We start from the raw sequence: 111,193 nt of genomic DNA, 5'->3' as shown, positions 1-111,193 counted from the left end.
ACCCCGAACAGCCCGAGAGCTTTGCCTTTACCGAGGCGAACATGGCCTGGGCCAAGGAACAGATCACCAAGTACCCGGCGGGTCGTCAGCAAAGCGCTGTGATCCCGCTCTTGTGGCGCGCGCAGGAGCAGGAAGGTTGGCTTAGCCGTCCCGCGATCGAATATGTGGCGGACATGCTGGGCATGGCCTACATTCGCGCGCTGGAGGTGGCGACCTTCTACTTCATGTTCCAGTTGCAGCCGACCGGGTCGGTGGCGCATGTGCAGATCTGCGGCACGACCTCCTGCCTGATTTGCGGCGCCGAGGACCTCATCGCCGTCTGCAAGGAAAAGATCGCACCGAAGCCGCACGCGCTGTCGGCAGACGGCAAGTTCTCGTGGGAAGAGGTGGAATGCCTCGGGTCCTGCACGAACGCGCCCATGGCGCAGATTGGCAAGGACTATTACGAGGACCTGACCGCCGACAGCCTGCGGTCCCTGCTGGACCGTCTTGCAAAAGGCGAGGTGCCGCAGGTCGGTCCGCAAAACGGTCGCATGGGCTCCGAGCCGAAGGGCGGCGCAACGACCCTGACGGAATTTGTCAATGCCTCGATCAAGATGAGCGCCTCGGCGCAGTTGGCGCATGACATCGGCGACACTGTGAAGCGCATCGACGGCACCGAGGTGCCGCTGAAGGCGCCGTGGAACGATCAGTCGGGGACGCGCGGGGCCTGACAACAGGTTTCTTCGGGAGCGGGAGGCTTTCGAAGTCTGAAAGGTCCCGAGGGACCGTTTGAAACGCCCGGCGCCACCGCGTCGGGCGTTGTTCTTTTGTCTTAAAGGGTGACTCCGCAATTGCCTAAGCGGCGGAGTCCGGCAAAAGTGTTAAAAAAGTGAAAATGGTTCCTGCGAAGACAGGAGAAAACGGGAGTGTTGTTGAATGCGGACTGATGGGAATTGCGCGGTGAAGAGCTGGGGCATGGCGGCGGTGCTTGGGCTGCTGGCCTTCCTGCTGCTGATGGGGCAGGGGCTGGGGACGGCGCTGTTCCTGGGGGTGCTGGCCTTCGTGCTTCTGGGGCTGTTGTTCAACTGGCTGTTCTGCGCACCGCTGCCCGAAGCGCGTCCCGCGACGACGACTGCGACGGTGACGACTGCGGCCCCGGCACCTTCGGCGAAGGCTGAACCGACAGCCGGAACCGCGACTACCACCGGCGTGGCGGCGGCTGGTGCTGCGGGTACGGAAGATCAGGCTGCAGCAGAGACGAGCTCTGAAGCGGCGGCGGGATCTGGCCCGGAAGCGGTTACGGAAACTGCCGATGAGGCGGGCGCAACGGCGGATGCCGCAGTTGATACGGCGGGGGACGACACGCCGCCTGCGGCAGATGCAGCGGACGCGACCGATGCCGCCACACCCAAGGCCACGGAGCCCGCAGGCGTGGCGGGTCAGGTCGGATCGCAGGTGAAACCGTCGACGCCCTTGGCAGGCGAGGCGGAGCTTGCATCGCGCAAGGGGTCCTGGACCTACAGCCCGGACCGTTCGGCGACCGGTGGCGCAGATACAGCGGCAGCCGGGTCCGAAGGTTCTGCGATGGCAGAGGCCACCGCCCCTGACGCCAACACCGATGCGGGCACCACTGCGACAGCAGAGGCCAAAGCTTCGAGCCCCGCTGTCACCGAAGCGAAAGCAGTCAGTTCCGATGCGGCAACGCCTGCATCGGACGCACCCGCATCCACATCGACCGACTCCGACACGGCCCGCGGCGGCGGCGAGGCTGGGATCAAGGTGAAGCCGTCGACTGCGCTGGCGGGCGAGGCAGAACTGGCATCGCGCAAAGGCGGCTGGACCTACAGCAAGGACGGCCCGGCTGCCGGAGCGGCAACCGGAGCGGCGCCCGCGGACTCCACCGAACCCGCTTCTGATGCCACGGCAGATTTCGACGGTGACGGCTCGCTTGAGGGGACTGGCGAAGGCGAGAAGCCCGCACTGCTGGATGGCCCGCGCGAGGGTGGTGCGGACAATCTCAAGGAAATCAAGGGAATCGGTCCGAAACTGGAGCGCCTGTGCCATTCGCTGGGCGTCTACCACTTCGACCAGATCGCGGGGTGGAGCGACCAGGAAGTCGCCTGGGTCAACGCGAATCTGGGCGGTTTCAAGGGCCGCGTGACCCGTGACAATTGGGTGGAGCAGGCCAAGATCCTGGCGTCCGGCGGCGAGACCGAGTTCTCGCAGCGTGTCGAAAAAGGCGGCGTTTACGATTGATGTGATGCATTGCAGGGCGCTGTTCGGCGCCCTGCGACACAGCCATGACTTGCACATGGCCCCGGGTTGTGTCAGGCGTGAACCTGGCACTGTTGGGGAGGAACGGCGCTTCACAGGCACGCGTTGCGGGCAGGATCCGCGCGCGTCGAAAGAGCGAGGACGTGACCATGGCAATGAGCCCCCTGAAAGTTTTTACCCCTGATTATTCGCCCGTCGTGAAGATGATGGCGATGCAGACCCGTTTGGCGATCGAGACCAGCCAAAGCATGATGAAGCTGGCGATGCTGCCCTGGAAGGGCACGCCGATGGCCAAGTTTTCCATGCCGGGCATGACGGTCGGTTTCGGCTCCATCTGCAACCCGGCAGGGACGGCGAAGACCGCCGAGGCTCCGAAGGCTGCACCGGTGGCAAAGGCGGCCCCGAAGGCGGTGGCCAAGCCCGCAGCCAAGGTCGCGGCACCAAAGCCCGAGGTGAAGGCGGAAGCCGCGAAGATTGAAGCCCCGAAGGTCGCAGAAGCTCCGAAAGCCGAAGAACCCAAGGCAGAGTTTGCGAAGCCTGCGGCAAAGGTCGAAACTCCGAAAGCCGAGGCGCCGAAGGCCGAGGCCAAGCCCGCTGCACCGAAAGCGGAGCCGGTGAAGGCAGAGGCGGCGCCTGCCGCCAAGCCCGAGGCGCCCAAGGCGCAGGTTGCGGCTCCGGCGAAGGTGGCCACCAAGCCCGCGGCCCGCAAGGCAGCGGCCAAGCCGCGCGCAGGACGCACGGCGGCTGCAAAGCCTGCTGCCAAGAAGCCGGACACCACTCCGAAGCCGACAAACTGATCGGCCTCAAAGACTGAAAACGGAAGACCATGGCGAAGAAAGACGAACTGAACCGGCAGGGACGCAAGGTTGCGTTGATGATTGCCGGGGTAGGTGTGTACTGGATCGCCATCACCGCCCTTGGGCAGGCGCTGGACTGGAGCCAGCGCCTGCGCGCTTTGTTCGATCTTGTTGCATTGGCGGGGTTTATCTGGGCGGTCTGGATGATATACGGGCTCTGGCGTTCGCGCCGAGATGATGAAGGATAAGAGATGCTTCAGGACCAGGACCGGATTTTCACCAATATCTACGGCATGCATGACCGCACACTCGACGGTGCGAAGAAGCGTGGCCATTGGGACGGCACCAAGGACATCATCGGCAAGGGCCGCGACTGGATCATCGACGAGATGAAGGCCAGCGGTCTGCGTGGGCGCGGCGGTGCGGGCTTTCCGACCGGTCTGAAATGGTCCTTCATGCCGAAGGAATCGGATGGCCGTCCCTCCTACTTGGTGGTGAACGCCGACGAATCGGAGCCGGGGACCTGCAAGGACCGCGAAATCATGCGCCACGATCCGCACACGCTGATCGAGGGCTGCCTGATCGCCTCCTTCGCGATGCAGGCGCATGTCTGCTACATCTACATCCGCGGCGAATACATCCGCGAGCGCGAGGCGCTTCAGGCGGCGATTGACGAGGCCTATGACGCGGGCCTTCTGGGCAAGAACGCCGCTGGCTCGGGCTGGGATTTCGAGCTCTTCGTGCATCACGGCGCCGGGGCCTACATCTGCGGTGAGGAAACCGCGCTGCTGGAATCGCTCGAAGGCAAGAAGGGCATGCCCCGGATGAAGCCGCCGTTCCCGGCGGGCTCGGGTCTGTACGGTTGCCCGACCACGGTGAACAACGTCGAATCGATTGCCGTGGTGCCGACCATCCTGCGGCGCGGCGCGTCCTGGTTCGCGGGCTTTGGCCGCGAGAACAACGCCGGGACGAAGTTGTTCGCCATCTCCGGCCACGTGAACAACCCCTGCGTCGTCGAAGAGGCGATGTCCATCAGCTTTGAAGAGCTGATCGAGAAGCACTGTGGCGGCATCCGCGGCGGCTGGGACAACCTTAAGGCGGTCATTCCCGGTGGCTCCTCCGTCCCTTGCGTGCGCGGGGAGAAGATGAAGGACGCCATCATGGACTTCGATTACCTGCGCGGCGAGCTGGGCTCCGGCCTTGGCACGGCGGCGGTGATCGTGATGGACAAGCAGACCGACATCATCAAGGCGATCTGGCGCCTGTCCAAGTTCTACAAGCACGAGTCCTGCGGCCAGTGCACGCCGTGCCGCGAGGGCACCGGCTGGATGATGCGCGTGATGGACCGTCTTGTGCGCGGCGAGGCCGACGAGGAAGAGATCGACATGCTGTGGGACGTGACCAAGCAGGTCGAGGGCCACACGATCTGTGCATTGGGTGACGCAGCGGCCTGGCCAATCCAGGGCCTGATCCGCAACTTCCGCGACGAGATCGAAGACCGCATCAAGGCACAGAAGGCCGGGCGGGTCAGCGCCGTGGCTGCGGAGTAATCATGCCGGTCCAAGGACTGTCCAAGGCCCTTCGCCGGTTGGCGGGGGGCCTTGTGCTTTTGGCGGGGTCGGCGGCGGCAGAGGGCATTCCCGGCCCGACGCTGGAAAGCGTGCTGGAGATCACCGGTTTCTGGCTTCAAGAGGATTACGACAGGCGCGAGGCTCTGCTGCCGTTGGTCGAATCGGAAGGGATCGGCGCGCTCTATCTGTCGGATCGGCTGGTGCATCTTGATGCGGAGGCGCTGGCAGAAGGCGGGATGTTTGACACTCTTTTGAAGATCGGGCCGCATCTGCAGATGCGAGGGGTGTCGATCCGTTCAATGTCGGTGATCGAGGAGACACCCGGCTACGTCATCGAAGTGAACGGCATTCATTATGAAGTCTATTCGAAACGTGAGGCTGACCGCAGTTGGGAACTGGCGACGGAAACCTTCGTGCGATTGGTGAGTGACCTGCTGCCCTCAGAAGGCAGAGACCGGTTCTACGCGCTCAACTCCGGCAATGACCTGAGCGGATTTTTTCTGCCGCCCGAGGTCCTGCCGTTTTTCATCGCTGGAGATGTGCAGGTTTCGGATCGGCCCTATACGCCAACACGCAAGGGGCCGGACTACGGGATGCCCGCGGACGGGTGAGCCTCACGAGATGTCTTTCAAAACGGTGTCGATGCAGATCGCAGGGTTTTTCCTCAAGGCAAAACGTAGAAACATTGCGGTGGTAGCCAAAGACAACCTGTCAGGTGCGAGAGAGCCGAAGCCCCAACAGGAATGGCAGAAGGTGGTCCGTTGCCGGCCACCTTCGCAAGGTCGCTGATCGCGGTGAGTCGGGGACGGCGCTCAGCCGCCGTCGGTGGAGATCTTCAGAGAGAGCTTTTTATCCGGCGGAAGACCTTCGGTCAGATCGTGGGGCACGATCGCGGGCAGCGGACGGATGGGGAAGGCGTGGGTCATCGGCTCTCTCCTTGTACTACGCATGTAACTGCCGATGGGGCGATCCGGTTCCCTGCGACTTCGTGCAAGTGCTTGACCTGACAGGCGCGCGGGGCGAAGGTGACGCCGCCTTGGCAGGGGCGCCAAGGCTCAAGGCCAAAGAACAAGGGCAGAGACATGAAAAACACCGCAGGCCTTCTCCGGAAAACGCCGACCGCGCGACGCGATGCTCTGGTGAAACAGCGGGAGTTGCCGCAGATAACGTCTGCCGATCTGCTGAAACTGGTGTTGATCCTTGCCGTCGCAGCGTCGCTTGCAGGGTGCGGCCGGCTTGGGAAAGGCGCCCGAGAGCAGGTCCAGACCTTTGACGGCCAAGTGTTTCGGGGCAGCGCCAAGGCGTTGGATGACGGGCCAGCGCATTTTGTGGCCTCGGTGCGGGAGCCGGCGAAGTCCATCGATGGCGCCGTTCAGGCCGCGACGTACCAAGCGACGAAATACTGCATCGAGACCTACGGCACCTCTGACATCGACTGGGAGGTCGGGCCGGATACGCCGAAGGATCAATTGGCAGTAACCAGCGAGTCGCTGAGCCTCACGGGCCGATGCCGCGACCTCTGAGCGCGGACTTGCCTACAGGTGTTTTCCAGACGGTGCGGTTCCGCGCAAAAACCGGTTTTCATGGACCCGTTATTGCATAACGTTGGGAAAACACGATCTCTGGAGACAAGCGTCCATTCATGAGGAGCCAGATATGCGCCTGATTCCCACCGTCATTCTGTGTCTGGCCATTGCGGCTCCGGCAATGGCCAAGCCCGCCCTGCGCGAGGTGAAGGAAATCGACGACACGTTGATGCAAATTGCTATCGCAGACGAGATTCGGAAGTCTTGTGATGATATCGGAGCGCGGATGCTTCGGGCCCTTGGGCAGGTAAGCAGCCTGAAATCGAAGGCGCAAAGCCTTGGGTACAGCAGCGCCGAAATCGACGAGTACGTGACGTCCAAGGCTGAAAAGAAACGGATGCGCAGCAAGGCTGAGGCCTGGTTGGCATCGCAAGGTGTGAATGCCAAAGATGACGCGGCATTGTGCGCATTTGGTCACGCTCAGATCGACAAGAAGACTTATATCGGTTCTCTTCTGCATTGATCTGGACGCGGTCTGAACGGTCTTCCGGGTTAACGAAAAGTTACTTACCCTGTGATTGAGCGTGAAAATCCGGGTTTTACGGGCGCGAATGTGATCACACATTCGCGCTTGCGCATGCAAGTGGCGCACCCGCGTCGATTTTTCCCGGAATTTCCGGCCAATTTCCGGCCCCTGCATCTGGCGTGTTGGCAAAACGCGCGGTAGAACCCGTGCCAAGTCGCGCCCGACTTTCGTCGGAGCGCCGCCATCTGCAATGGAGAGGCACCGGCATGTCCGACTTGCGCAAGCTCATCATCGACGGTCAGGAAATCGAGGTGGACGGGGCCATGACCCTGATCCAGGCGTGCGAGGAGGCGGGCATCGAAGTGCCGCGCTTCTGCTACCACGAGCGCCTGTCGATTGCCGGGAACTGCCGGATGTGTCTGGTGGAGGTCGTCGGCGGCCCGCCCAAGCCCGCGGCCTCCTGCGCGATGCAGGTCCGCGACCTGCGCCCGGGCCGCAATGGCGAACCCCCCGAGGTAAAGACCAATTCGCCCATGGTTAAGAAGGCCCGTGAAGGGGTGATGGAGTTCCTGCTCATCAACCACCCGCTGGATTGCCCGATCTGCGATCAGGGTGGCGAATGTGACCTTCAGGATCAGGCAATGGCCTATGGCGTGGATTTCTCGCGCTTTACCGAGGCCAAGCGCGCATCGACCGACCTGGACCTTGGTCCGCTGGTCGAGACCCACATGACGCGCTGCATCTCCTGCACCCGCTGCGTGCGTTTTACCACGGAGATCGCGGGCCTGACGCTGATGGGCCAGACCGGTCGCGGCGAAGATGCGGAAATCACGAGCTACCTGAACCAGACGCTCGAATCGAACATGCAGGGCAACATCATCGACCTGTGCCCGGTGGGCGCGCTGGTGTCGAAGCCCTACGCCTTTACCGCCCGTCCTTGGGAACTCACCAAGACCGAGACCATCGACGTGATGGACGCGCTCGGGTCGAACATCCGTGTGGATACCAAGGGGCGCGAAGTCATGCGCATCCTGCCGCGCAACAATGACGGCGTGAACGAGGAGTGGATCTCGGACAAGACCCGCTTTGTCTGGGACGGCCTGCGCCGCCAGCGTCTGGATCGCCCCTACGTGCGCGAGAACGGCAAGCTGCGACCGGCGTCGTGGTCCGAAGCGCTGTCGCTGGCCGCGTCCAAGATCAAGGGCGCGTCCAAGCTGGCCGGTCTGGTCGGTGATCTCGCCCCGGTCGAGGCAGTCTACTCGCTGAAGCAACTGGTCGAGGGGCAGGGCGGTGTCGTCGAATGTCGCACCGACGGGGCAAAGCTGCCCGCCGGGAATCGGTCGGGCTATGTCGGCACGGCGGCGATCGAGGATATCGATTCGGCCGAGATGATTCTCCTGATCGGCACCAATCCCCGCGAGGAAGCGCCGGTTCTGAACAGCCGTATCCGTGCGGCATGGGCGCGCGGTGCCAAGGTGGCGCGCATCGGTGCGCCGGTGGACCTAACCTTCCCGGTGATCGAACTGGGCACGGGTCGCGCGGCGCTGGCGAACCTCGCCAAGATGGACCATTCCGACAAGGACGGCGTGGCCGGTGTCATGATCGTCGGTCAAGGCGCGCTGAACGAGGCCGATGGCGCAGCGGTACTGGGCACGGCGATGCAGATGGCCGAAGCCGGGTCGTCCAGGTTCATGGTTCTGCACACCGCCGCATCGCGCGTGGGTGCGATGGACGTGGGTGCGGTCAATGACCGTGGCATGGACGCGGTGAACGAGGCGGACGTGATCTACAACCTCGGCGCGGACGAGGTGGAGATCGGCGAAGGCGCATTCGTGATCTACCAGGGCTCGCACGGCGACCGTGGCGCGCACCGCGCCGACGTGATCCTGCCGGGCGCCGCCTATACCGAGGAGCAGGGCCTGTTCGTCAACACCGAAGGCCGTCCGCAGCTGGCGCTGCGTGCCGGGTTCGCTCCGGGTGAGGCCAAGGAAAACTGGGCGATCTTCCGGGCGCTGTCGGCGGAACTGGAGGCCAAGCTGCCGTGGGATTCGCTGGCGCAGCTGCGTCAGGCGCTGGTCGCCGATGTGCCGCATCTGGCGCAGATCGACGAAGTGCCGGAAAACGCATGGCAGCCTCTGGAGGCCGGGTCGCTGGGCGACGCCGATTTCCGTTACGCGGTCAAGGATTTCTGGCTGACCAACCCGATCGCGCGTGCCTCCGAGGTCATGGCGGAACTGTCCCGCCTCGCAAAAGAGCGCGAGGCCGCGCCCATGGCGGCGGAATAAGTGCGCGTGGGTGGGGTGATAGCCATGCTGGCCCTCGGTGCCCTGGGTGCCTGCGACACGTCGCAGGCGCAACAGGGGCCGTACAACCCTGCCTATCAGGGTGTGGAAACGCACCTGCTGGACGGTGACCTGGTGAACTTCCGCGTGGCCATGAAGGGCGCGCGGTCGTCCACGGATGTGGACGAATATGCCGAATGTGCGGCGGCGCAATATGCGCTGATCCGTGGCTACGGCTTCGCACGACATGTGCGTACAAATGTATACGAAGAGGGTGGCCTCTGGCGTGGAGATGCGGTTTACACCATCTCGGCGGCGCTGCCCCGTGGGCTGAGAACGATCGACGCAGAGGTCACCGCTCTGGCCTGCGCCGAGAACGGAATACCGATGGTGTGAGGACCTGATGGCTGAATTCTTCTCCGACAATCCCTGGGGTATCGCGATCTGGATCGTGTTCACGATTCTCGCGCTGCTGGTGCCACTTCTCGTATCGCTGGCGTTCCTGATGTGGGGCGACCGCAAGATCTGGGCCGCGGTCCAGATGCGGCGCGGTCCGAACGTGGTGGGCCTGTTCGGCCTGCTGCAGTCCTTTGCGGACTTCCTGAAATACATCGTCAAGGAAGTCGTCGTCCCGGCGGGCGCGGACCGCTTCGTGTTCTTCCTCGCGCCGATGGTGTCTCTGGTCATGGCCTTCATCGCCTGGGCGGTGATTCCCTTCAACGACGGCTGGGTGATCGCGGACATCAACGTGGCGATCCTTTACGTCTTCGCCATCTCCTCGCTCGAAGTCTACGGCGTCATCATGGGCGGCTGGGCGTCGAACTCGAAGTATCCGTTCCTCGGCTCGCTGCGGTCTGCGGCGCAGATGATTTCCTATGAGGTCTCCATCGGCCTCATCATCATCGGCGTGGTGATCTCCTCCGGTTCGCTGAACTTCGGCAACATCGTCGCGGCGCAGGACGGCATGGGCATCCTGTCGTGGTACTGGCTGCCTCACTTCCCGATGATGATCCTGTTCTTCATCTCGGCGCTGGCCGAAACCAACCGCCCGCCCTTCGACCTTCCCGAAGCGGAATCGGAACTGGTGGCGGGCTACCAGGTGGAATATTCCTCGACGCCCTTCCTGCTGTTCATGATCGGCGAACTGACCGCCGTCGTGCTGATGTGCGCGCTGGTGTCGCTGCTGTTCCTTGGCGGCTGGCTGTCGCCGGTGGAATTCCTGCCCGATGGCGTCTTCTGGATGTGCATCAAGATGGTCTTTGTCTTCTTCATCTTCTCGATGGTGAAGGCGATCACCCCGCGCTACCGCTACGACCAGCTGATGCGCCTGGGCTGGAAGGTCTTCCTGCCGATGTCGCTGGCCTGGGTGGTCTTTGTCGCCTTCGCCGCACGGTTCGAGTGGTTCTGGGGCCTCTACACCCGCTGGGCGGTGGGGAGCTGATATGACGGCAGCGCGGAAACATACTGTTTCTGTTTGCCTGACGGGCGCGTCGCAGGACGGTGCTACGGTCGGGGCAGGGGCACGCATGAAGTGTGCCCCGTGCATGGGAGAACCCAGATGACCGACCTTCGCAAAGCCATCCTCGACGCCAAGTACATCGACATGATCGCCCTGGGCGATTTCGTGGTCCGCGATTGCGGGCTGCCGGACATGGACGCGCAGGGCAACCTGCTGCCGCAAGCCAATGAAATCGCCGCCGCGATCTTTCGCTGGGCGGCGGACATGCAGGCGATGGAGGATGCACCGCGTGCTTCTTCCGTTGCGCAACAGGCGGAGGACGAGGCCGAGCAGGCCTCGCAGCCCCTGAACGAATATGACGAACACGGCGACCCGATCATGGACGCCGAAGAGGCCGAGCGGCTCGAAGCAGCCCGCGAAGCCGTGAAAGAGGAGAGCGCGTAGATGGCTTCCATCGATTATGGACGGGCGGCCAAGTACTTCTTGCTGGCGGACTTCGTGAAAGGGTTCCAGCTGGGTCTGAAGTACTTCTTTGCCCCCAAGGCGACGGTGAACTACCCGCACGAGAAGGGGCCGCTGTCGCCCCGCTTCCGTGGTGAACATGCGCTGCGCCGCTATCCCAACGGCGAAGAGCGCTGCATCGCGTGCAAGCTGTGCGAGGCGATCTGCCCGGCGCAGGCAATCACCATCGACGCGGAACCCCGTGACGACGGCTCGCGCCGGACAACCCGTTACGACATCGACATGACCAAGTGCATCTACTGCGGCTTCTGCCAGGAAGCCTGCCCGGTGGATGCCATCGTCGAAGGTCCGAACTTCGAGTTCTCGACCGAAACCCGCGAGGAACTGTTCTACAACAAGGAGAAACTCCTTGCGAACGGTGACCGCTGGGAGGCCGAGATCGCGCGCAACTTGGAACTGGATGCGCCCTACCGATGACCTGTTTTGCCGCCCGCTTCCTGCCGCTGTCGACCCGGACGCCTGTCCGGGCGCGCGGCTGTGCGGGTGGCCGTGCCGAGTGTTCTGTTGAGGTTTCAACCCTCCAGAAGGAGCACGCGCAATGACGGCCAAGACCCCCTTTGAACTGATGATGGAACAGGCGCAGGAGATGGCGAAAGCCTTCAATCCTGCCATGACATCGTTTGACCCCAAGGGGTTCGAAAAGCTCTGGCCGACCATGTCCAAGGACGCGATGGAAATGTTCTTTGGCAAGGGCTTGTCCAAGTCGGGGCTGGATGCCAAGACGCGGCTGCTGCTGACCCTTGCGGGACTCACCATGCAGGGCGCGCAGGCTGAGACGCCGTTCAGAATGACCGTGCGCCATGCCATGGAGGCAGGCGCCACCGAAGAAGAGATCGCCGAGACCATCGCACAGATGTCGATGTTCGCAGGCATACCCGCCATGACCCGCGCCATGGATTTGGCGCGCGAGGTCATGGCCGACAAAAAGGATGACGAGACATGATGGTCTTTGCCTTCTACCTGTTTACGCTGGGCGTGATCGCCGGGGGCCTGTTCACGGTCGTCAGCCGCAACCCGGTGCACTCGGTTCTATGGCTGATCCTGGCCTTCCTGTCGGCGGCGGGGCTGTTCGTGCTGATGGGTGCTGAATTCGTAGCCATGCTGCTGGTCATCGTCTACGTCGGCGCGGTGGCGGTTCTGTTCCTCTTCGTCGTGATGATGCTGGACGTCGATTTCGCCGAGCTGAAGGCGGAGATGGCCAAGTACCTGCCGCTGGGCCTGCTGATCGGCCTCGTGATCCTGATGGAACTGGGCATGGCCTTCGGCGCCTGGGAAGCTTCCGAAGTGGCGGCGGCGCAGCTGTCCGCGCCGATACCGGAAGGTGTGGAAAACACCGCCGCGCTGGGTCTGGTCCTGTACGACCGTTACTTCCTGCTGTTCCAGCTGGCGGGCCTGATCCTGCTGGTCGCCATGATCGGCGCCATCGTCCTGACCCTGCGCCACCGCAAGGACGTCAAGCGTCAGGACGTTCTGGCGCAGATGTACCGCGATCCGGCCAAGGCCATGGAACTGCGGGACGTGCGCCCGGGGCAGGGGCTCTGATCTTGCGGGGCCCCGTGCGGGGCCTTGCACCTGACTGCGGGGGCATCCTGCCCGCGCGCCTTTCGGAGGTCGCTGCATGAGCGGCGTTTGGGACATCCTTTTCTCGCCCGTGGGGCTCGCGCTCTACGCCGGGTTCTGGGCGTTGAAACTGACGGTGGGTGTCTGGGTGGTGACCAAGGTGGTCGCCTTCCTGCCCGGACGGCACCGGATCTGGGCGGAAGAAAAGCTGATCCGCCTGCGGCTGATGAAACGGCCGCTGCCCTGAGGGGCAGATGGCCGAAGCCCTGAGGGGCGCGTGATTATCGCTCCGGCAACGGGGCAGGGTGCCTAAGGCGCCAAGACTACGAGAGCCCCGCCAAGGGGCGAGACGACCAAATCGAGCGGGCACAGGCCCGGAGGGACACGTATGATCGGATTGGAACATTACCTGACCGTCGCCGCGGTGCTTTTTGTGATCGGCATCTTCGGGCTTTTCCTGAACCGGAAGAACGTGATCATCCTGCTGATGAGCATCGAACTGATGCTGCTGGCGGTGAACATCAACCTCGTCGCGTTTTCCACGCACCTCGGCGACCTCGCCGGGCAGGTCTTTACCCTCTTCGTGCTGACCGTGGCCGCCGCAGAGGCCGCCATCGGCCTCGCGATCCTGGTCTGCTTCTTCCGCAACCGCGGCACCATCGCCGTGGAAGACGTCAACGTGATGAAAGGCTAAGCCCAGATGGAGAGCATCATCCTCTTTGCGCCCCTCGTGGGCGCGCTGATCGCGGGCTTCGGCTGGAAGTTCATCGGCATTCGCGGCGCCCAGTGGATCACCACCGGGCTGCTGTTCCTGGCCTGCGCGTTCTCGTGGATCGTCTTCCTGACCCATGGTCCGGAAACGCAGCACATCCAGATCATGCGCTGGATTGAAAGCGGCACGCTGTCGACCGACTGGTCGATCCGCCTGGACCGCCTGACCTCGATCATGCTGATTGTCGTCACCACCGTGTCCTCGCTCGTGCACCTGTATTCCTTCGGCTACATGGCGCATGACGACAACTTCAAGCACGGGGAAGAAAGCTACAAGGCGCGCTTCTTCGCCTACCTGTCGTTCTTCACCTTCGCCATGCTGATGCTGGTGACCTCGGACAACCTCGTTCAGATGTTCTTTGGCTGGGAAGGCGTGGGTGTCGCATCCTACCTGCTGATCGGCTTCTACTACCGCAAGCCCTCGGCCAACGCCGCCGCGATCAAGGCCTTCGTGGTCAACCGCGTCGGTGACTTCGGCTTCGCGCTGGGGATCTTCGGGCTGTATTACCTGACGGACTCCGTGCGCTTCGACGACATCTTTGCCGCCGCTCCGGCGCTGGCCGAGACGCAGCTGACCTTCCTCTGGGGCACCTGGAACGCCGCCGAGGTCTGTGCCTTCCTGCTGTTCGTCGGTGCCATGGGCAAATCCGCGCAGCTGTTCCTGCACACCTGGCTGCCCGACGCGATGGAAGGTCCGACCCCGGTGTCGGCCCTGATCCACGCCGCGACCATGGTGACGGCGGGTGTCTTCCTCGTCTGCCGCATGTCGCCGCTGATGGAATACGCGCCGCACGCCATGGCCTTTGTCACCTTCCTCGGGGCGACCACGGCCTTCTTCGCCGCGACCGTCGGCCTTGTGCAGAACGACATCAAGCGCGTGATCGCCTATTCGACCTGTTCGCAGCTGGGCTACATGTTCGTGGCCGCCGGTGTGGGCGTCTACTCGGTCGCCATGTTCCACCTGTTCACGCACGCCTTCTTCAAGGCGATGCTGTTCCTTGGCGCGGGTTCCGTGATCCACGGGATGCACCACGAGCAGGACATGCGGAACTACGGTGGCCTGCGCAAGAAACTGCCGCTGACCTTCTGGGCGATGATGATCGGCACGCTGGCCATCACCGGCGTCGGCATCCCGCTGACCCACTTCGGTTTCGCGGGCTTCCTGTCCAAGGACGCCGTGATCGAAAGCGCATGGGCAGGCACCGCAGGCGGCTACGCCTTCTGGATGCTGGTCATCGCGGCGCTGTTCACGTCCTTCTACTCGTGGCGCCTGATCTTCCTGACCTTCTTCGGCAAGCCGCGCGGCGACAAGCACACGCATGAGCACGCGCATGAAAGCCCGACGGTCATGCTGATTCCGCTGGGGGTGCTGGCGCTCGGGGCGATCTTCTCGGGGATGATCTGGTACAATTCCTTCTTCGGCGACCATGACAAGCTGCTGTCCTTCTTCGGGATGCCCGCGCATCACGAGGTGGCAGACATGTCCCACGTCGAAGGCAACGCCGAATTGCAGGCCGCCGCCGACACGGCGAATGCCGACCACGCCGCCCCGACTGAGGGCCATGGCGAGGCTGCTGCCGCCGACCATGGTGCGGATCACGGGATGGCCCCGCAGGGCGCGATCTTCATGGCCGCCGACAACACCGTTCTGGATGACGCACACCACGCGCCGACCTGGGTGAAGGTCAGCCCCTTCATCGCAATGCTGATCGGTTTCGCGGTCTCCTACTGGTTCTACATCGTGAACCCGTCGCTGCCCAAGCGTCTGGCCGAGAACCAGCGCCCGCTGTACCTGTTCCTGCTGAACAAGTGGTACTTCGACGAGATCTACGATTTCCTCTTCGTGCAGCCCGCCAAGAAACTGGGCCGCATCCTGTGGAAAGCCGGTGACGAGGCGATCATCAAGGGCGGGATCAACGGTCTTGCCATGGGTATCGTGCCCTGGGTCACCCGTCTCGCAGGTCGCGCGCAGTCCGGCTACATCTTCACCTATGCCTTTGCCATGGTCATCGGGATCGCGGTCCTGGTCACCTGGATGTCTATCTCCGGAGGGGCACACTGATGTCGAACCTTCTCTCCATCGTCACCTTCCTGCCCGCGCTGGCGGCCCTGATCCTCGCGGTGTTCCTGCGTGGATCGGACGAGGCGGCGCAGCGCAACGCGAAGTGGCTGGCGCTCATTGCCTCGGTGGCGACGTTTGTCATCTCGCTGTTCATCCTGGCGCAGTTCGACGCCTCGGACACCGGCTTCCAGATGCTGGAAGAGGGTGAATGGCTGATGGGCCTGAGCTATCGCATGGGCGTGGACGGCATCTCGGTGCTGTTCGTCATGCTGACCACCTTCATGATGCCGCTGGTCATCTGGGCCAGCTGGGACGTGAAGCATCGCGTGACCGAATACATGATCGCCTTCCTGATGCTGGAAACGCTGATGCTCGGCGTGTTCATGGCGCTGGACCTGGTCCTGTTCTACGTCTTCTTCGAAGCGGGCCTGATCCCGATGTTCCTCATCATCGGTATCTGGGGCGGCAAGGATCGCATCTACGCTTCGTTCAAGTTCTTCCTCTACACCTTCCTCGGCTCGGTGCTGATGCTGGTGGCAATGATCGCGATGTACGCAGACGCGGGCACCACCTGCATCGGTGGCTGCGAGCTGTCGCTGCTGACGCATAACTTTGCCTCGGACGATTTCAGCGTACTGGGCATCCACATCGTGGGCGGCATGCAGACGCTGCTGTTCCTCGCGTTCTTCGCCTCCTTCGCGGTGAAGATGCCGATGTGGCCAGTGCACACATGGCTGCCCGAGGCGCACGTGCAGGCACCGACCGCGGGCTCGGTCGTGCTGGCGGCGATCCTGCTGAAGATGGGCGGCTACGGCTTCATCCGCTTCTCGCTGGCGATGTTCCCGGTGGGCTCTGACGTGATGGCGAACTTCGTCTTCACCCTGTCGGTCGTCGCGATCATCTACACCTCGCTGGTGGCGCTGGTGCAGGAGGACATGAAGAAGCTCATCGCCTATTCGTCCGTCGCGCACATGGGTTACGTGACCATGGGTATCTTTGCGGCGAACCAGCAGGGCCTCGACGGCGCGATCTTCCAGATGATCTCGCACGGGTTCATTTCTGGGGCGCTGTTCCTCTGTGTCGGCGTGATCTATGACCGGATGCACACCCGCGAGATCGACGCCTACGGCGGTCTGGTGAACCGGATGCCGGCCTATGCGCTGATCTTCATGTTCTTCACCATGGCGAACGTGGGCCTTCCGGGCACCTCGGGCTTCATCGGGGAGTTCCTGACGCTCGCAGGCATCTTCCAAGTCAACACCTGGGTGGCGGCTGGCGCGGCGACCGGCGTGATCCTGTCGGCTGCCTATGCGCTGTGGCTGTACCGCCGCGTGGTCATGGGCGACCTCATCAAGGAAAGCCTGAAGACCATCAAGGACATGACGCGCCGCGAAAAGATGATCTTTGCGCCTCTGGTGGCCATGACCCTGTGGCTGGGTGTCTACCCGGCGCCGGTCCTGGACCGCATCGGGCCGAGCGTCGAGGCGCTGGTTTCGCACTATGACATGGCGCTGGAAAGCGCGGGCCGGTCTGCGGAGACGCAGGTCGCCACTTCTGGACACTGAGAGGGGTAACGATGTCGGCTGATCTGAACATCATCCTGCCGGAAATCATCCTGTCGCTCTACGCTATGATTGCGTTGGTCGGCACGGTCTACACGGCAAAGGACAACCTGGCCCCGATGCTGGTCTGGGTGACCTCTGGTCTGTTCATCGTCATGGGCTTCTGGATCGGGGCAACCGGGTCCGGGGACGTGGAGGCTTTCCATGGCATGTTCCAGAATGATGCGTTCTCGCGCTTTGCCAAGGTGACGATCCTGCTGTCGGCGGCCGCCGTGCTGCTGATGAGCGAGGGCTACATGGCGCGCCGCGGGCTGCTGCGCTTCGAATACCCGATGCTGGTGACGCTGGCCGTCGTCGGCATGATGGTCATGGTTTCGGCGGGCGACCTGATGTCGCTCTACATGGGCCTCGAACTGCAATCGCTGTCGCTCTACGTCGTGGCGTCGCTGCGCCGTGACTCGGTCAAGTCGACCGAGGCGGGCCTGAAGTACTTCGTGCTGGGTGCCCTGTCGTCGGGCTTGCTGCTGTATGGTGCCTCGCTGGTCTACGGCTTTGCAGGGACCACGCTGTTCTCGGGCATCATCGCGGCGGCGGGTGAGGGTCAGCTGACCATCGGCCTGCTGATCGGCCTGGTGATGATGATCTCCGGCATGGCGTTCAAGGTTTCGGCGGTGCCGTTCCACATGTGGACCCCGGACGTCTACGAAGGTTCGCCCACCCCGGTCACGGCCTTCTTTGCCACGGCGCCCAAGGTCGCGGCCATGGGCCTGTTCGCCCGCGTTATGTTCGACGCCTTCGGCAATGCCATTCCGGATTGGTCGCAGGTCATCGCGCTTCTGGCGGTTCTGTCCATGTTCCTCGGCTCCTTTGCGGCGATCGGCCAGAAGGACATCAAGCGACTGATGGCCTATTCCTCCATCGCGCACATGGGCTATGCTCTGATCGGCCTCGCAGCCGGGACAGAGATCGGCGTGCAGAACATGCTGATCTACATGGCGATCTACGTGACGATGAACGTCGGGACCTTTGCCTTCATCCTGTCGATGGAGCGTGACGGCAACCCGGTGACGGATATCGGTGCGCTGGGGATGTATTCCAAGAAGGAGCCGGGCAAGGCGCTGGCCATGCTGGTGCTGCTGTTCTCGCTGGCCGGTGTGCCGCCGCTGCTGGGCTTCTTTGCCAAGTACGGCGTGCTGATGGCGGCGGTCGAGGCGGAAATGATCTGGCTGGCGGTGGCCGGTGTGGTCGCGTCGGTGATCGGGGCCTATTACTACCTGCGGATCGTGTTCTTCATGTACTTCGGTGAAGACCGCGAGGACGCGCTGGACCGCTCGTCTTCGCCGGTGCTGTCGGGCTTCCTGGCGGTCTCCGCGCTGATCATCGTGCTGGCGGTGTTCAACCCGCTGGGCCTTTCGGTGCAACTGCAGGACTCGGCGCAAGCGGCGGCTGTTGCGCTGGTCAACTGAGCTTGGATCGTCGTGATCTGATCGAGACGCGCCCCTTTCGGGGCGCGTCGCTGTTTTTGCGCCTCTGGCGCGGTTGGGGCTCGGCCCCAAACCCCGAGGTATTTCCAAAACCAAAGAAGCAAGGAGCGCCGCGCGATGGCATGGCCTGAGGGATATGGGCGGCGGGTGCTGGCGGAGGTGGACAGCACCAATGCCGAGGCGGCGCGGATATTGCCGGAACTGGCGGGGCCGGAGTGGATCTGTGCGCTGAGCCAGACGGCGGCGCGGGGGCGGCGCGGGCGGGCCTGGACCGCTCCGGTCGGGAACTTTGCCGCGACGCTGGTGATGCGCCCGACCGAGGCGCCGGAGGTGGTGGCCTTGCGGTCCTTCGTGGCGTCGCTGGCGCTGTGGGATGCCTTTGCGGAGTTGACCGGGGCCGAGGCGGCGCTGGGATTGAAGTGGCCAAATGACGTTTTGCTGAATGGCGGCAAGGTGGCGGGCATCCTGCTGGAGGGTCTGGCGGGCGGCGGTCTGGCCATCGGGATCGGGGTGAACCTGCTGGCAGCGCCCTCGGCGGAGCAGGTCGAGGCCGGGGCCGTGCGACCCGTGTCGCTGCTGGAAGAAACCGGGGTGCGGATATCGCCGGAGCAGTTGCTGGATGCCTTGGCGGCGGCTTGGGCGGTGCGGGAGCATGCCTTTGTCACCTACGGGTTTCAGCCGATCCGCGAGGCCTGGCTGGCCCGTGCTGCGCGTCTTGGCGAGGTCATCACGGCGCGGACCGCGAAGGACACCCACACCGGCACATTCGAGACGGTGGACGCCAGTGGTCAACTTGTCCTAAACACCGCGCAAGGCCGGGTGATGATCGCGGCTGCGGACGTGTTCTTCTGAAAGGTCTTCCATGCTGCTTGCCATCGACTGCGGCAACACCAACACCGTGTTCTCGATCTGGGACGGCACGTCGTTCATCGCGACCTGGCGGACGGCGACGGAGCACCAGCGCACGGCGGACCAGTATTACGTCTGGCTGTCGACGCTGATGGAGTTCCAGAAGATCGACGCCGAGATCACCGATGTCATCATCTCGACCACCGTGCCGCGCGTGGTGTTCAACCTGCGCGTTCTGGCAGATCGCTACTTCAAGACGCGGCCCATCGTGGTGGGCAAGCCGGAGTGCAGCCTGCCCATCGAGGTGCGGGTGGACGCCGGCACCGCCGTGGGGCCTGATCGGCTGGTGAATACCGTTGCGGGTTACGACAAGTTCGGCGGCGACCTCATCATCGTGGATTTCGGCACGGCGACGACCTTTGACGTGGTGGCGCGGGATGGGGCCTATATCGGCGGGGTCATCGCGCCGGGCGTGAACCTGAGCCTCGAGGCCCTGCACCAGGCGGCGGCAGCCTTGCCGCATGTGGACATCTCGCGGCCCATGCAGGTGGTGGGGACCAACACCGTGGCCTGCATGCAATCGGGGATCTTCTGGGGCTATGTCGGGCTGGTCCGCGAGATCTGTGAACGCATCAAGGAAGAGCGCGGCCGCGACATGCGGGTGATTGCCACGGGGGGGCTTGCGCCCTTGTTCCAGCAGGCCGTGCCGCTATTTGATGCTTTTGACGAATTCCTCACGATGCACGGCCTGACCGTCATCTACGAACACAACAAGGCGTTGGCCGAAGCGGTCTGACGCGACACACTCCGCGCGGGGCCAAGGGGTCGCGCGCGCAAGAACAAGAGAGGCTCGAGCGATGAGCGAAGAGCGACTGATATACCTGCCCCTGGGCGGCGCCGGCGAGATCGGCATGAACTGCTATGTCTATGGCTATGGCAAACCGGGTGCCGAGCGCCTGATCGTCGTGGACATGGGGGTGGCCTTTCCGGACATGGATGGCACGCCGGGCGTGGACATCATCCTGCCGGACATCGGCTGGCTGAAACAGAACAAGGACCGCATCGACGGTCTGATCATCACGCACGCGCACGAGGATCACGTGGGCGCGGTGGGTCATACCTTCGAGGCACTTGGCGTGCCGGTCTATGCACGGGCCTTCACCGCGAACATCGCGCGGCACAAGCTGGCCGAATATGGCATCGAGGGCAAGGCGGTGAAGACCTGCTCGCCTTGGCCGGAAACGCAGAAGATCGGGCCCTTCACCGTGGGCTTCCTGCCGATTTCGCACTCGATCCCAGAATCTTCGGGTTTGGTGATCGACAGTCCGGCGGGGCGGGTGATCCACACGGGCGATTTCAAGCTGGACACGCAACCGCTGGTGGGCGAGGCGTGGAACCCGGACCTTTGGGCCGAGGTGTCCAAGGGCGGGGTCAAGGCGCTGGTATGTGATTCCACCAACGTGTTCTCGCGCAATCCGGGTCGGTCCGAGGTCATCGTCGGCCCCGCAGTCACGAAGCTGGTCGAGGGGGCACCGCGCCTCGTGGTCGCTACGACCTTTGCGTCCAACGTCGCGCGGGTCAAGACGCTGGCCGAGGCCGGCGAGCGGGCCGGGCGGTCGATCTGCCTGTTGGGTCGCGCCATGCGTCGTATGATCGAGGCGGCAGTGGAAACCGGCGTGCTGACGGACTTCCCCAAGGTGGTGCAGGTCGAGGACGCGGCGTCGATCCCGCGTGAATCTTTGATGCTGATCGTGACCGGCTCGCAGGGCGAGCGCCGCGCCGCCTCGGCGCAGTTGTCTCGGGGCAAGTTCAACGGGATCGAGTTGAAGGAGGGTGACCTGTTCCTCTTCTCCTCGAAGACCATTCCGGGCAACGAGAAGGACGTGATCCGCATCATGAACGCCCTGTCCGAAAAGGGCGTGGACGTGGTGGATGACTCCATGGGCGACTACCACGTCTCGGGCCACGCCAACCGCCCCGACCTGGAGACGATGCAGGACGTGGTGCAGCCGCAGATCGTTGTGCCGATGCACGGCGAACACCGCCACCTGCGCGAACACGTGAAGATTTCGGAGGCGCGCAACCGTCAGGGCATCCTCGCGGTCAACGGCATGATGATCGACCTGACGGGCAATGCGCCCAAGGTGGCCGAATATATCGAGACCGGGCGGACCTACCTCGACGGCACGGTGCAGATCGGCGCGCTGGATGGCATTGTCCGCGATCGTATCCGCATGGCGCTGAACGGCCATGTTGTGGTGACTGTCATCATCGACGAGGATGACGAGCCTCTGGGGGATCCGTGGTGCGACCTGATGGGCCTCGCCGAAATCGGGCGCAGCCATGTGCCGCTGGTGGAAATCCTCGAAGCGGACCTTGGCCAATTCATGGGTCGCGCGGGGGACAAGACCATTCGCGACGATGACAAGCTGGAGGAAGGGCTGCGCCGGATCGTGCGTCAGACCTGCCTGAACGAGATCGGTAAAAAGCCGGAGGTGACGGTTGTGGTCAGCCGCCTGAGCTGATCGGGAAGGTCCGCGCGATGCGCGGACCACTTGTCACGATAAGCGGTGCGATCAACACCGAGGCGATGTTCCGTGCAGGAGTTCCCTGCACATTTGACCGTTTCAACGCTGTGATTTGCGTCACGAGGTGATGGCGCATCGCCTCGGAGATTTCGAAACCGGCCCCAAAGCGACACATGCCGCGCCAGGCCACCTTGATCGGAAACAGCCCGATCCCGGGGATTTCGAGCATCATCGGGGTGAGCCTGAGCGCGATTGTCGCGGCAGGGGTCAGTTCCACCAGCACGCCCGAGGCCGAAATATTGCGCAGCCTGCCCGGGATTTCGAACCCGTCCTGGTGAATGACCACCCCCAACCGGATGTCGACTCGGGGATGGCGGCGCGCGTCCTTGAGGCGCGGTGATGCGCTCATCGGTGACCCTTGGGTTGATCCTGCGCCGCCGTTTTCCTGCATCGTGGTTAACAAATTCGGAATGCAAGTCGGAACGCGGGGCAGGGTTGAACGTTGGTCTTGGAAGAACGAAAAGGAGTTTCCAATGATCGAGAAAGCCGGTTCCGCAAAGTGGATGGGTGACCTGAAGACAGGCAAAGGAACGGTGTCCACCGAGTCCACCGCCCTGCAGGACCAACCCTACGGGTTCAATACCCGGTTCGAGGATGGCGCGGGCACCAACCCCGAGGAACTGATCGGCGCGGGCCATGCCAGCTGTTTCTCCATGGCGTTGTCGATGATTCTTGGCGAAAGCGATCTGACCCCGGAAGAGATCAAGACCACTGCCAAGATTTATATGGACAAACAGGATGGGGGCTTTGCCGTGGTGAAATCCCACCTTACGGTGGCGGCAAAGGTTCCGGGCGCGTCGGAGGAAGATTTCATGAAAGCGGCTGAAACGGCGAAGGCGAATTGCCCGATCTCGAAGCTTCTGAGCTGCGAGATCACAATGACGGCGCAATTGGACTGACTGGCTTGCCGACAGATTTGGCTCGCCCGTCGCGCTGGTTCGCGGCGGGCGTTTCATTGTCTGCCGTACTTTTGTCTGGTGCGGCTCGGGCAGAGACGGAGCATGGGATGGGCGTGACGGACCAGCAATTGCAGGAGATCGCGGCGATAGCCGGTGGCCCTTTGCCAGAGGACTACGTCCGATATGTCCGGCAGTATGGCTTTCGCAGTTGGGAGGACCGGGAGCCGACGAGATTCGATGGCGGCGACATCTCGGTTCTGCTGATCCCGGACTGGATACGGAATATGGAGGAATACGCAGAGTTTCCCGAGGGCCAGCAAGTGCTGCCTGTGGCGGGAGATTATAGCGGGCACGGCACGCTCTTCCTCGAGATTGCACCAGTCGCGGGACAAGTCTGGTTCCGCTCGGATCTGGATGACCCGATCGTGGTGGCAAATAGTTTCTCTGCGTTCATCGAAGGGCTGCACCATCGCGAAGCGCCGCCCGAACCGCCAGACTCCACTTACGAAACTTTGACTGGAGAGATTGATCCGGCGACGGGTTTCGCGATTTCAGACAGGTTGCGCGAAATTTGGAAGACATATGGCACTGGGGACGGCGAGACACAGGATTCGCTGGACGATCTCGCTGCGCACATTGGACAGCCCTTGCCAGAGGCGTATCGGAAATTTCTGTCGGCCTATGGTGCGGTCTATGTCGGCGGACAGGTTTCGTTTCCGCTGCCTTTGGAGGCTGGCGCGACGCGGGACAGCCTGTCGTCGGTCTATGCGCCCGAGTACCTCTTGCGCCAGTCGGTGCAGGATCCGATGCCCTTTGCCCTTGGCGGGCTTATGGATTCGGAGTGGTTGATCGGACTGACAGGCGCGGCGAAGGGTCAGATCTTCTGGCGCGAGGACACAGAAAAAAATCCGGTGCGTGCTGCACCGGACCTCTACAGTTTTATCGCGGGTTTGCAGCTGGAACGCTGAACGTTCAGCTGGCGCGGCGCTCGTCAAAGCTGAGCGCGATGAATTCGGGCATATGGTCACCCATGCCCACGACATTGTTGTCGCGGCGATCATTGCGATCGTTGCGCCGATAGTCGGGGCGGTTGTCCTGCCGGTTATCGCTGCGGTTGTCAGACCGATTGTCAGATTTCGACCGATCCGACGAACGGTCTGCTGACCGGTCCGACGCGCGTTCAGAGCCTTTGCGATCCGACGACGAAGACCGCGAACGGCTGCTGCGGCTGGAGGTCTTCTTTTCCTCGCGGTCGTCAGACTTGCGCTCTTCGCGGGCCTCGACCTTCACCGGGTTGTCGATGCGCGGGATTTCCTTCTGGATCAGCTTTTCCACCGCGTCGAAGTATTTCTCGTCACGCGGGGTGCAGATGGTAAAGGCCTTGCCCGAACGCCCGGCGCGACCGGTGCGACCGATGCGGTGGACGTAATCCTCGGCATGGCTGGGCACGTCGAAGTTGAACACGTGGGTCACGGCAGGAATGTCCAGGCCGCGCGCCGCCACGTCAGAGGCGATCAGCAAGCGAACGGATCCGTCGCGGAAACCGTCCAGCGTCGCCATACGCTGCTTCTGGTCGAGGTCGCCGTGGATCGGCGAGGCGTTCAGGCCGTATTTCTTCAACGACTTGGCGACGATATCCACGTCCACCTTGCGGTTGCAGAAGATGATCGCGTTGGAGCAGGCTTCGCCCTCGGCCTCGATCAGCGCGCGCAGGACGGCGCGCTTTTCGCTGGCTTCGCGATCACGGCGCGACGGCGTGAAGACCACGGCGGCCTGCGCGATGTTTTCCGAGGCGGTCGCCTGACGGGCCACTTCGATCCGGGCCGGGGCCGAGAGGAAGGTGTTGGTGATGCGCTCGATCTCCGGCGCCATGGTGGCCGAGAAGAACAGCGTCTGGCGCGTGAACGGCGTCAGCGAGAAGATACGTTCGATATCGGGGATGAAGCCCATGTCAAGCATCCGGTCGGCTTCGTCCACCACCATGATCTCGATGCCCGTCAGCAGCAGCTTGCCACGCTCGAAATGGTCCAGAAGGCGACCCGGGGTGGCGATCAGCACGTCGACGCCCTTGTCGATCAGCACATCCTGTTCCTTGAAGGACACGCCGCCGATCAGCAGGGCCTTCGTCAGTTTGACGTGCTTCGAATAGGTGTCGAAGTTCTCGGCGACCTGGGCAGCCAATTCGCGCGTGGGGCACAGAACCAGCGAGCGCGGCATACGGGCGCGGGCGCGGCCACGGGCCAGTTTGTGGATCATCGGCAGGGTAAAGGACGCGGTCTTGCCCGTCCCGGTCTGGGCGATCCCCAGCACATCCTTGCCTTCGAGCGCAGAGGGAATCGCGCCGGCCTGGATCGGGGTCGGCGTGGTGTAGCCGGCCTCTTCGATGGCCTGGAGGACTTTGGGGCTGAGGTTCAGATCAGAGAATTTTGTCATGTATGTCCGTATGGTTGCGGACACTGAAACCTTGGCCCGCGCGTATGTCTGAGGGAAGGCCCGGTCGGCCTGGCGTTCGTTTCGCTTTCATCCCCTGCCGCTCCCATAGTGAAAAAGTGTTGAAACGTCAATAAAGGGTGCAGGTTAGGCCGATTTGACGCGCTGTCAGGCGCTGTCGGGGAAGTGTTTTGCCCGCAAGGCCTCCAGGTTCAGGCGGTGGCGGCGCAGCAAGCCTTCGGCCTCAAGGCGGCGGATCAGGTCCGGCGTGGCGGTGCAGACCTCGTCAAAGAACTGCCTCAGCGCGGGTTCGCCGCCGTCTTCCTCGATCAGGGTGAACAGGTCGTGAAGCTTCAGCGCGCCAGAGCGTCGGACCTGCGCCTTCAGCTCGTCCCGATACGAGCCGCGCGTCAGGCGATAGCGGTAGGAGGACAGGAAATGATCCCAGCTGTCGGCGTGGAAGTGGCCAAGCGCGATGCCGGGCAGGGGCACCATTCCGGGGTTTTCCACGCCGTCGAGGATGATTTTGTGGATCTTGATTTGCAGGCCTTTCAGGCCGGTTCGGAAAAACAGCTTCCCGGCGACATGGGACAGGAAGCCGCCTGACAGATGGCGGCCCCATGTGGGAAAGCAGGCCTCGGAGGCGTCCTGCCGTGCCTTCTGGTCGAGGTGAAAACTCTTGAAGAGGGTCTCGCCCTCGGGCGTGTCGGGGGCGGGGGCGGGGGCGAGCGCCTCGATCGGGCGGACGCGGGCGCAGAAGTTGACAGCTGTCAAGTCAGTAAGTTGTTGATCTATCGGGGTTTTCGAAATCAGGAACTCGTCAACGTCGATGTGGGTCAGCCAGTCGACCTCGGGCTTGCGGTTGTTGCAATGGCGCGCGTTCATCGACTGGCGCACCTGGTGCTTGTCCGGGCGGCCCTTGCGCTTCGCCCAATAGGCGGCATCGGTGTGCAGGACGCGGAGTTTCGGATGCGCCTTGAGCGCGGCCAGCGTGTCCGACACATCGTCGTCAAGGTACAGGTAGATGCGGTGCGCACCCTGTTCCAGATGCCAGGCGGCAAAGCGCTGGATGGCCTCCAGCGGTGCCTTCACCGTTGTGACGGTGCCCCAGGTCGTCATGGCAGGCTGCCAAAGACGCGGCGGACCTTGGCGTCGAGGTCCAGGTCATGGGTGACCAGCATCCCGCGCTGAGACAGGCGGTCGCGCAGCGCGGGCGTGTCGGCGCAAACCTCGTCGAAGAAGGCGCGCAGACCCTCGTCACCGTCCTCCTGCATGAGGAAGGCGAACAACTCGGACGGTCCCATATGGCTGCTGCGTCCGCGCGGGCGGTAGGACCCCTTGTCGAGGCGAAAATCGAGGTGGGCGCGGAAATGCTGCCATGACGGGCTGTGCAGGTGCGCAAGGCGCAGGCCTTCGGGCGTGCAGGCGTTACGGGCCTCCTGGCCACGGTATTTCAGCGCGTGGATGCCGAGGCGGGTGTCAGGCATGCCCGTGCGGGCAAAGACCTTGCCAGCGGTGTGCGACAGGAACCCGCCGTAGAGGTGCAGGCCGAAGGTTGGGTAGATGTCCTGAAGTTCGGATTTCTTTACCTGCGCTTCGACGTGCGACAGTTTGAAGTGCGTCGGGTCGCCGCTCTCGGGGGCCAGCGCTTCCATCGGCGCTATGCGGGCAAAGGCGGCGCGGGAAGGGGCCTCCCAGAGGGGTTCGGCGATGGGGCGATCACAAAGCAGGAATTCGTCCACGTCGAGGTGGCCAAGCCAGTGAAGGTCGCTGCCCGGACCCTTCATGCATTGCGTGGCATTGTAGGGCTGGCGCAGCTGGTGCGCCTCGGGGCGGCGCTTGCCCTGTTGCTGCCAGTAGTCGGCGTCGCAGGTGGTGACGCGGATCTTTGGGTGTTGCGAAAGGAAGGCCGTGGCCTCGGCGTCGGGCGCGTCGAGGTAGATGTGCAGCGCATGGGCCCCGAGGTCGAGGTGATGAGCGGCGAAGCGGGCGATCTGCGGCAGAGGGGCCTTGATCGTGGACACGATCCCCCAGCGCAGGGTGTCGAGGCTGTCCGGGTGGTTGGCCTGTTTGACCGGGGCCTTGGGCAGGGCTTTGGGCGGGTCTTCTGCTTGGACCTCGGGCGCATTCTCCTGCGGTGTTGGCGCGGGTCGCTTTTCGGCGCGCTGTGCCTCTTTCTCGGCGCGCATCAGGGCGAAGCGGTGGAACAGCGCGCGGTCGTCGTGCAGGAGCTGGCCCAGCAGGTGATGGGCGAGGGGCGCGATGACGGCGTCGCCCTCGCCCTCTTGCCAGAGGCGGGCGAGGGTGTTCACGTCCAGTCCGCCGCCGACGAGGGCGTAGGGGTCCATGTCCATGGGGAGCGTGGCCTTGAGGCGCTTGGCCGCCGGGTGGGGGTGTTCGGGGCGCAGGCCGGAGTAGAGGCGCTCGGTCTCGTAGAGCTTCATCATGGCGAACAGGGTGGAGAGCGCCAGCCCGGTGGCCCGCTGCGTCGCGGTCAACCCGTGATCGCCAAAGGTGGTGATGGCCGAGACCTGCCAGCGCGGGTCGAGATGTTCCAAGAGGTGGTCGGCGTGCTCGTCCCAGAGGCGGTGAAACAGGTAGGGCGCGTGATCGGGGAAGTCGCGTTTGCGCAGGTGCGCGATGAGCAGCCCGTGCAAGGTGCAAAGCTCGCTAAGCCCTTGGAGTTCCTTGCGGATGGCGTGGTGCTTGCGGTGAAAACCCGATCGGAAGGGCGACTGGTGGGCCGGGTCTTCGTCGGGGTCTTCGACGATTTGCAGCGTCAGGGGGGCGAGGTTCACATCGGCATCGGGCAGTCCTTCGCCGGGGGCGCAGTCGATGGCGGCGCGGCGGGTCTCGTACAAATCAAGCAGGGCCGGAAAGCCGGGGGTCTTGGGACTCATGAACACGAGGGTGGTGTATCCTTGGCTGCGGGGCAAGATTTGGATAGCGGATAATCTTGGCGCTTTAAGGGCGGGTTCACCAAAAGGTGCGCCTGCGGCGCGCAAGGGAGCAGGCTTGCGCCTGCCGTGGGGGCCTGTGGCGCGGATGCGGGTGCCGCCGCGTGGCACTGGTGTCGGTCGGTGGGTTTGAGTATTTGGACCAAGCAGAAGCAGGAGGCGCGCAAGATGACGACAGGGTTCACGCTGAAGGCCACAGACGGGCGCGCACGGACGGGGGTGATTTCCACGACCCGGGGCGAGATCCGCACGCCTGCCTTCATGCCGGTTGGAACGGCCGCGACGGTGAAGGGGATGATGCCGGAGAGTGTGGCGGCGACGGGGGCGGATATCCTGTTGGGGAATACCTACCACTTGATGTTGCGTCCGGGGGCGGAGCGGGTGGCGCGGTTGGGGGGGCTGCACCGGTTCATGAACTGGGACAAGCCGATCCTGACGGACTCGGGCGGGTTCCAGGTGATGAGCCTGTCGGAGTTGCGCAAGCTGACCGAGAAGGGAGTGACCTTCCGCAGCCATGTGGACGGCACGAAATACGAGCTGACGCCGGAAAGGTCGATGGAAATTCAACGGCTTCTGGGGTCCGATATCGTCATGGCCTTTGACGAGTGCCCGGCACTTCCGGCGGACCGGACGCGGCTGGAAGAGAGCATGCGGCTGTCGATGCGATGGGCGCTTCGGTCGCGCGAAGCCTTTGGCGACCGGCCCGGACATATGCTCTTCGGCATCATGCAGGGCGGGCTGGAACGGGACCTGCGCGAGGAGTCGGCGAAAGCGTTAACGGAGATCGGATTCGACGGTTACGCAGTCGGCGGGCTGGCCGTGGGCGAGGGGCAGGAGGCGATGTTTGCCTGTCTCGACTTTGCCCCGGAGTTCCTGCCGCAGGACAAACCGCGTTACCTGATGGGGGTCGGCAAACCGGCAGATATTGTGGGAGCCGTGGCGCGTGGCATCGACATGATGGATTGTGTGCTGCCCTCGCGGTCGGGGCGGACCGGGCAGGCGTGGACGCGGCGGGGGCAGGTGAACCTGCGCAATGCGCGCCATGCGGAGGACCCGCGACCGCTGGATGAGGCCTGTTCCTGCCCCTGTTGCACGGGCTATTCGCGGGCTTACCTGCACCATGTCGTTCGGGCCAAGGAGATGATCGCGGGGATGCTGCTGACCTGGCACAACCTGCATTATTATCAAGAGCTTATGGCCGGTATGCGGGCGGCGATCGGCGAGGGGCGCTTTGCCGCGTTCGAGGCGGATTTCCACGCGGGCGTGGCGCTTGGCGATATCGAACCGCTTTGACGAAGAGGTTAAGCGCGGGTTGATTTGCCCGGGTTTTAGGCAGATCCGCGCGGTGGGCCGCAGAGGTTAACGCGGCGCGCGACCCCTTGGGGCCCCGGATGTTGTGGGGCCGAGGGTGCTTGTCCACAACGGATGAAGCTGCGTTTACGCAGGTTAAGCGTTTTTAAGGGCCGAACCGGCCGGTTTCGGGGGGACTTCCGGCCGGTTGGTAAGGTTTCGTGTCACCGTGTCGGGCCATGGGTTAACGGCGCTCTGGGTTGCGCGGTTGGATGCCTCCGGCGAGGGGTATTTTCACCAAGAAGTAGACGAGAAGTCTGGACACGGGCCCGGGGGCGGGCGTCCGTTTGCGTGCATCAGAGCATGGCGGGCAGCGCGGCCTTGAGTCGGGCCATGCCGCCGGGGTGCCAGCCGAGGGCGTGCAGGCGGTCGCAGCTGAGCGGGCTGACGGGGGTGTCGGCGCAGGGCGGCGGTGGATGCGGGCAGCCGGTGAGGCGGTTGACCTCGGTCAGCAGGTCGTGGCGGTCGAGGATCATGTCGGAAAGGTGCACGGGGCCGCCCTGGGTTTGTGTGAGCAGCAGGCGGGCGGCCTGCGTCAGGTCCTGCCCGTGCAGTTCCGTGCCGCGGCGGGGGGCGATGGGTCGGCCTGCGCGGTGGTCGGCGAAAAGCGTGGTCCACTTGTGCGGCGGGGCGCTCGGCGCGGAGGGGCCGTAGATCCCGGTGGCGCGCAGCGAGAGGCCGGTGAGGGGGAGGTCGAAGAGGAGGTCTTCGGCCTGCGCCTTGACCTGGCCGTAGAGGGATTTCGGATTGGGGGCGCGGGTTTCGGGCAGGTCGGTGCCCTCGGGCAAGCCGTCAAAGACCGCGCGGGAACTGAGAAACAGGATGCGTTCGACGCCCTGCGCGGCGGCGGCGGTAAACAGGCGCAGCGTGCCGTGCAGGTTGGCGGCGATGAAGGCGTCCGGGTCGTCTCCCTCGCCGCCGCGATACTTGCCGGGTGCGTGGTGGAAGGCGGCGTGGATGAGCGTGGTGACGCCTGTGAGGTCTGGCGCGGGGCCAGTCAGCGACCAGCGCTGCCACGGCTTGCCGCAGGGCTGGCGGCCAAGGGTCACGTCCGCCAGCGGCAGCAGCCATTGGCCGACGAGGCCGGTAGCGCCGGTAAGTGCGATCACCTTGGGTTTTCCAGTGCGGCGAGGTCGGGCGTGTCGCCCTGGGCGTAGGTTTGCCAGAGGTCGATCAGGGGGCGCAAACGGTTGGCCTTGGCGTGGTTTTGCCAAGGTTTTTCATACTGGTAGTGGATGACGTTCACGCTGGGCCAGTGCCAGAGGTCGGGAAGGTTGAACCAGACGTATTGCAGCATGTTGAAGGTGACCGGCAGGCCGTGCCAGTCGGGGAAAAAGCTTTCGAGGAAGCTTTGGTCCGTGCGTTTCCAGAAGGCGCCGGGGGTGTCGAGCGTGGCCAGCATCCGCTGAAACGTGTCCTCGGACGGTCGGGCGGTGAAGACGCCGGAGTTCAGGCGGTGGAAGTCGGAGAGCGCTTCGTAGACGTTCGGCGCGGCGGAGAATTCGGGGTAGTCAAAGAGGCGGTCGATGTTGCGGATCACCAGCGTATCGGCGTCGAGGAAGATCACGCGGTCGTAGGGGAGTTGCCACAGGCGCAGCTTGCAGAAGTTGTCGAGCGGCGTGTGGAAGGCGGGTTTTTCGCCCTTGGTGAAGGGGTTGCGCCCGTGGATTTCCGATTTCGCGTGCGCTGCGTTGAAGGCGTCGGAGGTGGGCAGGTGGTCGACCGGGACCAGCGTCGCGCCGAGGGCTGCGAGGGGGGCAAGTGCCTCGGACGGGGTGCCGCCGGTGTGCAGCACGACGCGGTCGGCCTGCGTGCGTGTCAGGTTGAGGGAGTGCAGCAGGGCCTTGGCACCCAACGCGAAATCCGCGTTGGTGACCAGGGTGACGTAAGCGGTTCTCATGAGACTTCGCGCAGCGCCTTGCCTTCGGGGTCGTGGTCGACCGTCTGCGCGATGTCCTTGGTCCAGGCCGACACCGCCGGGACGCGGGAGCGGTCGATGCGGTGGGCGTATTTCTTCGCCACGTCGACGACTTCGGACAGGAGCCCCTCGGCCAGGGTGATCGGGTTCAGACCCAGCGCGAGGAACTGGGCGTTGTTCACGATCAGGTCGTTCTCGGCGGCTTCCTTGCGCGGGTTGGGGAGGTTTTTCACCTCGGCCCCGGTCAGTTGCGAGATCAGCGCGGCGAGGTCGCGCACGCGGTGGGTCTCGGTCATCTGGTTGAAGATCTTCACCCGGTCGCCGTGTTTCGGCGCGTCGCCAAGCGCCAGTTCGATGCAGCGCACCGAGTCCTGGATGTGGATGAAGGCGCGCGTCTGCCCGCCGGTGCCATGCACGGTCAGCGGGTAGCCGATGGCGGCCTGGATGAGGAAGCGGTTCAGCACGGTGCCGTAATCGCCGTCATAGTCGAAGCGGTTGATGAGCTGCTCGTGACGGCGGGTCTGGTCGGTGTGGGTGCCCCAGACGATGCCCTGGTGCAGGTCGGTGATCCGCAGGCCGTCGTTCTGGGCGTAGAACTGGAAGAGGATCTGATCGAGCGACTTGGTCATGTGATAGACCGAGCCGGGGCGCGTCGGGTAGAGGATCTGCTGGTCCTTGGGGCCGGTGGGCGTGTCGATGGTCACGTCCAGGTAGCCCTCGGGGATCGGCGCGCCGACGGAGGAATAGCCGTAGACGCCCATGGTGCCGAGGTGGACCAGGTGCGCCTCGGGGGCGGATTCTACCATGGCGGCCAGCAGGTTATGCGTCGCGTTGGTGTTGTTGTTGACGGTGTAGACCTTGTGGCGGTCGGTCTTCATCGAATAGGGCGCGGCGCGCTGTTCGGCGAAGTGGACGATGGCGTCGGGCTGGTGGTCGGCAAGCCAGGCCTTGAGGCGCTCGTACTCCTTGGCGAGGTCGAGGAGGTGGAAGCGGATGGTTTCGCCGGAGGTCTGTTTCCAGATGCGGCAGCGTTCCTGGATGGAGTCCATGGGCGTGAGGGACTGGACGCCGAGTTCGGTGTCGATCCAGCGGCGCGAGAGGTTGTCGATGATGTGGACCTCGTGGCCCGCGTTGGACAGGTGGAGGGCCGTGGGCCAGCCGACGAAACCGTCGCCGCCGAGGATCGCGATACGCATTTGTGAACTCCTGATTAAGGGTCTTTGTACCCGAGGTAGGCGGGGATTGGGCGGCTGTAAAGTGATGGTTTGATGACGATTGATTTAGGGCATCTCGGGGTGTGTCCTTGAATTATTGGGCGTATTGGTGATTTTTGGGTGGATTGATACAGTATTGCTGTGGGCGGAAATCTGCGCGTGGGGCAAGTGTGCCGCGATTGATGGCAGGGAACGGAATGCTGTCGGGCGGCATTGGGCGGGTGACCAATGCAAGATGCACTCATGAAAGGAGCACATCATGACCAGCCTTTTTGACCCGATGAAACTGGGCGCGATCGAGATCGCCAACCGTGTCGTCATGGCGCCGCTGACGCGCAACCGGGCGATGGAGGACGTGCCGACCGATCTGCACGTCGAGTATTACCGCCAGCGCGCGACGGCGGGGCTGATCATCACCGAGGCCACGCAGATCTCGCCCGAGGGCAAGGGCTACGCCTGGACGCCGGGGATCTACTCGGACGCGCAGGTCGAGGGCTGGAAGAAGGTCACCGACGCGGTGCATTCGGTGGGCGGCAAGATCGTCTTGCAACTGTGGCACGTCGGGCGGATCAGCCACACGTCCTTGCAGGAGGGGGGCAAAGCGCCGGTGGCGCCGTCGGCCATTCAGGCCGAGGGGGTGCAGACCTTTGACGGCGAGCAGATGGTGCAGGTGAGCACGCCGCGTGCGCTGGAGGCGCCGGAGTTGCAACGCATCGTGAAGGACTTTGCCCAGGCGGCGGCCAATGCGCGCGCTGCCGGGTTCGACGGGGTCGAGGTGCATGCCGCCAATGGCTACCTGATCGACCAGTTCCTGAAGGACGGACCGAACAAGCGTGACGATCATTACGGTGGCAGCCTTGAGAACCGCGCGCGGCTTCTGGGCGAGGTGCTGGACGCCGTGGTGGCGGAATGGGACGCGGGCCACGTGGGGCTGCGGCTGTCGCCGTTTTCGGGCGCGAACGGGGCCGAGGACAGCGATCCCAAGGGGCTGGCGGAGTTCCTCGTGGACTTCGTGTCCGGGCGCGGGCTGGCCTATCTGCACATGGTCGAAGGCCAAACCGGCGGCGCGCGCGACGCACAGGGGCTGACGCCCGAGATCCTGTCGGACCTCAAGGCGCGCTTTGACGGGCCGTGGATGGGCAACAACGGCTATGACCGCGAGTTGGCCATGGAGCGGGTGGAGAACGGCGAGACGGACGCCGTGGCCTTTGGCCGTCCGTTCATCGCCAACCCGGACCTTGTACTGCGGCTGCGCGAGGGGGCGGAACTGGCCGAGGGCGACCCCGCGACCTACTATGGCGGCGGGCGCGAGGGCTACACGGATTATCCGTTCCTGCGGGATGAAGCGGCGTAAAGCGCGCCCTTAGCGAAACAGGCTCTTGCCAGCGGCCCCCGTCCCGTAGGATGGGGGCCGATCTGTATCCGGCGCGAGTCGGTTTTTCGGGAGATATCGGATGGATTACGGTAAATCGGGCGCGCCCAAGGGCGCCAAGGGCACGCCGCGTTTTGACAAGCACAAAGAGCAGAAGTCCGGCAAGGACGCGCGCGGTGGCAAGGCGTCGAAGGAAGAACTTCTGGCGCGGATGAAGGCGGCGGCGAAGAAGGACTGACCCGGCGGGGATCGGTGTCCCGCTCGGCCCTTGGTAAATTGTGTGGCTGCGCCACGCTTTTTTAGCGCGGCGGGGCCGCGCCGGTTGCCTCCGGCGGAGGTATTTTTGTCAAGATGAAGGTGGGGGCGGCCGCGTGGGGTGGCTGCCGTGGACGCAGGACGTGTTGTCGGAGTGCATTGGTGCGGCACGATGCCAAGGCGTGGATGCGATGGTGTGTTGCCGGGAGGAGCGGGTCCTCTCGGGGATGGATGTAGCCGTCGGCTTCGTGACTGGATTGGCTGCGCCACGCTGTTTGAGCGCGGCGGGGCCGCGGCTTGAGGGTTTGGCGCGGCAGGGCCGCGCAGGGTGCCTCCGGCGGAGGTATTTTGGTCAAGATGAAGGTGGGGCGGCGTGGGCATCTTGTGCTTGGGACGCTGGTCGGGAGGATGCTGGGCGGCGCGAGTTTGTGGGCTGCGGTGGGGGCGGTCACAGGTGCGCGAGGGCGGCGCGGGCCAGATCGGTGGCGGCCTCGGGGTCGTCCTCGCAGTCGGGCGGCAGGGTCCAGTAGGGCATGGCAGCGGCGGCGCCGTCCTTGCGGGTGTAGGTCCAGCGCGTGCATCCGCGCTGTTCCAGCTCGTCGATGAAGGCGCCCGCGCCCTTGATGAGGATACCCAGTTCGGAATGCACCAGCGCGAAGATCGTGCCCCGGTGGTAGAGGCACAGGCCGCCCATCATCCGCCGCGTGCTGAGGTCGCCCAAGCCCGAGAAGAGGTCGGTGGCAAAGGCGATCTCTTCGGCGGAGATGCCCATCAGGCGCGGCCGTCGCGTTCGGCCTGAAGTTCCTCGATGTCCTTGAACTTGATCGATTCTCCGCAGCCGCAGGCGTCGGTGACATTGGGGTTGCGGAACTTGAAGCCGCTTTCGAGCAGCGAGGTTTCGTAGTCGATCTCGGTGCCGAAGAGGAACATCTGCGCCATGGGGGCGATGAGCACGCGGGCGCCGTCGTTTTCCACCACTTCGTCGTTCTTGTCGGGCGCGTCGACGTAATCCATGGTGTATTCCATGCCCGCGCAGCCGCCCTTTTTCAGGCCGATCTTCAGGCCGAAACGACCGTCGCGGTCCATCAGCTTGCGGATCTGTTTCACCGCCGATGGGGTGATCGTCACGGGGGCTTGGCCGGGAATGCCGAACATCTGTGTCTCCTTCGGGGCCTGTGCTTCGGGCCTGTGGTTTGAGGCCTCTGCTTCCGGGGTGTGGCCCGTCCTGTTGCGCGCCCCTAACCTAAGGCGTCGCGGCGACAATCTCAAGGAGGGCGCGTGTCGCATAGGACCCCGCCAGCGCCCAGCCGAAGGAGGCCAGCGTGCCGATGATGACATACTCGGCGGTCTGCTGGTCCTCGGATGCGTCGTTGAAGCGCAGGATCGACTTGGCGGCGATCAGGAAGCCGATGGCGGCGGGCTGGTCCACCAGCACCAGGAGGAAGATCAGCGCGCGTTCCAGCTGGCCGATGACGCGCCCGGCTTCGGGTAGGCCGGTGAGGGCGTATTGTGCGAAGCGCGCGGTGAGGAGGCCCACGGCGAAGCCGCCAGCGAGGATGGTGGCGATGCCGCCCGCGAGGACGGTCAGCGCGGGCGTCAGTTGCGGCATATAGGGCGCGAGCATCCCGGCGCTGGCGGCGCCCGGCCATTGCAGGGCGATCCAGGCGAGTGTGGCCAGGTGCAGCGCCTGATCGGTCAGGAAGGCGGCCAGGGTGTCACGCCAGCGGCGCGGCAGGGCGTAGGTCTTGGCGATGTCGATGACGAGGTGGGCGAGGGCTGCGACGAGGGCCACCTGCCAGACGCCGCCGAGCGCCAGCGTGACCAGCGCGCCATGGATGGCGACATGCAGCAGCAGGACGAAGACGTTGCGCTTGCGCCGCACCATCCAGCCCGTCTGGAGCAGGAAGTCGCCCAGCATATGCGCCGCCAGCAGCGCCACGAAGGTCTGGAGCATGGCGGCGGTGAGGGTCATGGTCTGTGTCCCGTGGTGGTTTCAAAGGCGTCGAGGGCGGCGCGCAGGGCGGGCAGGCCGGTGGCGGCGAGGCGTTGCTGGATGGCCTGCCGTTTGACGCCGAGCTTGTCTGCGATCTCGGCCTGCGTGGGGTTCTGCGTGCGCAGGGCTTCGAAGAGGGCTTCGGCCTGTGCGGGTGTCCATCTTTGCGATTGCCAGTCGATGAGTCCCACCATGGCGGGCAGGAGTGTGTCGGATGCGTCGGACAGGGAGAGGCGCGTGCCGCGGTCCATGGCGTCCAGCCCGTCGCCTGCGGTGACGAAGGCCGTGCCGCTGGCGGAGGCAAGGGGGCCGTCGACCTGCGCGTCGCCCAGACCGATGCTGATCCGGGTGGAGAGGCCGGTCTCGGCGGCGGTGAGGGCGGCGATGACACGGAGGGCGGCGCGCAGGGCGGGTGCGGCCTTTGGCAGGAAGATCTGCCAGCCGTCGCCGCGATGGCGTTCGAAGGTGGCGGGGAGGTCGGTGTCCTGCCCGATGTCCCGCGCGGCGGTCTGGAGTATGGTCATGGCGCGCGTGACCTCCTCGGACGCGCTGTCGCGTGAGGATACGAGGTCTCCGGTCAGGACGGCGGCGTGGGGGTAGGTCATAAGCAAGGTTTAGGGCTTGCTTTGGAGAAAAGCAAGGATTTTGGCTTGCTATGCAAAAAGGCAAGGCCATAGCCTTGCCTTTGGAGATCACATGAAGCCCAGTTCCAGCCGGGCCTCGTCGGACATCATGTCCATGCCCCAGGGCGGCTCCCAAGTCAGTTCGACGTCGACGCTCTTGACGCCGGGCAGCGGGTCCACCGCGTCGGCGATCCAGCCGGGCATGTCGCCCGCCACCGGGCAGCCCGGCGCGGTCAGGGTCATGATGACCCGCACGTCGTTCTCGGGGTTGATGTCGATCGTGTAGACCAGACCCAGATCGTAGATGTTCACGGGGATCTCGGGGTCGTAGACCGTGCGGCAGGCCTCGACCACCTGATCGTACAGCGGATGGTCGGTGCTGGAGGGCGCGATCAGCGGAGCGCCTTCGAGCGGGGGGCTTGCATCGGTCATGTCTGTCCTCTTCGGTCGTAAACCTGAGCGTTCATATAGGGAATGAAGGCGGCGGGGTAAAGACCTGCGACCTTGGGCGAATGGCGCAGCGGGGCAATGCGCGCATAAGCTGCGCGTCATGAGGTGGATGGGATGGATCGTGGCGGCCCTGGTGGCGGCAAACGGCGTGGCGGCGGACCCGGCGCGCGACTGGCTGGAAGGCGTCGTGGCCGATCTGCCACCGCCGGGCAATGCGCTGCGATTCCGTATCTCGACCGAGGCGCGGCTGTCGGCGGTGCTGATCTGGGATGGCGCGGGCGCGCTGGTGTTTCCCGACCCGCAGGCCATGGGTTTTCCCGAAGACGCGGCTCTGGTGGCGCTGGCCGAGGTGCTGGCCGGGCGGCGGAGCGACTGGGGCGCGGTTCCGGTGCGCGATCCACTGGTGCCGGAGCGCGGCTATTACTGCCCCGAGGCGCGGCCTGTGTGCCTGGTGCTCGACAGCGCCGAGATGGAGGCCAGTTTCGGCGCGGTCTTTGAGCCGCCTGCGGGGAGGAAATGGCCGTGGGCGCTGTTGGTGCTGGGGGGCTTTGGGGCGGTAATCGGCGGGGGCGTGGCTTGGCGGCGGCGTGGGGGCGGTGCGCGCCCTGATTCCACCAATGATGCGCCGGAAGATCTGACTGATGATTTGGCCGATGATCCAAACGCGCTGCGACTGGGCGCGGTGGTGCTGCATCCGGCGCGGCAGAAGGCGCGGGTGGCGGGCGCGGAGGTCGATCTGACCGCCCGCGACGTCGCCATGCTGCGCTGCCTGATCGCGCGCGCGGGCGAGGTGGTGTCCAAGGACGACCTGTATGATGCGGGTTGGGGGCGGGATTACATGCCGAACTCGCGGGCGCTGGACCAGCAGGTCCGGGTGCTGCGCAAGAAGCTGGGCGACCCCGGCCTGATCGAGACGGTGCACGGGCAGGGCTACCGGGTAAACCGCTGATCTTGCAAATTTCTTGCATCTCTCTTGCAAGAGACTCACACATCGGGGGCGGGTTCCGGGGCAGGGTGTCGGGGACAATCGCGAAGGAGGATCGCCGCATGTTACGTCATACCATTGCCCTGCTCTTGCTGGCCTCGCCGGTCGTGGCGCAGGAGGGCGTGTTGAACCCGCAGGAAATGTCCATGGAGGGCATGATCGACCGCATGCGCCACGGCGACAGTCACCCGATGATGGGCATGGTCGGTTATGGCGCGGCCAAGGCCGGGCTGCACGAGGAGGCGCGCGAGATCTTCGAGAAGATCACCGGCGAGGGCAACGTGCAGGGCATCACCTGGCTGTCGTGGATGGAGGACAACGGGCTGAGCGGGCGCGAAAACCCGGACCGCGCCGCAGAGCTGGACCGGCGCGCCGCCGAGGCGGGCTCGGCCGTGGGGATGTTCAACTACGGGCTGGACCTGATGCGCGGGCGTGGCGTGGTCGAGGATCAGGCTGCGGGCCGCGCCATGATCGACCGGGCGGCGGCGGCGGGCGACCGCAGCGCGCAGCACCTCATCGAACAGGGCTATGATATCGAGGCGGTGACGCCCGATGCGGACAATTGGAAGTACGAGAAGCGCCTGTTCTGAGCTCGGGCGTCCGGTCTGATGGTGGGCCTTCGGGTCAGGTCTGAGGATCTGGCCTGAGGATCGGGCGGGGGCGGCCCCGCCCGTTGGTCGAGCTCCGGCTGCGCCCTGAACGGCTGCGCGCTTGGCCGGAATAATGGGCGAGCAACACCTGTCGGTTGTGGGCTTGTTGCGCGTGGGCAACAACTCTTTGCGCTGCTGGCGGTTCAAACTTATACAAATCGTTAACGTTTGACAGGGCGCGCCGAAACCTTGTTCTTGAAACTAGGTATTTTCGTCGCGCGCGCGATCTTTTGGCGTATCCGGGAGGTGGGGACCCCTCCTGATCCTTGGTTTTCTCGTGTCTGTTTTGCCGCGTGACGGGCAGGGGTGACCCTGCCGAGCAGCAAACATTCGTCACGCCCACCGTGACAGGCCGAGGAAAGTCAGAGCATGTTCGAGACCCGCCAGACACGCCAGCAGATCGGTATCCGACAGCGTTCCATCACCGGGCACTGCCGCCTTGGGCGCGCGACGGAGCTGGTCTACATCCTCGCCACCGGAGCCACGCTGGTGATCGGCGGGCAGGCGCAGGCGCAGTCCACCCGGTTCTACGACGGCAACAACGGCGCGGTCTGGGATTTCACCACCGGTAACTGGTCGTCGGCGGGGCAGACCAACGAGGGCCTTGTCTTCAACGATGGCGACACCGCGATCTTTGACGATGCAGGCGCGGCGGGGACCGTTTTGCTGGAGCGCGCGGGCGGACGCATCGGTGCGACGGACGTGACGTTCAGCACCAATGGCTACACCATCGGCGCCACGGCGGGCGAGCAACTGGAAGTGACCGGAACGCTGACCGTGGACAGCGGCGTCAGCGCAGAGATCTCGGCCCGGATCTACGATGGCGTCACCGTGGCAGGCGCGGGCGATCTGACGCTGTCCGGGGGCAATGGCGATGCCGTTACCTCGACCGGCGTGACGATGGGGGGCACGGGCACCTTGTCGCTGACCGGCGGCACGTTCTTTGACGGGCTGGTCGCGAACGATGGCTTGACCGTGATCGACGGCGGGGCGTTTGATTCCGGGTCGTCGACGATCACGATGAACGGCGGCGATGTGCAGGTGTCCTCTGACATCAGCCTGGGCGGCGGGATCAGCGTCAACGCGGGGGCGCTGACGATTGATGGCGGCGTCGATCAGGTAGACGCGAGCAGGGTCAATGGTAACGTGGTGTTCAACAACACCGGCCTTGGCAGCTCGCTGGACCTCCAGGGGCTGATCATTGGCGCGCTGACCATCAATGATGCCGGGAGCTATTCGTTTGGCAGCAACAATACATCCCCTGCCTACGTGCTTGGTCAGACGACCCTGAACCACGCGTCGGCCGTGGCGACCACCAGCGGCAATGTTTTTTTCCAGGGTGGGCTGGATGTGCAGGCCGGAACATTGAATCATCAGACTGCTGTTCTGCAGACGGCAAACCTGCTGACGAACTCAGGCACGATCACGACGGCGTCCGGTACGACCATGTTCTTGATCGGTGGGGCGCAGAACAACGGGACAATGACCCTGCTGGGCGACACGCGGGAAACCAACGAAGGTCAGACCCTGACCAACAACGGCACGCTGAATATCCAGGGCAATGTGCAAATCGATCTGGTGAACGCGGCCGGGACCACGACCATCACCGGCAACACGAACATGGCCAGCTTCGGCGGCGTCAATCAGGTTGTGTCCGTCACCGGGGGCGAGCTGGACGTGGGCAGCGGCAGAGCGCTGACCGTGGCGGGAGGCGTGACGGTCTCGGGGACCGGTGTGCTGGACCTTGACGGGAGGATCACCGGCCCGGTCGCCTTCGGCGGCAGCGGGTCCTCCACGATCACCGGCGGCACCATCACCGGCGACGTGACACATTCGGGCGGAGCGCTGACGATGTCGGGCGCGAGGATCTCCGGCACCTATGACCGCACCGGGGCGGGCAGCGTCGTGATCTCTGACGCGGCGAACCCGGGCGGCAACACCACGACGGTCATCACCGGCAATGCCGATTTCTTTGGCGGCGGTTCTCTGGTGGTGGACGCGGGCCAGACGCTCGACGTGCAGGCGCGGATGCAGAACGGCGGCGGCTCCAGCGCCACGATCAACGGCACGGTGAAGGCGACCAACGGGTTGTTCAACATCGGTGGCGCGTCGATGACCTTTGCCGATGGCGGGCGGTTGGAAACCTCCTACACGCAAAACAACACCGGCACGACCAGCACCACCGTCACAGGCGATTTCACCGTGACCGGACAGGCGGTCGTGAATCAGGGCACGCTGACCATCAACGGGACGGGCGGGGCCGATGGCACGCCGACCTTCACGGTGGGCGGCGCCGGGCTGCAGTTCGACGGCGCCGGGACGGTGAACAACTACGGCGAGATCGTCGGCAACGTGACGATGGGGGTCGGTGCCACCTTCAACCTCGACGGCGATATCGACGGCAACCTGACCTACCTCGGCGGTGCGCTGAACGTGCTGGGCGATGCGACGGTCACCGGCACGATGAACGTGCTCGCCAATGGCGCGGACATTGGTTCGTTCGGCGGCACGGCGCTGACGATGACGGTGAATGGCGGTGTGAACGTCGGCTCGTCCGCCGTCACCGGGGCGCGGCTCGACATCGCCCAGACGCTTGAGACCACCGATCTCACGGTCTTTGCCGGGAACACCGCGGTCTTCCTCGATTCCGGGCTGATAAGGGCCAATGTGACCAATGCCGGCACCTTTGACCTGAGCGGTTCCGACTTCAATATCGACGGTGACCTGACCTTGCAGGCGGGCGGCCAGATCATCAACAGCGACAACGGTCCTGCGGTCCTGACGCTCAACGGCACGACGCCGCGCACCGCGACGCTGGCTGGCACGCTCGACGGCAACACGTTGGGCTCGCTGACCGTGTCCGCCGACACGATCGCGTTGCGCGACGGCTATTCCGAGAGCGGCAGCGTGATCCTCGATATCCGGGACACGCTGGATTACGGCGTGACCACAAGCGACTGGACCCTGAACGCCGGGCTGAACGACTACAACCTGATCGTGCAGACCGGGTCGACGGTGGCCGTCGCGGACGGCGTGTCGGCCACGGTCGGGCAGAACGATACCACCACGTCGATGAGAAACCACGGCACCGTGAGTGTCGGTGCGGGGTCCTCGCTGCACGTGCTGGGCAACTCCACCGACAACGATGGTCTGATCACCATCGCCGATGGCGGGGCCTATTCCGATGACGGTGCGATCAACAACCTTGCCTCGCCGCGCGGTGAAATCCGCTTTGATGGCGCGGGCACGCTGACCTCGGATGTCCTTGGTGGCTCTGACGGGATCACCAACAATGGCGACATCAACCTGAACGGCTCGGGCGATACGGTGACCTTTGCGACCGGCGGGACGGGGACGCTGACCAACACCGGCACCGGACAAATCGCCATCGGCGACAACACGCTGGATGTGAGCGATTTCACCGGCGGGCTGGTGAACACGGGTGATGCGACCATCACCATGTCGGGCGGCCAGATCACCGGCGACGTGACCAACACCTCGACCGTGGCGCAGAGCTTTGGCGGGACGATCACCGGGGCCTACACGCAGGACAGCGCCTCGGCCAATACCAGTTTCAGCGGCGCGACGACGCTGGGGTCCTTTGTCAACACGCAGGGCACCTTGAACGTCGACAACGCGTTGACCTTGAACGGAGCCTCGTCCAACGCGGGCACGCTGAACGTCACCGCGGCAATCACCGGCGGGCAGACGATCACCAACACCGGCACGATGGACGTGAGCGCCAACATCACGGGGAATGTCGTCAACCAGGGCACGGCGACGCTTGGCCCGACGACGATCACCGGAACCTACACACAGAATACCTCCGGCACGGCAAGCACCACGATCGACGACACCGTCACCGTCAATTCGGTGGCCGTCAGCGCGGGCAGCCTCACGATCAACGCCTCCCAATCCCTGGTCGCTTCGGGTGGCGTCACGGTCAACGGTACGGGCGTGCTGACGTCTCCGGGCTTCATCCTTGGCGACGTCACGCTGGGCGGGACCGGGACCCATTCGGTTGGCAACAACACCAACAGCATCCAAACCGTTATATTCGTTACGCCGCTCGATTTCACCCTGACGCAGAACGAGGCAACATCTACCGTCAACATATCAAGCAGCGGTGGCCAGAGCTGGGGCACGCTTGCAAACGATGCCGGGACGATGAACATCCAGGCGGGTACGTGGGGGGTCCTGGTCCAAGATGCCGTGACCAACGCGGACACGCTGAATGTCGATGGCGCGCTGCTTCTGAGCAGTGCCACCGTGACAAACACCGGCACGATGAACGTGGACGGCAGTTTTGAGCGTTGGACGGGCACCAGCAGCGTCATCAACACCGGATCGGGCATTGCGAATTTCGCCGGGGAGACGCAGGTCAGCTACACGCAGGACAGCGCCACGGCGGCGACCAACATCACCGGCACCAGCACCTTTGTCCAGACCGGCGGAGAAGGCGGTGACGTGAACATCAACGCAGGCTCGATGACGGTCGCCGCGGGCCAGTCGCTGACCTACCATTCGCTGACCATCGCGGATGGCGCGAGCTTTGCCACCAATGGCGGCGCGAACATTCGCGGCACCGGGAACACGACAGAGCTGGACGGTGACGCCGATTACTTCGGCAACGACACTCTGAACGACGATTTCTCGATCGAGATCGGCGCGACGGGTGACGTGACGCTGGATACGACGCTGGGCGACATCCATTTCGACGCGGATGACGACGAGAACGGCACCGGCACCATCGACAACCTCGGCCTGCTGACGGTGCTGGGCGGCAATACCGTCACCATGGGTGACGGCGGCGCGGGCAACGACGACTTCCAGAACCAGACGGACGGGACGAACAACGGCCGGTTCTCGGTGACCGGCGCCGGCACCACGGTCAGCGGCATCGCGACCCTGACGAACACCTCGGCTGCGGCCGATGCGATCACGGTCGGAACGGGGGCGACGCTCGGGTTTACCACGCTGAATTCGAGCGCGGGCACGATCACGGCGGCGGGGACGCTGGGCGGCGATGTGAACCTGACGGGCAACGCGGGGCTGGACCTGAACGGCGGCACCATCACCGGCACGCTGGACAACCAGTCGAGCACGGCGATCACGCTGTCGGGCGCGGTGAACGGGGCCTTCAGCCAGCAGGGCGCGGGGCTGCAGACCACCGTGGACGGGCCGATGACCTTTGGCAGCACGGTGGATATCGACACCGGTACGGTCATCATCGCGGCGGACACCACGGCGACCGGAACGGTGTCGGTTGACGGCACCGGAGCGCCCGTGACCACGCTGACCATCGCGGACGGGGCGACGCTGACCGCCGAAGGCGCGATCGGCATCAACGTCGGCAGCACTGCGGGCTCGACCACGGCCAATACCGTGGTCAACGTGAACGGCAACATTGGCCGGACCGTGGCCGGCGGATCGGCCCTGACGAACGCCGCCGGTACGGTGAACCTTGGCAACGGTGGCACGACCACCGTCGCGGGGGCGGTGATCCAGAACGGCGGGGCCATGGTGGTGACCGGCGATGTGGACATCAACAACGTCGGCGCGACGGTCGGAGTGCTCGACATCAACGTCGGCACGCTGAACGTGGTGTCGGGCACGCTGAACGCGGCGCGTATCGACCTTGCGGATGCGGGCGGCGTGACGCTGGGTGCGGGCGCGGCGCTGACCACGGACGCAGGCTCGGCGGGCGACATCATCATCGCGGACCAGGTGGACGTGGGCGCGGGCGGCCGCATCATCGCGGGCGACGACCTGACCATCCAGTCCACCGGCTCGGTGACCTTTGCCGATGGCGGCGAGCTGGGCGACGGCGGTGTGACGCCGGGCTACGGCAATGTCATCGTCAACCGGGGCGACGTCTTGGTGAACGCGGGCGCGGTCATCACCAACGATGCGTGGATCTGGCTGGATGATGCTACGGCGACGCTGGCGGTGAACGGCGGCAGCCTGAGCCTCGGCACCGGCGGGATCGAGGATACGGCGGCGGGCGCGGGGGCGACGGTCACCGTCACCGCCGGAACCGAAGCCGCGACGCTGAGCGCGGCCAGCGCCACCATGGACGGCGGCGGCGACGTGACCCTGACCGGCAACGGCGCCTTCAATGCGGAACTGGCGCTGAACGGCGGCGCGGGCACGCTGAGCATCGGCGGCGGCAGCGACCTGCTGATCGGGCAGGCGGCGGCGGGCGCGGGCTATGGCCGCCTGAACGGCAACCTCCAGGTGGATGGCACCAGCCGGTTTGACATCAACGGCGCGCTTGGCGGCACCGTCGAGGTCTCGGGCAATGTCGATCAGGACGGCACCAGCGCGCTGAACGAGCTGGCGGGCGAGATCGCGGGCTACCTGCGTCAGGACGGCACGGGCACGATCACCGTGACCGCCGACAGCGACGTGGGCGGTCTGCTGGACCTGAACCGGGGCGTGCTGAACGTGAACGCGGACCAGACGCTGACGGCGGGCTCGGCGGACTTTGACGCGGCGGCGCCGGGCGTGACACTGCGGGCGGCCACTGCGGGCAACACCACCACCTTGCAGACCGACACCACCCTGACCAACGCCAGCGTCATCACCGTCGCAGGCGGTGGCACCCTGCGGGCGGGAACGGTACTGACCAACAGCGCCGGGGGCCAGATCCTGTTCCAGAACACCGGTGTCGTCACCGACAACGTGCTGGATTCGACCACGAACGACATCCGGAACGCCGGAGCGATCCGCGTGCTGTCGGGTGCCTCCGTCACCTCGACGGGCGACGATGTGGTGACCCAGACCGGAACGGGGTTCATTGCCGTCAACGGCGGCAGCCTGTCGCTGAACGGCGGGTCCGTTGCGTCGACCTCGGCCATTGCCACCCCCATCTCGGTCGTGGCGGCGGGCGGCAACGACGCGATCCTGACGGCGGCGGCGGTGTCCTCTGCGGCGGGCACCGTCGCGGTCACGGCCAATGCCAACGGCACGGCGACGCTGGATGCGGACACGACGCTGACCGGCTCGGGCACCATCACCCTGACCAGCGAACCCGCGCCGGGCAACCGCGCCACGCTGGACGGCACGCTGGCGCTGAACAGCACGGGGACGTCGAACATCGACGGCGACGTGACGGGCACCCTGACGCAGACCGACGGCGCGGTGCATGTCCTCGCCACCGGCAGCGGCAACTCGACCGTAACCGGCGCGATCCTGATCGAGGGGGCGGGCGGGACTTCGACGCCGGAGTTCTTCATCGACGACAACGCCACGCTGAACGCATCGGCGGGCGTGACCGTCCGGAGCACCTCGGGCAACCCGAACGACTCCCTTCTGTGGGTCAACGGCGATGTGAACGGGCCTGCCCTCGGCACGGCCATCACCAACGAAGGCGGCGGTCTTATCGTCAACTCTGCGAACACCGGTACGGTGACCGTGACCGGCTCAGTTCTGCAGACCAGCGGCACGATGCGCTTTGACGGGGCGACCGATATCCAAGGCACGCTGACCCTCGACGGGCGCACGGCGGGCTTCTTCGGCATCGAAGTCCTGAGCGGACGGACCGTTCAGGCTTCGGCAATCGACCTGAACATCCCCTACGTGGCCGGGAATACGGACGTCATGCTGCGGTCCGGCGCGGTGCTCGAAGCCTCCACCGGCAATCTCGAGAACGCAGGCACTGTCAGGATCGAGGCAGGCGGGCGCCTTGGCGCCATGGGAAGTGTCGTCAACGAACTGGATGCGCTGATCATTTTCGAGAACGGTGGCATCCTGTCGGCAGGTGACGTCAGCACCGGCGCGGCGGCTTCGGGGACCGTGTCGAACGACGCCGGCGGCATCCTGATCGGCGGCACCGTGACCGACCTCGGCAACGACACGCTGGACAACGGCGGCGGCATCCGGATCCAGGGCGGCGGCACGCTGTCCTTCGGCACCATCTTAAACCAGCCGTGGAACGGGGTGGGCGTCGGCGGCAGCAACACCGTGGGCCGGATCAGCCTTGATGACACGGCGACGCTGCAGGCGACGGCCGCGCTGAGCAACGCGGGCCTGATCGAGGCCAACGGGGCCACGGCGGCGATCCTGTCGGCGGGCGCGTTCGACAACACGTCCACCGGCATACTGAGGCTGATCGACGCGGCACCCACGGGCCAGACCCTGAACATCACGGCCACGTCGCCGTTTACCAACGCGGGCCTCATCACCATGGCTGATGGCGAGACCAACGACGTGATCGCGATCACCGGCAATGCGGTGCTGAACGGCGTCATTGCCATGGACGTCAACGTCTCGGGTGCGCTGCAGGGCACCAGCGCCGCGGACGATGCCGACCAGATCACGGTGACCGGCACGGCCACGGGTGCGCCGGAACTGGCGCTGAAGAATGTGAACGCGGTCTATTCCAGCATCGGCACCCCGATCACGCTCATCAAGGCCGCCGATACCACGGGGCTGAACGCGACCAAGTCCGGCCTGCCGGCGAACGCGGCCTATGTCTACAACCTCAACAACACCGGCACCGAGGTGCAGCTGACCTCGACCGCCAACCTCGGTTTCGGGGGTCTTGCCTCGGGCGTGGCGGCGACGCAAAGCCTGATCTCCACCGTGGTGAACCGCCCGTCCTCGGCGCTGGTGACGCCGCTGGTGGTGCCGGGTGACGATCCCTGTGCCCTTGGCACCTGGGGCCGCGCCACAGCCGGTCGTGCCGATGCCTCGCTGGAGACCTCGTCCACCACCGCGACCTCGACGCTGTCCAACGACATCTCGCTGCGCTATCGCGGGGTGCAGGTGGGCTTTGACCATGCGTGTTCCGGTGGCTACTACAACGGCTGGGATCTGGCGCTTGGCGCGATGCTGGGGACCAACGGCGGCGACACCCGCCTGCCGGTGACCTTTGGCGGCACCGCCACCGAGCTGCGCACCGAGTTCGACCAGCTGTTCGGCGGGCTCTACCTGAGCGCAGCCAAGGGCAACTGGTTCGGTGACCTGACCCTGCGCGCCGACCGCACGACCTATTCGCTGAACGAAACCGCGTCCTTTGGCGCGGGAGGTCTGGGCATCCGTGACCAGAAATTCGACAGCCGGGGACGCGCGATCAGCGGCTCGCTCAGCTACTCGCACACGCTGAACGCCGAAAAGTCCATTCGTCTGGTGCCGACCGTCGGCTTCTCCTTCTCGCAGATCGAGACCGACAGCATCGCGATCGACAACGATCCGTCGACCACGCTGGACGATGCGACGCTGCAGATCTCGGACATGCATCAGAAGATCGGCTATATCGGCGCCACGCTGGCCCGGACGCAGGTCGAGCCGAGCGGCGACGAGGCGACCACCTACTTCCTGACGGGGACGTATTTCAACGACTTCGGTGACGACCTGACCAGCACCTTCCGGGTGAACAGCACGGGCGCGTCGCAGGTGCTGACCTCCGAGAACCTCGGTGGATTCGGCGAGTTGAGCATCGGCATGAACCGCACGAAGATCCTGGACGGCGGCTCGGCCCTGCCGGCGCGCCAGATGGACGCCTCGGTCCGCATCGACAGCCGGTTCAGCGACAGGCTGGACAGCTGGGGTCTGACGGGCCAGGTGCGGTTCCAGTTTTGAGCACGGAGCCGGGCGTGCCGCTCAGGCGGGTGCGTCCGGGACGCTGTTGCGCAGGCGAGGGGCCAGCCCCTCGCGCTCCCCGAGGTATTTGGGTCAAGATGAAGGCAAGGCGCGGCGCTTTACCTTCATCTTGATCCAAATACCCTCGGGGGTGTGGGGGCAGAGCCCCCGCTGTCATGCAAAGCATGACAAGCCACAGCTGGGTGTGGGCGGCGGGGCCCACACTCGTCGCGCAAGGCGCGACACTGATCGGTCCAGGGACGCGGGTGGTTCAGTCCGAGGGCGGGTCGATCCGGCGGCGGACCGGGGTGGGGCGGACCTTGGCCTCGATATGCTCGTAGAGCTTCTCGGCCACATTCTTGCCCGTGGCGGTCTCGATGCCCTCAAGCCCCGGCGAGGAGTTCACCTCCAGCACCTTCGGACCCGATTCCGAGCGCAGAAGATCCACGCCCGCGAGGTTGAGGCGGAAGGCCTTGGCCGCACGCAGGGCGGTATCGCGTTCTTCCTTGCTGATTCTCACCACCGAGGCATGGCCGCCGCGATGCAGGTTCGAGCGGAAATCGCCGTCCGCGCCGGTGCGCTTCATGGAGGCCACGACCTTGCCGCCCACGACGAGACAGCGGATGTCCTCGCCCGCGGCTTCCTTGACGAAATCCTGCACGAGGAAATTCGCCTTCAGCCCGCGGAAGGCGTCGATCACCGATTCCGCCGCCTTCTTGGTCTCGGCCAGCACCACGCCCTTGCCTTGCGTCGATTCGAGCAGTTTCACGATCAGGGGCGCGGTGCCGACCAGCCGCATCAGCGACTGCGTGTCCTTGGGCGAAGAGGCGAAGGCCGTGTTGGGCATCCCGATCTTGTGGCGCGCCATCAACTGATGCGCCCAGAGCTTGTCGCGCGAGGCGGTGATTCCGTCCGAGCCGTTCAGGCAGAAGGTGCCGATGGTCTCGAACTGGCGGATCACGGCGGTGCCGTAGGAGGTGATCGAGGCGCCGATGCGGGGAATCACCGCGTCGTAGCGCGGGAGGCGCTTGCCGTCGTAATGGACCTCGGGCGTCAGCGCGTTGATCAGCATGTAGCAGCGCTGGGTGTCGATGACCTCCACCGTGTGGCCGCGCTTTTCGCCTTCTTCGACCAGACGGCGGGTGGAATAGTTGTCCTCGCGCGACAGCACCGCGATACGCAGCGCCCGGTTCGGCGCGGCATTGCGGACGCGGGGCGTGTTGTAGACGTCATAGGACAGGCGCGGCTGCTGGAAGCGGTCCGTCGCCACGATGGTGATGTGGTCCTTCAGCGCCTCGCGCCCCAGCAACATCCGCGATGCCATGGAGGAGCGGTTGGTCAGCGTCATCTCGATTCGCCAGCTTTCGTCGCCCACCCGCAGGGTCGAGGCGATGACGTAGCGCATCTCGGATTCGCCGTTGGACGAGGTGACGGCGCGGCGGTCGACGATGCGGGCGGAGCAGGGAATCACCAAGTCTTCGCGGCCCGGCACCGGGTGGACAGTGAACCGCACGCGCGGGGCCGAGCTGGGGCCGAAGGTTTCGATGTCGAAGGCATGCAGCGCCGAGGTGCGTGCGCCGGTGTCGACCTTGGCGCGCAGCGCGGGCAGGCCGAGATCAGGCAGCGAAACCCATTCTTCCCAGCCGAACCGAATGGTTCCGGGTACGTCGTCGGGTGTGTCGGTCATCGGTCTTTCCTGTGTGGCGTACCACCCTGAGGTCCGGTCGGACCGGGCGGCATTCGGGGCAGGCTCTTGTCTGTCCTACCGTGTCAGGGCGCAGATGTCATGGGGCAGGGGCGAGGGCAAGCGCTGGCGAACGGAGCTTTGCCGCAGCAAGGGGCAGGTAGGCGGCGGGGCCGGTCAGGCGCGTTCGCTCATCCAGTCGCGCACTTCATGCACGCGCGAACGGGCCACCGGAACGCGGGTGCCATCGTCGAGGGTCAGGACATGTTTCTGCCCGTCCCGCTCCAGCGAGCGGGCGACATGTTTCGCCACCCACCAGGAGCGGTGCGGCTGGATGCCGTCTTCGGGATCGGTCTGGGCCACGATGTCGGACAGGCGGGCGCGATGTGTGAGGCTGGTGTCGTCCAGCACCACGCGGACGTGGTGTTCCATGGCCTGGATATGGCGCAGGTTGCGCAATGCGACCGGCTCGGCGCCGATGAGGATATGGCGCTCGTGCGGGGGCGAGGCGACAGCGGCCTCTTGCAGGGCGGCTGCTGTCGCATCTGCCGCCTCTGGCGTGGGCAGAGGACGGACGAATCGCATGTAGATCATGATGAAGGTTTCCGCGATCACGAAGTAGAACAGGATCTGCGGAAAGATCGCAAAGGCGAGGTCGCCATGCGAGGTGAACCGGAGCAGGGTTTCGCCCAGAACCACCGGCAGGACCAGCGCCGAGGCCGTGACAAGTGCGCCGGGCAGCGTGAGGTTGCCCAAGGCGCGGTACAAGGTGGCCCAGAGGAACAACATGACGCCATGGCACAACAGGAAACTGCTGAGGATCACGGCCCAGATGGCCAGGGTCGCGACCAGATTCATCTGGCCGATCATCCCGGGGGCATCGGTCGCCACGAGGATGGCATAGACGCACCCCAGATAGGTCTGGGTGCCGGTCTGACCAAGGAGTTCGAAATACTCCTGCGGGGTTATCCGGACACGACCGCCAAAGCTGTCGTAGAATTCGAGCGGCATGGTCTTTAGCTGTCGCACGGCGGGTCACTGCTTTGGCGTCGTTTCTGATGCATTACCTGACGCAAGCCGTCCCGGACTGCAAGAAATGACAGTATTTCCTCCCGGAATTCCGGTATGCGTGTGCGAAAGTACACATGGCTGGTGCAAATTCGAACGCTCATCGCGGCGTTGCACGGCCGATGGCGGGTTTGGCTGCTCACCGCTGGTCGGAGGTTTTCAGCTTCGCCCGAAAATTTCCAAAATGGCGCTTGACGGGGGGGGGAGGGTTCCATAGAAGCCCTCTCACGCCACGAGGCAGACAGCTTCGGGGCGGCCAGGAACGGCAGGGCGGTTGTAGCTCAGTTGGTTAGAGTACCGGCCTGTCACGCCGGGGGTCGCGGGTTCGAGCCCCGTCAACCGCGCCACTGTCGATCCTTCGAAAGGCCCTCGCGAAAGCGGGGGCTTTTTCGTTTCCTTCTTCGTTTCCTTTTTCGTTTCGGGGGCCTCGCACAGGGCCACACATTGGCCCGGTAACCCCTTCATCCGGAACGCGAAAAACCAATTGAAAATACTGTCATGGCTTCGTCATTTTTGCGCTTGACCCCCGACGCCGGGAAAGGCTATCAGGCCCCCATAGCGCGGTTGTAGCTCAGTTGGTTAGAGTACCGGCCTGTCACGCCGGGGGTCGCGGGTTCGAGCCCCGTCAACCGCGCCACTTCTCCCAAGCATTGGAAAACATTGCGAATTGACCCATCGGTCATGGGACGAAGTGCGCGCTTTTCGGCGCTGTCCGATTTTTCTGCGAAAAATCACGTTCCGCCCGGAACCAAATCCTGCCTTGGCACGTTCACCTGTCAGAAAGCCCGGGACACGGGGTGTTCTTGGGCACAGGTGCGGTACTGGTTCGTCAGGTATTCCTGACTGCCCGCGCCTCGGGTTTTCTGCCACTGTCCTTGCGCGACAGGACAAAAGGAAAGGGCGCCACATGGGCGCCCTGGAACCAAAAATGGAAGCGTTACCGCGTTCAGGATCCCCAGCTGCGAACCGGACCGCAATCCATGTGAACGAAGTTGGAGCCGGAATAGCGACCGACGCCGCCCGCGTGGCAGGCTGCGGCCGCCTTGGCCATCTGGTTGACCGAGCGCGACGACAGCCGCAGGTCGGCCGCTTCGCCACGCAGGTGGCGGGAGTTCTTGGCCACGCCGGAGGACCGGGACCGCAGCATGGCGTTGGTCTTGGGCGAGCGATAGCCCGAGATCAGCATGTAGGGTTCCGAGCAATCCATCAGATTGTGCGCCGCGCACATGATGTCGACGGTACGCGCGTCGATGTTCTTGATGTCGTTGCTGCGCCAGTCGCGCATGAAGTAGTTCACTTCCTTGAGCGCATCGCCGAGGTACTTGCCCTCGATCCAGTAGATCATGTCGATGCGTTCACCCGTCCGGCCGGAATACATGCGGATACGACGGATATCGCCAGCGCCGCGCAGGAAGCCTGCCGCGTTGGAGTAAGTGGGGGCCGCTGCGACTGTGGTTGCCGCGAAAGCACCGAGAATGCCCCGGCGCGTGAAGCCCGTGTTCAGTTCTGCCATGTGAGCGCCTGTCCCGTGGTCGCTGTTACCTGTTCGTGCGCGGATCGTTGCCGCGCTCTGCCATCTATCCCCAGATGTCGAAATTTGTATGGCACGAATCGGACCACTGAGAAAGCAGCATTTGTGGTGAATTTTAGCTTTCAAGAGGATGTTGGCAGATTCTCGCGCAAGGTCCGCGAACTGTGGCGCAAATGTGCGGATGCAGCATTATTGGTGCTCGTTGAAACCATAAAGCCGAATGTGAGTTTACACCGTTAGAACATTGTAAGACAACTTTAATTCATGGGTGGATGTCAGGAATGAGGGCTTCAGTATGAATGGGACGAACGCCGGTGTGAAATCGGGTGCCAGGCTGCGCGCACTGTTCGTCGCCGGGATGTTGGCTGCGGTGCTGCCCGCCGCCTCCTCGGCGCAGGAATTTTCCTTCAAGGTTACGGCATACAAACAGGCCGTCGCTGAATCCCTCGGGGACGAGGAGGGCATTGCCGCCTTCTACCGCGCCCGCAACTTTGATCCGATCTGGACCGGCACGGACGACGCATCCCGCGCACGGCGTCTGGCCCTGATCGAAGCCTTCGGCCTCGCGGATGTGCACGGGTTGCCGACGCGCAAGTACGACGCGCAGAACCTGATGAACAAGATGGCCGTGGCGCGCAGCGACCGCGACCGTGGCTTGTTGGAAGTGGAGCTGTCGCGCACCTTCATCAGCTTCGCCAACGACCTGCAATCGGGCATCATCGACAATCCCGGTGCCGTGGACAACCAGATCAAGCGCGTCCTGCCGCGTCGCGCCCCCGAAGAGCTGCTGTCGCGCCTGATGACGGAACGCCCCGAGGACGTGCTGCGCACCCTCGTGCCGCCGACACAGGAATACTCGCGCCTGATGCGCGCCAAGCTGGAGCTGGAGCACAGCATCCGCCACGGTGGCTGGGGGCCGGATGTGCCGGCGTCCAAGCTGGAACCGGGTGCCTCCGGTCAGGCTGTCGTTGCCCTGCGCAACCGTCTGGAGGCCATGGGTTACCTCAAGCCCTCGCTGATGGCAGAGTACGACGACGTCATGACCGCGGCCGTACGCCTGTTCCAGGAAGATCACGGGCTTGAGCCCGATGGCGTCGCCGGTGGCCGCACCATGGGCGAGATCAACACCGGTCCCGAGGAGCGCCTGAAGTCCGTGATCGTCGCCATGGAGCGCGAGCGCTGGCTGAACCTGCCGGAAGGCCGGGGCAAGCGCCATATCCTCGTGAACCTCGTGGATTTCCACGCGCAGATCATCGACGACGACAAGCTGACCTTTGAAACCCGCTCGGTCATTGGCCATCAGGATCACGACCGCCGCACGCCGGAATTCTCGGACGTGATGACCCATATGGTCATCAACCCGTATTGGTACGTACCGCGCTCGATCATCGTGAATGAATACCTGCCGCTGCTGCGCTCGAACCCGGGTGCGGCGGGCCATCTGGAGATCATCGACGCGCGGGGGCGGGTGGTGTCGCGGGGCAATGGCTTTGCCCAGTATTCCTCGTCCAGCTTCCCGTTCTCGATGCGCCAGCAGCCCGGTCCGCGCAACGCGCTGGGGTCGGTGAAGTTCATGTTCCCGAACAAGTACAACATCTACCTGCACGACACCCCGGCGCAGAACCTGTTCAGCCAGCCGGTGCGGACCTACTCGCATGGCTGCATCCGTCTGGATGACCCGCATGACTTTGCCTACGCGCTGCTGGCGAAGCAGGAGGCCGATCCGGTCAACTACTTCCAGTCGGTGCTGCGGTCGGGTGCGAACACCAAGGTCGATCTGGCAGAGCCGATCCCGGTGCACCTGATCTACCGCACGGCGTTCACGCAGGCGAAGGGCCATGTGAATTACCGCCCGGACGTCTATGGCCGCGACGCCGACATCTGGCGCGCGCTTCAGGCCGAGGGCGTCTCGCTCATGACCCATTGGGAAAGCTGAGACACCTTACATAATGAACGGCGAAAACGCGGCCCTCGGGTCGCGTTTTTCTTTCGCAAGGTTGCAGGTTGTCATGCGGCTGTGATGCAACGCGGCGATGGTCCGCCGGATGAGAGTGGACAAGCCCCGCGTGCCCCCCTTAGACCTGCGACCAGACAGGCAGGAAGGACCTTTGGCATGCATTATACTGTAGGTGAGATCGCAAAGGCCCTTGGTGTGACCGCCGAAGGGGACCTGAGCCTGCGCGTTTCCGGCGTGGCGGAGCCGCAGGATGCGGGCGCCGAACATATCGCGCTGGCGATGCGCCCCGAGTATGCAGAGCGCATCGGCGAGGGTGAGGCTCAGGTGGCGATGCTCTGGGCCGGGGCGGACTGGCGCGGCATGGGACTGGCGGCGGCGCTGTCGGCACCACGCCCGCGCTTTGCGCTGTCGGGCCTGTCGGCGATGATGGATGCCGGGCAGGGTTACGGCGAGGGCGTGCACCCCATGGCGGTGGTCGATCCGTCGGCGCGGATCGGCGCGGGCGTCAGCATCGGGCCGTTCACCATGGTCGGTGCGGGGGCGGTGATCGGCGATGGCTCGGTGATCGGGCCGCAATGTTATATTGGTCAGAACGTGACCTTGGGCGAGGGCGCGCAGCTGCACGTCGGCGTAAAGCTGATGGCGCGCGTCACCGTGGGCGCGCGCTTCATCGCGCATCCGGGGGCGGTTGTGGGCGGCGACGGGTTTTCCTTTGTCACGCCAGAGCCGTCGGGGGTCGAGAAGGCCCGCGCGTCGCTGGGCGAGGAAGGCACCGACAGTGCGCAGGCCTGGGCACGGATCGCGTCTCTGGGCGCGGTGACTCTGGGCGATGACGTCGAGATCGGCTGCAACACCTGCATCGACCGGGGCACGGTGCGCGACACCCGCATCGGCAACGGCGTGAAGATGGATAACCTTGTGCAGATCGGGCACAACGTGGTGATCGGCGACGACACCATGGTCTGTGCCGGGGGCGCCATCGCGGGCTCGTCCGTGCTGGGACGCAACGTCGTCGTGGGCGGCTGCGCGGGAATTTCCGACAATCTGAAGATCGGCGACCGCGTGATCCTTGGCGGCGGCACCATGGTGCTGTCGAACGTGCCCGAGGGCCGTGTCATGCTGGGCTACCCGGCGATGAAGATGGACAGCCACGTCGAAAGCTACAAGGGCCTGCGCCGCCTGCCGCGTCTTTTCCGCGAGGTGGCCGACCTGAAGAACGCGGTTTCAAAACTGCAAGGGACTGACTAGATCCCCCTCAGGGTGGACAAAGGGAACGGGAAATGGACGTCAAGGAACAGGTGATCGCGATCATTGCCGAACAGGCGATGCTGGAACCCTCGGACATCACCATGGAGAGCACGCCGGAGAGCATCGGCATCGACAGCCTCGGGCTGGTCGAGTCGATCTTTGCCATCGAGGAGACCTTTGACATCTCGGTGCCCTTCAATGCCAACGAACCCGAGGCCTCGGATTTCGACATTTCCTCGGTCGCGACCATCGTCGCCGGGATCGAACGGCTGATCGCCGAGAAGGCCGCGTGAAACGGGTCGTCATCACCGGCGCGGGCACGATCAACGCGCTGGGGCAGGATGTGCCGTCGACCTATGCGGCCATGCGCGAGGGGCGCTGCGGCATATCGGAGCTGGAGTTCCGCGACGTGGACCGCCTGTCGATCCGCATCGGCGGGCAGGTGAAGGGGTTCGACCCCGACGCCATGTTCAACCGCCAGCAACTGGCGCTTTATGACCGGTTCACGCAGTTCACCCTGATCGCGGCGCGGCAGGCGGTGGAGCAGTCGGGGCTGGAGTTTCACGGCGAGATGGCGGATCGTTCGGGCGTGGTGCTGGGCAATTCCGGCGGCGGGCTGCTGACGCAGGACGAGAATTATCGCGCCGTCTACGAAGAGGGGAAGAACCGCGTGCATCCCTTCGTGGTGCCGAAGCTGATGAACAACGCCGCCGCCAGCCATGTGTCGATGGAGTTCAACCTGCGCGGCCCGTCGTTTACGGTGGCCACGGCCTGCGCCTCGTCCAATCACGCCATGGGGCAGGCGTTCCAGATGATCCGCTCTGGCATGTGCCATGCGATGATCACCGGCGGGTCCGAATCCATGCTGTGTTTCGGCGGCGTGAAGGCCTGGGAGGGCCTGCGGGTCATGTCCAAGGACGCCTGCCGCCCGTTCAGCGCCACCCGCAACGGCATGGTGCAGGGCGAGGGCGCGGGGATCTTTGTGTTTGAGGAATACGAGCACGCGCGGGCGCGCGGGGCCAGGATTTTGGGCGAGGTGCTGGGATTTGCCATGACCTCGGACGCCGCTGACATCGTGATGCCGTCCAAGCAGGGCGCGGCGCGGGCCATTTCTGGCGCGCTGAAGGATTCGCGGGTGGACCGCACCCGTGTCGGCTATATCAACGCCCATGGCACAGGGACGGCAGCGAACGACAAGACCGAGTGCGCCGCGGTGGCGGACGTATTCGGCCAGCACGCCAACGACCTGATGATCTCCTCGACCAAGTCGATGCACGGCCACCTGATTGGCGGCACCGGCGCGGTGGAGCTGCTGGCTTGCCTCATGGCGCTGAACGAGGGCGTGATCGCGCCCACGATCAACTACGAGGAACCTGATCCGGAATGCGCGCTGGACGTGGTGCCGAACGAGGCGCGCGAGGCCAGGGTGGACGTGGTGCTGTCCAACGCTTTTGCCTTTGGCGGGCTGAACGCCGTGCTGGTCCTGGGCCGCGTCTGACACCGTGTTCATGCGGAGCAGGGCCTGCGGCCCTGCGCTGTATGCCTCGCGCCCTGCCTGCGGCAGGGGCTCTCGGGTGGGCGCGTGCGGCGAGTGTTCGGACCGGGACGCGGCGGGGGGGCGGTTTTTCGCCGGTGGTGGTTTTCCTCGGAACGGCGTGGGGCTGCGGACGTTGGGTCTCCAGACAAGAATGGAGGACCACATGTCACTGAATTCACTCAAGGATGTTTATGTCGATCAGTTGCAGGACCTGCGCAGCGCCTGCAAGCAGTCGCATGCCGTCATGGATGATCTGACCGAGGCCGCGTCGAACGACGAACTGCGCAAGGCGTTGCAGGCGGGCAAGGACGGGATCGCCGACGGGATGGCCAATCTGGAGCGGCTGATCTCGAAGCACGGGGCCTCCGTGGATGGTGCGCATTGCAAGGGCATGGAAGGTCTGGTCGCCGAGGCGCGGGCGCATGGGCTGGAAGAGGACTTTGGCGATGCGGATGCGCGCGATGCCATGATCATCACCCAGTATCAGCGCATGGCGCATTACGCGATTGCCGGTTACGGCTGCTGCGCGGCCTTTGCCAACCGGCTGAACCTGACCGAGGAGGCCTCTGTCCTGGGCGAGATGCTGGACGCGGCTTGGGGCGGCGATCGCCATTTCTCGGGCATCGCGCAGGGTCAGGTGAACCGCGCGGCGGCTGAATAAGTTTCTGAAAGGTGAAACGGCGTGTCGTCGCGGCGGGATTAGGCCGCGTTCGTTTAACGTCTGACCGCTGATGGAGGCCGCCCTGTGGGGCGGCCTTTGTCATTTCGGGCGGAAAGGGGGGTGACTATGGGCTTCGGGGGGCGCGAATCGTGGATAACGCCGTCTGAAAGGTTACCAACCGGCCTGAAACCGGGGGCAAACCGGCCGGTTTCAGGCGTTGCGTGTTGCGCGTACGCTGTTCACACAGGTTAATGCGCACACGCAATGCGTGTATTCAGTGGCCCCGCCAGATCCAGCCGCCGCCAAAGATGCGCGAGCCTTCCGGCGCGTAGAACACGCAGGCCTGACCGGGGCTGACGCCTTCTTCGGGGACGATCAGTTCGACCTCGGCCTCGGTGTCCGAGATCGGTCGGATGATCGCCTCGCGCGGGGGGCGGGTCGAGCGGACCTTGACCTTCAGGTGCCATTCGTCCTGCGATGTGAAGGGCTTGTCGCCCAGCCAGTTGATCTCGCGCACGGGGATGGTGCGGGTGGCGAGCATCTCCTTCGGGCCGACGATGACCTGCTTGGCCTCGGTGTCGAGGCGCACGACGTAGAGCGGTTCGTCCAGCCCGCCGATGCCCAGGCCGCGGCGCTGGCCGATGGTATAGTGGATCACGCCGCGATGTTGTCCGAGGATGCGGCCATCGGCATGCACGATCTCGCCCGGCTCGGCGGCACCGGGGCGCAGCTTTTCGATGATTCCCGCGTAATTGCCGTCCGGGACAAAGCAGATGTCCTGCGAATCAGGCTTGTCCGCGACGGCGAGACCGTATTTCGCGGCCAGTTCGCGGGTCTCGGCCTTGCTGGCGAGGTGCCCCAGCGGGAAACGCAGAAATTCCAACTGCTCCGGTGTGGTGGAGAAGAGGAAGTAGCTTTGGTCGCGGTTGGCATCGGTGGCGGAATGCAGCTCCGGACCGTGCTCGCCCGTCATGCGCTGGATGTAATGGCCGGTCGCCATGCAGTCGGCATCGAGGTCCTTGGCCGTGTTCAGAAGGTCCTTGAACTTCACCCGCTCGTTGCAGCGGATGCAGGGCACGGGGGTGGCCCCGCCAAGGTAGCTGTCGGCGAATTCCTCGATCACGGCTTCCTGGAAGATGTTTTCGTAATCAAGGACATAATGCGGAAAATTCATCTCTTCCGCGACGCGGCGGGCGTCGTGGATGTCGATGCCGGCGCAGCAGGCGCCCTTCTTGGCGAGCGCCGCGCCGTGGTCGTACAACTGCAGCGTCACGCCGATCACGTCGTAGCCTTCTTCCTTCAGTTTTGCCGCGACGACAGAGCTGTCCACGCCGCCGGACATGGCGACGACGACTCGGGTCTCGGAAGGCGGTTTGGGCAGCCCCAGGCTGTTGAGGGGCATATCTTCGGGCATGACGTCTCTCCGTGGAATGGCCGGAATATAGGAAAAATCGAAACACTCTCAAGGGTTGGTTTCAGCGGTCGTTAAGGGCTGCGGGGGTTTATTCCCGGAACGCGACGTTCGGAGGTGTGACCCATGTACCTGAAGAAGATCGATGGCCCGCGGGCCGTGAAGCTGCCCGATGGCTCCACGATGACGCGGGCCGATCTCCCGCCGGAGACGACCCGGCGATGGGTGGCGTCACGCAAGGCGGCGGTGGTGAAGGCGGTGCAATACGGGCTGCTGACGCAGGATCAGGCGAAGGAGCGCTACTCGCTAAGCGAGGAGGAGCTGCTGGAATGGGTCAAGGCGGCGACGAACCACGGCGAGGACGCGCTGAAAGTGACGCGGGTGCAGAAATATCGTCAACCATAGGTGGTAAAATTTAGCTTCTTGAGGTATGGTAACAGGGCGTTAACCTTTTTCGATCACCTTACGCATAGCCCAAGAAACACCCTGGAGACTGCTGATGCGCATTTTGCTAGTGGAAGACGACCCGACCACCTCCAAGAGCATCGAACTGATGTTGAGCCATGCCAACCTCAATGTCTATTCGACGGACATGGGGGAAGAGGGCATCGACCTCGCAAAGCTTTATGATTACGATCTTATTCTGCTGGATCTGAACCTGCCGGACATGAACGGACACGAGGTGCTGCGGCAGCTTCGGGTCGCGCGGATCGATACCCCGATCCTGATCCTGACCGGCGAGGACGACACGCAGTCGAAGATCAAGGGCTTTGGTTTCGGGGCTGACGATTACATGACGAAACCGTTCCATCGCGACGAACTGGTGGCGCGAATCCATGCCATTATCCGCCGGTCGAAGGGGCATTCCCAGTCCGTGATCCGGACCGGCAAGATTTCGGTCAACCTGGACGCGAAAACAGTCGAGGTTGCGGGCAAGCCCGTGCACCTGACCGGAAAGGAGTACCAGATGCTGGAACTCCTCTCGCTGCGCAAGGGAACCACGCTGACCAAGGAAATGTTCCTGAACCATCTTTATGGCGGCATGGACGAACCGGAACTGAAAATCATCGACGTCTTCATCTGCAAGCTGCGCAAGAAGCTGTCCGAGGCGACCGGTGACGACAACTATATCGAGACGGTCTGGGGACGCGGCTACGTCCTGCGCGATCCGGAACCGTCGCATGACGAAGCCAAGGCGATCGCCGCCAACGGCTGATCTTCTGGACCTTGGCATGGGTCGGCCCTATCACTCCTAGGACGACAGGGCGTCCGGGGATTTGGGCATGGAAAACATTGCGGTCGACAAGCTGACCGAGGATCAGGCGCGCGAAGAACTTCGCGCGCTTGCCGAGATTCTGGGGCAAGCGAACCAAGCCTATCATACCAAGGATGCGCCGGAGATTTCCGATGCCGAGTATGATCGCCTCAAGCGGCGCAATGCCGAGATCGAGGCGCGCTTTCCACAGTTGAAACGCGCCGACAGTCCTTCGGAACAGGTAGGTGCGCCGCTGGCGGAGGGCTTCAGCAAGGTCCGTCATGATGTGCGGATGCTGTCGCTGGCCAATGCCTTTGAAGATCAGGACATTACCGATTTCGACGAGTCGATCCGGCGCTACCTTGGCCTGAAGGACGGGGACAGTCTGACATATACGGCGGAACCGAAGATCGACGGCCTGTCCCTGTCGCTGCGCTACGAGGACGGCCAGCTGGTGCGGGCGGCCACCCGTGGGGATGGCCAGGAGGGCGAAAACGTCACGGCCAATGCGCGCACTATTGCCGACATTCCGCAGATGCTGACCGGAGCGCCTGCCGTCCTTGAAGTGCGGGGCGAGGTCTACATGTCCCACGCCGACTTTGCCGCGCTCAACGAACGGCAGGAGGCGCGCGGCGGGAAGACCTTTGCCAATCCGCGCAATGCGGCGGCGGGCTCGCTGCGGCAGCTGGATGCCAGGATCACCGCCGAACGGCCCCTGAAATTCTTTGCCTACGCCTGGGGCGCGCTGTCCGATCCGCTGGCAGAGACGCAGATGGGGGCCATCGAGCGCTTGGGTTCGCTGGGCTTCCAGACCAACCCGCTGACCCGGCTGTGCGATGGTCCGGCGGAAATGATCCGCCATTACAAGGACATCGAGGCGCAGCGCGCGACCTTGGGCTATGACATCGACGGGGTCGTTTACAAGGTGAACGATCTGGCGCTGCAGGAACGGCTGGGCTTTCGGTCCACCACGCCGCGATGGGCGATTGCGCATAAATTCCCGGCCGAACTGGCCTGGACGCGGCTGGAGGCGATCGACATCCAGGTCGGCCGGACCGGTGCCTTGTCTCCGGTGGCGCGGCTGACGCCGGTCACGGTCGGCGGTGTCGTGGTGTCCAATGCGACGCTGCACAACGAGGATTACATCGCCGGGCGCGATTCAAACGGGCAGGAGATCCGGGGCGGCAAGGACATCCGCATCGGTGACTGGGTGCAGGTCTACCGGGCGGGCGACGTGATCCCCAAGGTGGCCGATGTGGACCTGTCACAGCGCCCAGAGGATGCGCAACCCTATGATTTCCCAACACATTGCCCCGAATGCGGCTCTGACGCGATCCGCGAGGAAGGGGATGCCGTGCGCCGATGCTCGGGCGGGCTGATCTGTCCGGCGCAGGCGGTGGAAAAGCTGAAACACTTCGTCGGGCGCGCGGCCTTTGACATCGAAGGCCTTGGCGCCAAGCAGGTCGAACAGTTCTACGCCGATGGCTGGATCAAGGAGCCGGCGGATATCTTCACGCTCCGGGACCGCTACGGCAGCGGCATCCAGCAATTGAAGAACCGCGAGGGCTGGGGCGACAAGTCGGCGCAGAAGCTGTTCGAGGCCATAGACGAGCGCCGCAAGATCGGCCTTGGGCGGCTGATCTTTGGCCTCGGTATCCGTCATGTGGGCGAAAGCGCGTCGAACCTGTTGGCGCGTCACTACGGCACTTGGGCGGTGTTCGAGCAGGCCATGAAGGACGCGCAGCCGTGCGAGGGCGAGGCATGGGATGAACTGCTGTCGATTGACGGGGTTGGCAAGGTTCTGGCGGAATCGCTGGTGTCCGCCATGAACCAGGAGGCCGAGCGTGCCTCGATGGACCGCCTCGTCGCGCATCTGGACGTGCAGGAGGCAGAGCGCCCGGTCACCGACGGCTCGCCCGTTGCGGGCAAGACCGTGGTGTTTACCGGCACGCTGGAAAAGATGACCCGGGCCGAGGCCAAGGCCCGGGCGGAGGCTCTTGGTGCCAAGGTGTCCGGCTCGGTGTCCAAGAAGACGGACATCGTGGTGGCGGGTCCGGGCGCGGGGTCCAAGGAGAAAAAGGCGCTGGAACTGGGGCTTACGGTCCTGGATGAGGACGGCTGGCTGGAGCTGATCGGCGGATGAGCGGACGGCCCGAGGTTCTCTTTCCGCTTTTCGCGGACCTCAAGGTGCTGGACGGCATCGGGCCGAAAACGGCGCAGGTGCTGGAACACGGCGGGATCGAGACGCCGCGCGACCTGCTGTACACGCTGCCTTACAGCGTGACGGACCGGCGGTTGCGGGACACGGTGCAGGGCGCGGACCTGCCTGCAATCCTGACCGTGGCGGTGACCATCGGGCGGCACTGGCCCCCTCGGTCGCGTGGCGGCGCGTACCGGATCGAGGTCGATGACGCCAAGATACGGTTTCAGCTGGTGTTTTTCCGGGGCAACGCGGAATACCAGCAAAAGCTGTTCCCCACGGGGCAGCGGCGCATCGTGTCGGGGAGGGTCGAGCTGTTCGATGGGGTGCCGCAGATGGTGCACCCGGACCATGTGCTGCGCGAGGACGATGCCGACGATCTGCCTGCGTTCGAGCCGGTCTATCCGCTGACGGGCAACGTGACGCAAAAGCTGATGGTGCGCGCGATGGCCGATGCGCTGAGCCGTGTGCCCCTGCTGGACGAGTGGATCGACCCGGTGCAGCGCGCGCAGGAGGATTGGCCCGCCTGGCACGAGGCGCTGCACGCGGTGCATGCGCCGGGCGGGGCCGAGGCGCTGGCACCGACCGCTCCGGCGCGGGCGCGGCTGGCCTATGACGAGTTGATGGCGCACCAGTTGACGCTGGGTCTGGCGCGGGCAGATCGGCGCAAGCGGCGCGGGATCGTGACGCGCGGCGATGGGCGGTTGCGAAACAAGGTCTTGAAATCACTGCCGTATCGGCCCACGGGGGCGCAGTCTCGGGCGATTGGGGAAATCGTCGATGACATGGGCCAGCCCGAGCGGATGAACCGGCTGCTGCAGGGCGACGTAGGCGCGGGCAAGACGCTGGTGGCCTTCATGGCGTTGCTGACGGCGGTCGAGGCAGGCGGGCAGGGCGTGATGATGGCACCGACAGAGATCCTAGCGCGGCAGCACATGGAGGGTTTGCAGCCGCTTGCCGAAAGCGCAGGCGTGGTGCTGGAGCTGCTGACCGGGCGGGACAAGGGGTCCGAGCGGGCGGCGAAACTGGCGGCGTTGAAGCGCGGTGACATCAAGATCCTCGTCGGCACACATGCGGTCTTTCAGGCGGATGTGGAATTCGACGACCTGCGGCTGGCCATCATCGACGAACAGCACAGGTTCGGCGTGCGGCAGCGGCTGGAACTGGGCAAGAAGGGCGCGGCGGCTGATGTGCTGGTCATGACAGCGACGCCGATTCCCCGGTCGCTGGCCTTGGCGCAATACGGCGACATGGACGTCTCGGTGCTGGACGAGAAGCCGCCGGGGCGCAAGCCGGTGAAGACTGCGCTGATCTCGACCGAGCGGATTTCCGAAGTGATCGACCACCTGCGCAAGGCCGTGGACGAGGGGCGGCAGGCCTATTGGGTCTGCCCTCTGGTCGAAGAGAGCGAGTCTTCGGACCTGATCGCCGCCGAGGCGCGGTTCCAGAAGTTGCGTGCGGCCTTGGGCGAGGGCGTGGTGGGGCTGGTGCATGGCCAGATGCCGCCCGCCGAGAAAGACGCCGCCATGGCGGCCTTCGTGCGGGGCGAGACTTCGGTTCTGGTGGCGACCACGGTGATCGAGGTGGGTGTGAACGTGCCCAACGCCTCGATCATGGTGATCGAGCGGGCCGAGATTTTCGGCCTTGCGCAGCTGCACCAGCTGCGGGGCCGGGTCGGGCGCGGGGAGGCGGCGTCGACGTGCCTGCTGATGTATCAGCCGCCGCTGTCCGAAAGCGGGATGAAACGGCTGACCACGCTGCGCGAAACCGAGGACGGCTTTCGCATTTCCGAGGTCGACCTGGAGATGCGCGGGGCGGGCGACCTGATCGGCACCGCGCAATCCGGCCTGCCGAAGTTCCGCGTGGCCGACCTGGAACGGCAGGCCGGGCTGATGGCCGTGGCGCAATCGGATGCGCGGCTGCTGCTGTCGGAGGACCCGAAACTGGAAAGCCCGCGCGGCAAGGCGGCGCGCATGTTGCTGTGGCTCATGCGGCAGGACGAGGCGATCAGGCTGATCGGGGTAGGCTGACTGTTCTCTACTCTGGAACAGTGTTCTCAAGTTTTCTCAATTTGTTCTCATTAAGTTCTTTACAGGTTGTGAGGAATATGAGAACAAAGGGTTAACAACGGAACAGCGGAGTGACCCAATGCTCGACATCGTCAAATCCACGCTTCACCGCCAGCAAGGCCGGCTTTGGCAGGATGCGCTTGGTGCGCTGAGCCTCGTGGTCATCCTGTTTGGTGCTCTGCACCTTCCGTCTGTCATCTGAGTTTCTGCCTGCGTGTAAGCCCCCCGGGTTTCGCGCGTCCTGTCCCGACGCGCCTGCCTGTCCCCCTTTCGGTTTCCTGCCTGTTACCGAATTTCCCCGTGGGTCTTATCGACACGCTCCTGTCCGCCGCCTCCCGTCCCGGAGTGCGGCGGCTTTTTTTTTGGTCTACTCGAATTTGTAAGCGAGGCGCAGGCCGCCCCAGTGCCGTCCGCGCAGGGTGATCGGGGCAGAGAGGTCCTTCATCATGACGAAGGTGCCGCCGCCCATGTCGCGGCGATAGACCTGCAACAAAAAGGGCTTTTCGTTGCGCCCGGCCTTCAGCCCGACGCGGTCATTGAAGATGCGGCGGTTGCGGCAGTTGGCGGCGTTCCAGACCGGGTCCGGGCCTTGCGGTTGCGAGAATTTGGCATTGTGCGTCGGCAGGTAGCCGTTGCGATCCACCGCCGCGCAGAACACCACGCGCGGATCGCTGTCCAGCACCGGTTCCTGGATCGCGGGCAGAAGACGGTCCGTCACCTCGGTGAAAGGGGTCACGACCTGCTCGGGATTGCTGCCGGGTACGGGGCGATAGGTCTCTGAGAACATGCCGTCGAGGGAGATGCGCCCGCTGTCGATCTCTGCCTCGAAGGCTTGGATGATCCGACCGGCAAGGTCCTGCACGAGTGTAATCATCGCGCTGTCACCGCCGCTGCCACCCAGGGCCACGGAATGTTGCAGGATTTCCTCGGAGGTGTCGATCAGGCTGAAGCACCGGCGTGTCGCCTCGTCCACGCCTTGCGCGACCGATGTCACCGAGTCGGAGATGTCGCTCACCGACTGGCCTGTGGTCATGACGGAGTCCCGAACCTCACCTGCGTCCTGAGACAGCCGGTGCGATTCCTCCCGCAGCTGTTCGATCCCATACTGGATCTGGCTCAGGGCCTGATCGTTCTCGGTGTTGCGGGTGATGACATCTTCGGCCTTTGTCGCGGTGACATGCGCGCCGCGATGCAGTTCGCCCATCCATTCAGACAGGCGCGACACGGTCTTGGTGATCGTTTCGGCGGCATCGGCGGTCTTCTTGCTGAGGTCCTGAACCGAATCCGCCACGATCGAGAAACCCTTGCCCGCCTGTCCGGCGCGGGCTGCCTCGATCTTGGCGTTGACGGCGAGGATGTGAACCTGCCAGGCGATATCGGAAATCAGCATGTTGGAGTTCTTGACCCCCATCAGCATTTCCTCGACCGATTGGCTGTCGGCATTGACGGAGCGAACCCATTCCGCAAGAGCCTGCGAGCTTTGCCCGGTTTCTTTGATGATGTCAGCGGACTCGCGCACGCGGGTCAGCGCGTCATCCGCCAGCCCGGCCATGTTCTGCGCGGCGGTCAGCATCCGCGCGCTCGACTCCGACAGTTGTGTGGTGCGATGCCCGATATCGGCGAGGTCTTTCAACTGGCCGTGACAGCGGTCATCAAGTTCCTGAAGGAAACCGCTGATATCCACGGTTTCCTGCCCGAGGCTGGTGGCCGCCTCTGTCAGTTGGGACAATTCCTGCGTCGCGTCCAACGCGCGGAGGTCCGGAGAATGCTGCATCGTTTACCCTCTCGTTCAACGAGGGTTTAACAGCAGAATCCGAACAGAGGTTTAAGCGTCGTGCGTGTTTTCGACCTGGTCCAGCGCCTCGCATGTCGCATCGAGCGCAAGCATGATCGAGGCATGGCGGTTCTTGTAGGCGCTGGCAGGGCGCAGCACCTCGAGCCCGTCGAAGGGCGCCGCCGGGGTCGGGCCGTCGTTCTTGAGCATGTCGCGCAGGGCATCACGCGCGGCGCGGATCTGGTCAGGCGTCTGACCTATGATGGCGCTGCCCACGACCGAAGCCGAAGCCTGCCCCAGCGCACAGGCCTTGACGTCCTGCGCGTAGTCGCTGACCTTGCCGTCCTGCATGCGGACATCGACCGTCACGGTCGAGCCACACAGCGGCGAGCGCTTCTTGACCGTGGCATCGGGCGTGTCCAGCCGACCCGTGTGCGGGATGCTGGCGGCCAGTTCCAGAATGCGCCCGGAGTAAAGCTTGATCAGGTCGGTTTCGGCGGTCATGCCTTGGTCTTTCGTTTTCGGCAGGTTCCCCATACATAGGCAGCGCATCGGCACATTCAAAAGGAAAAACCGACCATGTCTTTCGATCCTGCGACCTTGGTCTATGACGCGAATGGCCTGATCCCCTGCATCGCTCAGGCAGAGGGGACCGGCGAAGTGCTGATGATGGCCTGGATGAACGCCCAGGCCGTGGCCAAGACGCTGGAGACGGGGCGCGTCACTTATTGGTCGCGCTCGCGGCAGGCGTTCTGGATCAAGGGCGAGACCTCGGGGCACACGCAGGAACTGGTGGATCTTCGGGTGGATTGCGACCGCGATTGCCTGCTGGCCGTGGTGCGGCAGGAGGGCCCGGCGTGTCACACGAACCGGCGGTCCTGTTTCTATACCTCGGTCGTGGGCGACGAGACGGAGCTGATGGCGCCGATGGTCTGAGCCTCGGGGCGGGTCAAGCCGACCTTCGCGCGGATGTCGGCGGGCGTCAGGCCCTCGTCGCGGTAGGTGGCGATGGCGCGGGCGTCGTCCCGCTTGGCAAGGCGCTTGCCATGCGCGTCCCGGATAAGGTCGTGGTGGTGGTAGATCGGGGTTGGCAGACCAAGCAGCGCCTGAAGCAGGACGTGGATGTTCGTGGCCTGGAACAGGTCGGCACCGCGGACCACATGGGTGATGCCCTGTGCCGCGTCGTCTACCACGACGGCCAGATGATAGGCCGCGCCCATGTCCTTGCGCGAGAGCACCACGTCCCCGACATCGCGGATCATCGCGTCGCCGGTCAGGGTGATGGTTCCGGCGTGCTGGGGACCGGTTTCCGTAAACTGGCGCGGGGCTGCTGTGGCTTCGCAGGCTTTGGCCATGTCCAGCCGCAGGGTGGCGTGGTGCGGGCGCGGGCCGCTGGGAGTGGCGCGGCAGGTGCCGGGGTAGACCAGCCCGTCCGGGCCTTCGCGCAGGGTTTCCTGCGGGGCGGACAGCGCCTCGCGGATGTCGCGGCGGCTGCAGGTGCAGGGATAAAGCAGGCCCATATCCCACAGGCGGTCGAGCGCGGCGTCATACTCTGAAAGGCACTCGGATTCCCGCCGGCACGGGGTCGGCCAGTCCAAGCCCAGCCAGTGCAGATCGTCGTAAATCTGGGATTCCCATGCGGGACGGGATCGCGACTGGTCGAGGTCGTCGATCCGCAAAAGGAACGTTCCGCCCGCCGCCGTGGCCATGTCATGCGCCAGCATCGCAGAATAGGCATGGCCCAGATGAAGCGGGCCGGTCGGACTGGGGGCGAAACGTGTTTTCAAATTATATCAGGCGCTTGCAGGCCGTTCCTCAGTTTCTATAGCCATATTTGCGCGCCCGGCTTTCCTCGCCGCCCTGATAGATCAGGATCCACGCCAGAACGATGAACATCGGATGCGTCAACCCGCCGGAGAAAATGATCGCTGGAATCCAGATCAGGAAGGTGATGATCGCCACAAAGGGCCGTCCCGTCAGAAGGATGGACAGCGGCGGCAGGAACAGGGCAAGGACATAGTTCATGTGATGGCTCCCGTAGTGTGCCCGTGGCGGGCAGCGTTGCACTTCATATGGGCAACGCACAGCCCCTCCACAAGGTTCACGCCTGCGATGCCAGCCATTCCTGCCAGCAGGCCTTGGCCCTGTCCGTGTAGCCCTTGTAGCGATCCTTGCGCCCGCGACGTCCGCCTTTCAGCCCGTCGAGCGGGCGGAAGAGGCCGAAGTTCACGTTCATCGGCTGAAAGGTCTTGGCCTCGGCCCCGCCGCTGATGTGGTGCAGCAGCGCGCCATGGGCGGTGTCCTGCGGCACGGTGGGCAGGTCGCGACCAAGGATCTCGGCCGCCGCCAGACGCCCGGCGACCAGACCCATGGAGGCGCTTTCGACATAGCCCTCGACCCCGGTGACCTGACCGGCAAAGCGGATGTTGGGCCGGGATTTCAGGCGCATCTGGTCGTCCAGCAGCGTCGGCGAGTTGATGAAGGTGTTGCGGTGGATGCCGCCCAGGCGCGCGAAGCTGGCGTTTTCAAGTCCCGGAATCATCTTGAAAACAGACGCTTGCGCGCCGTACTTCATCTTCGTCTGGAAACCGACGATATTGTAGAGCGTCCCCAGCGCGTTGTCCCGACGCAGCTGGACCACGGCGTAGGCCTTCTGCTCGGGATTGTGCGGATTGGTCAGGCCGACGGGCTTCATGGGGCCGTGGCGCAGGGTTTCGCGCCCGCGCTCGGCCATGACCTCGATGGGCAGGCAGCCGTCGAAGTATTTCGCGGTCTCGCCCTCGTGGAACTCGGTCTTGTCGGCGGCCAGCAGGGCGTCGATGAAGGCCTCGTACTGGTCCTTGGTCATCGGGCAGTTGATGTAGGCCTTCTGCTCCTCCTCGGTCTCGCCCTTGTCGTAGCGCGACTGCAGCCAGGCGACGTCCATGTTGATGCTCTCGGCATAAACGATGGGGGCGATGGCATCGAAGAAGGCCAGACGGTCGGCGCCGGTCTCCGCCTGAATGGCCGCGCCAAGCGTCTCGGAGGTCAGCGGGCCGGTGGCCAAGATCCAGTGCCCGTCCGTGGGGAGTTCTGTGATTTCCTCGTGAGAAATCCGGATGTTGCCATGCGACGTTAAAGCATCGGTGATGCTTTCCGAGAACGGGTCGCGGTCCACCGCCAGCGCGCCCCCGGCAGGCAGCCGGTGCTTGTGCGCGGTCGAGATGATCAGCCCGCCGGCCTCACGCATTTCCCAATGCAAAAGGCCCACCGCGTTCTGCTCGTCATCATCCGAGCGGAAGGAGTTGGAGCAGACCATTTCTCCAAGGTTTCCAGTGCGATGCGCGAAGGTCTTCACCTTCGGGCGCATCTCGTGAAGCACCACCTGGATACCCATGTTCGCCGCCTGCCAGGCAGCTTCGGACCCGGCCATTCCGCCGCCGACGATATGAAGTTCGTGTGTCATGACGGCGATCTAATCCAAGCCGCGCGCCGTTCCAAGAGCGGAGTCGGGCCAAGAGCGGAGTCGGGGAAGATCCCCGACCTACGCCCAATCGGGCTTGCGCTTCTCGATGAAGGCGTTGATCCCCTCGTCGGTGTCACGCCACAGCATGTTCTCGACCATGACGTTCCCGGCAAAGGCATAGGCGTCCTCCAGCGACATGGTCATCTGGTCGTAGAAGGCCGACTTGCCGATCTTCACTGCGGCGGAGAGTTTCGCGGCCACGGTCTCGGCCAGATCACGGGTGCGGGTCTCCAGCGCCTCCGCCGGGACAGCGTGGTTGATCAACCCTTGCTCCAAGGCTTCGTCCGTCGATAGGAACTGCCCGGTGGTCAGCATCTCGAAGGCTTTCTTGCGGTGGATGTTGCGCGTCAGCGCCACCATGGGGGTCGAGCAGAACAGCCCGATGTTCACGCCGTTCACCCCGAACCGCGTCCCCTCGGCCGCCACCGCCATGTCGCAGGAGGCAACCATCTGGCACCCCGCCGCCGTGGCGATGCCATGCACCTGCGCGATCACCGGCTGCGGCAGGCGCGTCAGCCCCGTCATCACGCGGGCGCAGCGGGTGAAGAGGTCCTGGAAATAGGCCTTGCCGCCATCCGCATCGCCGCGCGCCGCCTGCATCTGCTTCAGGTCATGGCCCGCGCAGAACGCCTTGCCCTCGCCGGACAGGATCACCACCCGCGTCTCGCGGTCCTGCGACAGCGCGTCGATCTGCGCCTGCAGCGCGGCCAGCATCTCGTCCGACAGGGCGTTGAGGTTGCCCGGACTGTTCAGATGCAGGTGGGCGATGCCGCCCGTGTCGTGACGTTCCAGAATGGCCATCTTGTCCTCCCTTTTCGCAAGAGGTTAGCTGGCGCGGCACAGGGAGGAAAGCGCATGATCAAAATGAACGTCGAGGAAATGGCCGGATATCTCGAGGAGGTCTTTCCGCAGGTCGAGGGCATGTTCGGCATCGACCGGATCGACGACGAACTGATCGTGATGCGCCTGCACAATCACGACCGCCACCTGCGCCCCGGCGGCACCGTGAGCGGTCCGGCGATGTTCAGCCTGGCCGATGTGGCGGCCTATGTCGCCGTGCTGGCTCATGTCGGGCGCGAGGCGCTGGCGGTGACGACGCATTGCTCCATCGACTTCATGCGCAAGCCCGAGGCGGGCGTGGACCTGCTGGCGGAGGGGCGCGTGCTGAAGCTTGGCAAGGCGCTGGCGGTGATCGACGTGCTGCTGTTCAGCGAGGGCAATCGGCAAGCGGTCGCTCATGCCTCGCTGACCTATTCGATTCCACCGAAGCGGGTGGAACGGCAGGCCGGGTAAACGGGTTCTCTCTTCAGAACGATGCAAGAGAATGGAGAGAGACATGTCGATCAAGAAGACCCTGTATCGCACCCTGAAGACCGTCCTGCGCGACAAGGCTGGCCGCCGCTGGTCCTTTGGCCGCAAGACGCCGAAATCGCCGCTGGCACGGGCCAAGGCCCGTTTGTTGCGGGTCCGCGCCTGAGCTTGGCTCACGGCTGACGGAAAGACCGGCGCGTCCCTCGGGGCGCGCCATTTTCGTGTTTCGGCCTTGCGGTCTATCGAAAGGTCGGCGCGCGCTTTTGCATGTTGGCCATGACCGCCTCGATCTGGTTCGGCTGTCCGATGATCTCCGATTGCAGGACAGCCTCAAGGCGCAGGGCCTCCGCGCGGTGTGCTGTCCAAGTGTGGTTCAAGAGGCGTTTGTCGCGGCGGATGGCGTCGGGGTTCTTCTGCGCGATGCTTTCGGCCAGGGCGCGGGCGTCTTCGAGGGGCGTTTCGCTGAGGCGGGTGACGAGGCCCAGTTGCGCGGCCTCCATGGCGTCAACCACACGACCGGAGAACAGCAGCTCCTTCGCCTGGTCGATGCGCATCAGGCGGGGCAGGGTGGTGGTGATCCCCATGTCGGGGATGAGGCCCCATTTGATCTCCATCACCGACAGGCGGGTGTCCGGGGCGGCGATGCGGATGTCGGCGCCAAGCGCGATTTGTAGGCCCGCGCCGTAGGTGACACCCTGAAGTGCGGCGATCACGGGGACGTCCATTTCCTGCCAGATCGTGCAGGGTTTCTGGAAGAAATTGGCGGATTCCCCGTCAGGCAGGGCAAGAATGCGATCAATCAGGGACTTCGGATCAGGGTTCGCTGTGAACAGCGAGGTGTCGATGCCGGAACAGAAATTCGCGCCTTCACCGCGCAGGATCACGGCGCGGACGGATCTGTCGGATTTCAGGGTTTCCCCGATCTGGGCCAAGCCTTCAAAGACCGACAGGTCCACGGCATTGTGGCGTTCCGGGCGGTTGATGGCAACTTCGGCGATGGCGCCCGTGCGGCTCAGGGTCACGGTTTCGGACATGGCGGCCTCCCTTTTGCGGAAGCCTAAGGCGGGCATTTGCGGCACGAAAGATGTGACGTTGGGTATGATTGCGTCAGGTGGTCCCGGACAGGGCAAACCCTTGGGCAAAGTCCCACGGTCCGTCGTCGTAGTGCCACAGCAGCAGGTGGGTGATGGTGCCTTGCCATGGGGCAAAGCCGTCTTCGAGCTCGGCACGGGTTGCCAGCGCGGTCTCCTTGTCGACCTTGTTCTGGATCGTCACATGCGGCCGAAGGCCCTGCGCGTCCTGTCGGGTCAGGTGGTCGGACCACTGGGCTTGCAACCCCTTGTGGAGTGTCTTCAGGTTCGGCGCGTCGATGGCGTAGGCGGTCCCTGAGCCGAGCGGCATCAGGCCCGTGACGCTATAGGAAATGGGGGCGGTGTCTGCGGCGCCGGCTGAAAGGTGCGCGGCGATTTCGTCCGACAGGAAGCCGGGCAGGGCGTGAAACAGCGTCAGATGTGCCGGGATGTGGTTGCGATCCTTGGGGAAATGCCTTTGCCGCGCGGACTGGAAACGCGAAAAGCCCGGTGCGTCGAAGCCGCAGGTCAGGATCAGCGGCCGCATGTCGTTCATGCCGGGGTGTCCGGGATCAGCCCCTCGCCGCGACGCAACTCGCGGACGCGAATGTCCTGCGTGTCAAAGGCCCGCGCCAGGACCTCTACCGCGCGCCACGGCTGCGCCGCGCCGCACATGAATATGTCGAAGGCGCCGTAGCCGATTTCCGGCCAAGTGTGCAGCGAGATGTGGCTTTCGGCCAGCACCGCGACCCCGCTGACGCCGTGGGGCGTGAACTTGTGGGTGTGGATGTGCAGGAGCGTCGCCTCGCAGGCGTCGATGCAGTCGTGCAGCGCCTTGCGGATGCGGCCCTCGTCGTCCAGCCCGGTGCCGTTCACCACTTCGATGATAAGATGTGTGCCCGCGTAGACCACGCCGTCGCGACGGACAAAGTAGTCGTCACGCTCGGCATCAAGGACATCGGAGGCTTGGGCGGTGAGGGCGGAGGTCATGCCCTCAGTATCATCCACATACATACAGGTTACCAGATCGTTGCCGCGTGCCTGACGCCTAGAGGCGGAGTTGGCGGGGATCAAGGTGTTTCTGCGGTTGCGTGGGCGTGTATCATCGAGGTGTGACCCCGAACGGGAGCGGTGCCCGGGGTCACGCTGGCAGGCCCGTGATCGGGCGGGCGATCAATCCTGCCAGAAGGGAAGGCGGGCTTCACGCCGCGCCTCGTCGGGGGTCACGCCGATGTCGCGCAGCAAATGCGGTTCCAGATCGGCCAGATCGCGGCGAGTTCGGCGGTGGGTGTCCCATTTGGCAAACAGAACCGCGACGCGGAGCGCCATCACACTGATCGCCGGGAGCGGCGCGTGCGTGACGAGATAAGAGAGATCGTTGCGTGCGATAGCCTGTGCCATGGAAACATCCTTTCAATTGTATTGACACAATGTGCCGATATTTGGCATGTGTAGTGATACATTCGGAATTGTACCGGCGTCCACGGAAAGATTGTGATGGATACAATAAAGGCCCTTTATGACTCGCAGGCGAGCGCGCCGAAGTATCGCATGCTGGCCTCTGCGGTGCGGCAGGGCGTTGCGGAGGGGACGCTGCCCGCCGGGCACCAGCTGCCGCCGGTGCGTGAACTCGCCTGGCAGTTGAAAATCACGCCGGGCACGGTGGCGCGGTCCTACGCGATCCTGACCGAAGAAGGGCTGCTGCAAGGTGTCGTCGGACGCGGCACTTTTGTTGCGGATCGGTCCGTGGCGGATGACGACCACGTCAAGGTTCCCCTGGTGAAATACCTGCCGCAATCGACGGGAGTTACGAACCTCTATTACTCCCGGCCTCCGGACACGGGGCAGGTGGCGCTGATCCAGGATGCGCTGCGCCGGCTGGTCGAACTGGACCCGCAGTCGCTGCTGGAATACCCGGGGGCCGAACGCTTTCCCCAGACCCGGCGCGCCGCGCTGGACTGGTTGTCCGACACTGTTCTGGGACCCGTGGACGAATCCGACCTCGTGCTGTCACACGGCGGGCAGTCGGGCATCTCGCTGGTGTTGCAGTCCGTGCTTCGGGGGGCCACCCCCGTGGTTCTGGTCGAAGAATTGTCCTATCCGGGGTTCCGTCGCGCGGCCGAGATCCTGCGCGCCAAGGTTGTGACCGTTCCGATGGACGACGGGGGGATCATCCCGGAGGCGCTGGAGGAATTGGTACAAAAGCACGACGCCCAGATACTTTGTACCAGTGCCGAGGTGCACAATCCCACCACCATCCACACGGATCTGCCGCGCCGGGAGGCCATCGCAGAGATTGCCCGCCGTCACGGCCTGGCGATCATGGAGGACGATTGTTACCGGCTCGGGGCGTCGCGCGCTCCCAGCTACCGTGCTTTGCTGCCAGAACTTGGCTGGTACGTGACTTCATTGTCCAAGACGCTGGCGCCCTCGTTGCGCGTCGGGTTCGTCGTGGCACCGCAAGCCCAGGCGGCGACGTTGCGGCGCACGGCCGAGTACAGTTTCTTTGGGCTTGCCGCGCCGCTGGCTGCCATGACGCTCGACCTGCTCACGCGCAGCGAGACGCGCTATGCCGCTGACCGGCTGCGCCTTGTCACCGCGCGGTACGTGCGCGCGGCGGTGAACGCGCTTGGCGGCTACGACGTCAGTTATGACGAGGATGCGCCGTTTCTCTGGCTGCGGCTGCCGGAACGCTGGCGGGTCGGCGCCTTCGTGCAGGCAGCCGAGGCGGCGGGGATCACGCTGCGTGGGGCCGAACATTTCGTGCCGCGCGAGGGGATCGTGCCCCATGCGGTGCGAATCTCGGTGAATGCGCATATCCCTCTGGACGAATTCGAGGCGGCGATCGGCCAGATTCGCGCGCTTCTGGACGCACCACCCGCGGGGCTTGAGGTCTGAGGGCTCCGAAAATCGCGCATTTTCTTGGGGTAAAATGATACCGTAATTTCAAGCCTTTGAAATTGAATGGAAAATTCGAGTATGTGGCGCTTGACTGGCGCGTGGGCCTGTTTATAACCCGCCCATCGGATTTCGGGCCGGGGGGAACCTCGGCTCTTTTCTATCGAAACGGCCAAAGATACTGGACTGTACACATGAAAACCTTCTCTGCTACTCCGGCGGACATCGAGAAGAAGTGGATCGTGGTCGATGCCGAGGGCATCGTGCTGGGTCGCCTCGCTTCGATCATCGCCATGCGTCTGCGCGGCAAGCACAAGCCGTCCTTCACCCCCCACATGGACATGGGCGACAACGTAATCGTTGTGAACGCTGACAAGGTCCAGCTGACGGGCAAGAAGCGCCAGGAAAACTTCTACTGGCACACCGGCCACCCGGGCGGCATCAAGTCCCGCACCAAGGAGCAGATCCTCGAGGGCAAGTACCCCGAGCGCGTCGTGTTCCAGGCGGTCAAGCGCATGCTGCCGGGCAACCGTCTGTCCCGCCAGCAGCTGACCAACCTGCGCATCTACGCAGGCGCGGCGCACCCGCACGAGGCCCAGAACCCCGAGGTTCTGGACGTCGCTTCCAAGAACTCCAAGAACACCCGGGTGTAATCATGGCTGATCAGATCTCTTCGCTCGACGAACTCGCAAAGGCCGTGACCGACAACATCGGTGGCGTTCAGGCAGAAGCAGACGAACCGCGTGAGCCGGTCCGTGACGAACTGGGCCGCTCCTACGCCACCGGCAAGCGGAAGGACGCGGTTGCCCGCGTCTGGATCAAGCCGGGCTCCGGCAAGGTCGTGGTGAACGGCAAGGACCAGGACGTGTATTTCGCACGCCCCGTTCTGCAGCTGATCCTGCGCCAGCCGTTCCAGGTGGCCGGTGTCGAAGGCGAATTCGACGTCATGGCAACCGTCAAGGGCGGTGGCCTGACCGGTCAGGCAGGCGCGGTGAAGCACGGCATCTCCAAGGCCCTGCAGCTGTACAACCCGGAACTGCGCGCAGCCCTGAAGGCCGCCGGCTTCCTGACCCGCGACTCGCGCGTCGTGGAACGTAAGAAGTTCGGTAAGCGTAAGGCACGCCGTTCCTTCCAGTTCTCCAAGCGCTGATTTCTTCGCTCTTGGTATGCTTTTCGCACCGGCCCCTTTGGGCCGGTGTTTGTTTCTGAGGCAGGGGTTCTTGCGCATGTCTGCGGTCGGCTCGTCCCAACGTCTGATCGTGTTCGCCGTGGTCGCGTCCAGGCGCGATACCGGCAGCACCGTAATGCGCAGCGATCAGTTGGGCCAGCTTCTGTCAAACTTCGGATCGGGCCGGTATCGGCATGAAATCCGCGAGATGCCCGGTCGAAGGGCCGGGACGCTGCGCCAGATCCTCTGGGCGCTGGGGTTGCCGCGCGATTGCCTCGTCATCTTGACCAAGGCCGCGTCCAAGGAGATCCGGCCGCGTGCCGCGCAAGCTTTGCGGCACCGGGTGCGCGCCGTGGCCATCGACCATGTCGATCAGCCCATGGACCGCCTGACTCGTGTCCTGGGCGATTTCCACATCGCGTGTTCGCATGCGCAACTGGCGGCCTTCCGGGATCACCCAGTGTTGCGCGACGGGGCGCGTCTGGTGCTGCATCACGCCGACCTGCGGCTGGATGCGTTGCCGTCCTGCCAGATGGATCGCTTCGCGGCGCTGTATCTTGGCGAACCCGACAACACCGATATTCCCGGCCCGATGCTGGAGGACATCACCTGTCTTCCGGTGCGCACGGCGCAGGACTTCCAGACCGTCCTGCCGCGCCTGCCGGAGTTCAACGCGCATGTCAGCCTGCGCCGCCACCAGCCGGGCCACGAGACCGCGATCAAACCCTTCGTCAAAGGCCTGACAGCTGCCAAGCTGGGCGCGGTCATCATGACGGGGCAGGGCGACCCGGATGCCGAACATTTCCTTGGGGCGGATTATCCATTCTTCGTGGGGCCGTCGTCGGCCGAAGAGGTATTCCGCCGGATGCGCGCCGGTTTCGGCGGCCCGGACTGGGCCTTGGCGCGGGATCGTATGGCCGCCATGCGCGCGGCAACCCATGAGACCGTCATCGCCCGCCAACTCGAGGCACTTGGCGACGAAGCCTTTGATCTGTCGGGCAAAGGCTGAGGGCGGGGCGATGAAGATTGCCTATATCGCAAATGCGCTGCTGCCCTCCGAGACGGCGAATTCGGTGCATGTGGCCCGCATGGTCGCGGCGCTCGCGCGGCAATCCGTGGATGTTAAGCTTTTTGCCAGGACGACCGGGCAAGGCGACCTGTCCGAGATCGCGGCGTTCTACGGTCTCCGCAGCACCTTTCCGGCGCGGCTGTTCCGGCAGGATGGCGCGTGGGACAAGCGCAGCTGGCGCTGGCGGTCGGTCTTTCAGGCATGGCGCGAAGGGCGGATCGTCATGACCCGCGATCTGCGCGTGGCGGCCATGGCGTCGCGCATCCTGCCAACTTTCATGGAACTGCACCACCCGCCCACAGGGGCGCGCGGGCATCAACGTCTGGCCCGCGTCATTGCGCAGGGCGGGACGCTCATCACCATTACCTCGGCGCTGGCGGATTTCGTGGCACGGGAATGGCAGGTATCGCGTGACGCGATTCATGTCCTGCAGGACGGCGCGGACCCGGTCGACACTCTGCCGACCCCGGCAGAGCTGCATCGGGGGCGGGTGCTCTGCGGTTATGCCGGATCGCTGTTACAGGGCAAGGGGGCGGAACGGGTCGGTCAACTGGCCGCGCTGTGTCCCGATGTGGATTTCGTCGTGGTCGGCGGACCAGAGGAGCGGCGTCTGGAACTGACGTCGCAGTACCCGCAGCAAAACCTGCGCTGGTTGCCGCGCGTGGCCCCCGCCGAGATACCGGGCATCATTGCGGCCTTTGACGTGGCGCTACTGCCGAACGCGGCAAAGGTCGCCACCCATGGCAATGCGGCGCTGGACATCGGTCAGTGGACCTCGCCGCTGAAAGCCTTTGAATACATGGCCTTGGAGCGTGCCATTGTCGTGTCCGACCTGCCGAACCTGCGCGAGGTGTTCCATGCGGACAACGCCGTGCTGTGCCCGGTCGACGATATCGCCGCATGGCAGGCCGCCATTCTGCGGCTCGCGCAGGATCCGGAGCTGAGGGCGCGGTTGGGGCAGGCGGCGCGTCACGATCTGGAGACGCTATACAGCTGGGATTGCCGCGCCGCGCAAATGGTGCGCCTGTTCGCTGCCCGAGGGCCTCAGTGATCGGCGGGCAAAAGCCCCAGGCCCCGCAGGTAAATCCCGATCCCGGTTTCCAGCAGATCCTCTGGCGGAAAGGGGCTTTGTGTTCCGGGAGAGTTCCGCGCGAACAGCTCCACGACGCCGTGCGACATGGCCCAGATATGGGCCGAGAACATCGCGGCAGGCGGGCGTTTGTCCGCCGGGATATGCTGTGACAGCAGTGTCGCGGCCTTCTCGAACACGCCGCGCGCGCGGGCCGAGGCCTGCGCCAGCTCGGGCGAGTGGTTCACCGATATGCCGCTTTCGAACATCGAAATGTAATGGCCGGGATACTTGCGTGCGAAGGCCAGGTAGGCCCGACCACAGGCCTCGAACGACGCCAGGGCCGAGGGTTGCCCCTTGTCGTAGGCGTACTGCATGACGTCACCGAAAATCTCGTAGCCCTGACGCGCGGCCTCGGCGATCAGGTCCTCGCGGCCCGCGAAATGCCGGTAGACCGCCGCCGGGGTGACGCCCGCCGTCTTGGCGGCCTCGGACAGGGTGAAGCCGGTTGGCCCCTTGGCTTCGATCAACTGCAAGGCCGCCTCGATCAGGGCCTGCCGCAGGTTGCCGTGGTGATAGCCGCGTTTCGACATGTGTGCCTCCTTCCAGAGACTTAATCCCTGAGGGAGGTCTTCGAAAGGGGGCAGCCCCTCCGGATTTCGGGCATGTGGCCTCAGGCGCTCCAGATTTCCGGTCCGCCGGTAATGGCGGGATCGGGGGCACCGACCACGTCGCGGTCCTTTCTGGGGTAGTCCAGATGGTTCAACACATGGCGGATGGCAGACAGGCGGGCGCGTTTCTTGTCGTCGGAACGGACCACGGTCCAGGGCGCGGCGGCGGTGTGGCTGCGACTGAAGGTTTCCTGGATCGCGGCGGAATAGTCGTCCCACTTCTTCAGCCCCTCCACGTCGATCCAGCTGAGTTTCCACTGTTTCAGGGGATCGTTCTCGCGGGCGAGGAAGCGGCGCAACTGTTCGGCCTGACCCACGTTCAGCCAGAACTTGAACAGGTGAATGCCCTCATCCACCAGCATCTTTTCAAAGTCCGGGACCTGCGCAAAGAAATGTTCGCGTTGTTCGTTGGTACAAAAGCCAAAGACCTTCTCGACCACGCCGCGATTGTACCACGAGCGGTCAAAGAACACGATCTCCCCGGCGGCGGGCAGGTGGTCGATGTAGCGCTGAAAGTACCACTGCGTCGCTTCGCGATCGGTGGGTTTGGGCAGGGCGACCACATTGGCACCGCGCGGGTTCAGGTTCATGCGAAAGCGCGCGATGGTGCCGCCCTTGCCGGCGGCGTCACGGCCTTCAAAGACCATGGCGATGCGCTGGCCGGTCTCCTTGGCCCAGGCCTGCATCTTCACCAACTCGATTTGCAGCGCCTCCATGTCCTTCTCGTATGCCTTGCCCGACATTTCCTCGCGGTAAGGGAAGTCCGGCGACAGGATATCGTCCTTGCCAGCCTCCGCGATTGCCTTTCGGATGTCCTTTGGCGCATCGTTTTCGGCAAATTGTGTAATGGCGCCGTCAAAAGGCAGGTCTTGGGGCATGATTTCGGTCCTCGTGGTTGCGCCGACTATGGCGTCAGTGCGAGGTCTTGGCAAACAGGGGATTTCGCGCACGGAATGGGAACTTTCCCGCCGGATCAACCGTTTCGCACCCAAGGACGGTGCGGATCGGGGGATGGACGTGCTGTCGCAGGACACTTGGGAAAGGCTGCTCATGACATTCATCACTGCGAAACCGCTTCTTGCTCTGGCGGCCTTAAGCGTCTTGGCGGCCTGTAGCGCAGGCCCGCTGCCGCCGGTGTCCGAGACCGCTGCCGGGACCGATCCGCAGGCCACCACGGTCCGCAACGAAAATGGCTACCTCGAAGAAGTCATCCACCTGCCGCCCGAACCGGCCCGCACCCAGCCGCTGCGCGCAACGACGCGCGAGATGTATACCTCGACGCAGGACCATGGGTTCGACGTTCCGGCTGTGCCGGAGAAATACCTGAGCGAGGCCAAGAAACGGCAGTTGGTCAACTACTACGCCCCGTATCCGGCTGGCACGATCATCGTCGATCCGGGCGCGACCAAGCTCTACCACCTGCAGGGCGACGATACGGCGATGGCCTATACCGTGGCCGTCGGGGCCGAGGGACGGGCCTTTGCCGGTGAGGCGACAATCGCCTACCAGCGCGACTGGCCGACCTGGACGCCGACGCAGAACATGATCCGCCGCGAACCGGAGGTCTACAAACAGTTCGCCGGGGGCATGCCGGGGGGGCTGGATAACCCACTGGGCGCGCGGGCGCTGTACCTGTACCGCAACGGCAAGGACACGCTGTACCGCATCCACGGCACACGCTCGCCCGCGTCGATCGGGCATGCGGTGTCCTCGGGCTGTATCCGGTTGTTCAATCAGGACGTGATCCACCTTGCCTCGCAGGTCGACAATGGCACGCGGGTGATCGTCCTGTCGGAAAGCGAGACGGGCAAGTACACCGCCGCGCCGTCGGATGTGGCGGAACTGGCGCGCGATGCCCTCGACGCAGGCTAAGCCCGCGACCGTTCAAACGCGCGGGTGATTGCGTCAACCACGGCGCCCTCGGACACATGGTGCGGCATGTGTCCGATGCCGTCCAGCACGGTCAGATGCGCGTGGGGCAGGCGGTCTGCCATCGGTTCCGAATGGATCGACAGCCCGACGGTGTCATCGGCGGTGCCATGCACCATCTCGATGGGCATGTCCATGCGGTCATAGAGCGGCTCCATGGCCGCGATCTGATCCAGCAGGCCCGCACGGTGCAAGGCATTGGCGCGCAAGGCCACGCGCCGGATGGTCAGGGCCGCGCCGATGTGTTCGGCATATCCCTCCGGCATCTCCTGCGGCGCAAAGACCGAGGCCGTCGCGCGGCGCACGAAGCCATTGCTGACCCATGCCGCCTCGAACGGGATTGTCAGCGGCCCCAGAACCGGGTGCGAGTTCACGCGGTACAACCGCGACATGCCGCCGTCCCACGGGTGCGAGGGGCTGGCCGTCAGAACCAGGGCCGACAACGTTTCGGGGAATTCCACCGCCCAGGCCAGCGCGACGGAGCCGCCGTAGGACTGGCCCATGACCACGGGTCGGTCCAGCCCTAGGGCTCGGGCCGCGGCGGACAGAAGCGCCGCCTGTTCGGCCAGCGTCTCGCCACCGTCATGCAGGGGCGGCGTGTAGCCCATGCCGGGCCGGTCGAACGCCGTGACGCGATAGGTCTCGGCCAGCCGGTCCAACAGCGAGAACGTCATGTCCCGCAGGTTGCCCGACATGCCATGGATCAGCACCGCATCCGGGCCCTGACCACGCTGCACGTAGTGCACCGGGTGTCCGTTCACCTCGACGAACTGGCCTTCGGGCGGAAAGTCCGCCTCGGCCTGCCGTTCGCGCGCGGCGGCCCGCAGATGGCTGCCGCCCCAGCCAAGGCCCAGAAGCAGAAGCGCGCCAAGCCCCCACATCTCAGGCCCCAATGTCTGCCATGTCGAACGGGGTCGTCTGGTAGATCTGGTTCACCCAGTTGCCGTAAAGCAGATGCGCATGGCTGCGCCAACGGTTCTGCGGCTGCTTCGACGGATCGTCATCGGGGTAGTAATTCGCAGGCACGTTGATCGGCTTTCCGGCGGCGACGTCACGGTCGTATTCTTCCTTCAGCGTCCCCGAGTCGTACTCGAAATGGTTGAACACATAGAGCGCCCGGTGATCCGGGTCCTCGACCAGGCATGGGCCGGTATGGTCGGAATCGATCAGGATCGGCAGGCCCGCGGCCTGTATTTCGTCACGGTGCATTTCCGTCCAGCGCGACACCGGGATCACCATGTCGTCCGAGAATCCGCGCAGGTAGGGCGAGGCGGGCGCGAGGTTGCGATGCCGGACCGCGCCGAACTGCTTGTGGTCCAGCAGGTGCTTTTTCACCCCGTGGAAATGGTAGATCATCGCCATGCCGCCCCAGCAGACGCCAAAGGTCGAATGCACATGCGTCTGCGTCCAGTCGAAAACCCGCTGGAGCTCCTCCCAATAGGTCACTTCCTCGAAGGGCAGATGCTCGATCGGGGCGCCGGTGATGATGAGGCCGTCCAGCTTCTCGCCCGAGGCCTCGACCTCGGAGAAGGGGCGATAGAAGGCCTCCATATGCTCGGCGGCGGTGTTCTTGGTCTGGTGCTCGCTCATGCGGATCAGTTGAAAGTCGATCTGCAAGGGCGTCGCGCCGATCAGCCGGGCGAACTGGTTCTCGGTCTGGATCTTCTTGGGCATCAGGTTCAGCAGGCCGATGCGCAGGGGCCGGATGTCCTGCCGCGCTGCCTGTTCATCCGACATGACCATGACACCCTCGCGCGTAAGCACGTCGAAGGCGGGCAGGTCGGAAGGCAGGCGGATGGGCATGTGACTGATCCTGAGGTTGAATGTGCCGCTGACAGATAGGCCAACGGCGCGGGCGGAACAAGGCTTGCGGCGACTCGTGGGCTGTGGCCTGATCTGTGACAGGTATTTATTGCGGGGGATTGAAGATGAAGGCATTTGCAGCGCTGGTTCTGGCGATGATGGCGGCGGCAGGGGCGGCTCAGGCGCAGACGAATTCCTGCATGGGCAACTGCATGATAAGCGACGGTCCGGCGGACAATCCGAACTTCCATGCCTGCCTGCGCCGGATCTGCAATCCAGACCACGTCCAGCCCTCTGAACACATCCCGACATGGAACGCCGGCGCGATCCAGGAGGGCACGATCATCTGGGCCGGGATCGACACGCAGAACGGCCAGCACGGGCTGTATTACTTTTGCCAGGACGGCGGGATTTCCGACCTGATGATCCCCGGCGTGCCCCCCGGCGTGCAGCGGCTGGCGTTGACGGTGGACGGCCAGACTTTTGAAAAATCGTTCAATTCCATTGCCAACGGGCTGACCGCGCCCATCGTCCCCGAAGATCCGCTGATGCGCGCCATGCGCGGCGGCAAGGGTGTGGTGATCGAAAGCCTCTCGGGCGGGAACCTGATGTTCGCCTTCCCGCTGATCGGCGCCGAGGACGCGCTCGAAGGCGCCATGGTCGGCTGCGGCTTCATGCAGGACGACGAACGCCCGCTGGGGGCGGGGGAACGGCAGGACTGAAACTCAAAGCCTGTGTTTGCAATAAAAACCCGCTGCGACAGGCAGGCCCGCAAGCATTACAGCGACGAGAAATTCCGTCAGACTGGACTTGAGCGTGACAAACGGAAGAACGCGTTTAAGCACGGCGACCATGCCGGGCCGAGCACCGTAGATGAGGGACATGCCTCAGGTGTTAGCCTTGCGGCAGAGCCGCCGCTATCACCTGATCGAAATCCTCGGCGGTGCGCACCGTGGCCATCTGCGAGGCATCCACCGTGACGCCCCACTTGTCGGCCATGGCCTCGTAGATCGGCTGGCGGTGGGCCAGTGCCTGCGCGTAGGTCCAGCGGATGAAGGCATCGGGATCGACCTGCGCCTCGGTCTGGCCGGTCTCGGACAGGTAGCGCGCCCATGCGTCAGCGAGGAAATCCGGGCGGTAGGCCATCGGCTTTGGTGCGCGGTCAAAGCGGCGGATCAGCTCTGCCGTATGCTCTTCGGAGCCGCGGATCCAGACCATCAAGGCGACCTTGGACAGGGCCGTCAGGATCGGATCCTCAGGGTTCGCGGGATCGACCCATTCGCAGATCGACCCGCCGGTGTCGCAGATGAAATGCGGGTAGCCATACAGCGCCTCGGCGCGGTCGATGAAATACTCGGTGTCCAGCAGCGCCGCGCGTTCGGCCCGGTCGAACTGGGCCTGTCGCCGGACGTATTCCTCCATCGCCATGCCGCCCTTGGCCGGATTGCCCGGTTTGCCGAGGTAGGTCGATACGGGCGTGAGGTTGTCAAAGCTGAGGTTCGAGCCGATGTAGATCGAATCCGACATCAGCAATTCGCGCAGGAACGGGTTCTTCATCGCCTCGCGCTTGGCATTGTCAGCAATGTATTCCCCCATGTACCTCGTGCCGATGCGGTAATCGATCGAGTAGTGAAACCAGGCCCCGGACTCTCGCAGCAGGTTCGAAACGTGGGTCTTTCCGAGGCCGGACATGGCAAACACGACGACGCGTTTCTTCGGAGCGTTGAGCCAGTCGTTGGCGGTGGGGTACAGCATGTCGGTCCTCGGGGTGCCTGTGTTGCCAGAGGTTTAGGAGCGCGAAAGCGCCGCGTCAAATGCCCCTTTGCGCGCGGTATACGAAAAAGGGCCACCCGAAGGCGGCCCCATTCATTGTGATCCGATCCGGCGATCAGAACTTCATGTCGATCTTCAGGCCGACGCCGATGGCGTGGTTGTCGCTGAACTGCGCCTGCGCGGTGTTGCCGATGGCCGCCTTGGCGTCACCCAGCCAGGAATAGTTCACACCGCCCGAGATGTTCAGCGGGCCGTCGGTCCAGCGACCGCCCAGCGACAGGCCGACCAGACCGTTGGTCGGGCCCAGCGGCGACACGAGGTCATCGCCCTCGGGCTCGTAGCTGATGGTGGTCGACAGCGCGAGCTTGTCCGAGAACTGCCGCGCGATGCCCAGCGTGTAACGGTTGGTGTCGTCGAGGTTCACGAGGTCGCTGCCCAGACGTGTCGGCACCAGGTCGACCGCCGAGTATTCCGTCCAGCGCCAGGATGCCGTCAGCAGGGTGCCCGCTGCGATGCCGGTCTGTGCCTCGAGGTTGAAGCTTTGCGGCGTCACGAATTCGACGGTGCCGTTTGTGGTGGTGCCCAGCAGGGTCTCTACGGTGTCGGCCTTGTGCGTGGTCTCGAAATGGTAGGTGCCGGCGATGCGCAGGGCAATGTCCGGGATCTCGTAGGCGGCGCCGATCAGGTAATGCGGCTGCGTCGTATGGGACATACGGAAGCTGTAGCCGTTGGTCGCCACGAACCCGGCCTGCGCGGCGGTGACGCTGGACGCCATGGCGCTGGCTGCGGCGATGCCGCCAACCGCGGCGATGGTCGGCGAGGTGAAGTTGCCCGCCTTCAGGTCAGCCAGAGCCGCGCCCAGTGCGGTGGCGCTGACGCCTGCGACCTTGGCCACGCCCGCGACGGTGATCGCGTCCCGGTAGCCGGTGCCGTTCAGGGTGACGGTGGAATCGAGCCGCTCTGCCGAGACGCCGCCGAAGATGCTGAAGCGGTCGGAGATCTTGTAGCGCGCCACAGCCGTCAGCGAGATGCTGTTGAAGTCGGCGCTGGTGCCGCCCAGCTTGGTCGTCAGCGGGCTGGAATTGTAGTTGATGTCGGCGCCGTAGGGCTGTTCGCCGATCAGGGCAAAGCTCGCCTTGTCGTTGATCTCGACCGTATGCGCGATGGAGGCCTGACCATAGGTCTCGCCCACGTCGGAGTAGCTGCCGCCGGTGCCGATGTCCTTGCCCGACAGCTGCGGGTTGACGATGCCGTAGGACAGCGTGGTGGTGCCACCCGGTGCGAAGATGGCGGAAACGCTCTGGCCGGAACGGTCGAGACCGGCGGCAAAGGCTGTGGTGGTGCTGAGGGCCAGCAGCGCGGCCCCGCTCGTGAGTGTTTTCATGATATGTCCCTCGTCCCGGAATTCGGGAAGTCTCCGGGGATCAGCCTAGGGGTGAAGGCCGTTAACGATCAATTAATGACGGTGCGTCACGGGGCCGTGAGCGGGAGGGGAGTCACGTTTTTGTAACAGTCCGAACGGATAGGAGGCCGTTCAGGCGCGTGCCGCGCGGGTTTCATACCGGATGTTGAGGTAATTGGCGGCAAAGATGATGACCGCGCCCAGCAGCACGTAGGGGTCCAGCGGCTCGTTGTAGAGCAGCACGCCGACCAGCGCGATCACCGGCAGCCGGGCAAAGTCGATCGGCATGACGACCGTCGCCGGGGCAAGGCTCAGCGCCGTGGTCAGGCAGAAATGCGCGACAAGACCGGCGCAGGCGATCAGGGCCACCCAAGGCCAGCTGCTTGTGGCCGGCATTGCGATGTCACCGTCGAAGCCGGCGCAGATCAGGCCAAAGGTGGCCTGCATCACGGTCAGCCAGAACAGGATGCAGGTGATGGTTTCGGTGCGCGTCAGCAGGCGCGTGAACACGGCTGACCCGGCAAACCCGATGGCCGCGAGCGCCGCCGTCAGCTGCCCGAATTCCAGCGTCTCGGGGTTGGGGCGCGTGACGATGAGAATCCCCACGAAGCCCGCCAGCGCCGCGGCGATCCGGTTCTTCGTCAGGCGTTCGCCCAGGATCAAGGGGCTCATCAGCATGACCCAGAAGGGCAGGGTGAATTCCAGCGCAAAGACCTGCGCGAGGGGAATCACCGTGATCGAGTAGAACCACAGGTTCTGTCCCGAGAAATGGAACAGGTTGCGGACAAAGTGCAGATGCAGGGACCGCGTCGTCACTTGCCCGCGTGTCCCCGCCGCGGAGGACACCACAAGCACGATGACGATCCCGATCAGCGAGCGGTAGAGCATGATCTCGAAAGTATCTAGGTCAAGGCTGACCGCCCGCCCGGCAATTGCCATCAGCGTAAAGGAGGCGATGGCCCCCGTCATCCAGAGGCAGCCGCGCAGGGTATCGTTCATGGAAAGGTCCGTCCGTTCGCTCGGCGCTTATCTGGGCAGACGGGCGGAGAAATGTCCATAACGCAGGCATGGGTAAAGGGATGGCTTTCGTGTCAGCCCGCCTTGCGCAGGGGCCGCACCTCCTCTGCGCCGGTTTCGATCAGGGCGTCGAGATCCCACAGGTCCTGCGCGCTGCGCTGCAAGTCGGCGGGCTGGATGATGGCAAGGCGGATGTCCGCCGCCGAGATGGCCAGCGACAGCGCATTGGGCGCGCCGATGTACAAAGGGCGCCAGGTCGGGGCAAAGCTGGTCTTGAACCGCGTGAGGCCGGAGCAATCGGCGATCCGTCCGGGCAGCGAAGGATGCGGCAGGGCGGCAAGGTTGACCTCGTGCAGGCCCACGACGCGCGCATGGTCGATCACGGTCTGGATGAGGCCGTGCATGGCGCCCTGTGGGAGCCCGTCGAGATGCCGCATCACGTCCAGCGACAGGACGCCGGGTGCGGCAAGCCAACTGGTGTAGGCCACCAGTTCGCCGTCCAGCCATGCGCCGAACAGCGGTTTGTCCCGCAGATACAGGGGGCAGAACCGCCCCATGGTCAGGCCACGCTCGGCACCATGGGTGTCTTCCCAGGCGGTGTGAATCTCGGTCAGGCGCTCCCAGTCGGGATCGGTGAGCGGCCCGAAGGTCAGCCCGGCACCCTCGGCCTTGCGCAGGAAGCGGCGCAGCTGCCGATGTTCGGGCCCGTTCAGATCGTGGCGGCGGGGGTCGATCACCGCCTCGACGGCGAAAGGGGCTACGTGCCAGCCCTCGCGCCGGGCCAGCGCGGCATCCCGGCCGGTAAGCTTGTAGAGGCAGGGCAGCCGATTCTCTGCGCGTGCGGCGCGGCGCAGTTCCGGAAGAAGGGCGGGCAGCGGCCCTTCGGTCGTGCCAAGGAACAGCGTCAGGCTTTGTGGCGTGCGCAGGGCAACGCCCTCGCTGGACAGGGTCGCCAGCGCGCAATGATCGTTTTGCGCGGCAATCCCCAGCTCGGCCCGGTGCCCGGACAGGCTGGCCGTCAGGGGGGGCAACTGGCGGTGGACATGTGGCGGGGTAAGCAGCGCATAGGTCGCGCCGGCCACGCAGGGGATGGCGTAGTACACCATGCGGAAGGCAATCAGCGCGGCGGCCAGTTCAGGCGAGGCAGTGCCCGGCAACAAGGTGATGAGCGCCACCTCGAATGGGCCGACGCCGCCCGGCGTGCCCCCGGCCATCCCGGCCCCAAGCGCCAGCGTGAAGGCGGCGATCAGCATCGGCAGCGAGGGCGCGATGTCCGGCGGCAGCAGAAGGTCCAGCGCCAGCCCGGCAAAGGTGACATCCACGGCGGCCAGCGCGGTCAGCGTCAGGAAGGCCGACACCGAGGGCAGGTCGACCTTGCGCCCGGCGATGGACAGCTGCGGCCTGCGCATCAGCACAGCCGTGACCGCGACCAGGGCCGCGGGCACCAGCATCAGCGACAGCCAGCCCATACCGGCGAGGGTCGGCATGGCAAAGCTCACCACAATCAGGCCCCAGGCGGCAAAGAAGCACAGGGTCACGAACCCGGTGATGCGCAGAACCATGCCGTGCCCGAGGTCCGGCATGACCCGCCAGCGCAGCGCGGCACCCACCGCCGGACCAAAGCCGGTTGTCTGTCCCACGGCAATGGCCGCCGCGCCGGTGTTGCGGGCCAGTCGGGACGGACGCCCCGTGCGGAAATGCCGGTGCGCGACCACATCGTATTGCGCCACCGCCCAGAAACTGACAGCCGTCGCCAGCGCGGCCATACCCCAGCGCCATGGCGCGATCCCGGTAAAGGCGTCATGCACCGCCGGCCAGTCCAGCATCTGTGCCTTCTGCCAGAGCAATGCCAGCAACACGGCCCCAAACGCCAGAGGAATGTAACGACGCGCGGCGCCGGACATGCGCAACAGGAAATGATTCAAAGACCCGCTCCATTCACCCCAGGACAAGATTTAACAGACACCTAGACGGCAGGTGTTAATGGGACATTTGGAGTTGTTAAAAGTTTAGCGGAACCGGCGGCGGGCGTTAATCATTCGCCGCCATCGTATGCCGATGGATATAAAAACTAAGGGGCGCGCCCATGACAAGCACGCCCCGTAAGTTCCGCGCAACGGACCGGTCAGGTCAGTTGGCTTCCTTCATGATCTGGTCCTTGGCGACCGCAACCAGCGACGCGCGCTTGGCCTCGATCTCTTCCTTGGTGGCCTTGTCGCCGAGGTCGGCGGCCACCTTGCGGATCACGTCGTCATGACCGGCTTCCTCGAAATCGGCCTTCACCACTTCGATCGCATAGGCATTGGCGTCGTCGCCGGTCTTGCCCAGCAGCTCGGCGGCCCAGAGGCCGAGCAGCTTGTTGGTGCGTGCTTCGGCCCGGAACTGCATCTCCTGGTCGTGGGCGTACTTGTTCTCGAACGCGTTCTCGCGGTCGTCGAAGGTGGTCATCTGTCTCGCTCCCTCGGAGAAATATGGTCGGGAACGGGTATGCCTGCCCGCGCGCGGGCGCGCAAGGCCGTGTTGCACCCTGCGGCAAGGGATTCCCGCCACCCCGCAGACAGAAATTCGCGAAATTGCACCACTGCTGCCCTGTTATCGTCAGGATTGTTTTCCATGCGGACCCCATTGTGTACCGGAGCCTTTGCCATGCCGTCCCTGTCCAATCTGCGCAGTCGCCACGCCGTCGGCGTGCCGGAGGCGCGGGCGATGCTCACCATGCCGCTGCTGGCCGTGGCGGCGGACGGGCGGATCGACGGGGCATTGCTGAGCCATGTCCTGAGCCTGTGTGGCGAAAACCCGATCCTGCGGCGCCTTGGCACGCCCGTGGTGGCGCAGCTGGGCAAGGCCATCATGGAAGACATGGTCGAGCGCGGCGCTCAGGTGCTGTTCTTCGAGGCGGTGGAGACGCTACCTCGGTCGTTGCGCGAGACGGCGCTGTGCTTTGCCATCCGCCTCTGCTGCGATGACGGTCACCTCGACCCCGAGGAACACGACGCACTGTCCGCCATGGCCGAGATCATGGACATCGATGCGGCACGGTTTTGCATCCTGGCCGATGTCATGATGACCCTGCAACGCGGGGATGCCGACTGAACCGGGCCGCATGCCGTGGCGGCACTTGCGGCGCGCCGGGTTTGCACGTAGAAGGGCCTCAACACCGCGCTGCCACAGCGCGGTTTTCCCGTTTGGAAAGGGCCCCCATGGCACGGCGCAAGAAAATTTACGAAGGCAAGGCAAAGATCCTGTACGAAGGCCCCGAGCCGGGCACGATCGTCCAGTATTTCAAGGATGACGCCACCGCCTTCAACGCGCAGAAGAAGGACGTGATCGAGGGCAAGGGCGTGCTGAACAACCGCCTGTCCGAGTTCTTCATGACCGGCCTGAACAACATCGGCGTGCCGACGCATTTCATCAAGCGTCTGAACATGCGCGAACAGCTGGTCCGCGCGGTCGAGATCGTGCCGCTGGAAATCATCGTGCGCAACTTTGCCGCCGGTTCGATGTCCAAGCGTCTGGGGATCGAGGAAGGCACCCCGCTGCCGCGTCCGATCGTGGAATACTGCTACAAGGACGACAAGCTGGGCGATCCGCTGGTCACCGAAGAGCATATCGCCGCCTTCGGCTGGGCCTCGCAGCAGGACATGGATGACATCGTCGCGCTGGCGCTGCGGGTGAACGACTACCTCGCGGGCCTGATGTACGGCGTCGGCATCAAGCTGATCGACTTCAAGATCGAGATCGGTCGCGTCTACGAGGGCGACTACCAGCGCCTGATCGTGGCCGACGAGATCTCGCCGGATTCGTGCCGCCTGTGGGATATCGAGACCGGTCAGAAGCTGGACAAGGACGTGTTCCGCCAGGATCTTGGCAACCTCGCCGATGCCTATACCGAGGTGGCGCGGCGTCTGGGCGTCATGCCCAAGAACGCGACCCACGCGCCGAAGCCCAAGCTGATCAACTGATCGCGGGCGGGGAGGGGGCGCTGCCCCCGTCTCCTGCGGAGACTCCCCCGAGGGTATTTGTAAAACCAAAGAAGCAGGGCCGGTGCGAAAGCATCGGCCTTTTGCGTGGTGGAAATCCGGGCTTTGCGAGGGGCGCGCGGGGGCGTTAGCCTGAGGGCATTCGAGCCGGAAGGATATGTCATGCGTCGTTGGTTCATGCATCTTGGAGCATTGGTTTTGGCCGGCGGCGCTGCGGCGCAGTCTCCGTTGGCGGAATTTGACCCGGCGGATTTTGGCAAGGTGGTGATCCAACCCCGGCAAAGCACGTCGGGCGCGGGCGGGATCGCCTTTGAGCAGGCCTTTGGCAACTACCAGAACGAGCCGGTCATTGCCTATGGCGAAGGCAGTCAGGCGGTGCGGCTTGGTCGGCCCGTGGGGCGGCTGGACATGTTGTTCGAGGATGGATCGACCGGTTTTTGCACCGCCTTCATCGTGGATGACACACATCTGCTGACCAACTACCACTGCATCCCGGGCCTGCCACGCGACGGCGTGCAGCCGCAGGTCAAGGCCGCGCAATTTGTCGCGGGTTACATTCGTCCTGGCCATGGTGAAGGGGTCGACCGTTATACTGTTGCGCCCAACGCGGTGGAGGCCGACCGGGCGCTGGATTACGCCGTGTTGGAGGTCTTTGGCGATCCCTCGCAAACCTACGGCAGGCTGGAACTTGCGGGGGTGGACCCGGAGGATGGCGAGTTCCTCTGGATCATCGGCCATCCGCAGGGGCAGTCGCAGCACATCTCGCGCGAGGGATGTGCGGCGTCCTCCCCGGCGGTGTCGGGCGAGGGCAAGCTGATGCACACCTGCGACACGCTGGGCGGCAATTCCGGATCCCCGGTCTTGCGGCTGTCGGACAAGCGGGTCGTGGCGCTGCACCATGCGGGGGACAGCCGGACCGGCTACAACATGGCCATTCCCATGGCGCGCATCCTTGCCGTGAGCAAGTTTCTGAAGGGGGCCGAGGGGCTGCCTGCGGCGGCACCTGCGCCCTTGCCAGAGGTCCCCGCAGGGGCCTGCGACGCCTTGTGGGCAGAGGCCAAAGGGCAGGGCTGCGCCGGCTATGGCGCCTATCTGGCCAGTTGCGGCACGCATGCCTTCGCCGGGCTGGCACGCAACCTGCAGGCGTCGGACTGCGGCACCGCTGCGCCCGCGGTAATCCATGGTGCCTTGACCGTGAAACCGTCCGGCGGGGATTTCCCGACGCTGGCCGAAGCGGTGCAGCGGGCACCGTACGGCGCGAGAGTTTCGGTCTGGCCGGGTGTCTATTCCGGCCCGGTCTACGTGACCAAGGACATCGAGATCACTGGCGCCGGGCCGCGCGATCAGATCGTCATCGACGGCGTCATGCATTGGTCGCGGGGACGCGGCGCGGTCCGTGGGCTGACCCTGCGGCAGGGGGTGGCGGTCGACGGCGGCTCCCTGACGTTGGAGGACAATGTCATCACCTCGCCCGCCACCGGGATCGCCCTGCGCGGCGGCGACGCGGTGGTGCGCGCCAACCTTGTGCAGCAGACCGGAGAGGCGGGCGTTTCGATCTCGTCAAACGGTGCCGTGCGGGTCGAGGCCAATCGTATCACCCGCAGCGCCCACGCCGGGATCGAGATCCGCGACGGGGCCGCGCCGGAGGTCTTCGACAACGAGATCTCGGACGGGGCGCAATCGGGTGTCTACCTCCATTCCGGCGGCGGCGGCGTGCTGCGCGGCAACGAGATTCACCACAATGCCTTTCACGCGATCTCGGCCAAGGGGGCGGTGAAGCCCGTTGTGCGGGGCAACCGGCTGCATTCCAACGGCTACGACGCGGTGCGGCTGCGGGAGGGAGCGGGCGGCACATGGGAGGACAACGACCTTTCGGGCAACCGGGCGGGTGGCTTCCGGGTGGAGCCCGATGCGGGCAACGTCCTGCTGCGGGGCAACCGGGAATGAGGCGCGCGAGGGAATCCGCTTGCATTCCGGCGCGGGATGCGGTTCCTGCGCGCCAACACTGACCTGGAGGGATTGCGATGAAAGTCCGCGTGCACGTGATGCTGAAAACCGGCGTTCTGGACCCCCAAGGCGAGGCCGTGCGGCATGCACTTGGCGCGCTTGGGTTCGAGGGCGTGCAAAGCGTCCGCCAGGGCAAGGTCATCGAGATGGAGCTGGCGGATGGCACCTCCGAGGCGACCATTGCCGAGATGTGCGAGAAGCTGCTGGCCAACACGGTCATCGAAAGCTACCGCATCGAGGCGATCTGAGTCGAATTCGAGGCATTTTGGACAAGACACCGGCCTGAGCCTTACGGTGTCTTAGGATATTGCGTGGCATTCCCCGAGAAGACGGAAAATCTTGGGGTGTCACATGCGCAGACTTCGGAAAAACCTGAAAGTCACTTTGGCCGCGGGTTTCGCGGTGGTTTTGCTTCTGGTCTGCAGCGGCCTCTACCTCTCCTTTGATCAACAAAGCAGGAAGGCCGCAATCGAGGCAGCACAATCCAGCCAGAATGCGTCGCTGCGCATTCTGGTGGATAAATTCGCCAGCCGGATGGACGGCATCTCCTTTCAACTGGACGACGCGGGACGCGTGTCCGAGGTGCGTTGGAACGCGCTTGAGGTGCCCGAAAGCCATGACCTCATCGACGAGGTCGGGATGATTTCCGGGGAAACGGCGACCCTCTTCCAGTGGGTCCCGGAGGAAGGCGACTTCATCCGCCGCACCACCAATATCGTGAAGCCGGACGGCAGCCGCGCGGTCGGGACCTGGCTCGGCAAGGAAAACCCCGTCCATGCCGTGATGCTGGAAAAGCGCGCTTACATGGGGCAGGCGGTCATTCTTGGTAAACCTTATTACACCGTCTATCAGCCGATCCTCGACGCCGCCGACAACGTCATCGGCATTTTCTATGTCGGCGTGTTCAAGGGGGTGATCGACCAGCAGGTCGCCAATCGCGAGATGCTTGGTTTCGTTGCCTCGGCGATCGCCGTCGGGCTCGGGATGGCCGTCGTGATGTTCCTGCTGAACTGGTCGCTGAAACCCGCTGTGCATATCTCGGAGCGGTTGCAGGGGATGGCCGAAGGGGAACTTGAGGCTCCTGTGCCGCATACGGACCGCAACGATGCGCTCGGGACAACTGCCAAGGTGGTGGAGACGTTTCGCAACAAGCTCATCAACGCTGCAAGTGCCGAGGAGCGCAGCCAAGAAGAACGCGAAATTCAGGCCAAGGTGGTCGCAGGCCTCCGGCGCGGGCTGGAAGCGCTTGCGCGGCGAGACCTGACGGCCCGGATCGACGCCAAGGGCTTCCCCAAGGAGTACGAAACCCTGCGCCGCGATTTCGATGCCGGTGTCGAAAGCCTGGCCGACGCGCTGCGCCAGGCCGAAGGGGTGGCGTCGAACGTGCGCTCTGCCGCGTCCGAGATCGGGTCGACCTCGGACGAACTGGCGCGCCGGGTTGAGATGCAGGCGGCGACCCTGATGACATCGGCCGAGGCACTGAACGGTCTGACCGGCACCAGCCGCGAGATCAAGACAAACGTCGATCAGGCCGACGAGTTGGCCCGCAAGTCGCGGCAGTTGTCCGATGAAAGCGGGCAGGTCGTCAAAGATGCCATCGCGGCGATCAACCGGATCGAGGCCACGTCCGACAAGATCAACCAGATCATCACCGCCATCGACGACATTGCCTTTCAGACGAACCTGCTGGCGCTGAACGCCGGGGTCGAGGCCGCGCGCGCCGGGTCTGCCGGCAAGGGGTTTGCCGTGGTGGCCTCCGAAGTGCGCGGCCTGGCACAGACGGCGGCCAACTCCGCGCAGGAAATCAAGACCCTCATCACCGCTTCCGGGGAGGAGGTCAGCGAAGGCAGCCGCCTTGTGCAGAAGACCGGAACCTCGCTGAACGAAGTGCAGGCACAGGTCGCCAGCCTCGGGCAGCTGATCTCGAACATCGCCGAGGCGGTGCGGGTGCAGACCGACGGGCTCGGCGACATCAACGATGGCGTGCAGCGGCTCGAAGGCGCGACGCAGGAAAACGCTGCAATCGTGGAGGAACTGAACGCCTCTGGCCAGAGCCTGAATATCGAGGCCGAGCGCCTGACGGAGACCATGGGACTGTTCAAGCAGGAAGCAGACGTTCCAAAGGGGAACTGGGACTCTGATGCGGCGCAGCCTGCGCCAAAGACAAAGGCGGAAACCCCGAAACCGGCAGCGAAACCGACCCCCAAACCCAAGCTCGACCAGAATAAACCCGAACCGGAAATCATGGTCGAGAAAAAGGCGGTGAATGCCCCTCTGCCCATTGCACCGGCACCCGTTTCGTCGGGATCGGACACCGACTGGGGCGAGGAATTCTGACGGGTCATGCTCATTGAACTTGGGCGGCAAAACGCCTTGGGGGCGGGTCACTTCGCGCCCTGTCATCTTCGAACATCTGTGCTAAGGAAGCGCGCGGCGAGTCGCCGCGCGATGCCCCTGACAGGGTCTGCCGCTGAGAAAGGACTGCACCGATGAAAGCTGCCGTGATCGTCTTCCCGGGTTCCAACTGTGACCGCGACATGGCGGTGGCCTTTGAGAAAGCCGGTCTTCAGGTCGAGATGGTCTGGCACAAGGACACGGCGCTGCCGCAGGGCGTCGACATCGTCGGCATCCCGGGCGGTTTCTCCTTCGGTGACTATCTGCGCTGTGGCGCCATTGCCGCCAATGCCCCGATCATCGCTTCGGTCAAGGCGCACGCGGACCGCGGCGGCTACGTGCTGGGCGTCTGCAACGGCTTCCAGGTGCTGACCGAAACAGGCCTGCTGCCGGGCGCGCTGCTGCGCAATGCTGGTCTGAAATACATCTGCCGCACTGTCGGCCTGAAGGTCGAAGGCGCGTCGGTCTACACCGAAGGCTACGGCGCTGGCACCGAGATCGCGCTGCCCATCGCGCACCACGACGGCAACTACTTTGCCGACGATGCCACGCTCGACCGTCTCGAAGGCGAGGGGCGCGTGGCGTTCCGCTACACCGACAATCCGAATGGTGCCGCACGCGACATCGCGGGCATCCTCTCGGACAATCGCCGTGTGCTGGGCATGATGCCTCACCCGGAACGTGCGTCGGAAGCCGCTCATGGCAACGAGGATGGTGCGCGCCTTTTCGCCCATCTGACGCAGGCGCTCGCCACGGCCTGACTTGAGCCGCCCTGCCGCGCGGCCTATCCTGCACCGCATGGCAATGGCCCCCGATACCCCGCGTCGACCCTCGAGTCCGAGGCGCGCAGCCCCGATAGGGGGCCGCGCGCGCATTGCGCTTGCGGTGTTGTTGCTCGGCGCGGTGGCAACCGTCTGGGTCACCAACTGGCTGTTGACCGACCGCTTCACCGAGACGACCCGCAACCGCGCCGAACTGCGGCTCGCGCTCTACTCCGGCAACCTGATTTCGGAACTGCGCCGCAACGCCATCGTTCCGGAACTGCTGGCCCGCGACAAGGCCCTGCTGGACGCGCTCAATGCTCAGGACTTTGCGCAAAGCTCGCAACGGCTGATTTCCTTCGTCGACGAGATCGGCGCGGCCAGCCTCATGCTGCTGGATGGCGAAGGCCGCAGCGTCGCGGCCACGGACCGCAACCGTCTGGGCGAAAGCCACCGCGCCGCACCCTATTTCCTTGACGCCGTGCGCGCCAACACGACCGTGTTCACCGAGATCGCGCGCGAAGCGGGCGGCTTCCGCTTCACCTATTCGCGGCGCATGGAATCGGGCGGCGACACGGTTGGTGTCATCGTGGTCGAGGTCGACCTTGCCAAATTCGAACGTGCCTGGGCGGGGATTTCCGACGCCGTCATGGTCACCAACTCCGATGGCATCATCGTGCTGGCGACCGAACCGCGCTGGCGCGGACTGACACCCGAAGAGGCGCTTGGCAAACCCGAGGATGGCGCCATCGAGCGCCTGATCGCCTCCGCCGCCGACTGGACCGCCACCACCGCCGACGCCTACCTGCGGGGCGAGGCGGTCATGCGCATCGACGGGCGCATCCCGTTCCGCGGCTGGACCCTGTCGACCTTCACCACCTACAGTAGCGTGCGCGAGCGGGGGAACGCCGTTTTGGCGCTTGAAATCATGGGGTTCGCCATCCTCGCCGCGCTGGTGTTTTACGCGCTGTCGCGCAAGAACGCCGTCCGTATGGCTCTGTTCCAGCGCGAATCCACCGAACTGCGCGCCCTGAACGCCCGCCTGCAACGCGAGATCGCCGAGCGCGAGAAGGTGCAGAAGAACCTCGCCACCGCCGAACAGTCCCTTGCGCAATCCTCGAAACTCGCCGCTCTGGGCGAGATGTCGGCGGCGGTCAGCCACGAGCTCAACCAGCCGCTTGCCGCGATGAAAACTTACCTCGCCGGGGCGCGTCTGCTGTTGAAACGCAACCGTCCCGAGGAGGCGATGACCGCCTTCCACCGCATCGACGACCTGATCGAACGCATGGGCGCGATCACCCGCCAGCTCAAGGGTTTTGCCCGCAAGGGGCAGGAGGCCTTCAGCCCAGTCGACATGGGCGATGCGCTGGCCTCGAGCCTGTCGATGATGGAACCGCAGCTGAAATCGCGCCGTGTGAAGATCACCAAGATCCTGCCGGACGAGCCGGTCAAGGTCATGGGCGACCGCATGCGGATCGAGCAGGTTCTGGTCAACCTCTTGAGAAACGCGCTGGATGCCACCAAATCCGTAGATGATCCGCAGGTGGAAATCATCCTTGCGGCAGGAGAGACCGCGACGCTCAGCGTTCGCGACAATGGAGACGGGATCAAGGACCTCGATGCGCTCTTTGAACCCTTTTACACCACCAAGGCCCCCGGCGACGGGGTCGGCCTGGGGCTGGCGATTTCCTCGGGGATCGTCAGTGAACTGGGCGGACGCCTGACCGCCAGGAATGGCGAGAACGGCGGCGCGGTGTTCGAAATGCAACTGCCCGTGTTGAACGCGGCATCCGAAGCAGCGGAGTGAAGGCCCATATGGCAAATGCAATGAAGATTGCCATCGTTGACGATGAACAGGACATGCGACAGTCGATCAGCCAGTGGCTGGCCCTGTCGGGATACGACACCGAGACCTTTGCCAGCGCCGAAGAGGCCCTGGGGACGGTCGGTGCGGATTACCCCGGCATCGTGATTTCCGACATCAAGATGCCCGGCATGGATGGCATTCAATTGCTGAAAAAGCTGATGGGATCGGATTCCTCTCTGCCGGTCATCATGATTACCGGCCATGGTGATGTGCCGATTGCCGTCGAAGCGATGCGCATCGGGGCCTTTGATTTCCTCGAAAAGCCGTTCAACCCCGACCGCATGTCGGAGCTGGCGAAGAAGGCGACCAATGCGCGCCGCCTGACGCTGGACACCCGCCAGCTGCGCCGCGAACTGGCGGAGGGTGGCCAGATCATGAAGAAGCTGATCGGCGCATCGCCTGCGATGGAGCGTCTGCGCGAGGACATCCTCGACCTCGGTCAGGCCGACGGTCACGTGCTGATCGAGGGCGAGACCGGCACCGGAAAGACGCTGGTGGCGCACGCCCTGCACGCCGTGGGTAGCCGGGCGGGCAAGAAATTCACCCTGATTTCCTGCGGCGCGCATGACGAGGATACGCTGATGAAGCGCCTCTTTGGCCCGATGCAGCCCGACGACACCCGTCTGCCTGCATTGGAAGAGGCGCGCGGCGGCACGCTGGTGCTGGAAGACATCGAGGTGCTCTCCGACGCCGCTCAGGCGCGCCTGCTGTCCGTCATCAACGAACAGGGCACCCCGCCGGAAACCCGCATCGTCGCCATTTCCAACCTTCAGGAAGAGGGCCGCACCTGCGAGCAGGCCCTGCGCCCGGACCTCTATTACCGCCTTGCCGCGCTGAAGATCGTCGTGCCGCCGCTGCGCGCGCGCGGCGAGGATATCCTGACGCTGTTCACCCGGCTCAGCGAGTCCTTTGCCGACGAATACGGCTGCGACGCGCCGAAGGTTTCGGCGCAGGAAGCCGCGCAGCTGCTGCAGGCCCCCTGGCCGGGCAACGTGCGTCAGCTCATCAACCTCGCGGAACGCGCCGTGCTGCAATCGCGGCGCGGGCAGGGGACGATTGCCTCGCTCCTGATGTCCGACCACGACCAGATGCAGCCGGTGATGACCACCGAGGGCAAGCCCCTGAAAGAATACGTCGAAGCTTTCGAGCGCATGCTCATCGACAACACCATGCGCCGCCACAAGGGGTCCATCGCCTCGGTCATGGACGAGCTGTGCCTGCCGCGCCGGACGCTGAACGAGAAGATGGCCAAGTACGGCTTGCAGCGGTCGGATTACCTGTAACGGACCGGTAAAGGCGGGGGCCAGCCCCCGCGGCTCCGGGGGGATTTGGCCAGAGAAGAAACAGGGGCGCGGTTCCGGGAGTGCGGGGCCGCGCCATTTGCGTCTGCGCGGGCGGCGGGCGCCGGGGCGCTGCCCCGGACCCCGAGGTATTTGGACCAAGATGAAGGTGAAGCGGCGCAAGGGGTTGCGCGGGCTGGGGTTTGTGGCAAGGGTGCGGCCGCAGGCGGGAGGGTCGCATGGAAGCAATTGCCGAGGCACATTGGGTGGGGTTGGTCTGGGTCTGCGTAGCCTTGATCCTGGGTGGCATCCTCAAGGGAGCCACGGGCGCAGGCGCGCCGGTGATCGCCGTTCCGGTGATCGCGATCTACTTTGACGTGCCGACTGCGGTGGCGGTGATGGTGCTGCCGAATTTTACCACCAACCTGATCCGCGGCTGGAAATACCGCGCCCATCTGCCCGAGGGGCGATTCCCCTGGCTCTACGCCGGGGGCGGTTTTGTCGGGGCGTGGATCGGGACGATCATGCTGGCCCATGTGCCGCCACGGCTGCTGATGGTCATGGTGGCCGTGGTGGTGTTCCTTTACATCGCCTTCCGGCTGGCGCGGCCCGGTTGGGCGCTGTCGCGGGCCGTGGCGGATCGGGTGGTGTTCCCCGTAGCGACGCTGGCGGGGGTCTTGCAGGGCGCGACAGGCGTCAGCGCGCCGGTGTGTCGATCACCTTCCTGAACGCGATGAAGCCGGACCGTGCGGTCTTTGTCGCTACGATTTCTTTGTTCTTTCTGGCGATGACGCTTGTGCAGATTCCGGCGATGGCGTGGTACGGCCTCCTGACGCCGACCCTTGCCCTCGGAAGCGCCGCCGCGCTGGTACCGTTGCTGGCGGCGATGCCATTGGGGGCGGTGCTGGCGAAACGCTTGCCGAAGGAGGTGTTCGACAAGGCCATCCTTTTGCTTTTGGCGGACGTGGCCTGCAAGCTGCTGTGGGACGCCTTGATGTGAAAACGGCACCTTCGAAAAGGTACCGCAACTTTCAAGGGGGCAAGAAATTGTCAGCTGACAATTTCATAAACCGTTGTCACCGCGCGTAAATTTTTCGCGCGTTAACCTTTAGCCGCGACCGCGACGGCCACCGCGACGGCCACCGGCGGCACCGCCACCCGTGCCGGCGGGCTTGTTGAAGGCGATCCAGTTCGCGCCACCGGCGTCCTGGTTCATCAGCAGGTTGGCGGCGCGGATGGCCTCCATTTCCTTGCCGGGACGTGCCTTGGTCGAGCCCATGCCGAACAGCGTGACAAAGGTCTCGTCGTCCATATCCTCGGGCAGGATGATGCCTGCTGCCATGATGGCTTCTTTCTTCTCGGCGATGGCCTTGGCGTTCACCGGCAGCGCGACGGGGTTCATGATGGCGGAGGTCATGCCCGCACCCATGGCCATCGGCAGGAAGGCGTTGTTCACGCCGTGACGGTTCGGCAGACCGAAAGAGATGTTCGATGCGCCGCAGGTGGTGTTCACGCCCAGTTCCTCGCGCAGGCGGCGGACAAGGGTAAACACCTGGTGCCCGGCGGTTGCCATGGCGCCGATCGGCATGACCAGCGGGTCGACCACGATGTCATGCGCGGGGATGCCGAAATCGGCGGCGCGCTCGACGATCTTCTTTGCCACGGCGAAACGCACATCCGGGTCCTCGGAGATGCCGGTGTCGTCGTTGGAGATCGCCACCACCGGCACGTTGTATTTCTTGACCAGCGGCAGCACCAGTTCCAGACGCTCTTCCTCGCCGGTGACCGAGTTCAGCAGCGGACGGCCTTCGGCAGCGGCCAGACCGTTTTCCAGAGCGCCCGGCACCGAGGAGTCGATGCAGAGCGGAGCATCGACCACGGCCTGCACGCATTCCACCAGCTGCTTCATCAGCGTCGGCTCGACAAAGTTGTTGTCCGCGTAGCGCGGGTCTTCGGCCATCTTGTTCGAGAAGACAGCACCCGAGTTGATGTCCAGCACCGTGGCCCCGGCGGCGACCTGTGCGATGGCGTCGGCCTCTACGCGGGAGAAATCGCCACGCTCCAGTTCCTCGTTCAGGATCTTGCGGCCCGTCGGGTTGATGCGCTCGCCGATCACGCAGAACGGCTGGTCGAACCCGATGAGGGCGGTCTTGGTCTTTGACTCGATTACGGTACGGGTCATGCTGTCTCTCCTGTGATGCGCCTTAGGACGTCGTCCAGCGCCTTGTCGTTGAAATCTTGTAGCGTCAGCTGCGCGCCATGGGACCGCAGCTCGGTGTCTGAAAGGCTGGACCGGATGCCCACCGCCAGCGCGCCCGACGCGGCGGCGGCCCGCATGCCCGAGGGGCTGTCCTCGAAGGCCACGGCGCGCGCCGGGTCGATCTCGAGGCGCTGCATGGCCGTCACATAGGGCAGCGGATCGGGTTTCCCGCGCGCGCATTCCTCGCCGATGATGACCACCTCAAAGGCGTCACGCAGGCCGATGGCCTCCAGCATGGCATCGGCATTGAGGCGCGGGGCGTTGGTGACGACCGCAAGCCCCCAGCCTGCGTCCTGCGCCCGGGCCACCAGACGATCCACGCCGGGCATGCCGGGGTAGGGTTTGGGCAGACGGTTGCGAAACTCGGCCTCCTTGTCCTCGGACAGCTGCTGCGGGTCCCCTGCATCGGGCAGGAGGTCCGCAAAGATGTCCGCATTCAGGCGGCCGTGGATCTTGTCGAGGTAGAAGGCCTCGGTCACGTCATGGCCTGCGCCCGCCAACATGTCCCCAAAGACTCCACGGTGGATCGTATCGGTATCCAGCATGGTTCCGTCGAGGTCGAAGAGCAGGGCGCAGCGCATGTATCAGGCGTTCGCGGGCTTGGTCGCGTCGCCGCCGTTGTCGATGGCCCATTGCGCATTGGTCTTGATCCCGCCCAGCGGGAAGAAGTGCACCTGCTCGATGCCGAAGTCGGGGTTCGCGGCCTTGTAGGCGGCGAGATCCTGAAGGACGTCGGTCGGCTCGTAGGGCAGCAGCAGCTTGGACACGTCCATGGCGCGCTTCTGCAGGACTTTCAGGGACGGACCGACGCCGCAGGCGATGGCGAACTTGATGAGGGTCTGCAGCTTTGCCGGGCCGGCGATACCGATGTGAACCGGCAGCATGATGCCTTCGGCGTTCAGGCGGTTCACCCAGTCGATGATCGGCTGCGCCTCGAAGGCGAACTGGGTGGCCATGGCCATCTGCGCGTCGGTGCGCTCGGAGAAGGACTGCTTCCAGCGGGCGGCTTCCATCACGGCGGCATCGCCACCGTTCACGTCGATGTCGCGGTTGCCCTCGGGGTGACCGGCGACATGCAGGCGGGTGAATCCTGCCTTGTCGAAAAGGCCGGTTTCCATCAGCTGCATCGACGAATGGAAGTCGCCATGCGGCTGCGAGACGCCACCGGCCAGCAGCAGCGCCTGTTTCACATCCGCCTCGCCCTGATACATGGCGATCCAGTTCTCCAGCGTGGCGGCGTCCTTGATGATGCGCGCCGGGAAGTGCGGCATCACCGGGTAGCCTTCGTCGTTCAGGCGCTTGGCGGTGGCGACCATTTCCTCGATGGGCGTGCCCTCGATATGGGCGATGTAGACGCGGGTGCCTTCGGGCAGGAGGTCGCGGAACGACTCCACCTTGGAGGCGGTGCGCGGCATGACCTCGATGGAATAGCCTTGCAGGAAGGCCTCCATGGCGCCGTTCGAAGGCGTCGTGGTCTCGCGCTTACGGAAGTTGAACAGTGCCATGAGAGCCTCCTTCAGGGTCATCGGGTCAGGGTCTTTGCCAAGGGTACGTGGGGTCAGTTGGCGGCGGGGGCCGTGGCCCAGCCGTCGTTTGCGATCAGGGTCTTGATCCGCTCGACGTCGTATTCGGCGTCAAGTCGTGCGGCGGCGGCCTGCGCGGCCTCCATCGGGTCGCCCTCGACCTGGCCCGACGGTGCCTTGCGCCATTCGGCGAGGTAGTCGTCGGTGCCTGCAGCGCCGCCCTTCATGGCGGCCCGGTCGATGGCCTGCTCGAACCGCTCGGGCAACTGCACCTTTGCGCCGCGCCGGCCCTTGCCGACGATCACCTGAGCGGGGATGTCGCGCCAGTAGACGATGGTGAGATCCGAGGTGCTCATCGAGCTGATTCCCTTATGTGCGTTAGACCTGTTCGTACCCGTGACAAGCCCCCCGACGGTGTCGTTTTTCGACCCAAGGCGCGCTGTCCGCGACAGGGTATGTCAAAGGTTACCGAAGGGGAACGGCAACAAGGCCTCAAAGTTTTCAGGAAAATGATGAGCCGTTTACCAACTTTTGGCCCATTGGCGCCCGATTCCGCCTGCACGGTCCTTGCCGACTGTTGAAAGGACCGAGACAATGGCGATCACCGTACCTGCGCACAAGCTGGCCTTCATGGCGCTGCCCAAATCCGGCTGTACCTCGGTAAAGCGGGCCTTGGCCCAGGTCGATCCCGATGTCGCACAGGAAGACACCGCCGAGGTGATGGTCTGGCACGGCGTCTACCAGACGCGCCGGTTCCGTCCGGATCGCTGGGACGCATTGTCCGATCACTTCCGCTTTTGTGTCATCCGTGATCCCATCAAGAGGTTGATGTCCTGCTACAGCGACCTCGTCGCGCAGCGCGATGCGCTTGGCAATTCCAAGCGCCTGCGCCGGGTGCCCAAGCTGGCGACCAACCCTGACCCCGATTATTTCTTTACCAATTTCGAGGCGTACAAGCGGCGGTCTTCGGTCATCAAGCATCATGCGATCAGCGCGGGCGTCTTTGTCGGCACGGATCTTCAGGGCAATTATGATCGGGTCTACAAGACCAACGAGATGGATGAACTGGGGCATGATCTGTCGGTCCGCACGGGGCAGGTGGTGCAGATGCCGCATTCGAACTCCACCAGGCGCAAGCTGGACATCAGTGACCTGCTGGACGAGACCATCGACATCCTGCGCCCCTTCCTGGACCAGGAATATGAAATCTTTCGCGGTTATTTCGCGAACCCCCTCGGCCCAAAGATTCATGCCGCTTGCGCGATGCCCGTCTGAGGCCTATCTTTGATCTCAAGTTGATATCGGAAAGAGGCGCTTCATCATGGCGCCCAAGCGTCCCAAGGCTGCGGGCGCTTTCCCGAGACCGGTTGAGAGTCCCGCGCCGACAAGCCCGGATCCCAATGCGCTGTATGCCGCACTGGACCTGGGGACAAACAGTTGCCGCATGCTGATTGCCCAGCCAAAAGGCAGCCAGTTCCATGTGGTCGACAGCTTCTCGAAGTCCGTCCAGTTGGGGCAGGGCCTCGAGATGTCTGGTCGGTTGAGCCGTGCCTCCATGGGGCGCACGGTTGCTGCTTTGCGCGTGTGCAAGCAGAAAATCGAACGCCACAACGTCGAACGGATGCGGCTGGTCGCGACAGAGGCCTGTCGGCGCGCCAAGAACGCGCGCGAGTTCATCCGGCAGGTGAAGCGCGAGACAGGGCTGATGCTGGAGATCATCCAGCCGGAAGAGGAGGCGCGTCTGGCGGTCATCTCCTGCGCGCCGCTGGTTTCGACCAAGACGGAACAGCTGTTGGTGGTGGACATCGGCGGCGGGTCCACCGAACTGGTGTGGATTGATCTCTCGGCCGTCGAGCCGCGCGAACGCCCGCGGGCCATCATGCGCCTGCACGCCGGGTTCCATCCGCCGGACAGCCCGTTCCCGAGCGCCAAGGTGGTGGACTGGATCTCTGTGCCTTTGGGCGTTGCGACCCTGCGCGACCAGTTCGCGGATGTTCAGGACGACGCGGCGCGCTATGCGCTGATGAGCTGGTTCTTCGAGGAAAACCTTGCTGAATTCGCTCCCTATCAGGATGAGCAGGCGCGCGAGGGGTTCCAGATCGTCGGCACCTCGGGGACGGTGACGACGGTGGCGGCGTCGCACTTGGGGTTGCGGCGGTACGACCGGACCAAGGTGGACGGCCTGCGCATGTCATCCGACCAGATCGAGGCGGTGATTCAGCGGTATCTCGAGATGGGACCGACGGGTCGGCGGCGCGATCCCCGGATCGGGCCGGATCGGCATGCGCTGATCATGTCGGGATCGGCGATCCTTCAGGCGCTGTTGCGCTGCTGGCCGACGGACCGGTTGTCGGTTGCGGACAGGGGGTTGCGCGAGGGGTTGCTCTACGCGCAGATGTCGGCGGATGGCGTTCTGGAAGACGGGCCGCTATAGACGATTTTTTCGGGGAAAAATCGGTTTTCGGGGGTTCCACCCCCGGACCCCCGAGGTATTTCCGCCAAGGTGAAGCATAAGGGCGTGAGACGATGGCTAAGGGACCGAAGAGTTCGTCGGGCAAGAATTCCTCCGGGCGCGGGCAGCGCGACCTGAAGGTGAAGGTGAAGACGGCGCGCGGCCGGACGTTGTCCTCGACGCGGTGGCTGCAGCGTCAGTTGAACGACCCCTACGTAAAGCGCGCCAAGGCGGACGGTTATCGCGGGCGCGCCGCCTACAAGATCCTGGAGATCGACGACAAGTATCGGTTCCTCGTGCCGGGGGCGCGGGTGGTCGACCTTGGCTGTGCGCCGGGGGGCTGGTGCCAGGTGGCGGCGAAGCGGGTGAACGTGCTGGGGGATCGGCCGGGCAAGCGGCAGGGCTTCATCCTGGGCATCGATCTGCAGGAGATCGAGCCGTTGGCGGGCGTCGAGCTGCACACGCTGGATTTCCTGTCCGAGGGGGCCGATGACAAGATCAAGGAATGGCTGGGTGGCAAGGCCGATGTGGTGATGTCGGACATGGCGGCCTCGTCCTCGGGGCACAAGCAGACCGATCACCTGCGCATCATCGCGCTCTGCGAGGCGGCGGCGGAGCTGGCGTTCGACGTCCTGGAGGAGGGCGGGACCTTCGTTGCCAAGGTGTTGGCGGGCGGGGCCGAGGGGACCTTGCAACAGATCCTGAAGCAGCGTTTCGACAAGGTCGCGAATTTCAAGCCGCCGGCCAGCCGGTCGGATTCCTCCGAGAAATTCGTGGTGGCGACCGGGTTCCGGGGCTGAGGGCGGCCAGCGGTTCGGTCTTTTCAGCCAGCCCAGTCAGCCGGCCCAGTCAGCCGGGCCAGTCAGCCAGCACGGTCAGCCGGTGAGGCGTTTCCAGAAGCTGCGTTTGGCGGTGGGGCGGGCGAGCGAATTCGTTGCCTTGCTTTGCAGGGCTGCGATGTCCTCGGCGGAGAGGGCAGCGGGCAACGGCGCGGGCATCGCGACCTCGATGGCGTCGCTGTCGGCCTCCTGTCGATAGAGGTCGAAGAGGCGGCTGTGACGGGACTTTCGGTCAGTCGCGGGAGCCATGGGCGTGATTCCGGCCAGCTTGGTGAACAGGACCTGATGCATGCCATGACAGCATGGCGAATCCAAGGCGGCGCAGGGGCTGCTTTGCTGTTGACCGCAGCGCGCTGCGGCGTTTGGGTAACGTCATGGACATTCGGGGAATATCATGACGGTCATCCTGTGTTACGGCGACAGCAACACTCATGGCACCGCGCCTTTGGCCATGCCCGGCGGGCAGGAGCGCCATCCGAAGGGGCAGCGCTGGCCCGACGTGCTGGCGGCGGAGCTGGGGGCGGGGGTCGAGGTGATCGCGGAAGGATTGCCTGGGCGGACGACGGTGCATGACGACGTGGTCGAGGGCGGCTGTCGCAATGGCGCGGCGGTCTTTCCGGCGGTGCTGAACTCGCATCGTCCGGTGGACCTGTTGGTGCTCATGTTGGGAACGAACGACCTGAAGACCCGGTTTTCGGTCACCGCCTGGGAGATCGCGCGGTCGGTCGAGCGGCTCGTGCTGATGGCGAAGGCCGAGGGGGTGGTGAAACGCATCCTCGTGGTGGCGCCGGTCCCCGTGCGCGAGGAAGGCACCTTGCAGGAGGTCTTTGCCGGGGCGGAGGCGCGGCAGCAGGGGCTGACGGACTGGCTGCGCGCGGTGGCGGAGCGGCAGGGCTGTGGCTTCTTCGACGCCGGGCTTCATGCGCAGGTGTCCCCCGTGGATGGTGTGCATATGGAGCCTGAAGGCCATGTGGCGATCGGCAAGGCCATGGTCGCGGCGGTGCGCGGCGTGCTGGCGTGATCCGCTGGCTCTTGCCCTTGATGCTGGCGGCCTGTTCGGCGGCACCGGTGGCGGTGCCGGTCGCGCCTGTTCCCTTGCGCAACCCGACGGCGCCGGTGGCCAGCCAGGCGGACGTGACGCTTGCGCGGATCGAGGGGCCGTGGCGGGTCGTGCAGAGTTCGCGCGCCTATCCCGGCACGCCGGTTATGATCGGTGGCGACGCCATGCAGCTCGGCACCACGGCCAAGCCGCTGATTGCCTTGGGCAAGGGGCGCTATGCCTGGGGCGAGGGGAAGCTGTGGGTGCACTGGCTGGACGCGGACAACCGGACGGTCGCCTTGGGCGATCCCGGCGGGACGTGGTTCGCGATCCTCGACCGAACGGGCAAGCCCGGTGAGCGGCTGCACGCGGCGCGGGAAATCCTCGAATGGTACGGGTATGATCTGTCGCGCGTGGCGACGTTGGGAGACAAGACATGAGCAAGGTGGCGGCGATCATCGGTGGTGGCGTGATCGGTGGAGGGTGGGCCGCGCGCTTTGCCCTGATGGGGTGGGACGTGCGGATCTTTGACCCGGACCCCGAGGCCGAGCGAAAGATCGGCGAGGTCATGGCGAATGCCGAGCGCGCCTTGCCGATGCTCTACGAAAGCCCGATGCCCGCGCGGGGAACGATCAGCTGGCACGGGACCGTGGCCGAGGCGGTCGAGGGGGCGGACTGGATACAGGAAAGCGTGCCGGAAAGGCTGGACCTGAAGCTGAAGGTTTACAAGGAGATACAGGCGGCTTGTGAGGCGGGCGCGGTACTGGCGTCTTCGACCTCCGGCTTCAAGCCGTCGGAGTTGCAGGAGGGCGCGCAGCGGCCCGAGCAGATCGTCGTGGCGCATCCCTTCAACCCGGTCTATCTGCTGCCGCTGGCCGAGCTGGTGCCCGGCGCAGCCTCGCCGGAGACGGTCGAGAAGGCCAAGGGCACGCTGACCGCCATCGGCATGTTCCCCCTGCATGTCCGGGCCGAGATCGACGCGCATATCGCGGACCGCTTCCTTGAAGCCGTGTGGCGCGAGGCGCTTTGGCTGGTGAAGGACGGCATCGCCACGACCGAAGAGATCGACAACGCGATCCGCTATGGCTTTGGTCTGCGGTGGGCGCAGATGGGCCTGTTCGAGACCTACCGCGTGGCGGGTGGCGAGGCGGGGATGCGGCATTTCATGGCGCAGTTCGGGCCGTGCCTGTCATGGCCCTGGACGAAACTGATGGACGTGCCCGAGTTCACCGAGGAGCTGGTGGACCTGATTACCGACCAGTCCGACGCCCAGTCGGGGGCGCTGTCCATCCGCCAGTTGGAGCGACTGCGTGACAACAACCTCGTGTCGATCCTGCGCGCGCTCAAGGGCCAGGAGGCGGCGGCGGGCCGGCTCATCAAGGATCACGACGCGACGCTGCGGCGGCCTTTGGGCGACGGGGTGCCGCTGGTGACGGTGCGGCGCACCGTGCCGGTGGATTGGGTTGACGTGAACGGCCATATGAACGAGGGGCGCTACGGGCAGGTGTTCAGCGATGCTTCCGAGGAGCTGATGGCCCATGTCGGCGCGGATCGGGCCTATATCGACGCGGGCAACTCCTATTTCACCGCCGAGACGACGGTGAAGTATCTTGCGGAAACCCTTGTCGGGGAGCCGTTTATCGTCGAGACGCGGGTGACCTTGGGCGAGGGCAAGAAGCTGCGGTTGTGGCACGAGATGAAGCGGGCCTCTGACGGCGAGGTGCTGGCGACCTGCGACCAGTTCCTGTTGCATGTGTCGCTCGAGACGCGGAAATCCTGCCCGCCGCTGGCCCCGGTGCTGGAGGCGGTGGAGCGTTTGGCAAAGGCGCATAAGGAGGCGAGCGATGGATAAGCGCGCCTTCCTGTCCGACCTCTTCCACGCCGCCGTCGCCGCCGCCGATCCGCGCGAGGCGCTGAAGGATGTGTTGCCGCCGAAGCCCAAGGGCCGGACCGTGGTGGTGGCCATCGGCAAGGGCGCGGCGCAGCTGGCGGCGGCCTTCGAGGACCTGTGGGAAGAGGCAGGCAATGGTCCTGTCGAGGGGGTCGTGGTCACTCGCTACGGCTACGCCGCGCCCTGGAAGTCGTTGACAGTGCTGGAGGCCGCGCATCCTGTTCCGGACGAGGCCGGGTTGTCGGCGACGCAAGCCGTGTTCGATGCGGTGAAGGGGCTGACCCCCGCCGATCTCGTTGTCGCACTGGTCTGCGGTGGCGGCTCGGCCCTGCTGCCCGCGCCGCCCGAGGGCCTGACGCTGGAAGACGAACAGGCGCTGAACCGCGCGCTGCTGGCCTCGGGCGCGCCCATCGGGGTGATGAACGCCATCCGCAAGCATGTTTCCCGCATCAAGGGCGGTCGGCTGGCGGCGGCCTGTGGTCCGGCGCAGGTGGTCTCGCTGGTCGTGTCGGACGTGCCGGGGGATGACCCGGCGCAGGTGGCCTCGGGTCCGACGGTGCCGGACTGGGTGAGCCGCCAGGACGCGCTGGCGATGATCCGCACGCGGGGCATCACGCTGCCGCCAAAGGTCATGGCGCATATCGAGAGCGATGCGGCCAGCGCGCCAAGTCCAATGGATTCGGTGTTCGAGGGGAATGCGGTGCGCGTGGTGGCCTCGGCCCGGCTGTCGCTGGAGGCGGCGGCGGCCAGGGCGGAGGCGGCAGGCATTCCGGCGGTGATCCTGTCGGACGCCATCGAGGGCGAGGCGGCGGATGTGGGATCGGTCCACGCGGCCATCGCCCGCGAGGTGGCGCGGCGGGGACGACCCTTCAAGGCACCGGTGGTGATCCTGTCGGGTGGTGAGACGACCGTGACGCTTGGCGATGAACCGGGGCGCGGTGGTCGGAACACGGCGTTTCTGCTGGGGCTGGCGCAGGGCATCGAGGGTGTGAGCGTGACGGCTCTCGCGGCGGATACGGACGGGATCGACGGGACCGAGGACAACGCCGGGGCCTTTGCCGATGGGCAAAGCATGGCGCGGCTGCGGGAGGCGGGGCATGACCCGCGCGGTTTCGTGCAGCGGCAGGACCCTTACGGGGCGTTCGAGGTCCTGGGGGACTTGTTCGTGCCTGGGCCGACCGGCACGAATGTGAACGATTTCAGGGCGATATTGGTGGATGTTGCCTGAGACGGGTCGCTTCGGGTTTCGCCTTGGCTGCGCCAAGGCGACCGGCGGGGGGCGGCGGGGGCCGGGGGGGGGGGGGGGGGGGGGGCGCGCCCACCC

The 111,193-nt window shown here is 64.7% G+C and carries 107 protein-coding genes, 2 tRNA genes and 1 pseudogene (1 of these 110 only partly in view); 70 read left to right on the top strand and 40 right to left on the bottom strand.

The window, feature by feature from the left end; all coding sequences use genetic code 11:
- From nuoE to ACP16H_RS01190, 23 genes and pseudogenes are all read left to right on the top strand, one after another.
- Positions 1–698: pseudogene (gene nuoE, locus ACP16H_RS01300) on the top strand (NADH-quinone oxidoreductase subunit NuoE) (its annotated part extends 16 nt beyond the left edge of the window); the annotation flags it as partial.
- 220 nt (positions 699–918) lie between these two features.
- A complete protein-coding gene (locus tag ACP16H_RS01295) occupies positions 919–2,238 on the top strand; it encodes a hypothetical protein (RefSeq protein ID WP_425070425.1) in 1,320 nt (439 codons plus the stop codon).
- 167 nt (positions 2,239–2,405) lie between these two features.
- The gene (locus ACP16H_RS01290; protein WP_425070424.1) at positions 2,406–3,053 is read left to right on the top strand and encodes a hypothetical protein; all 648 of its coding nucleotides are present in this window, start codon (positions 2,406–2,408) and stop codon (positions 3,051–3,053) included.
- Positions 3,054–3,082: 29 nt separating this feature from the next.
- Entirely contained in the window at positions 3,083–3,301 is a 219-nt protein-coding gene (locus ACP16H_RS01285; RefSeq protein ID WP_425070423.1) for a DUF5337 domain-containing protein, read from the top strand.
- 3 nt (positions 3,302–3,304) lie between these two features.
- The gene (gene nuoF, locus ACP16H_RS01280; protein ID WP_425070422.1) at positions 3,305–4,603 is read left to right on the top strand and encodes an NADH-quinone oxidoreductase subunit NuoF; all 1,299 of its coding nucleotides are present in this window, start codon (positions 3,305–3,307) and stop codon (positions 4,601–4,603) included.
- A 2-nt stretch (positions 4,604–4,605) separates the two neighbouring features.
- On the top strand, positions 4,606–5,235 hold the full coding sequence (locus tag ACP16H_RS01275) for a hypothetical protein (RefSeq protein WP_425070421.1): 630 nt from the start codon (positions 4,606–4,608) through the stop codon (positions 5,233–5,235).
- Between the two features lie 471 nt (positions 5,236–5,706).
- Entirely contained in the window at positions 5,707–6,147 is a 441-nt protein-coding gene (locus tag ACP16H_RS01270; protein WP_425070420.1) for a hypothetical protein, read from the top strand.
- A 133-nt stretch (positions 6,148–6,280) separates the two neighbouring features.
- The gene (locus ACP16H_RS01265; protein ID WP_425070419.1) at positions 6,281–6,673 is read left to right on the top strand and encodes a DUF5333 domain-containing protein; all 393 of its coding nucleotides are present in this window, start codon (positions 6,281–6,283) and stop codon (positions 6,671–6,673) included.
- Positions 6,674–6,942: 269 nt separating this feature from the next.
- Entirely contained in the window at positions 6,943–8,961 is a 2,019-nt protein-coding gene (gene nuoG / locus ACP16H_RS01260; protein WP_425070418.1) for an NADH-quinone oxidoreductase subunit NuoG, read from the top strand.
- A 24-nt stretch (positions 8,962–8,985) separates the two neighbouring features.
- Entirely contained in the window at positions 8,986–9,354 is a 369-nt protein-coding gene (locus ACP16H_RS01255) for a hypothetical protein (RefSeq protein WP_425070417.1), read from the top strand.
- Between the two features lie 7 nt (positions 9,355–9,361).
- Entirely contained in the window at positions 9,362–10,399 is a 1,038-nt protein-coding gene (nuoH, locus tag ACP16H_RS01250) for an NADH-quinone oxidoreductase subunit NuoH (protein WP_425070416.1), read from the top strand.
- A 117-nt stretch (positions 10,400–10,516) separates the two neighbouring features.
- Positions 10,517–10,861 (top strand): hypothetical protein, encoded by a 345-nt coding sequence (locus tag ACP16H_RS01245; RefSeq protein WP_425070415.1) that lies wholly within the window; start codon positions 10,517–10,519, stop codon positions 10,859–10,861.
- Positions 10,862–11,356, top strand: coding sequence for an NADH-quinone oxidoreductase subunit NuoI (gene nuoI, locus ACP16H_RS01240; protein WP_425070414.1), 495 nt, complete (start codon positions 10,862–10,864; stop codon positions 11,354–11,356).
- Between the two features lie 121 nt (positions 11,357–11,477).
- On the top strand, positions 11,478–11,882 hold the full coding sequence (locus tag ACP16H_RS01235) for a carboxymuconolactone decarboxylase family protein (protein ID WP_425070413.1): 405 nt from the start codon (positions 11,478–11,480) through the stop codon (positions 11,880–11,882).
- Positions 11,879–12,481, top strand: a complete 603-nt coding sequence (locus ACP16H_RS01230; protein WP_425070412.1) for an NADH-quinone oxidoreductase subunit J — start codon at positions 11,879–11,881, stop codon at positions 12,479–12,481. The genes ACP16H_RS01235 and ACP16H_RS01230 overlap by 4 nt, the downstream gene beginning before the upstream one ends.
- A 76-nt stretch (positions 12,482–12,557) precedes the next feature.
- Positions 12,558–12,746: a hypothetical protein gene (locus ACP16H_RS01225; protein ID WP_425070411.1), complete on the top strand. Its 189-nt coding sequence runs from the start codon at positions 12,558–12,560 to the stop codon at positions 12,744–12,746.
- Positions 12,747–12,887: 141 nt separating this feature from the next.
- Positions 12,888–13,193, top strand: coding sequence for an NADH-quinone oxidoreductase subunit NuoK (nuoK, locus tag ACP16H_RS01220; protein ID WP_005857510.1), 306 nt, complete (start codon positions 12,888–12,890; stop codon positions 13,191–13,193).
- A gap of 6 nt (positions 13,194–13,199) precedes the next feature.
- Entirely contained in the window at positions 13,200–15,332 is a 2,133-nt protein-coding gene (nuoL, locus tag ACP16H_RS01215; protein WP_425070410.1) for an NADH-quinone oxidoreductase subunit L, read from the top strand.
- The gene (locus ACP16H_RS01210; RefSeq protein ID WP_425070409.1) at positions 15,332–16,897 is read left to right on the top strand and encodes an NADH-quinone oxidoreductase subunit M; all 1,566 of its coding nucleotides are present in this window, start codon (positions 15,332–15,334) and stop codon (positions 16,895–16,897) included. The genes nuoL and ACP16H_RS01210 overlap by 1 nt, the downstream gene beginning before the upstream one ends.
- Positions 16,898–16,908: 11 nt before the next feature.
- Positions 16,909–18,360 carry an NADH-quinone oxidoreductase subunit NuoN gene (gene nuoN / locus ACP16H_RS01205; RefSeq protein ID WP_425070408.1) on the top strand — a complete coding sequence of 484 codons (1,452 nt, stop codon included), beginning with the start codon at positions 16,909–16,911 and terminating at the stop codon, positions 18,358–18,360.
- A 135-nt stretch (positions 18,361–18,495) separates the two neighbouring features.
- Positions 18,496–19,230 carry a biotin--[acetyl-CoA-carboxylase] ligase gene (locus tag ACP16H_RS01200; RefSeq protein WP_425070407.1) on the top strand — a complete coding sequence of 245 codons (735 nt, stop codon included), beginning with the start codon at positions 18,496–18,498 and terminating at the stop codon, positions 19,228–19,230.
- Between the two features lie 10 nt (positions 19,231–19,240).
- Positions 19,241–20,023 carry a type III pantothenate kinase gene (locus ACP16H_RS01195; RefSeq protein ID WP_425070406.1) on the top strand — a complete coding sequence of 261 codons (783 nt, stop codon included), beginning with the start codon at positions 19,241–19,243 and terminating at the stop codon, positions 20,021–20,023.
- A 61-nt stretch (positions 20,024–20,084) separates the two neighbouring features.
- Complete coding sequence (locus ACP16H_RS01190; protein ID WP_425070405.1) at positions 20,085–21,752, top strand: ribonuclease J; 1,668 nt, start codon at positions 20,085–20,087, stop codon at positions 21,750–21,752.
- Here ACP16H_RS01190 and ACP16H_RS01185 read toward each other — a convergent pair.
- Positions 21,736–22,164, bottom strand: coding sequence for a PilZ domain-containing protein (locus tag ACP16H_RS01185; protein ID WP_425070404.1), 429 nt, complete (start codon positions 22,162–22,164; stop codon positions 21,736–21,738). The two genes, ACP16H_RS01190 and ACP16H_RS01185, sit on opposite strands and share 17 nt — an antisense overlap.
- Positions 22,165–22,288: 124 nt before the next feature.
- Here ACP16H_RS01185 and ACP16H_RS01180 point away from each other — a divergent pair, with 124 nt between their 5' ends.
- Both ACP16H_RS01180 and ACP16H_RS01175 read left to right on the top strand, forming a co-directional pair.
- Positions 22,289–22,714 (top strand): OsmC family protein, encoded by a 426-nt coding sequence (locus ACP16H_RS01180; RefSeq protein ID WP_425070403.1) that lies wholly within the window; start codon positions 22,289–22,291, stop codon positions 22,712–22,714.
- A 107-nt stretch (positions 22,715–22,821) separates the two neighbouring features.
- Complete coding sequence (locus tag ACP16H_RS01175; RefSeq protein WP_425070402.1) at positions 22,822–23,682, top strand: SMI1/KNR4 family protein; 861 nt, start codon at positions 22,822–22,824, stop codon at positions 23,680–23,682.
- 4 nt (positions 23,683–23,686) lie between these two features.
- Here the strand turns inward: ACP16H_RS01175 and ACP16H_RS01170 are convergent, their stop codons facing one another.
- From ACP16H_RS01170 to ACP16H_RS01160, 3 genes are all read right to left on the bottom strand, one after another.
- Positions 23,687–25,147: a DEAD/DEAH box helicase gene (locus tag ACP16H_RS01170; RefSeq protein WP_425070401.1), complete on the bottom strand. Its 1,461-nt coding sequence runs from the start codon at positions 25,145–25,147 to the stop codon at positions 23,687–23,689.
- A 165-nt stretch (positions 25,148–25,312) separates the two neighbouring features.
- Positions 25,313–26,263, bottom strand: a complete 951-nt coding sequence (locus tag ACP16H_RS01165; RefSeq protein ID WP_425070400.1) for a glycosyltransferase family 2 protein — start codon at positions 26,261–26,263, stop codon at positions 25,313–25,315.
- Entirely contained in the window at positions 26,260–28,044 is a 1,785-nt protein-coding gene (locus ACP16H_RS01160) for a glycosyltransferase family 2 protein (RefSeq protein WP_425070780.1), read from the bottom strand. Before ACP16H_RS01160 ends, ACP16H_RS01165 begins: the two co-directional genes overlap by 4 nt.
- Positions 28,045–28,269: 225 nt before the next feature.
- Between ACP16H_RS01160 and tgt the strand changes: the two genes are divergently transcribed.
- Positions 28,270–29,394, top strand: a complete 1,125-nt coding sequence (gene tgt / locus ACP16H_RS01155; RefSeq protein WP_425070399.1) for a tRNA guanosine(34) transglycosylase Tgt — start codon at positions 28,270–28,272, stop codon at positions 29,392–29,394.
- Between the two features lie 353 nt (positions 29,395–29,747).
- On the opposite strand, the gene ACP16H_RS01150 is transcribed toward tgt, so the two are convergent.
- Genes ACP16H_RS01150 through ACP16H_RS01140 form a run of 3 tightly spaced genes read right to left on the bottom strand, consistent with a single transcriptional unit; the run spans position 29,748 to position 32,565 of the window.
- Positions 29,748–30,560, bottom strand: a complete 813-nt coding sequence (locus ACP16H_RS01150) for an NAD-dependent epimerase/dehydratase family protein (RefSeq protein ID WP_425070398.1) — start codon at positions 30,558–30,560, stop codon at positions 29,748–29,750.
- The gene (locus tag ACP16H_RS01145; protein ID WP_425070397.1) at positions 30,557–31,351 is read right to left on the bottom strand and encodes a glycosyltransferase; all 795 of its coding nucleotides are present in this window, start codon (positions 31,349–31,351) and stop codon (positions 30,557–30,559) included. Before ACP16H_RS01145 ends, ACP16H_RS01150 begins: the two co-directional genes overlap by 4 nt.
- Positions 31,348–32,565: an NAD-dependent epimerase/dehydratase family protein gene (locus ACP16H_RS01140; protein WP_425070396.1), complete on the bottom strand. Its 1,218-nt coding sequence runs from the start codon at positions 32,563–32,565 to the stop codon at positions 31,348–31,350. Before ACP16H_RS01140 ends, ACP16H_RS01145 begins: the two co-directional genes overlap by 4 nt.
- Positions 32,566–32,839: 274 nt before the next feature.
- On the opposite strand from ACP16H_RS01140, the gene ACP16H_RS01135 reads away from it, so the two are divergent.
- Positions 32,840–33,937 (top strand): alkene reductase, encoded by a 1,098-nt coding sequence (locus ACP16H_RS01135; RefSeq protein ID WP_425070779.1) that lies wholly within the window; start codon positions 32,840–32,842, stop codon positions 33,935–33,937.
- Between the two features lie 100 nt (positions 33,938–34,037).
- Positions 34,038–34,193: a hypothetical protein gene (locus ACP16H_RS01130; protein WP_425070395.1), complete on the top strand. Its 156-nt coding sequence runs from the start codon at positions 34,038–34,040 to the stop codon at positions 34,191–34,193.
- A 465-nt stretch (positions 34,194–34,658) separates the two neighbouring features.
- On the opposite strand, the gene ACP16H_RS01125 is transcribed toward ACP16H_RS01130, so the two are convergent.
- From ACP16H_RS01125 to ACP16H_RS01105, 5 genes are all read right to left on the bottom strand, one after another.
- Positions 34,659–34,982, bottom strand: coding sequence for a TfoX/Sxy family protein (locus ACP16H_RS01125; protein ID WP_425070394.1), 324 nt, complete (start codon positions 34,980–34,982; stop codon positions 34,659–34,661).
- Entirely contained in the window at positions 34,982–35,365 is a 384-nt protein-coding gene (locus ACP16H_RS01120) for a HesB/IscA family protein (protein WP_425070393.1), read from the bottom strand. Before ACP16H_RS01120 ends, ACP16H_RS01125 begins: the two co-directional genes overlap by 1 nt.
- 88 nt (positions 35,366–35,453) lie before the next feature.
- Positions 35,454–36,182 carry a DUF3307 domain-containing protein gene (locus ACP16H_RS01115; protein ID WP_425070392.1) on the bottom strand — a complete coding sequence of 243 codons (729 nt, stop codon included), beginning with the start codon at positions 36,180–36,182 and terminating at the stop codon, positions 35,454–35,456.
- Entirely contained in the window at positions 36,179–36,808 is a 630-nt protein-coding gene (locus tag ACP16H_RS01110; RefSeq protein WP_425070391.1) for a hypothetical protein, read from the bottom strand. Before ACP16H_RS01110 ends, ACP16H_RS01115 begins: the two co-directional genes overlap by 4 nt.
- A gap of 87 nt (positions 36,809–36,895) precedes the next feature.
- Positions 36,896–37,258: an SUF system Fe-S cluster assembly protein gene (locus ACP16H_RS01105; RefSeq protein WP_425070390.1), complete on the bottom strand. Its 363-nt coding sequence runs from the start codon at positions 37,256–37,258 to the stop codon at positions 36,896–36,898.
- A gap of 118 nt (positions 37,259–37,376) precedes the next feature.
- Here ACP16H_RS01105 and ACP16H_RS01100 point away from each other — a divergent pair, with 118 nt between their 5' ends.
- The 3 genes from ACP16H_RS01100 (at position 37,377) to ACP16H_RS01090 (ending at position 48,496) form a co-directional block, all read left to right on the top strand.
- Positions 37,377–38,225: a winged helix-turn-helix domain-containing protein gene (locus ACP16H_RS01100; protein ID WP_425070389.1), complete on the top strand. Its 849-nt coding sequence runs from the start codon at positions 37,377–37,379 to the stop codon at positions 38,223–38,225.
- A 98-nt stretch (positions 38,226–38,323) separates the two neighbouring features.
- On the top strand, positions 38,324–38,851 hold the full coding sequence (locus ACP16H_RS01095) for a tetratricopeptide repeat protein (RefSeq protein WP_425070388.1): 528 nt from the start codon (positions 38,324–38,326) through the stop codon (positions 38,849–38,851).
- A 429-nt stretch (positions 38,852–39,280) separates the two neighbouring features.
- Complete coding sequence (locus tag ACP16H_RS01090; RefSeq protein WP_425070387.1) at positions 39,281–48,496, top strand: hypothetical protein; 9,216 nt, start codon at positions 39,281–39,283, stop codon at positions 48,494–48,496.
- 271 nt (positions 48,497–48,767) lie between these two features.
- On the opposite strand, the gene rimK is transcribed toward ACP16H_RS01090, so the two are convergent.
- Both rimK and ACP16H_RS01080 read right to left on the bottom strand, forming a co-directional pair.
- Positions 48,768–50,183 (bottom strand): 30S ribosomal protein S6--L-glutamate ligase, encoded by a 1,416-nt coding sequence (gene rimK, locus ACP16H_RS01085; protein ID WP_425070386.1) that lies wholly within the window; start codon positions 50,181–50,183, stop codon positions 48,768–48,770.
- A gap of 174 nt (positions 50,184–50,357) precedes the next feature.
- Positions 50,358–51,209, bottom strand: coding sequence for a LytTR family DNA-binding domain-containing protein (locus ACP16H_RS01080; RefSeq protein WP_425070385.1), 852 nt, complete (start codon positions 51,207–51,209; stop codon positions 50,358–50,360).
- Between the two features lie 309 nt (positions 51,210–51,518).
- Between ACP16H_RS01080 and ACP16H_RS01075 the strand changes: the two genes are divergently transcribed.
- Positions 51,519–51,595: transfer RNA gene (locus ACP16H_RS01075), tRNA-Asp, on the top strand.
- 213 nt (positions 51,596–51,808) lie between these two features.
- Positions 51,809–51,885, top strand: a tRNA-Asp gene (locus ACP16H_RS01070).
- Between the two features lie 309 nt (positions 51,886–52,194).
- Here the strand turns inward: ACP16H_RS01070 and ACP16H_RS01065 are convergent.
- Positions 52,195–52,761: a YcbK family protein gene (locus ACP16H_RS01065; protein ID WP_425070384.1), complete on the bottom strand. Its 567-nt coding sequence runs from the start codon at positions 52,759–52,761 to the stop codon at positions 52,195–52,197.
- Between the two features lie 313 nt (positions 52,762–53,074).
- Between ACP16H_RS01065 and ACP16H_RS01060 the strand changes: the two genes are divergently transcribed.
- The 5 genes from ACP16H_RS01060 (at position 53,075) to ACP16H_RS01040 (ending at position 58,182) form a co-directional block, all read left to right on the top strand.
- Positions 53,075–54,715 (top strand): L,D-transpeptidase family protein, encoded by a 1,641-nt coding sequence (locus ACP16H_RS01060; RefSeq protein ID WP_425070383.1) that lies wholly within the window; start codon positions 53,075–53,077, stop codon positions 54,713–54,715.
- 177 nt (positions 54,716–54,892) lie between these two features.
- Complete coding sequence (gene lpxD, locus ACP16H_RS01055) at positions 54,893–55,984, top strand: UDP-3-O-(3-hydroxymyristoyl)glucosamine N-acyltransferase (RefSeq protein ID WP_425070382.1); 1,092 nt, start codon at positions 54,893–54,895, stop codon at positions 55,982–55,984.
- Between the two features lie 32 nt (positions 55,985–56,016).
- A complete protein-coding gene (locus ACP16H_RS01050; protein WP_425070381.1) occupies positions 56,017–56,277 on the top strand; it encodes an acyl carrier protein in 261 nt (86 codons plus the stop codon).
- Positions 56,274–57,482, top strand: coding sequence for a beta-ketoacyl-[acyl-carrier-protein] synthase family protein (locus ACP16H_RS01045; protein ID WP_425070380.1), 1,209 nt, complete (start codon positions 56,274–56,276; stop codon positions 57,480–57,482). The genes ACP16H_RS01050 and ACP16H_RS01045 overlap by 4 nt, the downstream gene beginning before the upstream one ends.
- Before the next feature lie 202 nt (positions 57,483–57,684).
- A complete protein-coding gene (locus ACP16H_RS01040; RefSeq protein ID WP_425070379.1) occupies positions 57,685–58,182 on the top strand; it encodes a ferritin-like domain-containing protein in 498 nt (165 codons plus the stop codon).
- A gap of 274 nt (positions 58,183–58,456) precedes the next feature.
- On the opposite strand, the gene mnmA is transcribed toward ACP16H_RS01040, so the two are convergent.
- A complete protein-coding gene (gene mnmA / locus ACP16H_RS01035) occupies positions 58,457–59,596 on the bottom strand; it encodes a tRNA 2-thiouridine(34) synthase MnmA (RefSeq protein ID WP_425070378.1) in 1,140 nt (379 codons plus the stop codon).
- A 123-nt stretch (positions 59,597–59,719) separates the two neighbouring features.
- Here mnmA and ACP16H_RS01030 point away from each other — a divergent pair, with 123 nt between their 5' ends.
- The 5 genes from ACP16H_RS01030 to ACP16H_RS01010 all read left to right on the top strand — a co-directional run bounded on the left by ACP16H_RS01030 (position 59,720) and on the right by ACP16H_RS01010 (position 65,319).
- Positions 59,720–59,998, top strand: a complete 279-nt coding sequence (locus tag ACP16H_RS01030; RefSeq protein ID WP_425070377.1) for a DUF1153 domain-containing protein — start codon at positions 59,720–59,722, stop codon at positions 59,996–59,998.
- 94 nt (positions 59,999–60,092) lie between these two features.
- Positions 60,093–60,809 carry a response regulator transcription factor CtrA gene (ctrA, locus tag ACP16H_RS01025; protein WP_425070376.1) on the top strand — a complete coding sequence of 239 codons (717 nt, stop codon included), beginning with the start codon at positions 60,093–60,095 and terminating at the stop codon, positions 60,807–60,809.
- 67 nt (positions 60,810–60,876) lie between these two features.
- A complete protein-coding gene (ligA, locus tag ACP16H_RS01020; protein ID WP_425070375.1) occupies positions 60,877–62,991 on the top strand; it encodes an NAD-dependent DNA ligase LigA in 2,115 nt (704 codons plus the stop codon).
- A complete protein-coding gene (gene recG / locus ACP16H_RS01015) occupies positions 62,988–65,078 on the top strand; it encodes an ATP-dependent DNA helicase RecG (protein ID WP_425070374.1) in 2,091 nt (696 codons plus the stop codon). Before ligA ends, recG begins: the two co-directional genes overlap by 4 nt.
- A 118-nt stretch (positions 65,079–65,196) precedes the next feature.
- Complete coding sequence (locus ACP16H_RS01010; protein WP_425070373.1) at positions 65,197–65,319, top strand: hypothetical protein; 123 nt, start codon at positions 65,197–65,199, stop codon at positions 65,317–65,319.
- A 165-nt stretch (positions 65,320–65,484) separates the two neighbouring features.
- Here ACP16H_RS01010 and ACP16H_RS01005 read toward each other — a convergent pair whose 3' ends face one another.
- Together ACP16H_RS01005 and ACP16H_RS01000 are read right to left on the bottom strand one after the other, a co-directional pair.
- The gene (locus ACP16H_RS01005) at positions 65,485–66,891 is read right to left on the bottom strand and encodes a methyl-accepting chemotaxis protein (RefSeq protein WP_425070372.1); all 1,407 of its coding nucleotides are present in this window, start codon (positions 66,889–66,891) and stop codon (positions 65,485–65,487) included.
- A gap of 51 nt (positions 66,892–66,942) precedes the next feature.
- On the bottom strand, positions 66,943–67,395 hold the full coding sequence (locus tag ACP16H_RS01000) for an iron-sulfur cluster assembly scaffold protein (RefSeq protein WP_425070371.1): 453 nt from the start codon (positions 67,393–67,395) through the stop codon (positions 66,943–66,945).
- A 75-nt stretch (positions 67,396–67,470) separates the two neighbouring features.
- Between ACP16H_RS01000 and hisI the strand changes: the two genes are divergently transcribed.
- Positions 67,471–67,827: a phosphoribosyl-AMP cyclohydrolase gene (gene hisI, locus ACP16H_RS00995; protein WP_425070370.1), complete on the top strand. Its 357-nt coding sequence runs from the start codon at positions 67,471–67,473 to the stop codon at positions 67,825–67,827.
- Here the strand turns inward: hisI and gluQRS are convergent.
- The 4 genes from gluQRS to ACP16H_RS00975 all read right to left on the bottom strand — a co-directional run bounded on the left by gluQRS (position 67,776) and on the right by ACP16H_RS00975 (position 71,197).
- Positions 67,776–68,678, bottom strand: a complete 903-nt coding sequence (gene gluQRS, locus ACP16H_RS00990; RefSeq protein WP_425070369.1) for a tRNA glutamyl-Q(34) synthetase GluQRS — start codon at positions 68,676–68,678, stop codon at positions 67,776–67,778. The two genes, hisI and gluQRS, sit on opposite strands and share 52 nt — an antisense overlap.
- A gap of 28 nt (positions 68,679–68,706) precedes the next feature.
- The gene (locus tag ACP16H_RS00985; protein ID WP_425070368.1) at positions 68,707–68,916 is read right to left on the bottom strand and encodes a hypothetical protein; all 210 of its coding nucleotides are present in this window, start codon (positions 68,914–68,916) and stop codon (positions 68,707–68,709) included.
- Positions 68,917–68,992: 76 nt separating this feature from the next.
- Complete coding sequence (trmFO, locus tag ACP16H_RS00980; protein WP_425070367.1) at positions 68,993–70,336, bottom strand: methylenetetrahydrofolate--tRNA-(uracil(54)-C(5))-methyltransferase (FADH(2)-oxidizing) TrmFO; 1,344 nt, start codon at positions 70,334–70,336, stop codon at positions 68,993–68,995.
- Positions 70,337–70,414: 78 nt separating this feature from the next.
- Positions 70,415–71,197, bottom strand: a complete 783-nt coding sequence (locus tag ACP16H_RS00975) for an enoyl-CoA hydratase (protein ID WP_425070366.1) — start codon at positions 71,195–71,197, stop codon at positions 70,415–70,417.
- A gap of 54 nt (positions 71,198–71,251) precedes the next feature.
- Here ACP16H_RS00975 and ACP16H_RS00970 point away from each other — a divergent pair, with 54 nt between their 5' ends.
- Both ACP16H_RS00970 and ACP16H_RS00965 read left to right on the top strand, forming a co-directional pair.
- Positions 71,252–71,689 carry a PaaI family thioesterase gene (locus tag ACP16H_RS00970; RefSeq protein ID WP_425070365.1) on the top strand — a complete coding sequence of 146 codons (438 nt, stop codon included), beginning with the start codon at positions 71,252–71,254 and terminating at the stop codon, positions 71,687–71,689.
- A gap of 43 nt (positions 71,690–71,732) precedes the next feature.
- The gene (locus ACP16H_RS00965; protein ID WP_425070364.1) at positions 71,733–71,873 is read left to right on the top strand and encodes a hypothetical protein; all 141 of its coding nucleotides are present in this window, start codon (positions 71,733–71,735) and stop codon (positions 71,871–71,873) included.
- Positions 71,874–71,946: 73 nt separating this feature from the next.
- Here ACP16H_RS00965 and ACP16H_RS00960 read toward each other — a convergent pair whose 3' ends face one another.
- The 4 genes from ACP16H_RS00960 to ACP16H_RS00945 all read right to left on the bottom strand — a co-directional run bounded on the left by ACP16H_RS00960 (position 71,947) and on the right by ACP16H_RS00945 (position 74,178).
- Positions 71,947–72,741 carry a crotonase/enoyl-CoA hydratase family protein gene (locus tag ACP16H_RS00960; RefSeq protein WP_425070363.1) on the bottom strand — a complete coding sequence of 265 codons (795 nt, stop codon included), beginning with the start codon at positions 72,739–72,741 and terminating at the stop codon, positions 71,947–71,949.
- Positions 72,742–72,814: 73 nt separating this feature from the next.
- Complete coding sequence (locus ACP16H_RS00955) at positions 72,815–73,333, bottom strand: 2'-5' RNA ligase family protein (RefSeq protein ID WP_425070362.1); 519 nt, start codon at positions 73,331–73,333, stop codon at positions 72,815–72,817.
- Positions 73,330–73,767: an adenosylmethionine decarboxylase gene (gene speD / locus ACP16H_RS00950; protein ID WP_425070361.1), complete on the bottom strand. Its 438-nt coding sequence runs from the start codon at positions 73,765–73,767 to the stop codon at positions 73,330–73,332. The genes ACP16H_RS00955 and speD overlap by 4 nt, the downstream gene beginning before the upstream one ends.
- A 183-nt stretch (positions 73,768–73,950) precedes the next feature.
- The gene (locus ACP16H_RS00945; RefSeq protein WP_425070360.1) at positions 73,951–74,178 is read right to left on the bottom strand and encodes a DUF1127 domain-containing protein; all 228 of its coding nucleotides are present in this window, start codon (positions 74,176–74,178) and stop codon (positions 73,951–73,953) included.
- Positions 74,179–74,274: 96 nt separating this feature from the next.
- On the opposite strand from ACP16H_RS00945, the gene ACP16H_RS00940 reads away from it, so the two are divergent.
- The 5 genes from ACP16H_RS00940 (at position 74,275) to ACP16H_RS00920 (ending at position 78,963) form a co-directional block, all read left to right on the top strand.
- Entirely contained in the window at positions 74,275–75,675 is a 1,401-nt protein-coding gene (locus ACP16H_RS00940) for a PLP-dependent aminotransferase family protein (protein WP_425070359.1), read from the top strand.
- Between the two features lie 194 nt (positions 75,676–75,869).
- On the top strand, positions 75,870–76,328 hold the full coding sequence (rplM, locus tag ACP16H_RS00935; protein ID WP_425070358.1) for a 50S ribosomal protein L13: 459 nt from the start codon (positions 75,870–75,872) through the stop codon (positions 76,326–76,328).
- Positions 76,329–76,330: 2 nt separating this feature from the next.
- Positions 76,331–76,825, top strand: coding sequence for a 30S ribosomal protein S9 (gene rpsI, locus ACP16H_RS00930; protein ID WP_425070357.1), 495 nt, complete (start codon positions 76,331–76,333; stop codon positions 76,823–76,825).
- Positions 76,826–76,901: 76 nt separating this feature from the next.
- Positions 76,902–77,852, top strand: a complete 951-nt coding sequence (locus ACP16H_RS00925) for a hypothetical protein (RefSeq protein WP_425070356.1) — start codon at positions 76,902–76,904, stop codon at positions 77,850–77,852.
- 10 nt (positions 77,853–77,862) lie between these two features.
- Complete coding sequence (locus tag ACP16H_RS00920; protein ID WP_425070355.1) at positions 77,863–78,963, top strand: glycosyltransferase family 4 protein; 1,101 nt, start codon at positions 77,863–77,865, stop codon at positions 78,961–78,963.
- On the opposite strand, the gene ACP16H_RS00915 is transcribed toward ACP16H_RS00920, so the two are convergent.
- Positions 78,957–79,574 carry a TetR/AcrR family transcriptional regulator gene (locus tag ACP16H_RS00915; protein WP_425070354.1) on the bottom strand — a complete coding sequence of 206 codons (618 nt, stop codon included), beginning with the start codon at positions 79,572–79,574 and terminating at the stop codon, positions 78,957–78,959. The two genes, ACP16H_RS00920 and ACP16H_RS00915, sit on opposite strands and share 7 nt — an antisense overlap.
- Positions 79,575–79,654: 80 nt before the next feature.
- A complete protein-coding gene (ppk2, locus tag ACP16H_RS00910; RefSeq protein ID WP_425070353.1) occupies positions 79,655–80,530 on the bottom strand; it encodes a polyphosphate kinase 2 in 876 nt (291 codons plus the stop codon).
- A 172-nt stretch (positions 80,531–80,702) separates the two neighbouring features.
- Here ppk2 and ACP16H_RS00905 point away from each other — a divergent pair, with 172 nt between their 5' ends.
- Complete coding sequence (locus ACP16H_RS00905; RefSeq protein WP_425070352.1) at positions 80,703–81,524, top strand: L,D-transpeptidase; 822 nt, start codon at positions 80,703–80,705, stop codon at positions 81,522–81,524.
- Here the strand turns inward: ACP16H_RS00905 and ACP16H_RS00900 are convergent.
- Both ACP16H_RS00900 and ACP16H_RS00895 read right to left on the bottom strand, forming a co-directional pair.
- Positions 81,521–82,462 (bottom strand): alpha/beta fold hydrolase, encoded by a 942-nt coding sequence (locus ACP16H_RS00900; RefSeq protein WP_425070351.1) that lies wholly within the window; start codon positions 82,460–82,462, stop codon positions 81,521–81,523. The genes ACP16H_RS00905 and ACP16H_RS00900 overlap by 4 nt on opposite strands.
- 1 nt (position 82,463) lies before the next feature.
- Entirely contained in the window at positions 82,464–83,384 is a 921-nt protein-coding gene (locus ACP16H_RS00895; protein WP_425070350.1) for a homoserine O-succinyltransferase, read from the bottom strand.
- A 125-nt stretch (positions 83,385–83,509) separates the two neighbouring features.
- Here ACP16H_RS00895 and ACP16H_RS00890 point away from each other — a divergent pair, with 125 nt between their 5' ends.
- Positions 83,510–84,106, top strand: coding sequence for a hypothetical protein (locus tag ACP16H_RS00890; RefSeq protein WP_425070349.1), 597 nt, complete (start codon positions 83,510–83,512; stop codon positions 84,104–84,106).
- Positions 84,107–84,278: 172 nt separating this feature from the next.
- Here ACP16H_RS00890 and ACP16H_RS00885 read toward each other — a convergent pair whose 3' ends face one another.
- The 5 genes from ACP16H_RS00885 to ACP16H_RS00865 all read right to left on the bottom strand — a co-directional run bounded on the left by ACP16H_RS00885 (position 84,279) and on the right by ACP16H_RS00865 (position 90,024).
- Positions 84,279–85,139: an ATPase gene (locus ACP16H_RS00885; protein ID WP_425070348.1), complete on the bottom strand. Its 861-nt coding sequence runs from the start codon at positions 85,137–85,139 to the stop codon at positions 84,279–84,281.
- A 133-nt stretch (positions 85,140–85,272) separates the two neighbouring features.
- Complete coding sequence (locus tag ACP16H_RS00880; protein ID WP_425070347.1) at positions 85,273–86,541, bottom strand: OmpP1/FadL family transporter; 1,269 nt, start codon at positions 86,539–86,541, stop codon at positions 85,273–85,275.
- Positions 86,542–86,691: 150 nt separating this feature from the next.
- A complete protein-coding gene (locus ACP16H_RS00875) occupies positions 86,692–87,558 on the bottom strand; it encodes a DMT family transporter (RefSeq protein WP_425070346.1) in 867 nt (288 codons plus the stop codon).
- A 92-nt stretch (positions 87,559–87,650) separates the two neighbouring features.
- Entirely contained in the window at positions 87,651–89,501 is a 1,851-nt protein-coding gene (locus ACP16H_RS00870) for a phosphatidylglycerol lysyltransferase domain-containing protein (protein WP_425070345.1), read from the bottom strand.
- 205 nt (positions 89,502–89,706) lie between these two features.
- A complete protein-coding gene (locus tag ACP16H_RS00865; RefSeq protein WP_425070344.1) occupies positions 89,707–90,024 on the bottom strand; it encodes a DUF1476 domain-containing protein in 318 nt (105 codons plus the stop codon).
- 165 nt (positions 90,025–90,189) lie between these two features.
- Between ACP16H_RS00865 and ACP16H_RS00860 the strand changes: the two genes are divergently transcribed.
- The 10 genes from ACP16H_RS00860 to ACP16H_RS00815 all read left to right on the top strand — a co-directional run bounded on the left by ACP16H_RS00860 (position 90,190) and on the right by ACP16H_RS00815 (position 100,865).
- The gene (locus ACP16H_RS00860) at positions 90,190–90,669 is read left to right on the top strand and encodes a tellurite resistance TerB family protein (RefSeq protein WP_425070343.1); all 480 of its coding nucleotides are present in this window, start codon (positions 90,190–90,192) and stop codon (positions 90,667–90,669) included.
- A gap of 107 nt (positions 90,670–90,776) precedes the next feature.
- A complete protein-coding gene (purC, locus tag ACP16H_RS00855) occupies positions 90,777–91,538 on the top strand; it encodes a phosphoribosylaminoimidazolesuccinocarboxamide synthase (protein WP_425070342.1) in 762 nt (253 codons plus the stop codon).
- Positions 91,539–91,718: 180 nt separating this feature from the next.
- Positions 91,719–93,503, top strand: coding sequence for a right-handed parallel beta-helix repeat-containing protein (locus ACP16H_RS00850; protein WP_425070341.1), 1,785 nt, complete (start codon positions 91,719–91,721; stop codon positions 93,501–93,503).
- Between the two features lie 77 nt (positions 93,504–93,580).
- Positions 93,581–93,811, top strand: coding sequence for a phosphoribosylformylglycinamidine synthase subunit PurS (gene purS, locus ACP16H_RS00845; RefSeq protein WP_425070340.1), 231 nt, complete (start codon positions 93,581–93,583; stop codon positions 93,809–93,811).
- 103 nt (positions 93,812–93,914) lie between these two features.
- Positions 93,915–95,900, top strand: a complete 1,986-nt coding sequence (locus ACP16H_RS00840; RefSeq protein ID WP_425070339.1) for a methyl-accepting chemotaxis protein — start codon at positions 93,915–93,917, stop codon at positions 95,898–95,900.
- 152 nt (positions 95,901–96,052) lie between these two features.
- Complete coding sequence (gene purQ / locus ACP16H_RS00835) at positions 96,053–96,718, top strand: phosphoribosylformylglycinamidine synthase subunit PurQ (protein WP_425070338.1); 666 nt, start codon at positions 96,053–96,055, stop codon at positions 96,716–96,718.
- A gap of 37 nt (positions 96,719–96,755) precedes the next feature.
- The gene (locus ACP16H_RS00830; protein ID WP_425070778.1) at positions 96,756–98,525 is read left to right on the top strand and encodes a sensor histidine kinase; all 1,770 of its coding nucleotides are present in this window, start codon (positions 96,756–96,758) and stop codon (positions 98,523–98,525) included.
- Positions 98,526–98,533: 8 nt separating this feature from the next.
- Complete coding sequence (locus tag ACP16H_RS00825) at positions 98,534–99,868, top strand: sigma-54-dependent transcriptional regulator (protein WP_425070337.1); 1,335 nt, start codon at positions 98,534–98,536, stop codon at positions 99,866–99,868.
- A 236-nt stretch (positions 99,869–100,104) separates the two neighbouring features.
- Complete coding sequence (locus ACP16H_RS00820) at positions 100,105–100,593, top strand: sulfite exporter TauE/SafE family protein (RefSeq protein WP_425070336.1); 489 nt, start codon at positions 100,105–100,107, stop codon at positions 100,591–100,593.
- Positions 100,575–100,865 carry a TSUP family transporter gene (locus ACP16H_RS00815; protein ID WP_425070335.1) on the top strand — a complete coding sequence of 97 codons (291 nt, stop codon included), beginning with the start codon at positions 100,575–100,577 and terminating at the stop codon, positions 100,863–100,865. Before ACP16H_RS00820 ends, ACP16H_RS00815 begins: the two co-directional genes overlap by 19 nt.
- Positions 100,866–100,973: 108 nt before the next feature.
- On the opposite strand, the gene ACP16H_RS00810 is transcribed toward ACP16H_RS00815, so the two are convergent.
- The 4 genes from ACP16H_RS00810 to ACP16H_RS00795 are packed head-to-tail and all read right to left on the bottom strand — an operon-like array spanning position 100,974 to position 104,004.
- Positions 100,974–102,047 (bottom strand): methyltetrahydrofolate cobalamin methyltransferase, encoded by a 1,074-nt coding sequence (locus ACP16H_RS00810; RefSeq protein ID WP_425070334.1) that lies wholly within the window; start codon positions 102,045–102,047, stop codon positions 100,974–100,976.
- Positions 102,044–102,706, bottom strand: coding sequence for an HAD family hydrolase (locus ACP16H_RS00805; protein WP_425070333.1), 663 nt, complete (start codon positions 102,704–102,706; stop codon positions 102,044–102,046). The genes ACP16H_RS00810 and ACP16H_RS00805 overlap by 4 nt, the downstream gene beginning before the upstream one ends.
- 3 nt (positions 102,707–102,709) lie before the next feature.
- Entirely contained in the window at positions 102,710–103,630 is a 921-nt protein-coding gene (locus ACP16H_RS00800) for a methylenetetrahydrofolate reductase (RefSeq protein WP_425070332.1), read from the bottom strand.
- 53 nt (positions 103,631–103,683) lie between these two features.
- Positions 103,684–104,004: a virulence factor gene (locus tag ACP16H_RS00795; protein ID WP_425070331.1), complete on the bottom strand. Its 321-nt coding sequence runs from the start codon at positions 104,002–104,004 to the stop codon at positions 103,684–103,686.
- A gap of 238 nt (positions 104,005–104,242) precedes the next feature.
- Here ACP16H_RS00795 and ACP16H_RS00790 point away from each other — a divergent pair, with 238 nt between their 5' ends.
- From ACP16H_RS00790 to ACP16H_RS00780, 3 genes are all read left to right on the top strand, one after another.
- Positions 104,243–104,923: a sulfotransferase family 2 domain-containing protein gene (locus ACP16H_RS00790; protein WP_425070330.1), complete on the top strand. Its 681-nt coding sequence runs from the start codon at positions 104,243–104,245 to the stop codon at positions 104,921–104,923.
- Positions 104,924–104,969: 46 nt separating this feature from the next.
- A complete protein-coding gene (locus tag ACP16H_RS00785; protein ID WP_425070329.1) occupies positions 104,970–106,082 on the top strand; it encodes a Ppx/GppA phosphatase family protein in 1,113 nt (370 codons plus the stop codon).
- 92 nt (positions 106,083–106,174) lie between these two features.
- On the top strand, positions 106,175–106,900 hold the full coding sequence (locus tag ACP16H_RS00780) for an RlmE family RNA methyltransferase (protein WP_425070328.1): 726 nt from the start codon (positions 106,175–106,177) through the stop codon (positions 106,898–106,900).
- A gap of 75 nt (positions 106,901–106,975) precedes the next feature.
- On the opposite strand, the gene ACP16H_RS00775 is transcribed toward ACP16H_RS00780, so the two are convergent.
- Positions 106,976–107,230 carry a hypothetical protein gene (locus tag ACP16H_RS00775; RefSeq protein ID WP_425070327.1) on the bottom strand — a complete coding sequence of 85 codons (255 nt, stop codon included), beginning with the start codon at positions 107,228–107,230 and terminating at the stop codon, positions 106,976–106,978.
- Between the two features lie 103 nt (positions 107,231–107,333).
- Here ACP16H_RS00775 and ACP16H_RS00770 point away from each other — a divergent pair, with 103 nt between their 5' ends.
- Genes ACP16H_RS00770 through ACP16H_RS00755 form a run of 4 tightly spaced genes read left to right on the top strand, consistent with a single transcriptional unit; the run spans position 107,334 to position 111,097 of the window.
- A complete protein-coding gene (locus ACP16H_RS00770) occupies positions 107,334–107,960 on the top strand; it encodes an SGNH/GDSL hydrolase family protein (RefSeq protein WP_425070326.1) in 627 nt (208 codons plus the stop codon).
- On the top strand, positions 107,957–108,418 hold the full coding sequence (locus ACP16H_RS00765; RefSeq protein ID WP_425070325.1) for a lipocalin: 462 nt from the start codon (positions 107,957–107,959) through the stop codon (positions 108,416–108,418). Before ACP16H_RS00770 ends, ACP16H_RS00765 begins: the two co-directional genes overlap by 4 nt.
- Complete coding sequence (locus tag ACP16H_RS00760; RefSeq protein WP_425070324.1) at positions 108,415–109,830, top strand: carnitine 3-dehydrogenase; 1,416 nt, start codon at positions 108,415–108,417, stop codon at positions 109,828–109,830. Before ACP16H_RS00765 ends, ACP16H_RS00760 begins: the two co-directional genes overlap by 4 nt.
- The gene (locus ACP16H_RS00755; RefSeq protein WP_425070323.1) at positions 109,823–111,097 is read left to right on the top strand and encodes a glycerate kinase type-2 family protein; all 1,275 of its coding nucleotides are present in this window, start codon (positions 109,823–109,825) and stop codon (positions 111,095–111,097) included. The genes ACP16H_RS00760 and ACP16H_RS00755 overlap by 8 nt, the downstream gene beginning before the upstream one ends.
- The last annotated feature ends 96 nt before the right edge of the window (positions 111,098–111,193 follow it).

The organism is Sagittula sp. S175 (assembly GCF_049800975.1).
Classification (GTDB): Bacteria; Pseudomonadota; Alphaproteobacteria; order Rhodobacterales; family Rhodobacteraceae; genus Sagittula.
This window is presented reverse-complemented; position numbering and strand designations above follow the sequence as displayed.

Excerpts from the sequence above, each read along its gene's own strand:
- ACP16H_RS01295 (WP_425070425.1), top strand. The coding sequence starts at position 919 with ATGCGGACTGATGGGAATTGCGCGGTGAAGAGCTGGGGCATGGCGGCG.
- ACP16H_RS01290 (WP_425070424.1), top strand. The coding sequence starts at position 2,406 with ATGGCAATGAGCCCCCTGAAAGTTTTTACCCCTGATTATTCGCCCGTC.
- ACP16H_RS01285 (WP_425070423.1), top strand. The coding sequence starts at position 3,083 with ATGGCGAAGAAAGACGAACTGAACCGGCAGGGACGCAAGGTTGCGTTG.
- nuoF (WP_425070422.1), top strand. The coding sequence starts at position 3,305 with ATGCTTCAGGACCAGGACCGGATTTTCACCAATATCTACGGCATGCAT.
- ACP16H_RS01275 (WP_425070421.1), top strand. The coding sequence starts at position 4,606 with ATGCCGGTCCAAGGACTGTCCAAGGCCCTTCGCCGGTTGGCGGGGGGC.
- ACP16H_RS01270 (WP_425070420.1), top strand. The coding sequence starts at position 5,707 with ATGAAAAACACCGCAGGCCTTCTCCGGAAAACGCCGACCGCGCGACGC.
- ACP16H_RS01265 (WP_425070419.1), top strand. The coding sequence starts at position 6,281 with ATGCGCCTGATTCCCACCGTCATTCTGTGTCTGGCCATTGCGGCTCCG.
- nuoG (WP_425070418.1), top strand. The coding sequence starts at position 6,943 with ATGTCCGACTTGCGCAAGCTCATCATCGACGGTCAGGAAATCGAGGTG.
- ACP16H_RS01255 (WP_425070417.1), top strand. The coding sequence starts at position 8,986 with ATGCTGGCCCTCGGTGCCCTGGGTGCCTGCGACACGTCGCAGGCGCAA.
- nuoH (WP_425070416.1), top strand. The coding sequence starts at position 9,362 with ATGGCTGAATTCTTCTCCGACAATCCCTGGGGTATCGCGATCTGGATC.
- ACP16H_RS01245 (WP_425070415.1), top strand. The coding sequence starts at position 10,517 with ATGACCGACCTTCGCAAAGCCATCCTCGACGCCAAGTACATCGACATG.
- nuoI (WP_425070414.1), top strand. The coding sequence starts at position 10,862 with ATGGCTTCCATCGATTATGGACGGGCGGCCAAGTACTTCTTGCTGGCG.
- ACP16H_RS01235 (WP_425070413.1), top strand. The coding sequence starts at position 11,478 with ATGACGGCCAAGACCCCCTTTGAACTGATGATGGAACAGGCGCAGGAG.
- ACP16H_RS01230 (WP_425070412.1), top strand. The coding sequence starts at position 11,879 with ATGATGGTCTTTGCCTTCTACCTGTTTACGCTGGGCGTGATCGCCGGG.
- ACP16H_RS01225 (WP_425070411.1), top strand. The coding sequence starts at position 12,558 with ATGAGCGGCGTTTGGGACATCCTTTTCTCGCCCGTGGGGCTCGCGCTC.
- nuoK (WP_005857510.1), top strand. The coding sequence starts at position 12,888 with ATGATCGGATTGGAACATTACCTGACCGTCGCCGCGGTGCTTTTTGTG.
- nuoL (WP_425070410.1), top strand. The coding sequence starts at position 13,200 with ATGGAGAGCATCATCCTCTTTGCGCCCCTCGTGGGCGCGCTGATCGCG.
- ACP16H_RS01210 (WP_425070409.1), top strand. The coding sequence starts at position 15,332 with ATGTCGAACCTTCTCTCCATCGTCACCTTCCTGCCCGCGCTGGCGGCC.
- nuoN (WP_425070408.1), top strand. The coding sequence starts at position 16,909 with ATGTCGGCTGATCTGAACATCATCCTGCCGGAAATCATCCTGTCGCTC.
- ACP16H_RS01200 (WP_425070407.1), top strand. The coding sequence starts at position 18,496 with ATGGCATGGCCTGAGGGATATGGGCGGCGGGTGCTGGCGGAGGTGGAC.
- ACP16H_RS01195 (WP_425070406.1), top strand. The coding sequence starts at position 19,241 with ATGCTGCTTGCCATCGACTGCGGCAACACCAACACCGTGTTCTCGATC.
- ACP16H_RS01190 (WP_425070405.1), top strand. The coding sequence starts at position 20,085 with ATGAGCGAAGAGCGACTGATATACCTGCCCCTGGGCGGCGCCGGCGAG.
- ACP16H_RS01185 (WP_425070404.1), bottom strand. The coding sequence starts at position 22,164 with ATGAGCGCATCACCGCGCCTCAAGGACGCGCGCCGCCATCCCCGAGTC.
- ACP16H_RS01180 (WP_425070403.1), top strand. The coding sequence starts at position 22,289 with ATGATCGAGAAAGCCGGTTCCGCAAAGTGGATGGGTGACCTGAAGACA.
- ACP16H_RS01175 (WP_425070402.1), top strand. The coding sequence starts at position 22,822 with ATGGGCGTGACGGACCAGCAATTGCAGGAGATCGCGGCGATAGCCGGT.
- ACP16H_RS01170 (WP_425070401.1), bottom strand. The coding sequence starts at position 25,147 with ATGACAAAATTCTCTGATCTGAACCTCAGCCCCAAAGTCCTCCAGGCC.
- ACP16H_RS01165 (WP_425070400.1), bottom strand. The coding sequence starts at position 26,263 with ATGACGACCTGGGGCACCGTCACAACGGTGAAGGCACCGCTGGAGGCC.
- ACP16H_RS01160 (WP_425070780.1), bottom strand. The coding sequence starts at position 28,044 with ATGAGTCCCAAGACCCCCGGCTTTCCGGCCCTGCTTGATTTGTACGAG.
- tgt (WP_425070399.1), top strand. The coding sequence starts at position 28,270 with ATGACGACAGGGTTCACGCTGAAGGCCACAGACGGGCGCGCACGGACG.
- ACP16H_RS01145 (WP_425070397.1), bottom strand. The coding sequence starts at position 31,351 with ATGAGAACCGCTTACGTCACCCTGGTCACCAACGCGGATTTCGCGTTG.
- ACP16H_RS01140 (WP_425070396.1), bottom strand. The coding sequence starts at position 32,565 with ATGCGTATCGCGATCCTCGGCGGCGACGGTTTCGTCGGCTGGCCCACG.
- ACP16H_RS01130 (WP_425070395.1), top strand. The coding sequence starts at position 34,038 with ATGGATTACGGTAAATCGGGCGCGCCCAAGGGCGCCAAGGGCACGCCG.
- ACP16H_RS01125 (WP_425070394.1), bottom strand. The coding sequence starts at position 34,982 with ATGGGCATCTCCGCCGAAGAGATCGCCTTTGCCACCGACCTCTTCTCG.
- ACP16H_RS01120 (WP_425070393.1), bottom strand. The coding sequence starts at position 35,365 with ATGTTCGGCATTCCCGGCCAAGCCCCCGTGACGATCACCCCATCGGCG.
- ACP16H_RS01115 (WP_425070392.1), bottom strand. The coding sequence starts at position 36,182 with ATGACCCTCACCGCCGCCATGCTCCAGACCTTCGTGGCGCTGCTGGCG.
- ACP16H_RS01110 (WP_425070391.1), bottom strand. The coding sequence starts at position 36,808 with ATGACCTACCCCCACGCCGCCGTCCTGACCGGAGACCTCGTATCCTCA.
- ACP16H_RS01105 (WP_425070390.1), bottom strand. The coding sequence starts at position 37,258 with ATGACCGATGCAAGCCCCCCGCTCGAAGGCGCTCCGCTGATCGCGCCC.
- ACP16H_RS01100 (WP_425070389.1), top strand. The coding sequence starts at position 37,377 with ATGAGGTGGATGGGATGGATCGTGGCGGCCCTGGTGGCGGCAAACGGC.
- ACP16H_RS01095 (WP_425070388.1), top strand. The coding sequence starts at position 38,324 with ATGTTACGTCATACCATTGCCCTGCTCTTGCTGGCCTCGCCGGTCGTG.
- ACP16H_RS01090 (WP_425070387.1), top strand. The coding sequence starts at position 39,281 with ATGTTCGAGACCCGCCAGACACGCCAGCAGATCGGTATCCGACAGCGT.
- rimK (WP_425070386.1), bottom strand. The coding sequence starts at position 50,183 with ATGACCGACACACCCGACGACGTACCCGGAACCATTCGGTTCGGCTGG.
- ACP16H_RS01065 (WP_425070384.1), bottom strand. The coding sequence starts at position 52,761 with ATGGCAGAACTGAACACGGGCTTCACGCGCCGGGGCATTCTCGGTGCT.
- ACP16H_RS01060 (WP_425070383.1), top strand. The coding sequence starts at position 53,075 with ATGAATGGGACGAACGCCGGTGTGAAATCGGGTGCCAGGCTGCGCGCA.
- lpxD (WP_425070382.1), top strand. The coding sequence starts at position 54,893 with ATGCATTATACTGTAGGTGAGATCGCAAAGGCCCTTGGTGTGACCGCC.
- ACP16H_RS01050 (WP_425070381.1), top strand. The coding sequence starts at position 56,017 with ATGGACGTCAAGGAACAGGTGATCGCGATCATTGCCGAACAGGCGATG.
- ACP16H_RS01040 (WP_425070379.1), top strand. The coding sequence starts at position 57,685 with ATGTCACTGAATTCACTCAAGGATGTTTATGTCGATCAGTTGCAGGAC.
- mnmA (WP_425070378.1), bottom strand. The coding sequence starts at position 59,596 with ATGCCCGAAGATATGCCCCTCAACAGCCTGGGGCTGCCCAAACCGCCT.
- ACP16H_RS01030 (WP_425070377.1), top strand. The coding sequence starts at position 59,720 with ATGTACCTGAAGAAGATCGATGGCCCGCGGGCCGTGAAGCTGCCCGAT.
- ctrA (WP_425070376.1), top strand. The coding sequence starts at position 60,093 with ATGCGCATTTTGCTAGTGGAAGACGACCCGACCACCTCCAAGAGCATC.
- ligA (WP_425070375.1), top strand. The coding sequence starts at position 60,877 with ATGGAAAACATTGCGGTCGACAAGCTGACCGAGGATCAGGCGCGCGAA.
- recG (WP_425070374.1), top strand. The coding sequence starts at position 62,988 with ATGAGCGGACGGCCCGAGGTTCTCTTTCCGCTTTTCGCGGACCTCAAG.
- ACP16H_RS01010 (WP_425070373.1), top strand. The coding sequence starts at position 65,197 with ATGCTCGACATCGTCAAATCCACGCTTCACCGCCAGCAAGGCCGGCTT.
- ACP16H_RS01005 (WP_425070372.1), bottom strand. The coding sequence starts at position 66,891 with ATGCAGCATTCTCCGGACCTCCGCGCGTTGGACGCGACGCAGGAATTG.
- ACP16H_RS01000 (WP_425070371.1), bottom strand. The coding sequence starts at position 67,395 with ATGACCGCCGAAACCGACCTGATCAAGCTTTACTCCGGGCGCATTCTG.
- hisI (WP_425070370.1), top strand. The coding sequence starts at position 67,471 with ATGTCTTTCGATCCTGCGACCTTGGTCTATGACGCGAATGGCCTGATC.
- ACP16H_RS00985 (WP_425070368.1), bottom strand. The coding sequence starts at position 68,916 with ATGAACTATGTCCTTGCCCTGTTCCTGCCGCCGCTGTCCATCCTTCTG.
- trmFO (WP_425070367.1), bottom strand. The coding sequence starts at position 70,336 with ATGACACACGAACTTCATATCGTCGGCGGCGGAATGGCCGGGTCCGAA.
- ACP16H_RS00975 (WP_425070366.1), bottom strand. The coding sequence starts at position 71,197 with ATGGCCATTCTGGAACGTCACGACACGGGCGGCATCGCCCACCTGCAT.
- ACP16H_RS00970 (WP_425070365.1), top strand. The coding sequence starts at position 71,252 with ATGATCAAAATGAACGTCGAGGAAATGGCCGGATATCTCGAGGAGGTC.
- ACP16H_RS00965 (WP_425070364.1), top strand. The coding sequence starts at position 71,733 with ATGTCGATCAAGAAGACCCTGTATCGCACCCTGAAGACCGTCCTGCGC.
- ACP16H_RS00960 (WP_425070363.1), bottom strand. The coding sequence starts at position 72,741 with ATGTCCGAAACCGTGACCCTGAGCCGCACGGGCGCCATCGCCGAAGTT.
- ACP16H_RS00955 (WP_425070362.1), bottom strand. The coding sequence starts at position 73,333 with ATGAACGACATGCGGCCGCTGATCCTGACCTGCGGCTTCGACGCACCG.
- speD (WP_425070361.1), bottom strand. The coding sequence starts at position 73,767 with ATGACCTCCGCCCTCACCGCCCAAGCCTCCGATGTCCTTGATGCCGAG.
- ACP16H_RS00945 (WP_425070360.1), bottom strand. The coding sequence starts at position 74,178 with ATGGCACAGGCTATCGCACGCAACGATCTCTCTTATCTCGTCACGCAC.
- ACP16H_RS00940 (WP_425070359.1), top strand. The coding sequence starts at position 74,275 with ATGGATACAATAAAGGCCCTTTATGACTCGCAGGCGAGCGCGCCGAAG.
- rplM (WP_425070358.1), top strand. The coding sequence starts at position 75,870 with ATGAAAACCTTCTCTGCTACTCCGGCGGACATCGAGAAGAAGTGGATC.
- rpsI (WP_425070357.1), top strand. The coding sequence starts at position 76,331 with ATGGCTGATCAGATCTCTTCGCTCGACGAACTCGCAAAGGCCGTGACC.
- ACP16H_RS00925 (WP_425070356.1), top strand. The coding sequence starts at position 76,902 with ATGTCTGCGGTCGGCTCGTCCCAACGTCTGATCGTGTTCGCCGTGGTC.
- ACP16H_RS00920 (WP_425070355.1), top strand. The coding sequence starts at position 77,863 with ATGAAGATTGCCTATATCGCAAATGCGCTGCTGCCCTCCGAGACGGCG.
- ACP16H_RS00915 (WP_425070354.1), bottom strand. The coding sequence starts at position 79,574 with ATGTCGAAACGCGGCTATCACCACGGCAACCTGCGGCAGGCCCTGATC.
- ppk2 (WP_425070353.1), bottom strand. The coding sequence starts at position 80,530 with ATGCCCCAAGACCTGCCTTTTGACGGCGCCATTACACAATTTGCCGAA.
- ACP16H_RS00905 (WP_425070352.1), top strand. The coding sequence starts at position 80,703 with ATGACATTCATCACTGCGAAACCGCTTCTTGCTCTGGCGGCCTTAAGC.
- ACP16H_RS00900 (WP_425070351.1), bottom strand. The coding sequence starts at position 82,462 with ATGTGGGGGCTTGGCGCGCTTCTGCTTCTGGGCCTTGGCTGGGGCGGC.
- ACP16H_RS00895 (WP_425070350.1), bottom strand. The coding sequence starts at position 83,384 with ATGCCCATCCGCCTGCCTTCCGACCTGCCCGCCTTCGACGTGCTTACG.
- ACP16H_RS00890 (WP_425070349.1), top strand. The coding sequence starts at position 83,510 with ATGAAGGCATTTGCAGCGCTGGTTCTGGCGATGATGGCGGCGGCAGGG.
- ACP16H_RS00885 (WP_425070348.1), bottom strand. The coding sequence starts at position 85,139 with ATGCTGTACCCCACCGCCAACGACTGGCTCAACGCTCCGAAGAAACGC.
- ACP16H_RS00880 (WP_425070347.1), bottom strand. The coding sequence starts at position 86,541 with ATGAAAACACTCACGAGCGGGGCCGCGCTGCTGGCCCTCAGCACCACC.
- ACP16H_RS00875 (WP_425070346.1), bottom strand. The coding sequence starts at position 87,558 with ATGAACGATACCCTGCGCGGCTGCCTCTGGATGACGGGGGCCATCGCC.
- ACP16H_RS00865 (WP_425070344.1), bottom strand. The coding sequence starts at position 90,024 with ATGACCACCTTCGACGACCGCGAGAACGCGTTCGAGAACAAGTACGCC.
- ACP16H_RS00860 (WP_425070343.1), top strand. The coding sequence starts at position 90,190 with ATGCGGACCCCATTGTGTACCGGAGCCTTTGCCATGCCGTCCCTGTCC.
- purC (WP_425070342.1), top strand. The coding sequence starts at position 90,777 with ATGGCACGGCGCAAGAAAATTTACGAAGGCAAGGCAAAGATCCTGTAC.
- ACP16H_RS00850 (WP_425070341.1), top strand. The coding sequence starts at position 91,719 with ATGCGTCGTTGGTTCATGCATCTTGGAGCATTGGTTTTGGCCGGCGGC.
- purS (WP_425070340.1), top strand. The coding sequence starts at position 93,581 with ATGAAAGTCCGCGTGCACGTGATGCTGAAAACCGGCGTTCTGGACCCC.
- ACP16H_RS00840 (WP_425070339.1), top strand. The coding sequence starts at position 93,915 with ATGCGCAGACTTCGGAAAAACCTGAAAGTCACTTTGGCCGCGGGTTTC.
- purQ (WP_425070338.1), top strand. The coding sequence starts at position 96,053 with ATGAAAGCTGCCGTGATCGTCTTCCCGGGTTCCAACTGTGACCGCGAC.
- ACP16H_RS00830 (WP_425070778.1), top strand. The coding sequence starts at position 96,756 with ATGGCAATGGCCCCCGATACCCCGCGTCGACCCTCGAGTCCGAGGCGC.
- ACP16H_RS00825 (WP_425070337.1), top strand. The coding sequence starts at position 98,534 with ATGGCAAATGCAATGAAGATTGCCATCGTTGACGATGAACAGGACATG.
- ACP16H_RS00820 (WP_425070336.1), top strand. The coding sequence starts at position 100,105 with ATGGAAGCAATTGCCGAGGCACATTGGGTGGGGTTGGTCTGGGTCTGC.
- ACP16H_RS00810 (WP_425070334.1), bottom strand. The coding sequence starts at position 102,047 with ATGACCCGTACCGTAATCGAGTCAAAGACCAAGACCGCCCTCATCGGG.
- ACP16H_RS00805 (WP_425070333.1), bottom strand. The coding sequence starts at position 102,706 with ATGCGCTGCGCCCTGCTCTTCGACCTCGACGGAACCATGCTGGATACC.
- ACP16H_RS00800 (WP_425070332.1), bottom strand. The coding sequence starts at position 103,630 with ATGGCACTGTTCAACTTCCGTAAGCGCGAGACCACGACGCCTTCGAAC.
- ACP16H_RS00795 (WP_425070331.1), bottom strand. The coding sequence starts at position 104,004 with ATGAGCACCTCGGATCTCACCATCGTCTACTGGCGCGACATCCCCGCT.
- ACP16H_RS00790 (WP_425070330.1), top strand. The coding sequence starts at position 104,243 with ATGGCGATCACCGTACCTGCGCACAAGCTGGCCTTCATGGCGCTGCCC.
- ACP16H_RS00785 (WP_425070329.1), top strand. The coding sequence starts at position 104,970 with ATGGCGCCCAAGCGTCCCAAGGCTGCGGGCGCTTTCCCGAGACCGGTT.
- ACP16H_RS00780 (WP_425070328.1), top strand. The coding sequence starts at position 106,175 with ATGGCTAAGGGACCGAAGAGTTCGTCGGGCAAGAATTCCTCCGGGCGC.
- ACP16H_RS00775 (WP_425070327.1), bottom strand. The coding sequence starts at position 107,230 with ATGCATCAGGTCCTGTTCACCAAGCTGGCCGGAATCACGCCCATGGCT.
- ACP16H_RS00770 (WP_425070326.1), top strand. The coding sequence starts at position 107,334 with ATGACGGTCATCCTGTGTTACGGCGACAGCAACACTCATGGCACCGCG.
- ACP16H_RS00760 (WP_425070324.1), top strand. The coding sequence starts at position 108,415 with ATGAGCAAGGTGGCGGCGATCATCGGTGGTGGCGTGATCGGTGGAGGG.
- ACP16H_RS00755 (WP_425070323.1), top strand. The coding sequence starts at position 109,823 with ATGGATAAGCGCGCCTTCCTGTCCGACCTCTTCCACGCCGCCGTCGCC.